At 59.9% G+C, this 111,784-nt stretch carries 126 protein-coding genes, 5 tRNA genes and 1 pseudogene (2 of these 132 only partly in view); 86 read left to right on the forward strand and 46 right to left on the reverse strand.

Going from position 1 to position 111,784, the window contains the following annotated elements; translation table 11 throughout:
* Positions 1–688, forward strand: the end of a protein-coding gene (locus tag Q8M73_00335; protein MDP2287002.1) for a hypothetical protein. 1,094 nt of this gene lie to the left of the window's left edge; the window shows 688 of its 1,782 coding nt (coding positions 1,095–1,782); its start codon lies off the left edge, out of view; the stop codon is at positions 686–688.
* 21 nt (positions 689–709) lie between these two features.
* Here the strand turns inward: Q8M73_00335 and Q8M73_00340 are convergent, their stop codons facing one another.
* Entirely contained in the window at positions 710–1,162 is a 453-nt protein-coding gene (locus Q8M73_00340) for an aromatic ring-opening dioxygenase LigA (GenBank protein MDP2287003.1), read from the reverse strand.
* Positions 1,163–1,281: 119 nt separating this feature from the next.
* On the reverse strand, positions 1,282–1,551 hold the full coding sequence (locus tag Q8M73_00345; GenBank protein MDP2287004.1) for a cyclase: 270 nt from the start codon (positions 1,549–1,551) through the stop codon (positions 1,282–1,284).
* A gap of 157 nt (positions 1,552–1,708) precedes the next feature.
* On the opposite strand from Q8M73_00345, the gene Q8M73_00350 reads away from it, so the two are divergent.
* A complete protein-coding gene (locus Q8M73_00350) occupies positions 1,709–2,866 on the forward strand; it encodes an AI-2E family transporter (GenBank protein MDP2287005.1) in 1,158 nt (385 codons plus the stop codon).
* On the opposite strand, the gene Q8M73_00355 is transcribed toward Q8M73_00350, so the two are convergent.
* Genes Q8M73_00355 through Q8M73_00365 form a run of 3 tightly spaced genes read right to left on the reverse strand, consistent with a single transcriptional unit; the run spans position 2,855 to position 5,666 of the window.
* Positions 2,855–3,823 carry a GGDEF domain-containing protein gene (locus Q8M73_00355; GenBank protein MDP2287006.1) on the reverse strand — a complete coding sequence of 323 codons (969 nt, stop codon included), beginning with the start codon at positions 3,821–3,823 and terminating at the stop codon, positions 2,855–2,857. The genes Q8M73_00350 and Q8M73_00355 overlap by 12 nt on opposite strands.
* Positions 3,824–3,858: 35 nt before the next feature.
* Entirely contained in the window at positions 3,859–4,521 is a 663-nt protein-coding gene (locus Q8M73_00360; GenBank protein ID MDP2287007.1) for a GAP family protein, read from the reverse strand.
* Entirely contained in the window at positions 4,518–5,666 is a 1,149-nt protein-coding gene (locus Q8M73_00365) for a hypothetical protein (protein ID MDP2287008.1), read from the reverse strand. The genes Q8M73_00360 and Q8M73_00365 overlap by 4 nt, the downstream gene beginning before the upstream one ends.
* A 95-nt stretch (positions 5,667–5,761) precedes the next feature.
* On the opposite strand from Q8M73_00365, the gene Q8M73_00370 reads away from it, so the two are divergent.
* Positions 5,762–6,025 (forward strand): hypothetical protein, encoded by a 264-nt coding sequence (locus Q8M73_00370; GenBank protein MDP2287009.1) that lies wholly within the window; start codon positions 5,762–5,764, stop codon positions 6,023–6,025.
* Positions 6,026–6,052: 27 nt separating this feature from the next.
* Here Q8M73_00370 and Q8M73_00375 read toward each other — a convergent pair whose 3' ends face one another.
* Together Q8M73_00375 and Q8M73_00380 are read right to left on the reverse strand one after the other, a co-directional pair.
* Positions 6,053–7,576, reverse strand: coding sequence for a hypothetical protein (locus Q8M73_00375; protein ID MDP2287010.1), 1,524 nt, complete (start codon positions 7,574–7,576; stop codon positions 6,053–6,055).
* Positions 7,560–8,780 carry an FAD-dependent oxidoreductase gene (locus Q8M73_00380; GenBank protein ID MDP2287011.1) on the reverse strand — a complete coding sequence of 407 codons (1,221 nt, stop codon included), beginning with the start codon at positions 8,778–8,780 and terminating at the stop codon, positions 7,560–7,562. Before Q8M73_00380 ends, Q8M73_00375 begins: the two co-directional genes overlap by 17 nt.
* 64 nt (positions 8,781–8,844) lie before the next feature.
* On the opposite strand from Q8M73_00380, the gene purU reads away from it, so the two are divergent.
* Entirely contained in the window at positions 8,845–9,696 is an 852-nt protein-coding gene (gene purU / locus Q8M73_00385) for a formyltetrahydrofolate deformylase (GenBank protein ID MDP2287012.1), read from the forward strand.
* A gap of 15 nt (positions 9,697–9,711) precedes the next feature.
* Here the strand turns inward: purU and glgA are convergent, their stop codons facing one another.
* A complete protein-coding gene (glgA, locus tag Q8M73_00390) occupies positions 9,712–10,875 on the reverse strand; it encodes a glycogen synthase (protein ID MDP2287013.1) in 1,164 nt (387 codons plus the stop codon).
* Between the two features lie 64 nt (positions 10,876–10,939).
* Between glgA and glgC the strand changes: the two genes are divergently transcribed.
* Positions 10,940–12,163 carry a glucose-1-phosphate adenylyltransferase gene (gene glgC / locus Q8M73_00395; protein ID MDP2287014.1) on the forward strand — a complete coding sequence of 408 codons (1,224 nt, stop codon included), beginning with the start codon at positions 10,940–10,942 and terminating at the stop codon, positions 12,161–12,163.
* Positions 12,160–13,464, forward strand: a complete 1,305-nt coding sequence (locus Q8M73_00400) for a trypsin-like serine protease (GenBank protein MDP2287015.1) — start codon at positions 12,160–12,162, stop codon at positions 13,462–13,464. The genes glgC and Q8M73_00400 overlap by 4 nt, the downstream gene beginning before the upstream one ends.
* Here the strand turns inward: Q8M73_00400 and Q8M73_00405 are convergent.
* The 5 genes from Q8M73_00405 to Q8M73_00425 are packed head-to-tail and all read right to left on the reverse strand — an operon-like array spanning position 13,454 to position 19,697.
* Entirely contained in the window at positions 13,454–14,374 is a 921-nt protein-coding gene (locus Q8M73_00405; GenBank protein MDP2287016.1) for an NUDIX domain-containing protein, read from the reverse strand. The two genes, Q8M73_00400 and Q8M73_00405, sit on opposite strands and share 11 nt — an antisense overlap.
* Positions 14,371–15,906, reverse strand: coding sequence for a CYTH and CHAD domain-containing protein (locus tag Q8M73_00410; GenBank protein ID MDP2287017.1), 1,536 nt, complete (start codon positions 15,904–15,906; stop codon positions 14,371–14,373). The genes Q8M73_00405 and Q8M73_00410 overlap by 4 nt, the downstream gene beginning before the upstream one ends.
* Positions 15,903–17,981, reverse strand: coding sequence for an RNA degradosome polyphosphate kinase (locus tag Q8M73_00415; GenBank protein MDP2287018.1), 2,079 nt, complete (start codon positions 17,979–17,981; stop codon positions 15,903–15,905). The genes Q8M73_00410 and Q8M73_00415 overlap by 4 nt, the downstream gene beginning before the upstream one ends.
* Positions 17,982–18,021: 40 nt before the next feature.
* Positions 18,022–18,960: a mycothiol synthase gene (gene mshD / locus Q8M73_00420; protein ID MDP2287019.1), complete on the reverse strand. Its 939-nt coding sequence runs from the start codon at positions 18,958–18,960 to the stop codon at positions 18,022–18,024.
* Positions 18,961–18,962: 2 nt separating this feature from the next.
* Complete coding sequence (locus tag Q8M73_00425) at positions 18,963–19,697, reverse strand: response regulator transcription factor (protein MDP2287020.1); 735 nt, start codon at positions 19,695–19,697, stop codon at positions 18,963–18,965.
* A gap of 52 nt (positions 19,698–19,749) precedes the next feature.
* Between Q8M73_00425 and Q8M73_00430 the strand changes: the two genes are divergently transcribed.
* The 3 genes from Q8M73_00430 (at position 19,750) to Q8M73_00440 (ending at position 21,582) form a co-directional block, all read left to right on the forward strand.
* A complete protein-coding gene (locus Q8M73_00430; GenBank protein MDP2287021.1) occupies positions 19,750–20,550 on the forward strand; it encodes an alpha/beta fold hydrolase in 801 nt (266 codons plus the stop codon).
* Positions 20,538–21,029: a thioredoxin family protein gene (locus Q8M73_00435; GenBank protein ID MDP2287022.1), complete on the forward strand. Its 492-nt coding sequence runs from the start codon at positions 20,538–20,540 to the stop codon at positions 21,027–21,029. The genes Q8M73_00430 and Q8M73_00435 overlap by 13 nt, the downstream gene beginning before the upstream one ends.
* Before the next feature lie 85 nt (positions 21,030–21,114).
* Positions 21,115–21,582, forward strand: a complete 468-nt coding sequence (locus Q8M73_00440) for a DUF4395 domain-containing protein (protein ID MDP2287023.1) — start codon at positions 21,115–21,117, stop codon at positions 21,580–21,582.
* Here the strand turns inward: Q8M73_00440 and Q8M73_00445 are convergent.
* The gene (locus Q8M73_00445; protein MDP2287024.1) at positions 21,576–21,950 is read right to left on the reverse strand and encodes a DsrE family protein; all 375 of its coding nucleotides are present in this window, start codon (positions 21,948–21,950) and stop codon (positions 21,576–21,578) included. The genes Q8M73_00440 and Q8M73_00445 overlap by 7 nt on opposite strands.
* 126 nt (positions 21,951–22,076) lie before the next feature.
* On the opposite strand from Q8M73_00445, the gene Q8M73_00450 reads away from it, so the two are divergent.
* Genes Q8M73_00450 through Q8M73_00460 form a run of 3 tightly spaced genes read left to right on the forward strand, consistent with a single transcriptional unit; the run spans position 22,077 to position 24,000 of the window.
* Positions 22,077–22,604 (forward strand): FABP family protein, encoded by a 528-nt coding sequence (locus tag Q8M73_00450; protein ID MDP2287025.1) that lies wholly within the window; start codon positions 22,077–22,079, stop codon positions 22,602–22,604.
* Complete coding sequence (locus tag Q8M73_00455; GenBank protein MDP2287026.1) at positions 22,601–23,044, forward strand: Fur family transcriptional regulator; 444 nt, start codon at positions 22,601–22,603, stop codon at positions 23,042–23,044. Before Q8M73_00450 ends, Q8M73_00455 begins: the two co-directional genes overlap by 4 nt.
* The gene (locus Q8M73_00460; GenBank protein MDP2287027.1) at positions 23,044–24,000 is read left to right on the forward strand and encodes a folate-binding protein; all 957 of its coding nucleotides are present in this window, start codon (positions 23,044–23,046) and stop codon (positions 23,998–24,000) included. Before Q8M73_00455 ends, Q8M73_00460 begins: the two co-directional genes overlap by 1 nt.
* Here the strand turns inward: Q8M73_00460 and dtd are convergent.
* Positions 23,960–24,418 (reverse strand): D-aminoacyl-tRNA deacylase, encoded by a 459-nt coding sequence (dtd, locus tag Q8M73_00465; protein MDP2287028.1) that lies wholly within the window; start codon positions 24,416–24,418, stop codon positions 23,960–23,962. The genes Q8M73_00460 and dtd overlap by 41 nt on opposite strands.
* Before the next feature lie 68 nt (positions 24,419–24,486).
* On the opposite strand from dtd, the gene Q8M73_00470 reads away from it, so the two are divergent.
* Positions 24,487–24,774: a DUF2516 family protein gene (locus Q8M73_00470; protein ID MDP2287029.1), complete on the forward strand. Its 288-nt coding sequence runs from the start codon at positions 24,487–24,489 to the stop codon at positions 24,772–24,774.
* On the opposite strand, the gene Q8M73_00475 is transcribed toward Q8M73_00470, so the two are convergent.
* The 4 genes from Q8M73_00475 to phoU all read right to left on the reverse strand — a co-directional run bounded on the left by Q8M73_00475 (position 24,775) and on the right by phoU (position 28,157).
* A complete protein-coding gene (locus Q8M73_00475; protein ID MDP2287030.1) occupies positions 24,775–25,542 on the reverse strand; it encodes a phosphoglyceromutase in 768 nt (255 codons plus the stop codon).
* 63 nt (positions 25,543–25,605) lie between these two features.
* Positions 25,606–26,121, reverse strand: coding sequence for a YbjN domain-containing protein (locus tag Q8M73_00480; protein ID MDP2287031.1), 516 nt, complete (start codon positions 26,119–26,121; stop codon positions 25,606–25,608).
* Positions 26,118–27,416, reverse strand: a complete 1,299-nt coding sequence (gene mshA, locus Q8M73_00485) for a D-inositol-3-phosphate glycosyltransferase (GenBank protein ID MDP2287032.1) — start codon at positions 27,414–27,416, stop codon at positions 26,118–26,120. Before mshA ends, Q8M73_00480 begins: the two co-directional genes overlap by 4 nt.
* 84 nt (positions 27,417–27,500) lie before the next feature.
* The gene (gene phoU / locus Q8M73_00490) at positions 27,501–28,157 is read right to left on the reverse strand and encodes a phosphate signaling complex protein PhoU (GenBank protein ID MDP2287033.1); all 657 of its coding nucleotides are present in this window, start codon (positions 28,155–28,157) and stop codon (positions 27,501–27,503) included.
* Positions 28,158–28,351: 194 nt separating this feature from the next.
* Here phoU and Q8M73_00495 point away from each other — a divergent pair, with 194 nt between their 5' ends.
* Both Q8M73_00495 and Q8M73_00500 read left to right on the forward strand, forming a co-directional pair.
* Positions 28,352–29,479, forward strand: coding sequence for an ATP-binding protein (locus tag Q8M73_00495; protein MDP2287034.1), 1,128 nt, complete (start codon positions 28,352–28,354; stop codon positions 29,477–29,479).
* Positions 29,476–30,156, forward strand: a complete 681-nt coding sequence (locus Q8M73_00500; GenBank protein ID MDP2287035.1) for a response regulator transcription factor — start codon at positions 29,476–29,478, stop codon at positions 30,154–30,156. The genes Q8M73_00495 and Q8M73_00500 overlap by 4 nt, the downstream gene beginning before the upstream one ends.
* On the opposite strand, the gene Q8M73_00505 is transcribed toward Q8M73_00500, so the two are convergent.
* Complete coding sequence (locus Q8M73_00505) at positions 30,153–30,722, reverse strand: hypothetical protein (protein MDP2287036.1); 570 nt, start codon at positions 30,720–30,722, stop codon at positions 30,153–30,155. The two genes, Q8M73_00500 and Q8M73_00505, sit on opposite strands and share 4 nt — an antisense overlap.
* Before the next feature lie 76 nt (positions 30,723–30,798).
* On the opposite strand from Q8M73_00505, the gene Q8M73_00510 reads away from it, so the two are divergent.
* From Q8M73_00510 to Q8M73_00535, 6 genes are all read left to right on the forward strand, one after another.
* Positions 30,799–31,281, forward strand: a complete 483-nt coding sequence (locus Q8M73_00510) for a CarD family transcriptional regulator (protein ID MDP2287037.1) — start codon at positions 30,799–30,801, stop codon at positions 31,279–31,281.
* A 2-nt stretch (positions 31,282–31,283) separates the two neighbouring features.
* Positions 31,284–31,997: a 2-C-methyl-D-erythritol 4-phosphate cytidylyltransferase gene (gene ispD / locus Q8M73_00515; GenBank protein ID MDP2287038.1), complete on the forward strand. Its 714-nt coding sequence runs from the start codon at positions 31,284–31,286 to the stop codon at positions 31,995–31,997.
* A gap of 28 nt (positions 31,998–32,025) precedes the next feature.
* A complete protein-coding gene (gene ispF, locus Q8M73_00520) occupies positions 32,026–32,496 on the forward strand; it encodes a 2-C-methyl-D-erythritol 2,4-cyclodiphosphate synthase (GenBank protein MDP2287039.1) in 471 nt (156 codons plus the stop codon).
* Between the two features lie 9 nt (positions 32,497–32,505).
* Positions 32,506–33,897, forward strand: a complete 1,392-nt coding sequence (gene cysS / locus Q8M73_00525; protein MDP2287040.1) for a cysteine--tRNA ligase — start codon at positions 32,506–32,508, stop codon at positions 33,895–33,897.
* A 56-nt stretch (positions 33,898–33,953) separates the two neighbouring features.
* Positions 33,954–34,898 (forward strand): 23S rRNA (guanosine(2251)-2'-O)-methyltransferase RlmB, encoded by a 945-nt coding sequence (gene rlmB / locus Q8M73_00530; GenBank protein ID MDP2287041.1) that lies wholly within the window; start codon positions 33,954–33,956, stop codon positions 34,896–34,898.
* A gap of 80 nt (positions 34,899–34,978) precedes the next feature.
* Positions 34,979–35,416 (forward strand): hypothetical protein, encoded by a 438-nt coding sequence (locus tag Q8M73_00535; protein MDP2287042.1) that lies wholly within the window; start codon positions 34,979–34,981, stop codon positions 35,414–35,416.
* A gap of 18 nt (positions 35,417–35,434) precedes the next feature.
* On the opposite strand, the gene Q8M73_00540 is transcribed toward Q8M73_00535, so the two are convergent.
* Positions 35,435–35,509: transfer RNA gene (locus Q8M73_00540), tRNA-Thr, on the reverse strand.
* A 272-nt stretch (positions 35,510–35,781) separates the two neighbouring features.
* Here Q8M73_00540 and Q8M73_00545 point away from each other — a divergent pair.
* From Q8M73_00545 to Q8M73_00580, 8 genes are all read left to right on the forward strand, one after another.
* Positions 35,782–36,234 (forward strand): hypothetical protein, encoded by a 453-nt coding sequence (locus tag Q8M73_00545; GenBank protein MDP2287043.1) that lies wholly within the window; start codon positions 35,782–35,784, stop codon positions 36,232–36,234.
* Positions 36,235–36,464: 230 nt separating this feature from the next.
* Entirely contained in the window at positions 36,465–38,162 is a 1,698-nt protein-coding gene (locus Q8M73_00550) for a DEAD/DEAH box helicase (protein MDP2287044.1), read from the forward strand.
* A gap of 43 nt (positions 38,163–38,205) precedes the next feature.
* A complete protein-coding gene (locus tag Q8M73_00555) occupies positions 38,206–38,973 on the forward strand; it encodes a CPBP family intramembrane metalloprotease (protein ID MDP2287045.1) in 768 nt (255 codons plus the stop codon).
* Between the two features lie 130 nt (positions 38,974–39,103).
* Entirely contained in the window at positions 39,104–39,403 is a 300-nt protein-coding gene (locus Q8M73_00560; protein MDP2287046.1) for a DUF3263 domain-containing protein, read from the forward strand.
* 14 nt (positions 39,404–39,417) lie between these two features.
* Complete coding sequence (locus Q8M73_00565) at positions 39,418–40,653, forward strand: extracellular solute-binding protein (protein MDP2287047.1); 1,236 nt, start codon at positions 39,418–39,420, stop codon at positions 40,651–40,653.
* A gap of 130 nt (positions 40,654–40,783) precedes the next feature.
* Positions 40,784–42,421, forward strand: coding sequence for a chaperonin GroEL (groL, locus tag Q8M73_00570; GenBank protein ID MDP2287048.1), 1,638 nt, complete (start codon positions 40,784–40,786; stop codon positions 42,419–42,421).
* 76 nt (positions 42,422–42,497) lie between these two features.
* Positions 42,498–42,983: a hypothetical protein gene (locus Q8M73_00575; GenBank protein MDP2287049.1), complete on the forward strand. Its 486-nt coding sequence runs from the start codon at positions 42,498–42,500 to the stop codon at positions 42,981–42,983.
* 46 nt (positions 42,984–43,029) lie between these two features.
* Positions 43,030–43,413: a cold-shock protein gene (locus Q8M73_00580; GenBank protein ID MDP2287050.1), complete on the forward strand. Its 384-nt coding sequence runs from the start codon at positions 43,030–43,032 to the stop codon at positions 43,411–43,413.
* Here Q8M73_00580 and Q8M73_00585 read toward each other — a convergent pair.
* Positions 43,410–44,054, reverse strand: coding sequence for a TMEM165/GDT1 family protein (locus tag Q8M73_00585; GenBank protein ID MDP2287051.1), 645 nt, complete (start codon positions 44,052–44,054; stop codon positions 43,410–43,412). The genes Q8M73_00580 and Q8M73_00585 overlap by 4 nt on opposite strands.
* Positions 44,055–44,117: 63 nt before the next feature.
* Between Q8M73_00585 and Q8M73_00590 the strand changes: the two genes are divergently transcribed.
* A complete protein-coding gene (locus tag Q8M73_00590; protein MDP2287052.1) occupies positions 44,118–44,891 on the forward strand; it encodes a DUF3027 domain-containing protein in 774 nt (257 codons plus the stop codon).
* A gap of 2 nt (positions 44,892–44,893) precedes the next feature.
* Here Q8M73_00590 and Q8M73_00595 read toward each other — a convergent pair whose 3' ends face one another.
* Positions 44,894–45,118, reverse strand: coding sequence for a hypothetical protein (locus tag Q8M73_00595; protein ID MDP2287053.1), 225 nt, complete (start codon positions 45,116–45,118; stop codon positions 44,894–44,896).
* A gap of 299 nt (positions 45,119–45,417) precedes the next feature.
* On the opposite strand from Q8M73_00595, the gene Q8M73_00600 reads away from it, so the two are divergent.
* Positions 45,418–46,110 carry a hypothetical protein gene (locus Q8M73_00600; protein MDP2287054.1) on the forward strand — a complete coding sequence of 231 codons (693 nt, stop codon included), beginning with the start codon at positions 45,418–45,420 and terminating at the stop codon, positions 46,108–46,110.
* Here Q8M73_00600 and Q8M73_00605 read toward each other — a convergent pair.
* The 5 genes from Q8M73_00605 to Q8M73_00625 form a co-directional block, all read right to left on the reverse strand.
* Complete coding sequence (locus Q8M73_00605) at positions 46,098–47,285, reverse strand: MFS transporter (protein ID MDP2287055.1); 1,188 nt, start codon at positions 47,283–47,285, stop codon at positions 46,098–46,100. The two genes, Q8M73_00600 and Q8M73_00605, sit on opposite strands and share 13 nt — an antisense overlap.
* Positions 47,282–48,418, reverse strand: coding sequence for a phosphoserine transaminase (gene serC / locus Q8M73_00610; GenBank protein MDP2287056.1), 1,137 nt, complete (start codon positions 48,416–48,418; stop codon positions 47,282–47,284). The genes Q8M73_00605 and serC overlap by 4 nt, the downstream gene beginning before the upstream one ends.
* Positions 48,419–48,527: 109 nt before the next feature.
* A complete protein-coding gene (locus Q8M73_00615) occupies positions 48,528–48,815 on the reverse strand; it encodes a hypothetical protein (protein ID MDP2287057.1) in 288 nt (95 codons plus the stop codon).
* Positions 48,812–49,594 (reverse strand): ParA family protein, encoded by a 783-nt coding sequence (locus tag Q8M73_00620; GenBank protein MDP2287058.1) that lies wholly within the window; start codon positions 49,592–49,594, stop codon positions 48,812–48,814. The genes Q8M73_00615 and Q8M73_00620 overlap by 4 nt, the downstream gene beginning before the upstream one ends.
* An 18-nt stretch (positions 49,595–49,612) precedes the next feature.
* Positions 49,613–50,965, reverse strand: coding sequence for a deoxyribodipyrimidine photo-lyase (locus Q8M73_00625; protein MDP2287059.1), 1,353 nt, complete (start codon positions 50,963–50,965; stop codon positions 49,613–49,615).
* Between the two features lie 101 nt (positions 50,966–51,066).
* Between Q8M73_00625 and Q8M73_00630 the strand changes: the two genes are divergently transcribed.
* Positions 51,067–51,759, forward strand: coding sequence for a metal-dependent transcriptional regulator (locus tag Q8M73_00630; GenBank protein MDP2287060.1), 693 nt, complete (start codon positions 51,067–51,069; stop codon positions 51,757–51,759).
* Here the strand turns inward: Q8M73_00630 and Q8M73_00635 are convergent, their stop codons facing one another.
* Both Q8M73_00635 and Q8M73_00640 read right to left on the reverse strand, forming a co-directional pair.
* Complete coding sequence (locus tag Q8M73_00635) at positions 51,760–53,001, reverse strand: class I SAM-dependent methyltransferase (GenBank protein MDP2287061.1); 1,242 nt, start codon at positions 52,999–53,001, stop codon at positions 51,760–51,762. It abuts the gene before it with no gap.
* Positions 52,998–54,395, reverse strand: coding sequence for an FAD-binding oxidoreductase (locus Q8M73_00640; protein MDP2287062.1), 1,398 nt, complete (start codon positions 54,393–54,395; stop codon positions 52,998–53,000). Before Q8M73_00640 ends, Q8M73_00635 begins: the two co-directional genes overlap by 4 nt.
* Before the next feature lie 45 nt (positions 54,396–54,440).
* Between Q8M73_00640 and Q8M73_00645 the strand changes: the two genes are divergently transcribed.
* Both Q8M73_00645 and Q8M73_00650 read left to right on the forward strand, forming a co-directional pair.
* Positions 54,441–55,070, forward strand: coding sequence for a hypothetical protein (locus Q8M73_00645; protein MDP2287063.1), 630 nt, complete (start codon positions 54,441–54,443; stop codon positions 55,068–55,070).
* A gap of 31 nt (positions 55,071–55,101) precedes the next feature.
* The gene (locus Q8M73_00650) at positions 55,102–56,679 is read left to right on the forward strand and encodes a cation:proton antiporter (GenBank protein MDP2287064.1); all 1,578 of its coding nucleotides are present in this window, start codon (positions 55,102–55,104) and stop codon (positions 56,677–56,679) included.
* Here Q8M73_00650 and Q8M73_00655 read toward each other — a convergent pair whose 3' ends face one another.
* Positions 56,680–58,002: a trypsin-like serine protease gene (locus Q8M73_00655; protein MDP2287065.1), complete on the reverse strand. Its 1,323-nt coding sequence runs from the start codon at positions 58,000–58,002 to the stop codon at positions 56,680–56,682.
* Between the two features lie 65 nt (positions 58,003–58,067).
* Here Q8M73_00655 and Q8M73_00660 point away from each other — a divergent pair, with 65 nt between their 5' ends.
* The 8 genes from Q8M73_00660 to Q8M73_00695 all read left to right on the forward strand — a co-directional run bounded on the left by Q8M73_00660 (position 58,068) and on the right by Q8M73_00695 (position 66,040).
* Positions 58,068–59,096, forward strand: coding sequence for a GGDEF domain-containing protein (locus Q8M73_00660; protein MDP2287066.1), 1,029 nt, complete (start codon positions 58,068–58,070; stop codon positions 59,094–59,096).
* Between the two features lie 124 nt (positions 59,097–59,220).
* Positions 59,221–59,679, forward strand: coding sequence for a hypothetical protein (locus tag Q8M73_00665; protein MDP2287067.1), 459 nt, complete (start codon positions 59,221–59,223; stop codon positions 59,677–59,679).
* A 136-nt stretch (positions 59,680–59,815) separates the two neighbouring features.
* Entirely contained in the window at positions 59,816–60,916 is a 1,101-nt protein-coding gene (locus Q8M73_00670) for an acyl-CoA dehydrogenase (protein MDP2287068.1), read from the forward strand.
* A 9-nt stretch (positions 60,917–60,925) separates the two neighbouring features.
* Positions 60,926–62,089, forward strand: coding sequence for an acyl-CoA dehydrogenase family protein (locus tag Q8M73_00675; protein ID MDP2287069.1), 1,164 nt, complete (start codon positions 60,926–60,928; stop codon positions 62,087–62,089).
* A 91-nt stretch (positions 62,090–62,180) separates the two neighbouring features.
* Positions 62,181–63,026, forward strand: coding sequence for a patatin-like phospholipase family protein (locus Q8M73_00680; protein ID MDP2287070.1), 846 nt, complete (start codon positions 62,181–62,183; stop codon positions 63,024–63,026).
* Positions 63,027–63,097: 71 nt separating this feature from the next.
* On the forward strand, positions 63,098–63,763 hold the full coding sequence (locus Q8M73_00685; protein ID MDP2287071.1) for a hypothetical protein: 666 nt from the start codon (positions 63,098–63,100) through the stop codon (positions 63,761–63,763).
* Positions 63,764–63,994: 231 nt separating this feature from the next.
* Positions 63,995–64,291 carry a DUF4193 domain-containing protein gene (locus tag Q8M73_00690; protein ID MDP2287072.1) on the forward strand — a complete coding sequence of 99 codons (297 nt, stop codon included), beginning with the start codon at positions 63,995–63,997 and terminating at the stop codon, positions 64,289–64,291.
* Between the two features lie 519 nt (positions 64,292–64,810).
* Positions 64,811–66,040 carry a CoA transferase gene (locus tag Q8M73_00695; protein MDP2287073.1) on the forward strand — a complete coding sequence of 410 codons (1,230 nt, stop codon included), beginning with the start codon at positions 64,811–64,813 and terminating at the stop codon, positions 66,038–66,040.
* Positions 66,041–66,073: 33 nt separating this feature from the next.
* On the opposite strand, the gene Q8M73_00700 is transcribed toward Q8M73_00695, so the two are convergent.
* Positions 66,074–66,146 (reverse strand) — tRNA-Arg (locus tag Q8M73_00700).
* Positions 66,147–66,203: 57 nt separating this feature from the next.
* Here Q8M73_00700 and Q8M73_00705 point away from each other — a divergent pair.
* Complete coding sequence (locus Q8M73_00705; GenBank protein MDP2287074.1) at positions 66,204–66,812, forward strand: methyltransferase domain-containing protein; 609 nt, start codon at positions 66,204–66,206, stop codon at positions 66,810–66,812.
* Here the strand turns inward: Q8M73_00705 and Q8M73_00710 are convergent.
* Complete coding sequence (locus tag Q8M73_00710; protein MDP2287075.1) at positions 66,796–67,710, reverse strand: 3-methyladenine DNA glycosylase; 915 nt, start codon at positions 67,708–67,710, stop codon at positions 66,796–66,798. The two genes, Q8M73_00705 and Q8M73_00710, sit on opposite strands and share 17 nt — an antisense overlap.
* Before the next feature lie 30 nt (positions 67,711–67,740).
* Between Q8M73_00710 and Q8M73_00715 the strand changes: the two genes are divergently transcribed.
* Positions 67,741–67,890 (forward strand): hypothetical protein, encoded by a 150-nt coding sequence (locus tag Q8M73_00715; protein MDP2287076.1) that lies wholly within the window; start codon positions 67,741–67,743, stop codon positions 67,888–67,890.
* A gap of 7 nt (positions 67,891–67,897) precedes the next feature.
* Here the strand turns inward: Q8M73_00715 and Q8M73_00720 are convergent, their stop codons facing one another.
* Together Q8M73_00720 and Q8M73_00725 are read right to left on the reverse strand one after the other, a co-directional pair.
* Positions 67,898–68,356, reverse strand: coding sequence for a hypothetical protein (locus tag Q8M73_00720; GenBank protein ID MDP2287077.1), 459 nt, complete (start codon positions 68,354–68,356; stop codon positions 67,898–67,900).
* 51 nt (positions 68,357–68,407) lie between these two features.
* Entirely contained in the window at positions 68,408–68,731 is a 324-nt protein-coding gene (locus tag Q8M73_00725) for a zinc ribbon domain-containing protein (GenBank protein ID MDP2287078.1), read from the reverse strand.
* Positions 68,732–68,833: 102 nt separating this feature from the next.
* On the opposite strand from Q8M73_00725, the gene Q8M73_00730 reads away from it, so the two are divergent.
* The gene (locus Q8M73_00730; protein MDP2287079.1) at positions 68,834–69,226 is read left to right on the forward strand and encodes a CrcB family protein; all 393 of its coding nucleotides are present in this window, start codon (positions 68,834–68,836) and stop codon (positions 69,224–69,226) included.
* A complete protein-coding gene (locus Q8M73_00735; GenBank protein ID MDP2287080.1) occupies positions 69,223–69,588 on the forward strand; it encodes a CrcB family protein in 366 nt (121 codons plus the stop codon). The genes Q8M73_00730 and Q8M73_00735 overlap by 4 nt, the downstream gene beginning before the upstream one ends.
* Here the strand turns inward: Q8M73_00735 and Q8M73_00740 are convergent.
* The gene (locus tag Q8M73_00740) at positions 69,557–70,165 is read right to left on the reverse strand and encodes a 5-formyltetrahydrofolate cyclo-ligase (protein ID MDP2287081.1); all 609 of its coding nucleotides are present in this window, start codon (positions 70,163–70,165) and stop codon (positions 69,557–69,559) included. The two genes, Q8M73_00735 and Q8M73_00740, sit on opposite strands and share 32 nt — an antisense overlap.
* A 41-nt stretch (positions 70,166–70,206) precedes the next feature.
* Between Q8M73_00740 and Q8M73_00745 the strand changes: the two genes are divergently transcribed.
* The 4 genes from Q8M73_00745 (at position 70,207) to Q8M73_00760 (ending at position 72,627) form a co-directional block, all read left to right on the forward strand.
* Entirely contained in the window at positions 70,207–71,103 is an 897-nt protein-coding gene (locus tag Q8M73_00745; protein ID MDP2287082.1) for a UTP--glucose-1-phosphate uridylyltransferase, read from the forward strand.
* The gene (locus Q8M73_00750) at positions 71,094–71,702 is read left to right on the forward strand and encodes a GNAT family protein (protein ID MDP2287083.1); all 609 of its coding nucleotides are present in this window, start codon (positions 71,094–71,096) and stop codon (positions 71,700–71,702) included. Before Q8M73_00745 ends, Q8M73_00750 begins: the two co-directional genes overlap by 10 nt.
* Before the next feature lie 84 nt (positions 71,703–71,786).
* A complete protein-coding gene (locus tag Q8M73_00755) occupies positions 71,787–72,521 on the forward strand; it encodes a hypothetical protein (protein ID MDP2287084.1) in 735 nt (244 codons plus the stop codon).
* 30 nt (positions 72,522–72,551) lie between these two features.
* Positions 72,552–72,627, forward strand: a tRNA-Ala gene (locus Q8M73_00760).
* 41 nt (positions 72,628–72,668) lie between these two features.
* On the opposite strand, the gene Q8M73_00765 is transcribed toward Q8M73_00760, so the two are convergent.
* Together Q8M73_00765 and Q8M73_00770 are read right to left on the reverse strand one after the other, a co-directional pair.
* Positions 72,669–73,064, reverse strand: coding sequence for a PPOX class F420-dependent oxidoreductase (locus Q8M73_00765; protein MDP2287085.1), 396 nt, complete (start codon positions 73,062–73,064; stop codon positions 72,669–72,671).
* A 44-nt stretch (positions 73,065–73,108) separates the two neighbouring features.
* The gene (locus tag Q8M73_00770; GenBank protein ID MDP2287086.1) at positions 73,109–74,653 is read right to left on the reverse strand and encodes a phospholipid carrier-dependent glycosyltransferase; all 1,545 of its coding nucleotides are present in this window, start codon (positions 74,651–74,653) and stop codon (positions 73,109–73,111) included.
* Between the two features lie 33 nt (positions 74,654–74,686).
* On the opposite strand from Q8M73_00770, the gene rsmI reads away from it, so the two are divergent.
* Genes rsmI through Q8M73_00795 form a run of 5 tightly spaced genes read left to right on the forward strand, consistent with a single transcriptional unit; the run spans position 74,687 to position 79,837 of the window.
* Entirely contained in the window at positions 74,687–75,589 is a 903-nt protein-coding gene (gene rsmI, locus Q8M73_00775; protein ID MDP2287087.1) for a 16S rRNA (cytidine(1402)-2'-O)-methyltransferase, read from the forward strand.
* Positions 75,590–75,598: 9 nt separating this feature from the next.
* The gene (gene metG / locus Q8M73_00780; GenBank protein ID MDP2287088.1) at positions 75,599–77,206 is read left to right on the forward strand and encodes a methionine--tRNA ligase; all 1,608 of its coding nucleotides are present in this window, start codon (positions 75,599–75,601) and stop codon (positions 77,204–77,206) included.
* Positions 77,203–78,045, forward strand: a complete 843-nt coding sequence (locus Q8M73_00785; GenBank protein MDP2287089.1) for a TatD family hydrolase — start codon at positions 77,203–77,205, stop codon at positions 78,043–78,045. Before metG ends, Q8M73_00785 begins: the two co-directional genes overlap by 4 nt.
* A 44-nt stretch (positions 78,046–78,089) precedes the next feature.
* The gene (gene rsmA / locus Q8M73_00790) at positions 78,090–78,887 is read left to right on the forward strand and encodes a 16S rRNA (adenine(1518)-N(6)/adenine(1519)-N(6))-dimethyltransferase RsmA (protein ID MDP2287090.1); all 798 of its coding nucleotides are present in this window, start codon (positions 78,090–78,092) and stop codon (positions 78,885–78,887) included.
* 38 nt (positions 78,888–78,925) lie between these two features.
* Positions 78,926–79,837: a 4-(cytidine 5'-diphospho)-2-C-methyl-D-erythritol kinase gene (locus tag Q8M73_00795; GenBank protein MDP2287091.1), complete on the forward strand. Its 912-nt coding sequence runs from the start codon at positions 78,926–78,928 to the stop codon at positions 79,835–79,837.
* On the opposite strand, the gene Q8M73_00800 is transcribed toward Q8M73_00795, so the two are convergent.
* Complete coding sequence (locus Q8M73_00800) at positions 79,834–80,478, reverse strand: TetR/AcrR family transcriptional regulator (protein MDP2287092.1); 645 nt, start codon at positions 80,476–80,478, stop codon at positions 79,834–79,836. The genes Q8M73_00795 and Q8M73_00800 overlap by 4 nt on opposite strands.
* An 83-nt stretch (positions 80,479–80,561) precedes the next feature.
* Entirely contained in the window at positions 80,562–81,554 is a 993-nt protein-coding gene (locus Q8M73_00805) for an acyl-CoA desaturase (GenBank protein ID MDP2287093.1), read from the reverse strand.
* Between the two features lie 125 nt (positions 81,555–81,679).
* Here Q8M73_00805 and Q8M73_00810 point away from each other — a divergent pair.
* From Q8M73_00810 to Q8M73_00910, 21 genes and pseudogenes are all read left to right on the forward strand, one after another.
* Positions 81,680–81,750 (forward strand) — tRNA-Gln (locus Q8M73_00810).
* Between the two features lie 193 nt (positions 81,751–81,943).
* Positions 81,944–83,014 (forward strand): DUF2332 domain-containing protein, encoded by a 1,071-nt coding sequence (locus Q8M73_00815; GenBank protein ID MDP2287094.1) that lies wholly within the window; start codon positions 81,944–81,946, stop codon positions 83,012–83,014.
* A complete protein-coding gene (locus tag Q8M73_00820; protein ID MDP2287095.1) occupies positions 83,011–83,655 on the forward strand; it encodes an isochorismatase family cysteine hydrolase in 645 nt (214 codons plus the stop codon). The genes Q8M73_00815 and Q8M73_00820 overlap by 4 nt, the downstream gene beginning before the upstream one ends.
* A 186-nt stretch (positions 83,656–83,841) precedes the next feature.
* The gene (locus Q8M73_00825) at positions 83,842–84,663 is read left to right on the forward strand and encodes an alpha/beta hydrolase (protein MDP2287096.1); all 822 of its coding nucleotides are present in this window, start codon (positions 83,842–83,844) and stop codon (positions 84,661–84,663) included.
* 101 nt (positions 84,664–84,764) lie between these two features.
* Positions 84,765–86,162, forward strand: a complete 1,398-nt coding sequence (gene glmU, locus Q8M73_00830) for a bifunctional UDP-N-acetylglucosamine diphosphorylase/glucosamine-1-phosphate N-acetyltransferase GlmU (protein MDP2287097.1) — start codon at positions 84,765–84,767, stop codon at positions 86,160–86,162.
* Between the two features lie 29 nt (positions 86,163–86,191).
* Entirely contained in the window at positions 86,192–87,160 is a 969-nt protein-coding gene (locus Q8M73_00835; GenBank protein ID MDP2287098.1) for a ribose-phosphate diphosphokinase, read from the forward strand.
* Positions 87,161–87,272: 112 nt separating this feature from the next.
* Positions 87,273–87,704: a 50S ribosomal protein L25 gene (locus tag Q8M73_00840; GenBank protein MDP2287099.1), complete on the forward strand. Its 432-nt coding sequence runs from the start codon at positions 87,273–87,275 to the stop codon at positions 87,702–87,704.
* 3 nt (positions 87,705–87,707) lie between these two features.
* A complete protein-coding gene (gene pth / locus Q8M73_00845; GenBank protein ID MDP2287100.1) occupies positions 87,708–88,307 on the forward strand; it encodes an aminoacyl-tRNA hydrolase in 600 nt (199 codons plus the stop codon).
* Positions 88,291–89,109 (forward strand): inositol monophosphatase family protein, encoded by an 819-nt coding sequence (locus Q8M73_00850; GenBank protein ID MDP2287101.1) that lies wholly within the window; start codon positions 88,291–88,293, stop codon positions 89,107–89,109. The genes pth and Q8M73_00850 overlap by 17 nt, the downstream gene beginning before the upstream one ends.
* Positions 89,106–92,660 carry a transcription-repair coupling factor gene (gene mfd, locus Q8M73_00855; GenBank protein ID MDP2287102.1) on the forward strand — a complete coding sequence of 1,185 codons (3,555 nt, stop codon included), beginning with the start codon at positions 89,106–89,108 and terminating at the stop codon, positions 92,658–92,660. Before Q8M73_00850 ends, mfd begins: the two co-directional genes overlap by 4 nt.
* A 25-nt stretch (positions 92,661–92,685) precedes the next feature.
* Complete coding sequence (locus tag Q8M73_00860) at positions 92,686–93,318, forward strand: SurA N-terminal domain-containing protein (GenBank protein MDP2287103.1); 633 nt, start codon at positions 92,686–92,688, stop codon at positions 93,316–93,318.
* A 30-nt stretch (positions 93,319–93,348) separates the two neighbouring features.
* Positions 93,349–94,011: a MazG family protein gene (locus tag Q8M73_00865; GenBank protein ID MDP2287104.1), complete on the forward strand. Its 663-nt coding sequence runs from the start codon at positions 93,349–93,351 to the stop codon at positions 94,009–94,011.
* The gene (locus Q8M73_00870) at positions 94,008–95,636 is read left to right on the forward strand and encodes a DUF885 domain-containing protein (protein MDP2287105.1); all 1,629 of its coding nucleotides are present in this window, start codon (positions 94,008–94,010) and stop codon (positions 95,634–95,636) included. The genes Q8M73_00865 and Q8M73_00870 overlap by 4 nt, the downstream gene beginning before the upstream one ends.
* 57 nt (positions 95,637–95,693) lie before the next feature.
* Positions 95,694–96,971 carry a phosphopyruvate hydratase gene (gene eno, locus Q8M73_00875; protein MDP2287106.1) on the forward strand — a complete coding sequence of 426 codons (1,278 nt, stop codon included), beginning with the start codon at positions 95,694–95,696 and terminating at the stop codon, positions 96,969–96,971.
* A gap of 31 nt (positions 96,972–97,002) precedes the next feature.
* Positions 97,003–97,449 (forward strand): septum formation initiator family protein, encoded by a 447-nt coding sequence (locus Q8M73_00880; protein MDP2287107.1) that lies wholly within the window; start codon positions 97,003–97,005, stop codon positions 97,447–97,449.
* Positions 97,439–97,861: pseudogene (locus tag Q8M73_00885) on the forward strand (DUF501 domain-containing protein). Before Q8M73_00880 ends, Q8M73_00885 begins: the two are co-directional and overlap by 11 nt.
* Before the next feature lie 6 nt (positions 97,862–97,867).
* Entirely contained in the window at positions 97,868–98,851 is a 984-nt protein-coding gene (locus tag Q8M73_00890) for a Ppx/GppA phosphatase family protein (GenBank protein ID MDP2287108.1), read from the forward strand.
* A gap of 53 nt (positions 98,852–98,904) precedes the next feature.
* Positions 98,905–99,924 (forward strand): LacI family DNA-binding transcriptional regulator, encoded by a 1,020-nt coding sequence (locus Q8M73_00895; GenBank protein ID MDP2287109.1) that lies wholly within the window; start codon positions 98,905–98,907, stop codon positions 99,922–99,924.
* A gap of 40 nt (positions 99,925–99,964) precedes the next feature.
* Positions 99,965–100,038 (forward strand) — tRNA-Leu (locus tag Q8M73_00900).
* A gap of 69 nt (positions 100,039–100,107) precedes the next feature.
* Positions 100,108–101,448 (forward strand): DUF2130 domain-containing protein, encoded by a 1,341-nt coding sequence (locus Q8M73_00905; GenBank protein ID MDP2287110.1) that lies wholly within the window; start codon positions 100,108–100,110, stop codon positions 101,446–101,448.
* A gap of 89 nt (positions 101,449–101,537) precedes the next feature.
* Positions 101,538–102,389: a Bax inhibitor-1/YccA family protein gene (locus Q8M73_00910; GenBank protein ID MDP2287111.1), complete on the forward strand. Its 852-nt coding sequence runs from the start codon at positions 101,538–101,540 to the stop codon at positions 102,387–102,389.
* Here Q8M73_00910 and Q8M73_00915 read toward each other — a convergent pair.
* Genes Q8M73_00915 through Q8M73_00925 form a run of 3 tightly spaced genes read right to left on the reverse strand, consistent with a single transcriptional unit; the run spans position 102,386 to position 104,538 of the window.
* Positions 102,386–102,694 (reverse strand): hypothetical protein, encoded by a 309-nt coding sequence (locus Q8M73_00915; protein MDP2287112.1) that lies wholly within the window; start codon positions 102,692–102,694, stop codon positions 102,386–102,388. The genes Q8M73_00910 and Q8M73_00915 overlap by 4 nt on opposite strands.
* A gap of 1 nt (position 102,695) precedes the next feature.
* Positions 102,696–103,259 (reverse strand): peptide-methionine (S)-S-oxide reductase MsrA, encoded by a 564-nt coding sequence (msrA, locus tag Q8M73_00920; GenBank protein ID MDP2287113.1) that lies wholly within the window; start codon positions 103,257–103,259, stop codon positions 102,696–102,698.
* Positions 103,252–104,538, reverse strand: a complete 1,287-nt coding sequence (locus Q8M73_00925; GenBank protein MDP2287114.1) for an MFS transporter — start codon at positions 104,536–104,538, stop codon at positions 103,252–103,254. Before Q8M73_00925 ends, msrA begins: the two co-directional genes overlap by 8 nt.
* 24 nt (positions 104,539–104,562) lie before the next feature.
* On the opposite strand from Q8M73_00925, the gene Q8M73_00930 reads away from it, so the two are divergent.
* A complete protein-coding gene (locus tag Q8M73_00930) occupies positions 104,563–105,069 on the forward strand; it encodes a TIGR04338 family metallohydrolase (GenBank protein ID MDP2287115.1) in 507 nt (168 codons plus the stop codon).
* A complete protein-coding gene (locus Q8M73_00935) occupies positions 105,059–105,844 on the forward strand; it encodes a DUF2786 domain-containing protein (protein MDP2287116.1) in 786 nt (261 codons plus the stop codon). The genes Q8M73_00930 and Q8M73_00935 overlap by 11 nt, the downstream gene beginning before the upstream one ends.
* Here Q8M73_00935 and greA read toward each other — a convergent pair.
* Together greA and Q8M73_00945 are read right to left on the reverse strand one after the other, a co-directional pair.
* Complete coding sequence (greA, locus tag Q8M73_00940) at positions 105,841–106,332, reverse strand: transcription elongation factor GreA (GenBank protein ID MDP2287117.1); 492 nt, start codon at positions 106,330–106,332, stop codon at positions 105,841–105,843. The two genes, Q8M73_00935 and greA, sit on opposite strands and share 4 nt — an antisense overlap.
* 41 nt (positions 106,333–106,373) lie before the next feature.
* Positions 106,374–106,838 carry a DUF4307 domain-containing protein gene (locus Q8M73_00945; GenBank protein ID MDP2287118.1) on the reverse strand — a complete coding sequence of 155 codons (465 nt, stop codon included), beginning with the start codon at positions 106,836–106,838 and terminating at the stop codon, positions 106,374–106,376.
* A gap of 68 nt (positions 106,839–106,906) precedes the next feature.
* On the opposite strand from Q8M73_00945, the gene mca reads away from it, so the two are divergent.
* From mca to Q8M73_00965, 4 genes are read left to right on the forward strand one after another with little or no spacing between them, the layout of a single operon-like run.
* Positions 106,907–107,791 (forward strand): mycothiol conjugate amidase Mca, encoded by an 885-nt coding sequence (gene mca / locus Q8M73_00950; GenBank protein MDP2287119.1) that lies wholly within the window; start codon positions 106,907–106,909, stop codon positions 107,789–107,791.
* Positions 107,792–107,810: 19 nt separating this feature from the next.
* Positions 107,811–107,978, forward strand: coding sequence for a hypothetical protein (locus tag Q8M73_00955; protein MDP2287120.1), 168 nt, complete (start codon positions 107,811–107,813; stop codon positions 107,976–107,978).
* Positions 107,956–108,735: an SURF1 family protein gene (locus Q8M73_00960; GenBank protein ID MDP2287121.1), complete on the forward strand. Its 780-nt coding sequence runs from the start codon at positions 107,956–107,958 to the stop codon at positions 108,733–108,735. The genes Q8M73_00955 and Q8M73_00960 overlap by 23 nt, the downstream gene beginning before the upstream one ends.
* A gap of 11 nt (positions 108,736–108,746) precedes the next feature.
* The gene (locus Q8M73_00965) at positions 108,747–109,118 is read left to right on the forward strand and encodes a DUF3817 domain-containing protein (protein ID MDP2287122.1); all 372 of its coding nucleotides are present in this window, start codon (positions 108,747–108,749) and stop codon (positions 109,116–109,118) included.
* Here Q8M73_00965 and Q8M73_00970 read toward each other — a convergent pair.
* Entirely contained in the window at positions 109,111–109,788 is a 678-nt protein-coding gene (locus Q8M73_00970) for a uracil-DNA glycosylase (GenBank protein MDP2287123.1), read from the reverse strand. The two genes, Q8M73_00965 and Q8M73_00970, sit on opposite strands and share 8 nt — an antisense overlap.
* A 72-nt stretch (positions 109,789–109,860) precedes the next feature.
* Here Q8M73_00970 and Q8M73_00975 point away from each other — a divergent pair, with 72 nt between their 5' ends.
* The 4 genes from Q8M73_00975 to Q8M73_00990 all read left to right on the forward strand — a co-directional run.
* The gene (locus Q8M73_00975) at positions 109,861–110,706 is read left to right on the forward strand and encodes a MaoC/PaaZ C-terminal domain-containing protein (protein ID MDP2287124.1); all 846 of its coding nucleotides are present in this window, start codon (positions 109,861–109,863) and stop codon (positions 110,704–110,706) included.
* 30 nt (positions 110,707–110,736) lie between these two features.
* Positions 110,737–111,084, forward strand: coding sequence for a hypothetical protein (locus Q8M73_00980; protein MDP2287125.1), 348 nt, complete (start codon positions 110,737–110,739; stop codon positions 111,082–111,084).
* Between the two features lie 66 nt (positions 111,085–111,150).
* Entirely contained in the window at positions 111,151–111,213 is a 63-nt protein-coding gene (locus tag Q8M73_00985) for a hypothetical protein (GenBank protein ID MDP2287126.1), read from the forward strand.
* Positions 111,197–111,784 carry the 5' portion of a sulfotransferase gene (locus Q8M73_00990; GenBank protein MDP2287127.1) on the forward strand. It continues 579 nt past the right edge of the window, so 588 of the gene's 1,167 nt are visible here — the first part of the coding sequence; its start codon is at positions 111,197–111,199; the stop codon falls past the right edge of the window. The genes Q8M73_00985 and Q8M73_00990 overlap by 17 nt, the downstream gene beginning before the upstream one ends.

Below are 111,784 nucleotides of genomic sequence, written 5' to 3' on the forward strand. Positions count from 1 at the left end.
CACCGTGCGCACGTCATGGGCTGACCCTGTTGGCTGGGCGGGGCTGGCCAAAGTTGCACCGAATGCAGATGCCGAGCGTGCGTTGATCGTGAGGAGGTTGGAGACAATCACGATTGAACTGGACGTGCTTGCCGAGGATTCGCGACTGCAACGTGAGTCAATCGCCGAGCAGGCGGCGGGGCTGGCCCCTGCGGCGCCGGAGGTCCGGGCGCTACTGCCCGATGAACTCAAGCTGAGTCAGGCGCGAATGAAGAAGACGGCGCTGCTCGATGAGCATCAGCGGCTGACCCTTCGGCTCGACCGGGGTGTTGAGGTGGCTGATCCGCATGCGCACCTCAGGCACCGCCGAACGCCGATCTCAGCGGCCGAACGCGAGCGTGGGCGACTGCTCAGTGTGTGGGCAATCGTCAGCACGCCGTTGATCCTGATCATCCTTGCCTCGCTCGTATGGCCTGGTGAGTACGCGCGGCCGTCGCTGGCTGTCGGCTTCTTGATCATCGTGCTCTCGGTCGAGGCCTTTGCCAGGGGCTACTTTTTGGCCTTCTTCGCGCGGCTGCTACTGCTACTACTGGTGATCAACTTCATTGAAGTCTTCTTCATCAATTGGCAGTACCTCACTGGAGCAGTGCTTGCGCTACTGGCACTTGTCGTCCTCGTCGTCAATATGCGCGATGCGCTACGACATTGACGAACGGCCAGTGCGCAAGGCCTAAGCCAAGCTAGGAGTCTCTACAGGGTCGGCTTTTGGACTGGACGACAGCCGCAGCACGGCAATGCCAAGCAGGATGAAGACCAAGCCGATGCCCATTGCCATCAGTGCCACACCGAAGGCCACGACTGAGGTGTACAGCGACGCCTGCAAGAACGAGGAAGTCATGGCTGTTGCGCGAAGCGGATCTTCTCTGTCCAGCTCGGCATAGGTCTTGCCGCCTGTGGCCTCAAGTGCGTGCTTATTGATGATCTCAGCTTGGCAATAGGCGGTTATTGGTCCTGTCACGACGCTGTCTGCCATGCAACTGGCGTCGGAGGCAACGGTGATCCGTTGATCTTCAAGAGTCTTGCTGACATTCACCCACGTGGCGATGCCCGCGATGATCATGATCGCGCCGATTGCTATTGCTGCGATGCTTAGCCAACGATTCAAAGTATTCCGACCTGACATGGGATCCCCCTCAATGGAGCCAACTTGAGCGTCGACGGTATGCAGTGTCCTCTCGCTCCAGTGGGAGGAACACCAATTCAAGGTGACCGTGAGGCAAAAAAGTGTCTTTAGGACGTAAGTCAGATGCTTTCGACAAACCAGACGTCGGGTGGACCCACAATGCCCGACTTCTCCATTGCCGTGCGCAGCTCACTTGAGTGAGCAAAATCCTTGGCCGCACGCACGGTATTGAGCTCATGTGCGACGGTGATTTCGTTGGGGTTGTCCACAGAGCGGAACACCGTTGCGGATGTAATGCCGGCAGCATCTCGAATCGATTGCCCCGAATCGTAGACGGCCTTCCAAGCTTCGAAGTTTTCAACCCTTGCCCGAACAAACACAGTGGTCATGGCGGTCTAGCTGATAGTCGCCGGCGTGTTGTTCGCTTCACACTATTGCGCTTCTCCTTGTTTTGCACCGTGTCGACGTGATTTGAAGGCGCACCTCTCATAGGGTGAAAACACGCGAAAAGCGGATGAAAGCATCTGCGGATTCTGGAGGGTTGCTGTGGCTAGCGACGAAATTTCCAAAGCCGAGCAAGATGCTGCCATCGCCGAGGCTGCCCAGGAAGCTGACGTCGTCACTCGGGTCGTCTTCTCGCCCTCGAATGTCTGGCGCATCGGCTTTGTGATCATGGGCGTGCTCGCCCTTGGACTGCTGTTTGCATTCATTCTCGAGGACGGCGGCAACGTCATCTTCACCGTTCTGATGTCCTGGTTTGCGGCCATCGCGATGGCTCCACTTGTCGATCGCCTCTCGAAGCGAATGCGAAGAGGTGTTGCGACCATCATCGTGATGCTAGGTGTGCTGGCCGCCATCGTGCTGTTCCTCGTCACCTTTGGCGCACTGCTGGTGGATCAGCTGAGTCAGTTTGTTGATCGGATCCCCGATCTCATCGATGGCGTTCTGTCCTGGATCAACGAAACGTTCAGCCAATCGATTTCACAGCAGGACATTCTCGATTCCTTCAACATCGACTCGAGCGATATCACAAGCATCGCAACAAAGCTCGGCGTCAATGTGCTGGGGTTCTTGAGCTCTGTTGTGGGAAGCGTGTTTGGCGTGTTCACATTTGCGCTGTTCACCTTCTATCTGTCAGCAGACATGCCGCGACTCAAGCGCTGGGTGTGCCAACTCTTCCCGACGCGCCATCAGGGCATTGTGGAGAATGTCTGGAGCATTACTGCGGAGAAGACAGGCGGGTACCTCGGTGCGCGGGTAGTGCTCGCGACCATCAACAGCGTTACGTCAGGCATCGTGTTTGCTGTGATCGGATTGCCGTACTGGCTTCCTTTGGCACTGTGGACCGGCATCGTTGCGCAGTTCGTACCCACCATCGGTACCTACATCGCAATCGTGCTACCAGTGATCGTGGGCTTGGCAAGTGATAATCCTTGGGACGGAGTGCTGGTCTTCGTGTGGGCTCTGATCTACCAGCAAGTGGAGAACCTCACTTTCGAGCCGAAGATCAGTGCGCGAGCAGTCGATGTGAATCCCGCGGTGGCGTTCGGCTCCGTCCTACTGGGTGCGGCGCTGTTCGGAGTCGCTGGTGCGTTCCTCGCAGTGCCCGTCACCGCGATGATGCTGGCCTTGCTCGACATTTACGGGAACAGATATGAGCTTTCCAAGGAAGTTACGACGATCGCGGCGAAGTCAGAGACCTGATTGCCGATGTCGCTTCGCTGACTTTGCTGCGTACATTGCGACATCGGCTTGCGCAATAGCTTCTGGGAAGCCGTGCACCACAGTGATCGGGGCCCAACCCAATGAGCCAGCGACCTTCGACAGTTCGAAGTTCGCGTAGATGCGCTCGACTATTGCCTCGGCCTGTTCCTCCGTGCAGTTCCTCAACAGGATTGCGAACTCGTCGCCGCCAAGCCGTGCAACAAAATCACCGGCCTTGACCGAGTTGGAAAGCTGCTTGGCAGCGGTCTGGATATAGAGGTCTCCAGCTGCGTGGCCCTGGGTGTCATTGACAGACTTCAGATGATCGAGATCCATCATCATCGCGACCGTGGGATCTGCATATCGCTCGTAGCGCTCGGCTTCTTCCGTCACAATTCGCTCCCAGGCGCGCCGGTTGTACAGACCCGTGAGCAAGTCAGTCTCAGCGGCCAGCTGAGCTTCCAGGAGTTCTTGCGCATGTCTATCGCGAGCACGATCAGACGCGAGCACCATGGAGAGCAACTGCCCGAGCAGGCCGATGGTGGGTTCAGCATCGCGAAGACGAGGGTCATCGATCTTCCGCTGAGGATCCAGACCACAAATAGCGCCGAAGAGCCCGCCGTCCTGATCGCGAATCGGTGAGCCGGCGTATGCGCCAATGTCGGTCGTTGCATTGACGCCAGCTGCTGCGTACTCGGGTACTGCTTGAGCATCGGGCGCCACGGCAGGCGTAGTCCCCTCAACCATGTGGATGCAGTAACTGTCCTCCCAGGGATGACCTGCGCCCTTGGTTATGTCATAGCTGTTGCCTTCGTTCATGTACATGAAGGTCTGGCGATCGTTCTCCACACGCGTGACGGACCACAGAGCCAGCGGCACGTGCTCAGACAGGTACTCGACTACCAGATTTGCCGCGTCATCGAAGTCCATGTCCGGCGGCAACAGAGGCAGATCCATCAGACCTCCCTGTCACGTTGGCGATACTGCCGTGGCTACGTGAGTGATCTTATGAGCAGAATCGCGCCGATGATGCCGAGTACTACAGCCATCAGAACACCGCTGTATTGCGAAAGCCAGTTGCGCCAATGTTCGAGCATGGGCTGCGAACTTGCTCCTCTGCTCAACACCAGAAGTGGAGGTACGGCTACGCCAATGCTGGCTACGAGAACGAATCCCAGCAGCACGATGATCTCGTCGCTCGTGGACAGACCGACTTCGACTAGCAATGCCATGGCGCTCAAGGTCAGCAGGATGTTCTTGGGATTGCCGGCTGACAGCAGGGCACCAAATCCAAAGGAGCGAAAGACTGAGATGTCAGCAAGAGAGGTCATCCAGCCAGGCTCGGCCTTGCTTTTGCGACCTCGCCACTGCCGCGCCGCTAGGACGAGCAGCCCGATCCCGAGGATGCCCTGAAGCCACCGCGCTAAGGGCGTGTCGCCTTCACTGCCGTACAGAGTCGTGTGGTTGCCCAGGGCAATCGCGATGCCGGCCAAGACGAGTAGTCCCAAGAACCAGCCCAGCAGCATGGAAGCACCGTTGGCGCGGCCGCGTGGGGTGAGCAGCACGAGCACAACCGCGATGATGGGCAGCGGATTGATACACACCGCGAGCGCAAGTGGAAGCAGTTGCACCCACGTTGAGAGCGCTGAACTCAAGAGCGTCCCTTGCTGCGTAGGGCTACTTGCAGCTTCTTCACTCGCTTCTTCAGGCGTTTCGGCCGTGATTGATCCTCTGAGGAGCGAAATCCATCCATTGCGCCGAGTATTGCGCTGATAGCTGCGCTGATGGGCATCGACGTGGGCTCTGCGTCGCTAATTGTTGGAGGCGCTTGGTAGCGCTGTGACAGCACGTCGAGATTACCGACGACGTGTACCCCGCTGTCGCGGATTGCCTCGACGTAAGTGGAAGCCAGATCGGCGGCGCGATCCAGTGCCCACTGGGGAGTGAGCATGCGGGATTCGAGTTGAGCGGGCCTGCGCCTCTCGATCATCCCCTTGATCAGTGAGTCATGGGCGGCATTGCCGTAGACCTTCCATCCCGGGCCGCCGCCAACTGACAAGTTGAGGTGGCGAAGGAACTCTGCTTCCTCCAGGGTCATGGACCGGTTCGCAGATTCCACTCGACGATTGAAAAGGGTGTCGGATGGGATCCCAAGGAGGGTTTCGAAGTTCCGGTAGATGTCATCTGGATCTGTGTCATCGACCACGATCACCGTCATGTTCTCTGGTCCTACCAATCCCGCCCAGCGCTGAACAACCTGATCGTGTCGATGGCGATTCCAGAAGGTTTGGGGCTTGGGCTCGGTGACTTCAGCGGCAAACACCTGTTCCAGCCAAAGTTCGTATCCCGTGGCATAGCCGGATTTCAGGATCTGCTGCCAGGCTGAGGGAAGGATGCGAGCTAGATTCCTCAGCGTTAGGACAACATGAACGCGTCCCAAGCCGATTCGCTGGATTATGCCCTCGGCGATCTCGTCACTTGATTCGGCGAAGAACTCACTTGAGCACACGGTGATACCGGAGTAGTTGTGCGCATCATCGACAAAATGGTTCCACATGTCAGGGTCTGGTGGCGGTGCGCCTCCTACTCGCCAGCCTAGGCGACGGTTCATCGCTGACGACGCCACGAGCCGATGAGCCTGGAGGGATCCGGGGTAGGCGATACCGAGTGCTGCCAGTTCAGCTCGGGAATTTGCAAGCGCGGACTGAATTGCGGTCGTCCCCGTCTTGTGTACTCCGATGTGCAGGACAATCGACCCTGGAGTGAGCGCAAGTGGCCCGACTTCGGCTGGCTTTGGCACGTTCTGACTCTATCGCTGGGGGTGATGATCTGCAGACGCCTGCCCACTGCGAACATATGCGCACATTCCGCCACTTTCGAGCGAAGGGCACCACAATGTCAGCTCCAGATGCAACTGATGGTATTGAAATCGGCGAGGACATCGACGTAGCAGTCGTGCTCGACGAAAATGACGAAGTGCTCGGTGCAGTTGTTGACGATCTGCTGGTGGCGACCAGTGTCGATGGAACGATTGTTGATGAAACCATTGACATCCTGGACGCCGACGGCAACATTGTGCTTGAGGACGAGATTGTTGACGTGTACGACGCAGATGGTCAATTGGTGGCTGAGACCGAGGTCATCACCGCGATCGAGTAGTGCTCGACCGGGGCCCGTTGGGCCTTGCTACTGGCGCGACTCGAAAAGACCGAGCATCGCAGCGAAAGTCAGGACCGAGCGCGGGGCATAGGCAGTGCGCCACAGTCCGCTGTGAATGGCATTGCTGGAGATCAGTTCGAGCGGATTCTGCAGTGGGGTTGTCGGCTGTGCTTTGCTCAGTGGATTGCGCAGATCATGCACGAGCAGTCCGGCCATCAATGCTGTCGAGGTGGCGGGCTCAAAGACCTCAATGCCGAATCGTGCGGCACCGCTGTAGCCAGCCTTCAGTGCTCGGCTCTTGATGACTGACTGGGTGCGTGTCATCGGAGCGATGTTCATGGATACAGCAGAGCCCTCGCTGTGAGCCACCAGCGCCCGCCAGCGCTGCAGATGTTTGGCAAGGATGTAGTTGGGCCCTTGCTGTTCAATGATCGAATCATTGAGACCGTGCAATGCGTCGACTTGAGCAGTTGTTGCCGAGTAGTTCGGCTCAAATTTGCGAGCCATGCGCATCGGCAGTTGCAGGACTGTGGTGACACCACGAGCGCGCCATCGTCGTTGTGATTCCTCAACTGCGGCGATCGGCACGAGGTTCACGTCAGTAGGAGAAGCAAGGTAGGCGAGTTGGAGTGGACGTCCGGACCTTCGCAGCGACTCCACGATGACATCGACCGCGACACTCAGGCGCACATGCTTTGCCCCGTCTGCATAGGCGTAGGACCCCACGGTGAGACGACCATCACCTCGCGCCAGCCACCGAGCGATCTCCGGAGTGTCGACAAGAAGGTCGATCCCGGCAATCCCTGCGATGACGTGATCTTCGTCAGGATGCACAACTGAGTGGTCGTCTTCAGGCGGAGCCATGGGAATGTGCAGAGTTCCAGAGGTTGCTCGAGCGATGGCAATCAGGCGAGTCCACGTGGCAGCCTGCGGCAGGTCGATCGCGTGCACGGTTGCGCCCCACCGCAGCAGTGATCTGGTTGGCGCCATCTCGGCACCAGCACCCAGGACGGCTATCTCAAGGTCAGACAGATCAAGCCAGTCTGGATTGTCCAGTAGCAAGTTGAGCGACGCTGCGAACTCCGGCTCGGCGATACCGGCCTGCACCCACTGATCCAACTGCTTGCGCAGATCCCCATCGAAGAGTCGCTGCCCTCGATAGGGAACTGAGAATCCAGTTTCACCAGCGGACCTCCCGCGAATGGTCGCTGTGCCAAGCCGACCCTGCGTTGCAAGAGCGGAGTCCAGGGTGCCCAGTTCGCCGGCACGTGAGAACTGGAATCTGCGATACGCGGATGCCAAGCCGTCAGCAGCCATCTGCGCTGCAGCCAGCGGGTGCTGAGCAGCTGCAAGCACCGAGTCCCTGACTGGGGTCAGGTAGCCGTGACGCCAATCATCGGTGTGCTCGATACGGGCGGCCAGCAGAGGGTCGATGCCTCGAACGCTGTCGGCCAGGATTGCTCGGCCAGTTGCCAGCGAACTGACCCGTCCATCACCACCCACAGGGAAGGCGATGCCCTCACTGGGTGCCGGTTCAGTGAGGTTCCGCATTTTCTGACAATAGCCCCGTGCTGAGAATCCTTGAGTTGAAGGTTTTGCGGTATCGAGCCAGCTCAGCTGTGCGATTGATGCCAATCACGGCCACCAGCCCGATGGAATCTCGACACTCGATGATGCATGCGCCTTCGTCGGTCATCTCCAAGACGGTGTGTTCAATTGCCAGCTCTGGAATTCCGAAGGACTGAATTTGCAGGTCGTACTGGTCTGACCAGAAGCTAGGAACCGCGGCAAAGGCGGGCAGCTCCAGGTAACCGGTTGAAAGCAGCGCCTGCATTGCCCTTCCTGCATAGGTGCCCATGTCAGCGGCGACAGTCCAATGCTCAACGCGACGAGCATCGCTGCCGAACAATGCGTTGGGGTGTTGTGCAATGTCTCCGCAGGCAAAGACGGCCCCATGTGCATCGCTCACGCGCAGGTGGTGATCAACCAGAAGTCCATTGCTTGTCTGAAGTCCTTGACCATTCAGGCAGTCGATGTTTGGAATTGAGCCGACTGCCTCGAGCACGAGATCGGTGTGGAGTGCTGTGCCATCGCTGAGCAGGACCTCGCGTATCTGGGTATCTCCACGGTATTCGAGCACTGATTGCTCGTATATGAACCGCACACCGTGTTCTCGATGGCGCTGGTTGACGATCGTGGCGATCGTTTCTCCCAGCGCTGACGCCAGTGGCAGTGGCTCGGGGGAGATCACAGTGACCTGACATCCGCGTACGGCGGCGGCGGCGGCGACTTCGCATCCGATGAATCCAGAACCGATGATGCTGACGCGCGCACCTGGCCGCAATTGATCGGCGAGAGCCGCCGCCTGAGCCAGGCTTCGCAACAGGTATCTGCCACGAGTCGGTCCGGCTATTGGAAGAGTTCTCGGGCGGAGTCCGGGCGCGAGGATCAATCCCTCATAGAGCAACTCACCTGTGGCGCCATCAGCATCAATGAATTGCAGTGACTGCTGCGCGAGATTGACCTGTCGGACAGTCGAGCCAAGTTTCCACGTGAAGTGCGAGTCACTTTGCTTCAACGGCATCGGAAAGCTGCCTGTGCTGGACACGGCGAGTGCCTCTTTGGAGACCGAGGGGCGGTAGATCGGTGATTCATCGCCGAGGATGGTGATCTGACCAAGGTAGCCAGCGGCGCTGAGCGACTCAGCAGCTCGCACTCCCGCGATACCGGCGCCGATGACGGCTACTCCGCTCATCTCATAACGCCCATCATCTGGGGCACGCTACCTGTGAGCGTCTGCATCTCGTAGATTGCATGGCGTGACCGATAACAAGCACTACATCCTCACCTTCAGGTGTGTTGATGGTCCTGGAATCGTGTACGCGATCACCGGCGCCCTGCTCGATGTGCAGGGCAACATTCTTGAGCAGGCCCAATTCACTGATGAGGATTCGGGCATTTTCAGCATGCGCACCAAATTTGAATCGCCGCTGGAGCTCGAAGCGGTTCAATCTGCGCTTCAGGCTCGCGTGGCCGGTTTTGAGCCGGAACTATCGCTGAGGCATGAGACTGATCGCCGTCGGGCGCTCATCATGGTCTCAAAGCACGATCACTGCCTGGTCGACCTGCTGTATCGCCACGAGATCGGTGAGCTGCCTATCGACATCCCGCTCATCGTGTCCAATCACCCTGACTGCGAGCACATCGCCAAGCGTCATGGCATTGAATTTGTATACCTGCCGGTGACGCCGGAGACACGCGCGAGCCAGGAGTCAGAGCTTCTGAGTCTTGCCAAGGCGCACGATGTGGACGTCGTGGTACTCGCCCGATACATGCAGGTGCTCAGCGAACACCTGTGTGCCGAGCTGGCCGGGCGAATCATCAATATTCATCATTCGTTCCTGCCCGGATTCAGAGGAGCTCGTCCCTACCAGCAGGCACACGATCGCGGCGTGAAGCTCATCGGAGCCACCGCACATTTCGTGACTGCCCAGCTTGATGAAGGTCCGATCATCGAGCAGGCGGTTGAGCGAGTGACGCACGCGCAGACAGCTGCTGACCTTGCCGAGATTGGGCGAGATGTTGAGCGCGTTGTGCTGGCGCGGGCCGTGCGTCTGTTCGCTGAAGATCGAATCATGCTGACCGGTACCAGAACAGTCGTCTTTCAGTAGAACTGCGAAGGAACTTCAGCTCTCGATTGCGGCTCGGTACACATCAACTGTCTGCTCGGCAATGGCATCCCAGCCAAAGTGTGCAACTGCACGTTCACGCCCGGCTTGGCCCATGAGGACGGCTCGAGCGGGATCCTCGATGAGGGCATTCACAGCGTTGGCGAACGCCCGTTCAAAGCCTGCTGGATCATCGACGTCGTAATGCACAAGCAAGCCGGTCTGGCCATCGGCGACGACTTCTGGAATCCCGCCAACATCGCTGGCGATCACGGCCGTCTCACAGGCCATTGCCTCCAGATTCACGATGCCAAGCGGTTCGTAGATAGACGGGCACAAAAAGGCGAGGGCATTTGAGAACAACTCGATCAGGGTGTCTCGATCGACCTGCTTCTCGATCCAAATGACACTGTCGGTGCCGCGCGCGGCGCGCAGTTCACGAACGGCTTCTGCGGTCTCGACCTCAATCTCGGCTGTGTCCGCAGCTGAAGCGCACATCACCAGCGGAATATCGCCGGCAAACTGCTGCGCTGCACGGAGTAGATGGACTAGACCCTTTTGCCGTGTGATGCGGCCGACGAAGAGGAGGTAGGGCTTGTCCGGATTGACCCCCAGCCGCTCGAAGCTTCCGATGCTGCTCTGTGGCTGGTAGATCGAGGTGTCAATGCCGTTGTGCACGACGTGTACGCGGGCCGGGTCGACGAAGGGGTAGGAGGCAAGGACGTCGTTGCGCATGCCATTGCTGACAGCAATGACCGCCTTGGCCTCGGCATAGGACGAACGCTCGACCCAGGACGAGACGTGGTACCCACCACCGAGCTGTTCCTCCTTCCAGGGTCGCATCGGCTCCAGGGAGTGAGCAGTGATGACGTGCGGGATTCCGTAGAGAAGTGAGGCCACGTGCCCGGCGAGGTTGGTGTACCAGGTGTGGGAGTGCACTAGATCCACGTTGGCCACCGCCATTGCCATCTCAAGATCCACCCCAAGGGTCTGGATTGCCTGGTTGGCTCCGTGCAGTGAGGTTGGCACGGGGTGGGCCGTCGCGTCAGCGCGATGCCCGCCGAAGCAGTGCACGTAGACAGGGGTCAATCTGCGCAACTCGTGAACGAGTTGATCGACGTGCACACCAGCCCCGCCGTAGATCTCCGGCGGCCATTCGCGAGTGAGGATTCCAATGCGCACATGATGAGCATAGGCATTTGATGTGAAGCGGGTCGCGTGGGCATTTCGGCACTAAGGTTTAAGGGTGAGCGCGGATCCACATGTGCTAGCTATGGTCCTCGCCGGAGGCGAGGGCAAGCGACTCATGCCCTTGACCGGAGACCGCGCCAAGCCTGCAGTTCCCTTCGGTGGCTCCTACCGCCTCATCGATTTTGTTCTGTCCAATCTCATCAACGCAGGTCTGCGACGCGTGTGCGTTCTCACGCAGTACAAATCACACTCCCTTGACCGCCACGTGACTCAGACCTGGCGCATGCCCACGCTTTTGGGTGACTACGTCACGCCTGTGCCGGCTCAACAGCGCTTGGGTCCGCGTTGGTACACCGGCAGCGCTGATGCCATCTTCCAAAGCCTCAATTTGGTGCACGACGAAGCTCCCGAATATGTCGTCGTTTTCGGTGCCGATCACGTGTATCGCATGGATCCCATGCAGATGATCGCGGCGCACATTGATTCGGGCGCGGCTGTGACTGTTGCGGGTATCCGGATGGCGCAGTCTGAAGCTCATGACTTCGGAGTGATCCAGACGGCAGCTGATGGGCACACGATCACTGAGTTCCTTGAGAAGCCAGCGAATCCGCCGACAATCCCAGGCGACGATCTGTCCAGCTACGTCTCCATGGGCAACTACGTATTCTCAACTGAAGCGTTGATTGACGTGCTGCGTGAAGATGCGGCGGACCCTTCCTCCTTGCACGATATGGGCGGCAACATCATTCCGATGCTTACCGCTCGCGGCGAGGCTCGCGTGTACGACTTTGCCACCAACGTGGTCCCTGGTGCCACTGAACGCGACGGTGGGTATTGGCGCGATGTCGGAACCCTCGACAGTTACCACGATGCGCACATGGATCTTGTCTCTGTGCACCCGATCTTCAATCTGTACAACCGCCGCTGGCCGATCCTGTCGCACTTGCCCTCGCTGCCTCCAGCAAAGTTCGTTGAGGGCGGCAACGCGCATGAGTCGATGGTCGGCGCCGGCACGATCATCTCCGGGGCGCACGTGCGTACGTCCGTTATCGCCTCAAATGTGTCTGTCGAATCTGGTGCTTATGTAGAGGGCAGCGTCTTGATGCCTGGTGTGCGTATCGGACGCAATGCAGTGGTGCGCAGGGCGATTCTTGACAAGAACGTCGTCATTCCAGACGGTGCCCAGATTGGCGTTGACACAGAGCGAGATCGAAGCGTCTACACCGTGAGCGATGCAGGTATCGTCGTTCTGGGTAAGGGCACTCAGGCCGCTCGATGAAAACTCGGCTCGTTGCCATCCTGGCGGCGATTGTCACGTGCGTCACGCCGGCGGTGGCGAATGCGGCTCCCCAGAGTATTCCGCGCATCATCGGCGGCAGCCCCAGCGCAATCGATCAGTCGCCCTGGCAGGTGTTGATCATCATGCGCAATTCATTGCAGTGCTCTGGCACCCTGGTGAGCACGACGACCATCATCACCGCGGCGCACTGTCTGAACGGGTACACCGCTGCCGATGTTCGAGTGTGGGGCGGGATCTCCAAGACGAGTGACCGCTCGCAGTTGAAGGAACTGCCTGTGGCATCGATTACTCCTCATCCAGATTTTCGTCTCGACACCTTTGACAATGACATCGGCTTGATCACCCTCAGTCGCCCGATCGATCTCACCGGAAATCTGCAAGCACTTGCTCTGCCTTTCGGTCAGGATGCGGGTACCTGGCCGGCCAGCGGAGCAAGCGCTGTGGTGGCGGGCTGGGGTGTCACCAACCCCACAGGCACGAATACGACCGATCAATTGATGCGAGCTGACGTCCTGATCCTTGCTGGTCCGAATGATCCGTGCGGGCAGTACGGGCCGGACGTGGATCCGATGCAGGATGTGTGTGCTGGTTCGCCAACAGGCGCCGTCGACACCTGCCAGGGCGACAGCGGTGGACCACTTGTGGTGTCCGCACCAGTCCCGACCCTTGCTGGCGTAGTGAGCTTTGGCACTGAGTGTGCCAAAGCAGGGTATCCGGGCCTGTACACCCGACTGACGACCTTTCTTCCGTGGCTGCAGTCCAGGATCGATCTGCCGGTAGCCGTGCCAGCTACCCCAACAGGACTGGTCGTGCGGGCATCGCAAGGACGCGTGGATGTGTCGTGGAACCCGATCTCCGGTGCAGGAGCTGGCTCCACCAAATGGCAGGTCACCGCGATGCCCGGTGGCCAGACGTGCTCGACCATGTCAACTGCGTGCGTCTTCACTCAACTCACCCCAGGCACCGAAGTCACATTCACCGTGCAGGGAAGCAATGGCTTTGGACCCGGATTGGCGAGCGCACCGACCCTGCCGGTCAGGGTGACTGGCGGTGAGAGCGTGGTCGGCGCCCGGCTCGCAGTGAACTCACTGGCATTCTGGCTTGGCTTGGATCCGGCTTCGATATCACGGGTGGTGGTGCGGACGCCGCGCGTGTGCCTGGTGGCCGGTGCCAGAGTTCGCATGAAGAGCACAGGTATCTGCGTTGTGCAGCTGAATCAAGGGCGCAAGGTTCAGACTGTGACCGTGCGGGTATTGCCTGTGGGCGGCCCTACTCGTTGAGGTCGTGCCTCTCGATGCTGACAAGGCGGGGGGTTCCATCAGGCGCGAAGGCCCGGTGCAGCACGATGAAGGCCCCCGGCTGCATTCGCGGATCCCATGCCGGTCGAGTGCAGTCCTCGCCCATGGCCTCGGCAAGTGTTTCCAGGATTGTGGGCAGCACTGGTCGATGCGAGCAGATCACCATTGCATGATGCTGACTGACCAGATCGCGAATGCGCGCCGCCGTCTTCTTTGGATTTGAGTCGTAGTTCTCCTCGCTCAGAGCCGACTCAGAAATGACGGGCACTTGGGCGTATTTGGCGAATTTCTTCACGGTCTGCATGCAGCGCTCGGCATCTGATGAATGCACGGCCAAAATACCGTAGGCATCAAGCAGCGGAACGAGGGCTTTTGCTTGACTTCGACCCTTGCCGCTGACTGGCCGCTGATGATCGTGCTTGCCCTTGAAATCAGAGCGCTTTGCTGCTTGCGCATGGCGCAAGATGATCAGCGGAACAGTCGGTGGCAGAGTCGCAGCTTGTTCGACCAAGTCGGCATCGCGTTCGTAGGTCAGTAGTTGCCTCGCCTGTGCGACAGGCATCCAGCGAATCTCATCGACCTCGTCGTCTGGGAGAAATTCCTCTTCGCTGGCAACGCGTGCCGCCCAATAGTCCACAGTCTTTGGCAGCCCTAACGCTTCGTACTCCAATGTGGGCAGGCGCGGACCGAGCACGGCTTGGACGCCGGTTTCCTCATCGCATTCGCGGACAGCAGCCGCGATGACATGTTCGCCCATGTCGATCTTGCCCTTGGGCAGTGACCAGTCACTTCGATGAGGGCGATGGACGATCAAGGTTTCGTATCGCCCTTGCGCACCCCGCATGAGCACAACGCCAGCTGCACGAATCGGAAGCATGCCGCTGTCGCTCATAGCAAACCCGAATGTCGCGCAGCTTTTCTCGTCGTGCTCCAGGCGTCTGCGAAATTCAGGCGGCCCTCGTATTCGGACTCGACCTCGATCGCGTGCAGCAGGCCAAGAGCGAAGCCGGTCTGCCCGTTGGTATCGGGGTGCTGTGCCAACTCCTGCACGAACATCTGAGCCACATATGCATCTTGATGGTCCCCCAGAAGCTCGGTGATCTCGGCAAGTGACTTGGCAAAGCGGCGCACAGCGCCAGATGGAAATACCGGCAGCACTGCATCAACGGCGTAACGGGCGCGCTTGGCCTTGATTCGGGCGCGGTGCCACTCATCAGGGGGCCCTTCCAGCTCCAACTTGCGACAGGACTTCGCAAGGGCATTCCAGGCATGCGCGACCAAGGGGGGCAGTACGTCCTCGCAGGCCTGGTAGGCATCGTCCAGAAGCCGTGGCTCACGCGCTGCACTGATGAGATCTTCGATCAGGTAGGTGTGCCGGTCGCTGCGCAGAGCGGCCATCGCCCCTGAACGCGCGCCTTCCACGCGCCGATCCAAGGCCGTTCGGGTCGCATCCTGCGCCATCTGAGACTGCGGTTCTGGCAAGAGAGCGCTGTGCGCGATGAGCCGCTCTTCGAGAACCTCGCTGTCGCGAATGATGCCCATCTCTGTGGCCAGCCAAGCAAGTTCCTCTTCGAGCTGCTCTGCCCATTCATGCTCGAGCAGCGGATCAAAGGTGCGCAGAATGCTGCGCAGTCGTCGGCCTGCAACGCGGACCTGATGGACGGCGTCAGGCAGATCGCGACGTACTGCTACGTCGGCAAAGATCAGAGCGCGCACGTGACCGGCAATTGTCGAACGGACCGCGTCCGCTGCAATGCCAGTACGGGGGGGCATCGGGAGTTCAGGGACATCGGCCGGCGCGGACGCACGTGGCCCCAGGGCTGCGGCTGCCTTGCTCATGGTTCCGGGAACGGCACCGGCGTTGAGCAATGCGCCGCTCAAGCGATCCATGGCGTCCAGCGCGTCTGGATTCTCATTGTCGAGCAATTCGATTTCGAGTTCACGGAAGATCGCCAGAGCAGTGCCGCTCCGATCGACAACCGTGACAGTGTCATCGACGATCTCAACAAGCGGAACCCCGTTGCTATTGCTGACAATGCGCGGCGTGCGTTGCGTGCGCAATTCAACAACCGGCGTCAATGCCTGCGCGCGTACGAGGGGACCGATGATGTCTGCCAACTCGGCAGGAATCTGTCCGATCGCGCCCGACTCAAGTGGAGTCTGCAGTTCATCGCGAACCCAGTCACCCGCACCGAACACTGGAAGCTTGAGGTGCCAGCCCTGATCGGCTCCGCCCTCGCGTCGACGCAGGGTTACCTTCCAGCGGAACAAGGTGAGGTCTGCGGTGTCGTGATACACCGCAGTCATAGCAACGGTTGGCTGCTCTTCAAGCTGTTCGACCACGGTGGAGAGATCTGGCCATGTGAACATCGCATGGACCCGGAATTTGCGCTCGATCTCCCGATGGCTTGTCGGTGCGCTCACGAGACACCCGAATGACGTGCGCGCGCCATCAAAGTCTCCTGATAATCGGGGAGCAGGGTGCCGTCATCGGCGTACACCCTGCGCGTCCAGACCCCTTCCTCCGAAAGATTCCAGACGCAGAAGTCACCACCCATGGCCATGTCGAATAGCTCATTGACCCACGCGATCTGCGTGCCTTCGACCAAGCGCACGAGAGTCTCGACTCGTCTGTCAAGATTTCGATGCATCATGTCGGCTGAGCCGATCCACACTTGCCGATCCCCGCCATTTTCGAAGCAGTAGGCACGTGAGTGCTCCAGGAAGCGACCCAGGATGCTCACCACTCGGATGGTCTCGCTCAAGCCTGGAACTCCGGGGCGCAGGGCGCAGATGCCTCGTACCCAGACGTCGACCGGCACTCCAGCCTGTGAAGCGCGGTAGAGCGCATCAATGACGGGCTCGTCGACAAGGGCGTTGCACTTGAAGCGGATTCCAGAGGTCACTCCGGCCTCGTGGTTTTCGATCTCTCGCTCAATGCGCTCGACTAGGCCTGTGCGAACTGAATGTGGAGCCACCAGCAGTCGTGCGTACTCAGTGTTCATCGAATAGCCCGAGAGCACGTTGAACAGATTCGAGACATCCTCGCCAACCTCGGCCGAGCAGGTCAGCAGGCCCATGTCCTCGTAGAGCCGTGCGGTCTTGGGGTGGTAGTTGCCGGTGCCCAGATGGCAGTAGCGACGCAGTTGGTCGCCGTCGTTGCGCACCACCATCGATGCCTTGCTGTGCGTCTTGAGTCCGACCAGTCCGTACACCACGTGGACGCCGGCTTCTTCAAGCTTGCGACTCCAGTCGATGTTGTTCTGCTCATCGAAGCGAGCCTTGATCTCAACGATCGCAAGCACTTGCTTGCCGTTCTGCGCTGCATTGATCAGTGCATCGACGATGGGCGAATCGCCAGAGGTCCGATAGAGGGTCTGCTTGATGGCAAGCACATGCGGATCGATTGCTGCCTGTTCCAGGAACAGTTGCACGCTGGTACTGAATGAGTCGTAGGGATGGTGCAGCAGGACATCTCGCTCTCGAACCACTGCGAAGATGTCAGGCGCGTGTGAAGTCTCGACTTCAGACAGGGTCCGTGAGGTGTGCGAGACGTAGACCGCCTGCTTCAGGTCAGGACGATCGAGCTCGACGAAGCCCCAAAGTCCCGTCAGATCAAGGGGTCCTGGGATTCGGAAGACCTCACTTTCAGTGATGTCCAATTCGCTGGTCAGCAGCTCGAGCACATAGGGGTCGATCGAGGCCTCGACCTCAAGGCGCACCGGGGGCCCGAATCGGCGGCGCATGAGTTCGCGTTCAAGGGCGAGCAGCAGGTTTTCAGCATCGTCTTCTTCAACTTCAACATCTTCGTTGCGAGTCACGCGAAAACTGTGATGCTGCAAGATCTGCATACCCGGAAAGAGTTCGCTGAGCCGGGAAGCGATGACATCTTCTAAAGGCACAAAACGTTGCGATCCCAGCGGCACAAATCGAGGCAGGGACGGCGGAACCTTGACGCGTGCGAAGAGTTCGTTTCCAGTAATTGGATTGCGCACCACTACAGCAAGGTTGAGTGAGAGCCCGCTGATGTAGGGAAATGGGTGCGATGGGTCAACGGCCAAAGGGGTGAGGACCGGAAAGACCTGCGCATGGAAGAACTTGTCGAGCGAAGAGCGCTCGTCTTGAGTCAGTTGCTCATAGCGGAGGAGCTCGATTCCCTTTTCGGCCAGACCGGGCAGCACCTCGGCCTGAAAGACCTGGGCATGCTCGCGCTGAAGAGAGTGGGCGCGGTCCCAGATGGACTCCAGCACCTCTTTGGGGTTGTTGCCGCTTGCTGAGCGGACGGCAATGCCGGTGGCGATGCGTCGCTTCAAACCGGCAACGCGCACCATGAAGAACTCGTCGAGGTTGCTGGCAAAGATAGCGAGAAACTTCGCCCGCTCCAGAATCGGCAGGTTCTTGTCTTCTGCGAGTTCAAGGACCCGCTGATTGAAGGACAGCCATGACAGCTCCCGATCGAGAAATCGCTCGGCGGGGACGGTCTCTGATGAACTTGTCACGCTGGCATCGTTCCACAGGAAGGTGAACAGGCAGTAGGCATCAGATGGCCGATTGGTAGCGGTACATGACGTCGACATCCCACCGTGCGAACCCCATGTCCTCGTAGAGGGTGATGGCTGCCTCATTTGTGGCGTCGACATAGAGCATGCTCTGGACGAGTCCGCGAGAGCGCATGTGATGAAGACCGGCGAGAGTCAGAGCTCGGCCAAGGCCCTTGCCTTGCAGGGTCGGATCCACCCCCACGACGTACACCTCGCCGATGGCCTCGTGCACATGACCGTGATGATGGTCAGAGTCAATTGAGCCGTGAACCTTGGTCCAGTGGAAGCCCAGCATGCGTCCAGATGCTTTGTCGGCCGCAATCAGGAAGCCCGGCACGGAGAACCATGGCTCCTGCATCCGACGATGCAGGTCATTGATGGTCCAGTCGCCCTGCTCCATGTGTCCAGCGAAGGCCAATGCGTTCACCTTCACCCACTCCTCGTCATCCACGCCGGGAATGAAGGTGCGCAAAACGACATCTTCGGGGAACACCGCCGGCGGCAGGGGCGCCAGCAGCGATCGACGCATCTGCCACAGGGTGCGCAGGTGTCGGAAGCCAAGACTGAGCGCCCACTTGCCGGCATCAGCCTGCTCGCCATGCGCCCACAGGCGCAGGCGGCCTGAAGGAGTGGCCGCGAGCACTTCGGAGATAAGTGCGCGACCCAGTTCTTCGGTGCGGACCTTTGGCGCCACTGCGATCTCCGCGCTCGGGCCTTCGACTTCATCTGTGACATCCAGATGGGCGTAGCCAACGAGCTCCTCGTCCTGCCACAGCAGGAAGTGCCGGCCGTGATCGTCTCCGCCATGACGCAGGTGCAAAAGCACGTGCTCAGAAACCGGGGAGAGTCCATCGAATTCGGTCACCTGCTCGATGAGCGCAACGGCGAGATCAATCTGCGGCTGGTCCAGCCGAGTCGTGATTTCCAGACCCTTCACGCCTACTGCAGCCCTACTTCAAGAATCTCGTCTTCAAGCACTGCCATCGAAGCCTCGTCAAGATGCTGCGGTACGAAGCGGTAGCCGACGTTGCGCACTGTGCCGATCAGTGCCTCGTGCTCCAGGCCCAACTTGGCGCGTAAGCGCCGGACATGGACATCAACAGTGCGCGTGCCACCGAAGTAGTCATAGCCCCAGACTTCCTGCAGGAGAAGCGCGCGAGTGAAGACTCGTCCTGGATGCTGAGCCAAAAACTTCAGCAGCTCGAATTCCTTGAAGGTCAGGTCAAGCGCGCGGCCGCGCAGCTTGGCGGTGTACGTGCCTTCATCGATCATCAACTCGCCGCTGCGAATCTCTTCAGAATTTGCTGAATTCGGATCGATTTCAGGGGTCAGTCGAGAGGCGGCTAGGCGCAGCCGGGCTTCGACCTCAGCAGGAGAGGCAGTGTCGAGCAGTACCTCGTCCATGCCCCAGTCCCATTGGACAGCAGCCAGCCCGCCCTCAGTTGTGACCAGCACCAGTGGTGCTTGCACGCCGGTCTGCTGCAGGAGTCGGGTCAGCCCGCGGACAGCTGGCAGATCACGGCGGCCGTCAACTAGGAGCACGTCGCACTCAGGTGCGTTCAGCAGGGCAGTTGGCTCAGCCGGCAAAGTGCGAACCTGATGAGTCAGGAGCATGAGCGCTGGGAGGACTTCGGCGGAGGACTCAAGGGCACGGGTGAGCAGCACGATTCGCATCTGCTGCACCTCCTGGGGCGTTGCGGCCTCTGACTAGAGCGACAATGGTCCCATGAGGCCCGTCCGTCAAACCACGCTGGTCGCTTCAGACGGGGTTGAGCTCGCTGCCCGACACCTGGACGGGGTCGGCGGGGCGGTCTTTGTGGTCGTCCATGGATTCAACGGCAATGGCCTGGAAGGCCAGGTTCAGGCGATTGTCGAGCGCCTGGCGGGCTTTGGAGACGTCATCACCGTGGATTTGCGAGGCCATGGCGCCTCGGCCGGCCAATCGACCGTGGGGCGACTTGAAGTGCTTGATGTCGACGCTGCCATCCGGTGGGCCCGCGATCTGGGCTACGGGAGGGTGATCACCGTCGGTTTCTCACTTGGAGCCGCTGTGGCGATCCGGCAGGCCGGATTGTCGATCTACCCAGACCAGGCGTCCACGGGGGACCCGTTCGTTTCGAATCCCCCTGATGTCGTCGTCGCAGTGAGTGGACCAGCGTTCTGGTACTACCGCGGGACCCGCGTCATGCGTCTGGTGCATTGGCTCATCGAGACGCCCACAGGGCGCCGAGTGCTGCATGCCCAAGGCACGAGGGTGGCACCAGAGAAGTGGCCAGAGACTCCACCGGTCGAGCCCGTGGCTGCTGCGGGAATGCTGAGGGGCACTCCACTGTTGGTGATCCATGGAACAGCAGATCGGTATTTTCCGCTGGAGCATCCCAGGGCTCTGCATCGAGCAGCCCTTGAGGGTGGCAATATCGATACCGAACTTTGGGTTTTGGACGGCATTGGGCATGCTGAGGGTGCAGTGCAACTCAGCACGATTGACGATTTGGCGAAATGGGGGTTGGCGCGATGCGCGGACTGAGCCTGATTGTTGTCGTTCTGCTTGCGGCGACAGCCTTTGGACTCTGGCGTCGCCAGACCGACGGTCGCATGAAGTCCGTGAGCAGTGCAGTGCCGGTGCCGGTGCCGGTGGGTGACGATGACCCCGAGGTTGATGTCACCAATGCCTCCATCGCCGAACATGGCGGAGAGCAGTTGACTGCCGCGCAATTGGGCGCCGATCTGGGTACTGAAGCCACCCTCGTGCAGTTCTCCACAGCGTTCTGCCAGCCGTGCCGGGCCACCCGCCGCATTCTTGACGAGGTGGCGACCATGGTTGAGGGAACCGTGCATATCGAAATCGATGCCGAGGCCCATCTGGAGCTCGTGCGACTGCTCGATGTGCGCAGAACCCCCACTGTTTTGGTCTTGGACTCGCGAGGTCTGATCACCAAGCGAGCTGTAGGACTGCCGCGAAAGGCCGACGTGATTGCTGCCCTCGGGCAGGTCATCCAGTCCTGAGTTGCAGATGGCTTGCATGCGCCTGAGAATTGCAATGACTGATTGCAACCTTGTTTCTCGACAATGACGGGATTAGCCTCACACCATGTCTCAGCCTGTTGATTGCGATCCGCGCGTTGAAGTTGACGTGCGCGGACCCCGCTTTGCTGCCGCCGTCACCACTGTTGTGCTGGCGCTCATCCTGCTGACCTTGGACTCGGCTGTCGGTGTAAGCCTGCTGGTGCTGCAGACCCTGGTCTTTGGCCTGGGAGCATTTCTTGGCCTTCGCTACCAGCCATACGGAATTGTCTTTCGCTCCCTCGTGCAACCTCGGTTGGCCCCGCCATCGGAGTTTGAAGACGCTGCACCCCCACGCTTTGCGGCCCTTGTCGGCTTCATCTTCACTGCGGTGGCGCTGATGGGAATCATCAGCGCAGTCACCGCCATTGCCTATGTCGCTGTCGCGATGGCGCTGGCCGCGGCATTCCTGAATGCGGCCTTCGGCTTCTGTCTGGGATGTGAGATGTACCTGATCGGGCGCCGCATTTTCGCTCGTCCAGTTGCAATTCAGTAGACCAGCGCTTGCGCGTCGGTCGTCAGGATCTCTTCGACAAAGCTGGCAGCTCCCGCGATGCGAATGCCAGCGAGCACCTGCTCTGAACTGATGCCTCGGCGTTGTGCACACTGAGAGCAGAGCGTGACTGAGCCGGTCTCGATTATGGCGGCAAGGAGATCCTCCAGTGCAGCCGCATGATCAAGGCTGAACTCCGCAGCTCTTCCGGGCAGAGCAAGCCATGCTGCTTCACCTGCCAGCCAAAGGCTCACCTTCGACCCGGATGCGGCCGCAATGGCCGCGACATTGAATGCCTGAGCGCAACGCTCGGGTTCGTCAATGCCCGCTACAACTTTGACCACTAAAGGTCTCAAGGAATTCGCAGTCATGGAAGGTAGGCTTCCGCACATGCTTGAAATCGTCTACACGGGTGTGGTCGTCGGCGCGCTCGCGCTTCTGGGTCTTGCGCTCTGGCGTGGCGCATTTGGCTTGTTCATGAGTCAGGACTGAGCTTCATGGCGGTTCCCGCGCTCCCAACGGAGTTGGCCTCACTGTCGTGGATGATCGGTCTTTGGGTCGGCGTTGGTACCGGTCAGTACCCCACAATCGAGGACTTTCGCTTCGGTCAGGAAGTGTCGTTCAGCACCGACGGACGACCGTTTCTTTCATATGTGTCGCGCAGTTGGCTGCTTGATGAACAGGGCAATCGCGTGAAGCCACTGGCCGCAGAATCGGGGTTCCTTCGCCCGGGGCCAGCCAATACCGTGGAGATGCAGCTCTCGCACTCCACCGGTTACGCAGAGATCTGGTACGGAAAGGTCGAGGTCACCGGTATTGAACAGGCCAAGATCACCGGAGCCCGAGTTGAGCTGCGCACCGATCTGGTCGCGCGCACTGAGAGCGCCAAGGACTACTCCGAGGGACATCGCCTCTACGGATTGGTCGATGGACGCTTACTGTGGACCTTTGACATGTCGGCCATGGGTCAACCGCTGAGCAATCACCTGGCGGCCACCTTGCATCCGATTGAGGAGAGTCTGTGAACAGCGACTGGGATCAACGCCTGCGCGAACATGGATTCCGCATCACGCCCCAGCGCCAACTTGTGCTTGAGGCAGTAGAGCGACTGCGTCATGGCACCCCGGAGGAGATCCTCGTCGAGGTGCAAAGGACTGCGTCGGGCGTCAATCTTTCCACGGTCTATCGCACCCTCGAAGTGCTGGAAGACGTCGGGCTTGTCACGCATGCGCACATCGGGCATGGCGCTCCCACGTATCACGCAGTCGACGAAGAACTGCATATCCACCTCGTGTGCGATACCTGCGGACGGGTATCCAGTGCGCCCGGCGACATCGCCAAGACCTTCGTAGAGCAATTGCGATCCGATCACGCCTTTGTCACGGATATTTCACACATGGCCATACACGGTGAATGCGAATCGTGCTTTGGAGTCCTTGGCGAAGACCTGGTCCGGAGCCGCTGATGTCGATCATGCCTCCCGGGGGCATCCTTGATCAGGGAGTTGCCTGGCACTACGGCGATCCCTTCGGGGAGCAGCGTCTGTTGCAGACTGGCGCCGGGGTCGTGGACCTCAGCAATCGCGGGGTACTGACGGTCACGGGTGTCGATCGGCTGTCCTGGCTCAATGACCTGACCACGCAGTTGGTCAATGTGCTGTCAGCCGGAGAAAGCGCACTTGCGCTCATCTTGAGCCCCAACGGCCATGTCGAATACGAGTTGCATCTGGTCGATGACGGACAGACCACCTGGATCATCACTCAACCGGGTCAAGCCGAAGGTCTCTTGAAGTACCTCGATTCGATGCGCTTCATGCTCCGCGTTGAAGTGGCCGATGTCAGCCAGAGCTATGCCGTGGTCTACGAGCCAATTCAGGACATCGATCCGCAGCTTCCCACCTGGCTGGTTCCCGAGCATTTCGCTCAGCGAGGACTCGCGGGTCGCGAACTTGTCTTGCCGCGCTCCACCCTGGCTGATCGACTCTCGGCAAGCCCACAGGTTGGCACTTGGGCCTTTGAGGCCAGTCGCGTTGCTGCTGGCATGCCGCGCATGAATTGCGAGACTGACCACCGCACGATTCCCAATGAGGTCGACTGGCTGGGTTCAGCAGTGCATCTGAACAAGGGTTGCTACCGCGGACAGGAGACCGTTGCCAAGGTCCACAATCTGGGTCAGCCGCCGCGCCGTCTGGCGCTCATCCATCTGGATGGTTCAACCGAAGAACTGCCTGCGCACGGCGATGTCGTCATCGTGGCCGGAAAGACAGTCGGATGGATCGGCACAGCGGCGCGTCACTTCGAAGAGGGCAACATCGCGTTGGCGGTGCTCAAGCGCAATGTTGCTTTCGATGCGCCTCTGGTGGTCGACCACAACGGTGAACTCATCTCGGCAGTTGAGGATCCAGCTCCAGCAGGATGGTGACGGGTCCGTCATTGGTCAGTTGCACCTGCATTTCTGCCCCGAACCGGCCGGTACCCACCACGGCACCCAGAGACCTCAATTCCTGCAAGCAGATATCGAATATCGGCTCGGCAATCTCGCCGGGCGCAGCAGCATTCCAACTCGGTCGGCGGCCCTTTGACGTGTCGGCATACAGGGTGAACTGACTGATCACCAGCAGTGGAAGCTGGAGTTCTTCTGCGGAGAATTCGCCTGAATTCTCGTCCGTCGTGAAGATGCGAAGCTGGAAGAGCTTGGCAGCCAATCTGCGTGCCGTCGCCGCATCATCGTCATGCGTGATGCCAATGAGTGCCACCAGACCACGACCATTGAAGGAGCTGATCACTTCGCCATCGATCAGAACCGCGGCGTTGAGGGCTCGTTGCACTAACGCTCGCATGAAGAACAGCCTGCCATTTCGGGAGTCCAGTCGCAGCCGTCGGATGACTCATCAGTTACCTTGAGGCGATGTTCTATCAGGTGCAGAATCTCGTCCTTTTGGTGCTGTGGGTGCTGTTCCTTGTGATCAAGGTCTACGCCTTCATCGACTGCATTCGGCGACCGGCCCCGGCATTTGCGGCCGTGAGCCGACAGAACAAAGTGCTGTGGCTGCTCCTCACCGGGATCTCAGCACTGGCAGCCCTGGTATTCCAGGACCCGCTGTCAATCTTCGGCATCGCTGGCCTGGTGGCCTCACTCGTCTACCTCTTTGACGTGCGTCCGCGCATCATCGAGCTGCTCGCCAACCGCTGGTAGCTACTTCTTGCCCTGAGCGGCGACTGCTGCTGCTGCGGTAGCCGCTGCTTGGGGATCCAGGTATTCGCCTCCGCGCTTTATGGGCTTGAGGTCCTCATCCAGTCGGTAGACCAAGGGAATCCCGGTCGGAATATTCAGGCTGGCTATGTCCTCATTGGAGATGCCGTCAAGATGCTTGACCAGGGCGCGCAGTGAATTTCCATGGGCAGCAACGAGCACGGTCTTGCCGCTGCGAAGCCCCTCTTGCACGATGACATCCTGCCAATACGGCAGGAGTCGAGTCACGACATCGGCGAGGCATTCAGTCGTCGGCCGGGCTTCAGGAGGAAGTGTTGAGTAGCGCGTGTCGTAGGTCTGCGCGAACTCATTCTCGGGATCGATTGGTGGCGGCGGGGTGTCGTATGAACGGCGCCACAGCATGAACTGCTCTTCGCCGTACTGCTCCAGAGTCTGGGCCTTGTCCTTGCCTTGTAGCGCCCCGTAGTGGCGCTCATTGAGTCGCCAATTGCGAAACACCGGAATCCAATGGCGGTCGCATACATCCAGGGCAATCTGTGAGGTCTTGATCGCTCTCTTCAGCAATGAGGTGTAGACCAGATCTGGCAGCAGGCCGGCGTCGCGGAGCATTTCGCCTCCGCGCACGGCTTCGGCCAGGCCCTTCTCATTGAGGTCGACATCGACCCATCCGGTGAACAGGTTCTTGGCATTCCACTCGCTTTCGCCGTGGCGAAGCAAAATGAGAGTGTAAGGATCTTGGCTCTGGGTCATATCGGCATCTCAATCATTGTGCATCTCAATCATGACGGCATTTTGCCGTGGCTCTCGCGGGGATCAAGCATCGGGATGACCTCCACCCGAATGTTCCAGGAGGTGCCGGAACGCTTCGAGGTTCATCGTTGACTCACCTCGCGAGATGCGCCAGTCCCATTCGCGCTGCATGGCTCCAAGGAATCCCATTTCAAGAATTGGATTGAAGGATTCGTCGGCGTACTGCAGAACTGCGCCGAGCAGTCGATCAAGTTCGTCGTCGTCAATAGAGCCAAGAGAGACGCGCCCGGTCAGATAGATGTCGCCCAGATGATCGATGGAGAATGCCACGCCATACATACGCCGGTTTCGCTCGAGCAGCCACTCGTGCACGCCTTGGTGATTCTCTTCAGGGCGCCGGGCGACAAAGGCGCTGACGGTTACAGAGTGCTGACCAACAGTCAGCGCAACGTTGGTCTTGAGTTTCTTGTCGCCTGGCAGGGTGATGACAAATGTTGGCCCAGCGATCTCTTCGTACTCAATCTCGTTCTCGCCGAGGTATGCGCGAATGGTCTCCGCTACTTGCTGCGCAGTGCTCACTGGGCGACGCGCGTTACCTGTAGCTCGAACTCCCGCATCGCGCGTGTGTACGACGTGATGAGCCCACTCGCGGTGGATGCCCAGCCAAATCGTGCAGCGTGTATTCGACTGCCCGTTCGCAGTTGCCGCAGATGGGCAGGATTGTCGAGCAGGTCGGCCAGAACTCGCGCGTACTCGTCTGCGTTGTGACCAGTGATGAGCACTCCGCTGGATCCATCAGAGACCGAGGTGCGAAGACCACCGACTGCCGCCGCAACGACTGGTGTGCCGCACGCTTGAGATTCGATAGCCACAAGACCAAAGGATTCCGAGTAGGACGGTACGACCGTGAGATCCGCAGCGCGATACCAATGAGCAAGCGTGGCCCGGTCAGTTGGTGGCTCAAAACGCACAAGATCCACGATGTCGAGTTCTTCGGCGAGATCGGCAAGACCAGTCGGATGGTCCAGGCCTGTGCCTGAAGGGCCTCCGGCAATGACGATGACAAGGCGAGCACGCAGTGAAGGTTCGCGCTCAAGCATCGCGGCTGCGGCTCGCAGCAGGACATCAGGCGCCTTGAGCGGCTGAATGCGCCCGACAAAGAGCAGCACTTTGGCATCGGGTTGGAGGCCAAGCAATGCGCGGGACTGTGCTTGATCACCTGGCTTGAACAGTTCGAGATCTACCCCGGGGTGCACAACATCCACCCTTGCAGGATCGGCGCCGTACAAGTCGATCAGTTGACGCGCCTCGTCATTGGTATTGGCAATCAGGCGCGTCGCGGCGCTGACAACCTGCTCCTCACCGATGAGACGGCCCGCCGGTTCGGGCAGGTCTCCGTCCGCGAGGTCAGCATTCTTGACCTTGGCCATGGTGTGCATCGAGTGCACGAGTGGCACATTCCACCGTTCCGATGCCAGCCAGCCAACCTGGCCCGAGAGCCAGTAATGCGAGTGAATGAGGTCAAACCAGCCCTCGGGCCGGGCCGCTTCGGCCCGCAGCACGCCAGAAGTCACGGCACAGAGCTGGCCGGGCAGATCTTCCTTGCGCAGACCCTCAAAGGGACCTGCGGTGACGTTGCGCACCAGAATTCCTGGCGCAAATTCGACAACCGGATCCAGATCGGAAGCTGTCGCGCGGGTGAAGATCTCCACGGCGACTCCGGCGGTGGCCAGTTGCTTGGCAGTCTCCATGACGTACACATTCATGCCGCCTGCATCGCCAGTACCTGGTTGATCAAGGGGAGAGGTGTGAATCGAAAGGAGCGCCACTCTCTTTGGCAAGCGGGTGGAAGCCCGCAACTGCCGCACTGTCATTCGTCGCTCCCTGCGTAAGTTCGAAGGGCAGCCTGACACAAACGCTTACACCTGACAAACGGTATGGCGAGACCTGATGGTGGGCTATTGCGTGAGGGAGACGCCGACATATGGCTCACCGGTGACGATCGTGATCAGGCGGCGAGTGACCGAAACCGCGTGGTCTGCATAGCGCTCGTAGTAGCGAGACAGCAGTGTGATGTCGATCGCCGCCTCAATGCCACTTGACCAAGAAGGAGAGAGCACAACGCGGAACAATTCACGATGCAGTCGGTCGACTTCCTCGTCATGAGCGGCAATATCAGCAGCCAGTGAAAGATCCTTGGTGGCTATGACCTGACCGGTCTTGGTCACGATCGCCTGCGCTAGAGCTCCCATTTCCTCGAAAGTGCCGCGCAGATCCTCGGGAACGACGGGGTTGGGAAAGCGCATACGCGCCTGTTTGGCCACGTGCGAGGCCAAATCGCCCATCCGCTCCAGTGAGGCAGCGATGCGCAGGGAGCCGATAAGGATGCGCAGGTCACGGGCAGTCGGCTGCTGAGCTGAGATCAGATCCACGCAGCGTTCTTCGATATCTGCGGTGAGAATGTCGATTCGCTCGTCCTGGGCAATCACTGATTGGGCCAGATCGTTGTCGGAATTCAGGAGGGCTCGGGTAGCGCTGAACATCGCCAGACCCACGAGCGTGGCAACCTCTACGAGCTCCGCGTTGACGGCCTCGATGTCACTTGCATATGCCATGGGCTGGTGTGCCCCCCTTCGCGTTGGAGCATACGCACCCATAGGTGGAGTTTGCCCGGCTTCTATGACCAAAGGGTGAACGGGAATTGACTGGCGAATGAACGCCTCGCCGGCAGAGTGAACCCTGGGCAAATGCTTCACCATTCTCGTGTTGGAGATTTCTCCCTAGCGGAGCCCGTCCCTATCCTTCGAATGTGGCTCGCCGTCTTGTCCGTCCCGTGGATGCAAATGGGATGCCTCTTGATACTCGCGAGATCCCCGACGAGGTAGCCCGAATCCTGGCGGTGTTGCCCTCGGCTTCGATTGTGGTGGACGCGCAGGGCGACATCCTGCGAGCCAGCGCGCGAAGCGTTGCCCTGGGCCTGGTCAATCGCAATGCCATCACGATCAGCGATATCGCGCGGCTTGTCGCCAAGGTGGCTGCAGACGGTGAACCGCGGGAGCAGGAGATGCGCGTTCGTCGCCCCCCCTTGGGCCGCGAACTGCTCGAACTGCGCGTACGTGTTGCTGATCTTGGTACTGGCGGCATCCTGGTTCTTATTGACGACCTTGCTGAGGAGCGTCGCGTTGACGCGGTTCGCCGCGATTTCGTCGCCAACATCAGCCACGAATTGAAGACCCCGGTTGGGGCATTGGCCATCCTCGCCGAGGCTGTTCAATCGGCAAGCGAAGATCCCGTCCAGGTGCGCCATTTCGCTGAGCGGATGCAATTGGAAGCAACTCGGCTTGGACATCTCGTGCAGGACGTCATCGACCTTTCTCGTCTGCAGGGCGATGACCCGCTCCTGCATTCTGAAGTCGTCGATGTAGATGAGCTGGTCAAGCGCGCCATCGAAGACGTCCGCACCCTTGCGTCCGATCGCGAGATCGACCTGGTGATTGGTCCGGATTCAGATGCCTTGGTCTACGCCGACATTGGCCAACTGCAGACAGCAGTGCGCAACCTGCTCGTCAATGCGATTGCTTATTCCTCCGATGGCACCAGCGTGGCGATCAATGCGCGTCAGGTCGATTCGATTGTCGAAGTCATGATCAAGGATCAAGGCATTGGGATACCAGCCAATGATCTTGACCGGATCTTTGAGCGCTTCTATCGCGTGGATCCAGCACGTTCTCGAGTCACTGGTGGAACAGGCCTGGGCTTGGCGATCGTCAAGCATGTATGTCAGAACCATGGTGGCGAATGCACTGTCTGGTCTGAAGTCGGCGTCGGTTCGACCTTCACCCTCCGCCTTCCGATGTACCGCCTTGAAACTGAAGCGGAGTTCTATGGACTCAATATTGTTGAATTGCCGACGGCGGATGGAGCCACGGACTCATGACCAAAGTCCTGATAGTCGAGGACGAAGAGTCCTTCTCCGAAGCGTTGTCCTTCATGCTCAAACGTGAGGGATACGAGGTCGAAGTTGCCGGCGACGGCCACAAGGCACTCGAGCTCTTCGATCGTAATGGTGCGGACTTGCTCCTGCTGGACCTCATGCTCCCTGGTATTTCGGGAACTGAGGTGTGCAAGCACATTCGACAAAAATCTGCGGTCCCCATCATCATGCTGACGGCCAAGGATGGTGAGGTCGACAAGGTCGTTGGCCTTGAGTTGGGTGCAGACGACTACATCACCAAGCCTTTCTCATCACGGGAGTTGCTGGCCAGAGTCCGTGCTGTGCTGCGTCGCCATGGTGACGTTGATGACCTGTTGCCTTCTGTCATTGAGGAGGGCCCGATTCGCATCGATGTGGATCGCCACATCGTCACGGTGCGCGGAACCACGGTCGCAATGCCGCTCAAGGAGTTCGACCTGTTGGAATTCCTAGTGCGCAACGCCGGTCGCGTGCTCACGCGAACACAGTTGATCGATCGCATCTGGGGTGCCGACTACGTCGGCGATACCAAGACTTTGGACGTGCACGTGAAGCGGCTGCGATCAAAGATTGAGGTTGATCCAGCCCACCCGATGCACTTGCTGACTGTGCGAGGACTTGGCTACAAGTTCGAGGGCTAGTGCAACTCTTCGGTCAGTGAAGCATCTGGAGCGGCCTCGGGAGGCGCGGCAAGTGGAACGATCCCGGCGTACTGGCCAACTGCGGGCACGGTGAGCACCTGGATCGTGGTGTTGCCAGCATTTTGAAACTTGAAACTCACAGGCACATACGTGCTGACCCCAGCAGTCAGGCCAGCCACCGGCACCTTGATCGGGGCATCGACATAGCCGAAGCTCACGCTGGAACCCGCAGTGAGTTCGTCGAAAGCCGGCACTGGCGTCACTGGCTTGCCGGCAACCTCGATGCTGTTGATCGCATCGGGCGTGAGACCAACATTGACGAAGGTGCCGATGAGCATGGCCTCAGCACCGGGCTCACCCGTCACGACAGTGGCATTCACGATTTTGATGTCGCCAATTTGAGTCTGGGTGCCGTTGCCCGTATTCATGGTGGCCTGCATCGTCGTGGTGGCGTCCATGCCATTGAAGCAGCCGCTGAGGGCTGGCACAGCGGCTATCGCCAGGATGCTGAGGGCGATGGTGCTGCGGCGGACAAGGGGGCGGTGGCGCATGGCGGTGTTCGTCACAGGATGCAGGGTAGCGACCATAATTCCGGCTGTCTTCGCGTGGTAGTCTTAGCGGTCTCGAAAGGGGTTTAACTCAATGGCTTTCAATGTCGGCGACACTGTCGTCTACCCACATCATGGGGCTGCAGTAATCGAAGCCATGGAGATTCGAACCGTCAAAGGTGAGAATCGGGAATATCTCGTTCTGCGTGTGGCACAGGGTGACCTCACGGTCCGCGTGCCCTCCGACAACGTTGATCTCGTAGGCGTTCGTGACGTAGTCAATCAAGAGGGTCTGGATCGCGTTTTCAACGTCCTGCGCCAGCCCTACACCGAGGAGCCCACCAACTGGTCGCGCCGGTACAAGGCAAATCTGGAGAAGCTTGCTTCTGGCGACGTCATCAAGGTGGCCGAAGTCGTGCGCGATCTTTGGCGGCGTGAGCGTGAGCGTGGGCTCTCAGCCGGTGAGAAGCGCATGCTTGCCAAGGCACGCCAGATTCTGGTCAGTGAGTTGGCCCTAGCGGAGAAGACCAACGAGGTGAAGGCTGAGGCCATCCTCGATGGGGTCCTCGCCTCCTAGACGTGGCTGTTCTGGGGCGCACTGCCGCCCTGGTGCCTGCTGCCGGCCGCGGTGAGCGTCTGGGCGCCGGGGTTCCCAAGGCCTTGCGTCTCATTGGTGGCACGCCGATGCTGGTTCATGCTGTCCATGCCCTAGCGGCCTCGCGCGCTGTGGACCTTGTCGTGGTAGCTGCTCCAGAATCTGAAGTCGATGAAGTGCGCTCGTTGCTTGCCGGTCAGCCGGGCACCGCTGAGGTGATCGTGGTCACTGGCGGAGCCACCCGACAGGACTCTGTTGCCCGAGCCCTGCTCTCTTTGCCTGCAGATATAGATGTCGTCCTCGTGCATGACGCAGCCCGCCCTCTTGTGCCAAGTGAGATGGTGAGTGCGGTTGTGGCTGAAGTGCGTCGCGGGCGCGACGCAGTTATTCCGGCCCTGCCGGTGACCGACACCATCAAGACGGTCAATGCCCAGCAGGATGTCGTGGGCACCCCTGACCGCAGTTCACTTCGTGCGGTTCAAACTCCGCAAGGATTCGTTCGTTCGGTCCTGCAATCGGCCCATGCAAACGCCGATGACGATGCGGCAACTGACGATGCGTCCTTGGTTGAGCGACAGGGCGTCACTGTGCATGTCATCCCAGGACACGAAGAGGCATTCAAGGTCACTCGGCCAATTGATCTGGTGCTGGCTGAAGCCGTGCTCGCCAAACGAAGGGCGGCACGTGCCATCGGATAGCGCCGCGCCGCTACTGCCGCGTGTTGGCATGGGAGTCGACGTCCATGCTTTTGAAGAAGGTCGACCCATGTGGATTGCGGGACTGCTGTGGCCCGACGACATCGGTCTTGCAGGGCATTCCGACGCCGATGTCGCTGCCCACGCATTGTGCGATGCCCTGCTGTCAGCTGGCGGACTTGGCGATCTTGGTTCTGTCTTTGGCACGGACGATCCGAAATGGAGCGGAGCAACAGGGGCGGCAATGCTTGAGCACGTTGCGGTGCTTGTACGGGCAAGCGGCAGCGTGATCGCCAACGCCTCGGTTCAGGTCATCGGAAACCGGCCGCGCTTGAGTTCACGACGCCAAGAGGCAGAGGCGGTCCTGTCGGCCGCAGTCGGTGCGCCGATCAGCGTGTCTGGCACCACCACGGATGGGCTTGGGCTGACAGGTCGCGGCGAGGGCGTTGCCGCAATTGCCGTTGCCCTTGTGTTGCAAGTACCAGTCGCGCTCGATAGGTAATCTGCGCTCGTGGCTATCCAATTTCATGACACAGCTACGCGCTCAATGCGCGAATTTGTGCCCCTCGAGCCCAACAAGGCTGGCATCTACCTCTGTGGTGCCACAGTGCAGGCACCGCCACATGTGGGCCACATCCGCAGCGGTGTTGCTTTCGACGTCCTTCGACGTTGGTTGATGGCTCGCGGATTCGACGTCACTTTCGTGCGCAATGTCACCGACATCGATGACAAGATCATCAACAACGGCAAGTCCGCCGGCGTTCCGTATTGGTCGATCGCGATGGTCAACGAGCGCGCTTTCGCCGACGCCTATGCCGTCCTTGGCTGCCTGCCCCCGTCCTACGAACCACGTGCCACTGGCCACATCACTGAAATGGTGAGCCTGATGCAGCGACTCATTGAGTCCGGGCACGCCTACGAGCTCAACGGCGATGTCTACTTCGACATTCAGTCCTTTCCCTCATACGGCCAGCTGAGCGGACAGCGGCCCGACGAGATGGTTGCATCGACAGATTCCCAAGCCATGGGCAAACGCGATGCCCGTGACTTCGCGATGTGGAAAGCCGCCAAGCAGGGGGAACCGGCCTGGCCAACACCCTGGGGTGAAGGCCGACCGGGCTGGCACATCGAGTGTTCAGCGATGGCGGGCAAATATCTTGGCCCGCACTTTGATATTCATGCCGGTGGACTGGATCTGATCTTCCCGCATCACGAGAATGAGATTGCTCAGTCGCAGGCTGCGGGCGATGCATTTGCCAACTACTGGTTGCACAACGCCTGGGTTACCACTGCCGGCGAGAAGATGAGCAAGTCATTGGGCAACTCCTTGTTGGTCTCTGAAGTCGTCAAGCGAGTGCGACCCATTGAATTGCGCTATTACCTTGCCTCGGTCCACTACCGCTCGATGCTGGAGTACTCGGATGCCTCGGTGCAGGAAGCCGGTCAAGCCTTCAAGAGAATCGAAGGCTTCCTTGCCCGTTCGACCGAACTCCTAGGCGAGGAAGGCCGTGCTCTTGAACCGACGCGTCCAATTGAGTTCGACAACGCAATGGATGACGATCTTTCCGTGGCTCAAGGCTGCGCGGTGCTGCATGACACGGTCCGTGTCGGCAATGCGGCTATTGCGGCGGGGGACCGAGCAGGCGTTGCGCAGTCGCAGGCGCATGTCCTTGGAATGCTTGACGTTCTTGGTCTGAATCCGAACACCTGGCCTGGACAGTCCGGTGCGACGGAGTTGACCAGTGTCATCGACGGGTTGATTGCGGCCCTGCTTAAGCAGCGGCAGGAGGCTCGAGCGCGCAAGGATTTTGCGGCGGCCGACGCGATTCGCGATGGCCTGGATTCCCTGGGCGTTCATATAGAGGACACTGCTCAAGGTGCTCGCTGGAGCCTTGAGCACTAGTACACCCTGTACATACAAGACTTTTTGCACACATCTATAGCAAGGGGCAACACATCATGGCTGGCAACTCACAGCGTCGCGGGGCAATGCGCACCCCTGGAAGCAAGAAGGGTGCGAGCGTCGGCTCTGGCGGCCAGCGTCGCAAGCAGTTGAAGGGCAAGGGACCAACACCCAAGGCCATCGAGCGTCCGTACCACGCGGCCGCCAAGCGTCAACGTGCTGCGGAGCGCACAGATGAACGCGCCCCACGCACAAGTTCACGACGCCCCGCTAAGCGCGAAGACGCAAGCATGCTGATGGGACGCAACTCCGTTGTCGAAGGCCTGCGAGCCTCAGTTCCGGGCAAGTGCCTGTACATGCAGACACGAGTTGAGGCCGATGACCGCTGGCGTGAGTCGCTTCGTCGCGCGCTTGCAGCCAACATCCCCATTCTGGAGGTCACCAAGCTCGAACTGGATCGCATGACTGATGGCGGCGTGCACCAGGGAATGGTGCTGACCGTTCCGGCGTATGAATACGCCAACCTCGAAGAACTCATTGACAGCTCGCTGCTTGTTGCCTTGGACGGCGTGACGGATACCCGCAACCTTGGGGCCATCGCGCGTTCTGCGGCGGCGTTCGGTTCAGGTGGCATCGTGGTGCCAGCGCGTCGCTCAGCCGGGGTGAATGCGGGAGCCTGGAAGTCTTCGGCTGGTGCACTCTCTCGAGTGCCAGTGGCGCAGGTCACCAACCTGACGCGTGCCTTGAAGTCCTTGCAGGAGGGCGGATTCACGGTCGTGGGCCTGGCAGCTGATGCCGAGCACACCCTGGCAGAATTGCCCGTGCGCGTGCTGTCCGAGCCCGTTGTCATTGTCATCGGATCCGAGGGCAAAGGCCTGTCGCGCCTTGTCGCCGAGACCTGCGACTGGAAGGTTCGCATCGAGATGACCACCGGCAATGAATCGTTGAATGCCTCGGTTGCCGCGGGCATCGCCTTGCATGCGGTGAGCAGCGCGCGATAGGTCATGTTGCTGCTTGAGAGCGACATCTCTGGCTACAGTCACCACTGGCCGTGTCCTCGGCAATCGAGCGAAGGAATCCGATGCATCTGAAGTTCGCAGCACTCGTCTCAGGCACCGGTCTGATCCTCGGCCTTGGTCTGGCGGGTTGTTCCAGTAGCCAGACAAGCGCCGACGCCACGACCAGTCCCTCGCCCTCAAGCTCAGTTATTGGCGGAATGACCGAATGCACTCAGGCAGCAATCGAGCCCACCCTGCGAGCCGAACTCAATAGCGACACCCAATTGATGGACTTCAGTGACTTGATGTGTGCCGATGGCTGGGCGACAGTCAACGCACTGATCGGCGATGGCCAGCAGGGTGCTCCGACCTCGTACATTTTCGAGCAGGAGGGCCAGTTCTGGATCCCGAAACAGGCTGCTGATGTCTGCGGGACGATCAACTTCAACACAGAGCCAGTCGCATATCCAAGTGATGCTCAGGTGCCGGAGGTCTTGTTCACAGCTGCGTGCCTGACCTGAGCAGCAGGAACAGTGCAATGGGGCCCCCGGTCAGGATTGAACTGACGACCTACCGCTTACAAGGCGGTTGCTCTACCACTGAGCTACAGGGGCGCGACTCCTGCGGTACAGAGGCGCGGCGTCAAGTGTAGGAGGCGCATTCGCGGCCGATATTGCCCCCACTCCGCCCCTAGCCGCAGAGGGCAAGGATGGGCGGCTTCACACAGGATTTCGCGGTCTGGCTGAGAAGATCACGATTTGGCATATTCCGGGAATTTGTCTATGAACACTTCCCACCTGATCGGTATCGTGTATATATTCGCGCGACAAGGCGTAAGTACAACGGCTAGCGGCTCCCTCGTCGCATGCCAACAACCGGAGGAATCATGAAGAAGAGTGTTCTCGGCATCACCGCAGCCGGACTGATCGCAGGCACGGCCCTTATTGCCGCACCTGCTCAGGCTGCAACATCGAACGTCACCGTCCAGGTGAAGCTCGTCGACTCCTCACTGCTCGCCAGTGACGGAATTCCTGCATCAAAGACCGCTTGCGTCACCGAAGATGGCCCCGCAGCAGGCGCCACCCTCAAGACCCCGATCGTGCTCAAGGACAAGGCCGGCAAGCCTGTCGGTGTTGGCAAGATCACCAAGGTCAGCCTCAGCTACGTTGGCGGCGACTTTGCCGGCTTCTTCACCTGCACCCTGAGTGGCGTCGTGAAGGTTGACGCATCGAAGGTTGCCAGTGTCACCGTTGGCAAGACTGCACCTCAGAAGGTCACCGTTGGCAAGGGCACCGGCAATGGCTTCGTCAAGATCGAGCTCATGGCAGCCGAGCAGTAAACAGCTTCAACGAATCCCCCACCGGCTGCAGCGGCTGGTGGGGGATTCACCTTTTTGTGAGGCGATTTCGCGAAATGCACGAAGTCCCGTACCGTAACGGGGTCATCAGCCGATGACTGGGAGCTCTTTAGCTCACGTGCGAGTCTTGATACCTACGCGACCAGCTGTCGCCATTCGAGACACGCGAATTCGTCTCGAATGAGAGTTGTGTTGCTGTGCCGTCTTCATCCTTGTCCGAAAGCCCCTCGTTCACCGATCTTGGTGTAGCCCCGCAGTTTGCGGAGGCCCTTGGTCGTCAGGGGATTCTTGAGCCCTTCGCAATCCAGATCGCCACGATCCCTGACGCCATCGCCCGTCGCGACGTACTTGCTCGCGCCCAGACCGGCTCAGGCAAGACCTTGGCCTTTGGTCTTGCCGCGCTCACCCGCCTGATCGGCACCACCGCCAAGCCGCGTCAGCCACTGAGCTTGATCCTGGTGCCCACTCGTGAGCTCGCGATGCAGGTCAGCGACACCCTGCGCCCAATCGCTGAAGCAGGCGGATTGCGTCAGCGCCTCATTGCTGGCGGTATGCCGTACAACAAGCAGCTCGAAGCCCTTGATCGCGGCGTGCACATGCTGATCGCAACGCCAGGTCGCTTGATGGATCTTGCCGAGCGCGGATCCGTTGATCTCAGCTGCGTTGAAATCACCGTGCTCGATGAGGCCGACCAGATGTCGGACATGGGCTTCATGCCGATCGTCCGCGAGATCCTTGACCTCACCAAGCCAGGAAGTCAGCGCCTGCTGTTCAGCGCAACCCTTGATGGCGACGTTGATGTCATTCGCAAGGCCTACATGAACAATCCGGTGACACATTCACTGGCTCCAGCGTCAGCATCTGTTGAGACCATGGATCACCACGTCATGCTCGTCCACCCGATGGACAAGGAACTGATCGCTGCCCAGATCGGTGCCCGCGAAGGACGCACGATCTTCTTCGTGCGCACTCAGGCTGGTGTCGATCGACTCGCTGCACATATGACATCTCAGGGCATCGCAACTGGCGCATTGCACGGTGGCAAGACTCAAGCCGTTCGTACGCGCACCCTGGAAGCCTTCCGCAATGGTGTAACTCCCGCACTTGTAGCAACCGACGTTGCTGCGCGAGGCATTCACGTTGATGGCATCTCATTGGTTGTCCACGTGGACGCACCCCGCGACCCAAAGGACTACCTGCACCGCGCTGGCCGCACGGCTCGCGCAGGGGAGTCGGGCACAGTTGTGACCTTGGCCGCACCAAAGCAGCAGCGCACCATCTCCTCGCTGACCAGCCGCGCAGGTGTGGATCCGGTCGTGAAGCGTGTCCGTCCGCTCGATGCACATTTGGTTGAGATCACCGGAGCCCGCGAGCCATCAGGCACTCCTTGGTTCCCACCACGCGAAGCACCTGCTCGCTCAAAGTCGGGATCACGCTGGGGTTCTCAGGGTGGTCGCTCCGACAAGCCACGTTACGGTGACAAGCCACGTCGCTTCGATGATCGTCCGGCTCGTGATGATCGTGCGCCTCGTACCGATCGTTACCGTGATGATCGTCCGGCTCGTGATGATCGTGCGCCTCGTACCGATCGTTACCGTGATGATCGTCCGGCTCGTGATGATCGTGCGCCTCGTACCGATCGTTACCGTGACGATCGTCCCAAGCAGGCGGCTGCGCCTCGCACGGATCGTTACCGTGACGATCGTCCCAAGCAGGCGGCTGCGCCTCGCACGGATCGTTACCGTGATGATCGACCCAAGCAGGCGGCTGCGCCTCGCACGGATCGCCGCGCTGATAAGCCTCGTCACTCTTCGCGCCCAGTTGCAAGCACAGGACGCCCGCACAAGTCAGGTACCTCGAGCAAGCGCAGCGCTGCTCCTACGGCGCAGCGCAAGACTCGCGGAATCTAGACTCCGGTGAGCGGGAGAACCGCGTGCATCAACTGGAGCGTTCATGATCAATTGGGTCGTGCCTGAACAAGTTCCAGGCTTGGCTGTTTGGCCTTTGATTGTCGTACTGGCCTTGCTGGTGGTGCTCAACATCATCAACAACCGGGTTGCCCCGCAAACGCACTATCTGCTTTGGGCATTCGGCTGTTCGGTGGTGCTGATTGCGATCGGGCTGCTTGACGGTTGTTCGTGGACTGACATGGGGCTTGGCCGCAACTATCTCTTGAGTGGCTTCTTCTGGGGTGGCCTGTGCATTCTGGTGATTGCCTTGATTTACTTCATTGGTTCCTTGATCCGACGCACACGCACTGCATTTCACGACGAACGCATGTCGGATCTCAGTGCAACAGGCGTGCTGTTTCAGGCCCTTGTTCAAGTACCTCTTGGCACGGTTCTGCTGGAAGAAATTGCGTTCCGCTCGGTTCTCTTTGCAATGCTGGCACGAAGGTTTGGTCTGATTTGGGCAGTCGTACTGTCGTGCATCGCCTTTGGCCTGTGGCACATTCTGCCTTCGATAGGAACGCACGAACAGAACCCAGCACTTGGCTCCGTCGTTGGCGAAGGGCGTCGCGGCAATGTGCTTGCAGTCGTGTTCAGCGTGCTGAGCACAGGGGTCTCTGCAGTGATCTTCATCGCCTTGAGACTCGTGTCAGGCAGTGTGCTTGCACCAATGGGTCTGCATTGGGGAACAAACGGGCTGGGCTATGCCTTCAGCTGGGTGCTGATCCGGATCCGAGATCGTGGCACACCCACCACAGCGCCTCCCGCCTAGGTGGATGACTGCCATCAGACCTCAATTTGTACGCAACAACCCCCTTTGATGGAGCTTGCGTGCCCTAAATGACATCCATGGGATTTACCATCTACGATGGTGGCACTGCTCGTAATCGAAGGGACTCGGCATGGATACAGCTCGTCAGGCTTATGGTCAGCCTGTGGTCCACGAGCTGACTGATCGTGACCGCGCCATCCTTGAATTTGAGCGCCAATGGTGGAAGTTCGCCGGCGCAAAGGAGCAGGCAATCCGAGAACTCTTCGATATGAGCGCCACGCGCTATTACCAACTGCTCAATGGTCTGATCGACCTGCCAGCCGCTCTTGAGCTTGATCCCATGCTCGTGAAGAGGCTGCGACGCATGCGCTCATCTCGCCAGAAGGCCCGCTCTGCGCGCCGGCTTGGCATGGAGCTTGAATCTCGCTGACCGCGAGTACAGCCATGCGCCGTCTGACCACTGCTGCACTGGCAGGCACCTTCGTGTTCGGGTTGCTCGTCGCATTGCCGATGGCGCCCTCGAGCGCTGCTGACGGTCAGCTGGTGATCTGGGCTGATCAACTTCGCGCAGACGTGATCAAGGCTCAATTCCCTGACGGTTTCAAAGGCACCAAGCTCAACGTGGTTGTCAAGGAAAGCCTGGCCGCGATCGAGGAGCAGCTGAAGTCGGTCAAGCCTGAAGATGGCCCGGACGTCATCGCTGCGGAGCACACCTCAACGGGCGCTCTCGTGCAGGCAAAACTGGTGCGGCGATTGACTCCTGGCAAGGCCGTGGCGAGCCTGTTTCCGGCCAATGTTCTCAACGGTTTCCGCTACAACTCGCGCACCTATGGCATCCCAATTCAATTCGAGAATCTGGCGATGGTGACCAATACTGCGCTGGTACCCAAGCAGCCAAAGACCTTTGCCAAGCTCACCGCAGTTGCCAAGCGCTTGCTTGCCACTGGCAAGGCAACCGCGGGTGTGGCTGTGGGGCAAGGTGATGCCGGCAATGCCTACAACATGTACCCCTTCTTCAGCGGGCTCGGTGGATACGCACTTGGTGTTGATGCAAAAGGCAACGTGAATCCAAGCGACGTCGGCGTCGCCAATCCGACATTCTTGGGGAACTCTGGCCAGATCAAGCAGTGGAATGCCGATCGCGTGATCGACTCGTCGATGACCACCGCGGCGGCCAAGGATGTCTTCGCCGCGGGCAAGGCGCCGTTTTGGATCACTGGTCCATGGGATCTGAACTCAGTGGTCGCGCTTCCCTTTGGCTACCGCATCACCGCAGTTCCGAGCATGGTGCAGACCAAGGCCACGTCGCCACTGCTGGGCATGAAGGGCTTCATGGTCACCGTCTTCGCTCAAGGCCACCAGATGCGCAAGGAGGCCGACCGATTCCTGACCGAGGGCATTGCCCGGGCCGGCGTGCAGGCGGCATTTGCCACCGCAGCCCGACGGATGCCTGCCAACCGCAAGGCCGCCTCGGGTATCACTGATCTGCGATTGCGAGCCTTCGGCTCGGCTGGCACCTCGGGGGTAGCTATTCCAAATGTGCCGCAGATGCAGGATGTGTGGGGGCCACTGGGCACGGCGTGGCAGGTGACGACGAAGGGCGGCGCTGCCACAGCACCTGTTCCTGCCTTCACGGACGCTCAGGCGAAGGTGGTTGCGGCCATCGCCGCACGCTCCTAGAGCCCGGTCGGCGGGGGGCTTGGGCCACAGATTCCATTTGCACTCTCCTAGGCAGAGTGCTAAAAATGACTTAGCACTCGACACCTGAGAGTGACAACTTCCGCACGGACGTTCCTGGAGGAACAGGTCAATGGCAAAGATCATCGCATTTGATGAAGAGGCGCGTCGCTCGCTTGAGCGCGGCATGAACGTGCTCGCAGACGCAGTCAAGGTCACGCTCGGCCCTAAGGGTCGCAACGTAGTTTTGGAGAAGAAGTGGGGAGCCCCCACGATCACGAACGACGGTGTATCCATCGCCAAGGAGATCGATCTCGAGGATCCCTACGAGAAGATCGGCGCCGAGCTCGTCAAGGAGGTCGCCAAGAAGACTGACGACGTCGCTGGCGACGGCACCACCACCGCAACTGTGCTTGCACAGGCACTTGTTCGTGAAGGCCTGCGCAACGTCGCAGCCGGATCCAACCCCATGGGCCTCAAGCGTGGCATCGACAAGACCGTCGCAGTGATCTGCGACGAGTTGCTGCTGATGGCCAAGGATGTTGAGACCAAGGAGCAGATCGCTTCCACCGCAGCAATCTCCGCCGGTGGCGATGCTGAGGTTGGCAATCTCATTGCTGAGGCCATGGACAAGGTCGGCAAGGAAGGCGTCATCACTGTTGAAGAGAGCAATACCTTCGGACTTGAGCTCGAGCTCACCGAGGGCATGCGCTTCGACAAGGGTTACATCTCCGCGTACTTCATGACGGATCCAGAGCGCATGGAAGCCGAGCTCGAAGATCCCTACATCCTCATCATGAACTCCAAGATCTCTTCTGTGAAGGATCTGCTGCCACTGCTTGAGAAGGTCATGCAGTCGGGCAAGGCGCTGGTCATCATCGCTGAAGATGTTGATGGCGAGGCGCTGTCGACCCTGGTGGTGAACAAGATCCGTGGCACCTTCCGCTCGGTTGCCATCAAGGCCCCAGGCTTTGGCGATCGTCGCAAGGCCATGCTGCAGGACATTGCGATTCTCACCGGCGGTCAGGTCATCTCAGAAGAGGTTGGCCTGAAGCTTGAGAACGCCACACTTGATCTGCTGGGCCGCGCTCGCAAGGTGCAGGTCAGCAAGGATGAGACCACAATCGTTGAAGGTGCCGGCGACGTGGACCAGATCAATGGTCGCGTCAACCAGATTCGCACCGAGATCGAAGGCTCAGATTCAGACTACGACCGTGAGAAGCTGCAGGAGCGTCTGGCCAAGCTGGCCGGCGGCGTTGCAGTCATCAAGGTTGGCGCCGCGACTGAAGTTGAGCTCAAGGAGCGCAAGCACCGCATCGAAGATGCAGTGCGCAACGCCAAGGCCGCAGTTGAAGAGGGCATCGTCCCCGGCGGCGGCGTCGCGCTCATCCAGGCACTTGCCTCAGCAGCCAGCAAGATCGAAGCACTCGGCCTCACCGGCGAGCAGCTGGTCGGCTCGAACATCGTTCGCGTGGCCATCAGCGCACCGCTGAAGCAGATCGCTGAGAACGCTGGCCTTGAAGGTGGAGTCGTGGCCGAGAAGGTTCGCGAACTCACTCCGGGCCACGGTCTGGACGCCTCAACTGGTGAGTACGTCGACATGATCGCCATGGGCATCATCGACCCAGCCAAGGTGACTCGTTCGGCCCTGCAGAATGCAGCGTCGATCGCCGGTCTGTTCCTGACCACGGAGGTCGTCGTGGCCGACAAGCCCGAGAAGTCAGCACCGGCAATGCCAGGTGGCGGCGACATGGGTGGCATGGACTTCTAGTCCAACTCGCACTTGGACGGCATCCCTTCGGGGGTGCCGTCCTTTGCTTTGCCCTGGCGCTGCATAGGGTCACCACATGGCACTCCCCGCGGGATCTTGGATCCTTGGTCAGATCCATCCGGTCCTGACTCTGCAGGCCGAGGTCAAGGGCCGGCCATTCACCCTGAAGGCGCCGATCGACTCCGCAGACGTGGTGATCGCCGAGGATCTGACACTCTCCTTGGGCGTGCGCATCGATCAGGTGAGTGCTGGCAACTTCCTGTTGGATGCGGCGCTTCGGGGATTTCTCGTCAGCTATGGAGCGCACCAGCTCTTCTTCGCCGGCACGGGTGAACTTGCCGCTGACCCTGTGGAACTGACGGGGGTGGCCAGGGCGGGCCAGGTGGCGGTGGATCTCGTCCTTGATTTGCGTGAACTCGCCAGCACCGAGCAGTCGCTGGTGCTCGGGGTCACCGGTACGGCGGTCTTCAAGGATGTCGACGTGCCAATTCCGGGCGTCGGCAGTCTGGATCAGCTCGAACTCGCCGTGTTGACGCAACTCGACCTCGTCGTGGGTCAGTAATTCACCCGTAAGCGCTGCTGGGCCGCGTGCTGAGTAGGCTTTGCGGATGCCTACGGGAACCGTGAAGTGGTACGACACTGAGAAGGGCTTCGGCTTCATCGCATCCGATGACGGCGAGGATGTCTTCGTGCACGTGTCGACTCTGCCCGAAGGCGTGACGGCCCTGAAGCAGGGCACCAAGGTTGAGTTCGGCATCGTCGATGGCCGCCGCGGCAAGCAGGCGCTGTCAGTGACCTTGATTGGTCCGGTGCCGTCAGTCGTCAAAGGCAGTCGCAAGCCAGCCGGAGACCTCGCGGGCATCGTCGAAGATGTCATCAAGATGCTCGATGGTGTTGCCACGCAGCTTCAGCGCGGAAAGTACCCTGCTGATGCTGTTGCTCAGAAGACGGCTGCAGTGCTTCGTGCTGTCGCGAACGACCTGGACATCTAGCCGACCCTGAGTTCTTGCACGAGCTCGTAGGCCGTCCACAGGGCCAGCCCGAGCAGAACACAACCTGATGCGATGCGCACTTTCGACAGTGGTACGCGCTGCTGAAGCCATCGGCCTAGCACCACCGCCAGACCGCCGACCGTGATCAGCGCCAACCATGAGCCGATGAACACTGCAAGAGGCTGTCCTGTCTTGGCTGCCTGCGCTGCAGTGAAGATCTGAGTGAGGTCACCCCACTCGGCTGCAAACAGCACAAGGAAGCTCGTGATGAATGCGCGGCGCGCTGAGTCGCTTGGGGTGTTTCCAACCTTGGCGAGCACCTCGGACTCCTCCGCCGATTCGACCGCGGCTTCGGCTGCGCGGGATTTCAAACCACCGCGGATAAGAATGACTGAGCCGATAGCGAAGAGCAGGGAGGTTGCACCCAGTACTGGTTCGATCGGCAACAACGCGATGAACCCGCCGGCAACAACTGCGATGAGACATTGAATGAAGAATGCCGCGCTGACACCAAGCCAGACCCACAGATGGCGGAATCGGGTGGCGAGCACCAGAGCAGCGACAAAGGTCTTGTCTGGCAATTCGGCCAGGAAGATCACCGGGAATGTCGTCAGGATGACCCCGAGGTCGACATTCCACATCAGAGAGCAGCCTAAGTGCCCCCGGCCCTGCAGTGTCCGGCACTGGTACGCGAGAATCCCATCGTGACCCCTACCAACACGTCTACTGCGATCAAGGCTGATCCAGTGCTGATCGGCGCTAATGAGATGGCGCGTGACGCTGTGGTCGCCGAGGTTGGCGAAGCCTTTGTAGGCGAGTACATCGGATCCAAGATGGATGCAGAGCGCATCGCCACGCACTTGTTTGTCTGCACAAACCCGGCATATCTCGGATGGAACTGGGCCGTCGTGCTGGTGCGCGCGGCTCGAGCAAAGGTTGCCACGGTCAATGACGTGGTGCTCATGCCTGGCGAGCAAGCGCTCGTCGCGCCTGCGTGGGTGCCTTGGAGCGAGCGGGTCCAAGCCGGAGACCTCGGTGTCGGCGACATCCTGCCAACACCTGCAGATGATCCACGACTGGTTGCTGCGCTCACAGGTGAAGACGAGCTTGAAGGTGTGGCATCGCTGGCCCCACTGACCCCCGGTCAATGGGAACTGGGACTAGGTCGCGCGCGCGTCCTTTCGCCAGTTGGCCGAGACGAAGCTGCCCTGCGCTGGATTGAAGGCGACACCGGCCCTCAAGCTGCGATGGCTCGCAACGCTGCATTGGAATGCGGGACATGCGGCTACCTGCTGGTGATGGGTGGAATTGTCGGTCAGGCTTTTGGAATCTGCGCCAATGAGCTTGGCGCTGCTGACGGCAAGGTCGTCAGTTTGAATTTCGGCTGTGGGGCACATTCAGAGGTACTCGTCGAGGCACCTGTCGAGCATGTCGACTTGGCGCCAGCAGATGAGTCAGGCGACCTCGGACACTCGTAGCATCAGGCGGTTTGGAGTTTGCCTCGAAGGTAGACCAGCCCGCCCAGCCCGCTGATGATGCCAATTGCGCACGTCATCAACCACCAGCCCAAGCCTGAGTCACGGGCAAGCAGGATCGGGACGCCAATGACTGCTGCCAGCACCCATGCAATGGTTCCCAGGCGAATCGCAGTGCGCGCGGAAATCACTGAATCATGTTCTGGACGGTACGCACTTGAGCGACTCATGCATCTACTCCGGGTCCTAGTGGCTGGTCTGGTGGACACGCTACTGGCTGGCAATCGGAAAGGACTTAAGGTCTTCTCATGAGTCCTCGTGCCCGGCGCATCATCACGCTGGTTGTGCTTGCCTCATTGATCGGATCTGTGGTGCTGGCTGCACTTTTGAGTGTATGAGGCGATTACTCTCCGGCGTCGTTTTACTGGCGCTGGGAATTGCTGGATTGACTCATGCCACAAGTCAGGCCGCTCCCACTTGGAAAGTGCAGTGCAACTTTTCGGATGATCGTTTCACCGAAATCAGCGGGATGACGCGTTCACAGAGCTTTCCCGGTGTGCTCTACGTACACAACGACTCTTCTGGTGGGCCCTACATCTACGCCGTCGATGAACGCACGTGCAAGACCCTGGCGACACTGAAGATTGCCGGCAGCCGGGCCCGAGACTATGAAGCGATAGCTACAGGCACGGATGCAAAGGGGAGAGCTGTCATCTGGCTTGGAGACCTGGGTGACAATCTCGACTCGTGGCCGTACGTAGAGCTCCTCAGGATTCCAGAACCCCGCGCGTTGAAGTCCCAGACACTCAATTCACGCACCGTGCGAGTGACGTATCCTGACCGGCCGCACAATGCTGAAGCTCTGCTTGCCGATCCGAAAAGTCTGCAGGTCTGGATCGTCACGAAACAACTCGCCCATGGAAGCCTGTACTCACTGCCCAACCCTCCCGGCAAGCTGAGCAAGGCCACCGCAGTGAGCGTTGAGGACGGTCTCATCACCGATGGTGCAGTGTCGCCCCAAGGTGATCGCTACGTCTTGCGCACCTACTTTGACGCAACCGTGTATGCGGGATTGCCACCTGGACGCAAGCCAGTGACCTTTGACCTGCCCGGACAGTTCCAAGGCGAGGCCATCACCTGGACGGCCGACGGCAAGGCGCTGCTGATCGCAAGCGAGCGAGATGCGCGTTTGCTGCGAGTTGAGATCCCTCAGACAGGTTGATGCACGCTGGCTTGGGGAGCAGTGACCGGGCGCACAAGCAAGATCGTCAATGCAATGCCCAGGAATACCGGCACCATCAGGAATGCAAGATGCACGCCGACGTGGTCCGCGATCACGCCAAGGGCGATGGGCGCGGTTGCCACCGCAATGCTTGCAAAGACCAGAGCAAGCGCAGAGGCGCGGTCGGTCAATCCATTGGAGACCTGGATGGCCCTTGCGATGCCCAAAGGCGTCTGCACGCTGATGCCGATGCCCCCGATGACAAGGCCGAGCAGCACTGCGGGCCACCAAGTGAAACTCCATGCAAGGACGAATGCCAGGAGTGAAAGTACAACCGAACCACGTAGTAGGAAATCGGCTGCATGTCGCTCTGCCAGGCGAGCACCGATCAATCGGCCCACCAGCATCCCGCCTGTGATTGCGCTGATGGAGGCCGCAGCGGCTCCCGCCTCGAAGCCGCATCGCTCGCGAAGCAGATCTGCGCTCCAGAAGGTCATAGTGAATTCGGTGGCCACGAAGGTCATGAACAGCACCAGGCTCCAGTAGATCTCACGCGGCATCTTGTCTCGTTGCTCGTGCGCCAACTCACGGGCAGCTGTTCGATATGGCGCAAGGTTCCTGCCGCGAGCGAACTCGACGATGACGAGCGCTACAACCGTGACCCAAATGCCGGCGCGCCAGCCAAGCACAGTGGCAGTGGCGATACCGATCGCAAGTGGGGCCAGCAATCCCAGGAATGCGGCGGCCGCATTCATTTCAAGGAGTGCGCTGGGGCCGGCATCTCCCTGATGGTCCATGACGAAGGCGTTCAGAGCCGAAACGAAGAAGGATCCACACAAAGCGGCAAGGAAGGCACCGCCAAGGGTGACCGGGAAACTGGCACTGGGAGAGGTGTACACCACGATGCCGGCAATGGCACCGATGCCACCAACGCGCATGACCGTGCCACGGCCCCAATGCATGAGTGCCTTGCCCGCGAGCAGTGAGCCGATCAGGCTGCCGGTTGCAAGGAAAGTGCCGTGAAGCGCCGCGATTGAGCGAGTCGTGCCCTGCTCATCGCGCAGCAGAGCCTGAGTTGCGCCAAAGGCATAGATGAACCAAGCAAAGAAGCCGTTCTGCAGGTAGCAGATCCACGTTGGCTTATCGCGACGGGGACGTGCAGGGACTGTTGTCATGAAAGCTCTGAGATCACAAAGTCAATGCAGCTGATGAGTGCTCGCACGTCATCGGGTTCAACTGATGGGAACACGCCAATGCGGAGCTGATTGCGACCAAGTTTGCGGTAGGGCTCTGTGTCGACAATGCCATTGGCGCGCAAGGCCTTGGTGATCAGAGTTGCATCAACCGAATCGTCGATGTCGATCGTTGCGACGACGCCCGAACGCTTTGCAGGGTCCTTCACGAAAGGCGTGGCCAGGGGATTGGCCTGCGCCCAGTCGTACAGCAGGCCAGTGGACTCTGAGGTGCGCGCCGCGCACCAACTCAATCCACCATTGCCATTGAACCAGTCGACCTGCTCGGCCATCATCAGGATTGTTGCGAGCGCGGGTGTGTTGTATGTCTGATCCTGAACCGAATTGTCGATTGCGGTCTGCAGGTCAAGGAACGGCGCGATCCAGCGATCAGTGGCCTTGATCTCAGCAACGCGAGCCAGCGCTGCCGGTGACATCAGGGCGAACCACAAGCCGCCATCTGAGCCAAAGCTCTTCTGTGGAGCGAAGTAGTAGGTATCGAACTGCAGTGGGTCAACCATCAGACCGCCGGCAGCTGAAGTGGCATCGATGATGACCAGTGCATCGGCATCTGCGCCGTTGACGCGCACGGGTGTTACGGCCACACCAGTTGAGGTCTCATTGTGAGGTGAGCAGTACGCATCGACGCCAGCCTCGGCGATAAAGCTTGGAGCATCTCCGGGCTCGGATGTGCGGATAGTGGGCTCGCCCAGGAATGGAGCGTCCTTGACGCCGCTGGCGAACTTGGCACCAAACTCACCGAAGGACAGGAACTGTGCTCGATCGCGGATGAGTCCGAACGCTGCCGCATCCCAGAAAGCAGTGGACCCACCGTTGCCGAGGATCACTTCGTAGCCATCGGGCAGGTTGAACAGATCTGAAAGCCCGGTGCGCAGTCGCCCGACCTGTGATTTCACTGTCTTCTGGCGGTGGCTGGTGCCCAGATAGGTCTTCCACACATCGGAGAGAGCATCAATCTGCTCCTTTCGCACCTTTGATGGTCCCGCTCCAAAGCGGCCATCAGCAGGCAGAAGGTCAGCAGGAATCTTGATGTTGTCGGGCACAGATCGCTCCATTGATGTAGTACCGGGGACCCACACTCGTCGACCTCGCACTGGTGGCCGCGGATGAGGCGCCCGTGGTGGGCGCAGGGCTGAGTCTAGGGACTGCAGAGGTGCGCTGGGTTCAGCGCTTCAGATAGGTGCGCGCCAGCATGGCGACAAGGGCATCCACGCTCATTCCACGGTCCAAAGCCTCTGCGCGAAGGGCTTTGCGGATGGATTTAGGGATCTCGATGCTCAGTTCGACCAGCTTGTCCTCCTTGGGGCCAAGCAGGGCATCAGAAGTGTTTCCAGAGTTCAGGGGGGCTCGCTCGCCGACATCGCGCGGCAAGGTGGGGTGCCACACGGCATCGCTTGCACGAGACAGGGCTACGCGTGGGGTCGAGTCGAACTCCGGCTTGGCATCGCTCATCTTTGGATCTCCGTTACGCGAAGGGCGGGCATGAGTTCGTCGTAGAGACAATCGAAGATGCGGGCCAGTTCAGTGCCGGCAGGTGAATCCCAGGCATGGATGGGCATACCGGCCGCCTCGGCTTGCTGAATCGCATTGCGCTCAGGGATGACGTGATCACTGACCAGATCGCCATATGAGACACGTAGCTCTTCAATGCGCATGCGCTGTTCGGCAACTGAGGGCCGCGCTTTGTTCACGACGATGGAAGCGGGCCGCATCAATGGGTTCGTTGAGCTGCGGATGACTTCAGCAGCCTCGATTGCCTGCTCTGCTCCCCGCAAGGCAAAGAAGCCGGGTTCGGTGACAATTACCGCGCAATCACTTGCACTCAAGGCATTGCGAGTGAGTTCGCCAAGTGAGGGCGGGCAATCGATCAGTACCAGGTCATATGAGCGAGGAAGGCTTGCCAGACTCGCTCGAAGTCTCAGAGAGGAGTGGCGCCCTTCAACTGTGTTGCGGTGTTCAAGGGCCCGTTCGGCCGCAAGCACATGCACCTTCTTGCCCCACGGTGAGTGCGTGACCGCATCCACCGCGATGCCAGGTCGAGCGTCAGCGAGCACGTCATTGATGGTGAACAGTGGATTCTCGACATGCAATCCCATTGTGGCGTTGGCTTGCGGGTCCAGATCGACAACGAGCACCCGATGACCACGAGCCCAGGCAGCGCTCGCCAGTCCGAGTGTGACGGAGGTCTTGCCCACTCCACCCTTCATCGAGACGACGGAAAAGGTGGGCATGGGGCCACATCGTACGTGTCAGTGACTGGTCGGCTGCCGAATAGTTGCGTAGTCCTCCAATGCCACCAGCCGCTCCGCTGCATGGTCAACGCATCGGGCCGGATAGCCAGCCGCGTACCCGTCGTTGAACTTCCAGGGCTCGTGGGCCGCAGGACCAGAGAGGTGGGCAAGCTCTGGCACATACCGACGGACATAATCCCCGTCAGGATCGAACTTGAGCCCCTGCAGTACCGGGTTGAACACTCGGTAGAACGGGGCGGCGTCGGTACCGCAGCCGGCCACCCACTGCCAACCGTGCGCATTGCTTGCCAGATCGGCGTCGCGCAGTTCCTTCATGAACCATCCAGCACCCAACTGCCAGGGCAAGTGCAGGTCCTTGACCAGGAAACTCGCGGCCACCATGCGCACTCGGTTGTGCATCCAGGCTTCGGCACGCAGTTGGCGCATGCCTGCATCGACAAATGGATAGCCAGTCATTCCAAGGCTCCATCGTTCGAACGCCAGATCAGCGTCGGGGCCGTGTGCCCAAGGCATGGCATCGAAGCGTGAATCAAGAGACTCGTGCGCTGAAGCGGGGGAGTGAAGGAGCACATCTGCGTAGAACTCCCGCCAGCACAATTCCTTGCGGAACGTTGCATCGCCATCCCCGAGTTGGCTGAGCATGGAGCGCGGGTGGATTTCTCCCCAACGAAGGTACTGACTCATCGCGCTGCTTGCTGACAGATCGGCGCGATCGCGCTGGCTGGCATAGCCGCTCAAGTGGTGCTCCCGAAAGCGGTGCCACTGATCCCAAGCCGCAGGCTCTCCTGCGGGCGGGAGCGTGAGACCCTCGCGCAAAATGGGCCTTGCTGGCAATGGATCCCCATCGCCAGCGGAGATGAAGTGCGAGCCGTTCGCATGGGCTGGCCCGCGCCAACCGTGCTCGAGCCATGCGCGGTGGAAGGGAGTAAAGACGCGGTATGGCGAGCCATCTGCTTTCGTCACTCGCCCAGGAGAAACGGCGTATGAAGATCCAGTGCGGACCAAGGCCGTCGCGCCGAGCCGAGCCTCAACATTCACGTCGCGGACACGTCCGTACGGTCCGAAGTCCTCAGCGATGTGCACGCTGGGTGCGCCCAGGGACTTGGCGAGTTCTGGAATCACTGCCTGCGGATCGCCTCTTCGCACATGCAGGAGGCCACCCAGGCTCGTGTTGAGAGATTCAAGCGAAGCCAGAAGATAGGCCTGACGCGCGGTCCCCGATGCTTCCCACAGCTTGGGGTCAAGGACGAAAAGAGGGATCACGCCTTCTGAACTTGCATCCAGTGCCGCATTCAATGCCGGATTGTCGCGAAGACGTAGATCACGGCGAAACCACATGATCGCGGGCATCTGTGCAGCGTAGAACGCACGTGGGTGTCCGGAGACCTTGCCCTGCTGACATAGGCTTAGGTTTGCCTTACAACACATGCCGGCGAGCAGGAAGGGGCAATGTGACTGCCCTGATTGACACGACCGAAATGTATCTCCGCACAATCTTTGAGCTTGAAGAAGAAGGCATCGCCCCAATGCGAGCCCGCATCACCGAGCGTCTGCATCAAAGTGGACCGACCGTTTCACAGACGGTAGCGCGCATGGAACGTGACGGACTGGTCGTGGTCACTGCGGATCGCCAACTGCAATTCACCGATGAGGGCCGCGATGCTGCTGTGCGCGTGATGCGCAAGCACCGGCTTGCCGAATGCCTGCTCGTGTCAGTGCTCGGGCTCCCCTGGGAGGACGTCCACATCGAGGCCTGCCGCTGGGAGCATGTGATGAGTGAGACGGTTGAGTTGCGTCTCCTTGAAATCCTGGGCCACCCCACTGAGTCGCCCTACGGAAACCCCATCCCTGGGCTTGACTTTCTGACGCCGGATTCTGCAACTGCGGTTGAAGACCCCATCGGACTGCTCTCGCTCAGCGAGGTGGTCACGCCTGAGGTGCAACGCGTAAAAGTGCGCCGGCTAGCCGAGCCGGTCCAAGAAGATGCCTTTGCTATGGCGCAACTGCGCCGCGTTGGGGCAACCCCGGGCGCAACTGTTGTCGCGAACCGGACCGTTGGTGGCATCCACATCGGGATCAGTGGCGAGTACGCGGAGATCAACGATGATGTGGCGCAGCACGTCTTGGTTCAGCTGCAAGCCTGATCAAGCGACATCGAGCTGCATGCGCAGCGGCACTCCTGATCGGTACCCCTGTGAGAGTTTCACACCAAGAGTCTGATGCAACTGGATCGTGTTCAGATCGAATCCCAGGCGTGAGGCTGCCATATACAGGCGCCACACGCGTGCGGTACCGAGCCCAGCTTCGGCTACCGCCTCATCCCAGTGTGCTTCAAGGTTGTCACACCAGTGCTTGAGAGTGAGCGAGTAGTGCTCGCGCAAGTTTTCTTCGTGGCGGATCTCGAAGCCGGCGTTGTTCATCGTGCTGATGATGTGTCCGGGACCTGACAACTCTCCATCAGGAAAGACGTAGCGATTGATGAAGGACGTGCGGTGGTGCGAGGGCGCTTGGTCATTTGGGCGAGTGATGGTGTGATTCAGCATGCGGCCGCCCTCACGCAGTTTGCTGAACATGAAGGCGAAGTACGACGGGTAGTTCGCTCGACCGATGTGCTCGGTGAGTCCAATTGATGAGATCGCATCGAATTGCGTTTCGGCTACGTCGCGGTAGTCGCTGAATCGAATCTCGGCCGATTGGCCGAGCCCGGCATCGATGATGGCCCGCTGCCCCCAATCAGCCTGCTGCTTTGACAGGGTTACGCCGATGGCCTTCACGCCGTAGTGCTTCACGGCGTGAAGGAGCATTCCACCCCACCCGCAACCCACGTCGAGCAGACGCATGCCCGGCTGTAGCCCGAGCTTGCGGCAGACCAGGTCGAATTTGGTCTCCTGCGCGTGCTCAAGGCTTGTCTGTTCATTCGGGAAGACCGCGCACGTGTAGGCCATGGATGGACCCAGTACCCAGCTGTAGAACGTGTTCGAGACGTCATAGTGGTGATGGATGGCGTCCGCATCACGGTGCTTTGAGTGACGTCTGCCTGAAAGTTTGCGCTCCTGCGGCGGAGGTGACGGCCGAGAGAGCACGTAGGGCAGGAGTTCCTTGGCCAGGCGCGCCTTCTCCTTCACTCCAAGATGCGAAGTGTCGAGGGGGTACAGCCTTGACAGGGCTTTGTAGGTATCACCGATGATCTCCAGATCGCCGCTGACATAAGCGCGTGCCAGGCCTAGTTGGGACCTTTCCGTGGCGATGTATTGCGCGCCGCGAGGACTTCGCAGTTCGAGGGTGACCTCTGCGTCGGGTGGTCCCGCAGTTGATCCATCAAAGGCCCGGAACGCAACCCCGCGTTCCTCCGGCACGATCGTGGCAAAGACTTGAGAGAGTGTCATCGCTGTTCCACCACCTTTTCGTACAGTCCGAGCAGTCGTCCTGCAGGGTCGTACCGTGCCTTAAGCGCTGGGTACTGTGTCCCCCCGTAGATCGTCCAAAACGTGGACCGATCGTAGAACGCGGTCGAATAAAGAGACTTCCGGCCTCCCAGTTCAGTCACCTTGGCTTCGATTTGGCGATTGCGCAATCCCGATTTTGGATCAACACCTGGCTCAACAGGCACGCTGGACCAGAAGCCGACGTTCACGTACGTGGTGTCCGCCTCGAATTCGTACAGCGGCCAAACGGCTTTTGGGTCGCGTTGCTTCAGCGGGCAGATCCAGATGGGGCTGATGCCGACTACTTCATGGAAGAACTCTAGAAATTCCTGAAGTCGATTGATCGGCACCTCAATGTCTTGCACGACTGCCTCGCGCTGCGCCTTACCCCGCAGGCGATTGAGTGTGCCGGCTATGTCGTAGCGATGATCGAGAGCAATGAATTTCCAGTAGACATCGCTGCGCAATTTTGATTTCGGCCAGAGTCTGCGGATCAGCGGCTGTTGCGCCCCGAAGGCGCGCGAACACCAGAACCAATCTGTATCCCACCGCCACAAGTAGTCGTGAATGGTGAGGTAGTCCTGCTCGCGAGACTGAATGGACCGGTAGTAGATGTGCTGCCCGGAGTAGTCGCTGACACGAGCGCCGGCCGGCAGTTCGCTGCACATGGTTCCCAGAGTCAGGTAGTGCTCGCGCTCGCTGAACACCGTGCCATCCAGAAAATCAACCCGGCACCCTTGGAACATGTGCGACTCAGTGATCTCGACTATTGCGTCAGTCAACTGCTCGGCCGAGGCAAAAGGCAGATGGCGAAGGTGAACATATGCAAGCGCGGGTTCGAGCTCGATCCGCAGGCGTAGCGCGTAGCCAAGGGAGCCGTAGGAATTGGGAAAGCCGAAGAACAGATCGCGGTGAGGATCATCAGCTGATCCGCTGACGGTGAGCACCTCACCGGTGCCGGTGAGAATGTCCATCTCAATCACGGACTCGTGCGGGCTGCCGTGCCGGAAACTTGCAGCTTCGATGCCCAGCCCCGTGACTGCGCCGCCGAGGGTGATCGTGCGGAGCTGTGGAACACACATCGGCATCAGCCCCAAGGGCAGGGTCGCGGCGACCAAGTGCTCATAGGTCGTCATGCCCAGCACATCAGCAGTTCGGGCGTCAGGGTCGATCTGCAGCACGCCGTCAAAGGAGGTGACGTCCAGGCCCGGGCTGCGCATCGCGACCCGTGGACGAAACAGGTTCGAGGTCCGCTTTGCCAATCTGACTGTGGTTCCCTCAGGGATGCTTGCGTACTGCTCTGCTATCCGGGCAACCAGAAGTTCATATGGCTGATCAGCTGCGGATGTCAGCATGAAACGCACGTTAGTCGGTATGTGAGTACTCGTCCAAGGCCAGCCATGAGGGATGATGAGGCGGTGAAGCTCTCCCGCTGGCTGCCTCCCCTGCTCGGATTCGCAGTCTTTCTGACGACCTTGCTCGGATTTGGCTTGATCGTTGGGGATTGGACCTCGCGCAATCTTGAGATGAAGGCTCTCGTAGGCGCAGTCGAGGACTCTGAATCAGCTATGGAGTGGACCGACGAGCAGATCCAGGCGATCATCAAGCAGTACGGGGCCAATGGAAAGCTGGCACCAGCTGAGGAGGAGAAAGCCTCTGATGCGCTTTCAGAGGCTGCCTATGCCGGCACCTTCGCCATCGGCGCCGCTGGTGAAGAGGTAGCGGCGGTGACCGTTCTGCCTTGGCATGGCGATATCAAGAAGGCCCAGCGCGCCTATCTCGCGCATAATCGTGCGTGGCTGGAATACATGGAGAAAGCCACAGATGATCCGACCCTGCTGTTCAAGACCCAGCCCCTGATCAACAGCACCTTCGAAGCAGCCGAGCCTTTGATGAAAGCCGCGGTCCCGGTGCCTGCACTGTTTGACTTGAAGCAGCGCGTCGAGACAATCTTCGCCCCTCAACCGTCGAGTGGTCCAACTCAAGAGGTGGCTCTGCAAGCCGCGAGTTCTCCCATCCTGATCGGCTAGATGGTTCGCTCGCCGATATGTAGGGGGCAGGGTGCAAAGTGACCTGACCTGGTTCGCCAGTGCTGCTGTCGTTGCCCTCATCGTCGCTGCGCTTGTGCGGCAACGTGGTTACAGCATGGCCCTGCCTGTCATGGGTGTCGGCGTTCTCGTCAGCCTCTTGCCCGTGGGGCCTGATGCTCCACCAGATCCCGGACTCGTGCTGATAGTGATACTGGCGCCGTTGGTCTTTGGCGAGGCTCTTGGTTCCTCCTATCTGGACATCCGGCGCGTTCGTAAACAAGTGATGTACCTGGCCGTCGGTCTGGTCGTGATTACCACGCTTCTTGTTGCGTTCATCGCGCATGCCATGGTGGGAATGCCGATCGCCCTGGCCTGCGCCCTTGGTGCGGTGCTCGCGCCAACCGATGCCGTTGCCGTGAGCTCGATCGCGCGCAAGGTCCGACTTCCGCGATGGGCCATCTCAATTCTTGAAGGCGAAAGCCTGGTCAACGATGGCACCGGACTCACGGCCTTGCGTGTCGCCGTCGTGGCTGCCACAGCCGGAACGATCACCATCGCCGAGGTTGGCTGGGTCTTCTTGTTGGCAGTCAGCGTGGGTGTCGGCATTGGCTTGGTAGGTGGGTGGATTCTTTCGTGGGTCATTGCGCACAGCAACGATGCAATTGCCGCGAACAGCCTCACGTTGATCGCGCCCTTCTTTCTCTATTACGGCGCCGAGCATTTCGAGGGTTCTGGAATCCTCGCTGTGGTCGTCGCAGCGCTGTTTGTCGCACACAGCCAGACTTCCGACTCCCGGCAGGAGAGCCGGCTCGATGGTGCGGCGCTTTGGCGCCATGTCACGTTCATCCTCAAGGCATTGGCCTTCTTTCTCGTCGGTATTGAGCTGCCGGACACCTTCCATGCGCTGTCTGTCCAGGAGCGTGAGCAGGTTGGCCTGCTGATCGTTGTCATCGTGCTGGCCTTGATCCTGAGTCGAGTCGTTTTTGTGATGACGATGCTCGGCGCGAGCAAGGATCGTCAGGAAGGCGATTGGCGCGTGGTTCTGGTCGCGGCCTGGTCAGGCGCACGTGGCCCGGTTTCAGGCATGGCGGCCTTCTCCATTCCGCTCACCTTGGACTCAGGCGCACCATTGCCATTTCGCAATCTGATCCTGGCGACGACATTCGGTGTCGTCGTGGTCACCTTGCTGCTGTCTTCAACCATGGGCCCACTGGCGCGTCTACTGAAGGTGCAGCCGGCCGACGACTCGGTTCTGATTCGACGAGTTGACATCGCCCTCGCCCACGCCGCAGCCGCGCAATTGGAAGAAGCCGTGGAGCAATCAGCCCTGCAGGGCGATCCACTTCCCCGTAACGTGATTGAGCCCTTGAAGCGCGACATCAATATGCGCATGGAAGCTCTTGAGGAATCGGATGTCGATGTGGCAGATGAGCGCACCAATCTGGGCAGACATCTGGCGCGACTGATGCTGCGTGCAGAGCAGGAGGAACTCCTGCGCATCCGTACGCAGGAAGGATTGCCTGACGGAATTGTTCGGCCAATGCTGGAACAGCTCGAAATTCGGCGATTGGCCCTTGAGTCGCATAGCGACGGATCCGGCCATTCGTAGTCAGCGATTGATGCGGATCACTCGGGTAGGAGCTGATTCGGGAGTGCGACCCTGCGGAGTTGTCGCACTGACAGTGAAGCGGTAGTTGCCCTTGAGTGGCTTGGTCGAACACGAGAGCGTCACGGTCGGATCAACAATGCGGCAGGCAACGCGTCCCAGCTGATCAATGATTCGATAGCCCGTGACCACTGGGTAGTCCAGCGGCTGCACAGTGAATCGAATGCGAGATCCTGACTGCACCATTCTCGGGGTCGCTGGCACGACCGCGGCTGCAGCAGGTACGGCAGTTGCGTCGCCTTCGCCCTGCGAATTTACGCTGCGCAAGGTGGGAGCATCAGTATGAGGAAAGCTGCAGTATGGCTGTGTTGACGTGCAGACGATTGTGCCTGCGGCATCGCGCACTTCGTAACCGGTGACGGACTCCGGCGCGATGACCGGAGCTGACCACCAGAGGGTGTCGATGCCATCCAACGACGTGCTGGTCACAGATGTCGGGGCACTTGGGATCGTGGGGTATCCCGCTGAGGCGAGGGCAGAGTTGAGCAGGCCGAGATAGGAGATCGCCACGAAGCCTTGGGCCGTGCGGGACTGCCCCGTGCAGTTGCCTCCCGCCACTTCGCCGATCAGAAGTGTGCGCTCGGCGGTGGTGATGAATTGTGGGGCTCCGCTGTCGCCGGGGCAGGTGTCGGAGGCATCTACAGGTGTTGACCAGATGACCAAGCCATCGGTGCCCCTCCGGTTCGCTTCGACTTCACTCAGCGTGAACAAGCCCGACCGAGGAAATGGTCGACCCAGATCTGTAGTGCTCGTCTTGCCGTAGCCGACGATGCTGGTCTGCGCCTTGCTATCAACCAGCTTCTGGATCTCGGTGCGGTCCGCAAGACGAGTGAACGGGGATGCGGCGATGTCGGAGTCAAGCACGAGCACGGCAATGTCATTGCCTGCGACAAATTGAGATGTATGGACGAACGCCGCGCCAAGGGCGATGTTCACCACGCGCACCCTTGAGCCGCCATCTGGGCCGTTGCTCGTCACTGATGGTCCCGCGGCCCCCGGATTCAAGACGAAGACCCGATTGGCGGCGACGGCTTGATTGGAGCCCTGATCTGTGACGCAGTGCGCCGCTGTGATCAAGACCCGAGGTTTCCAGACTGCAGCGCTGCAGGAGTCGTAGGTGCGCGAGTCAGCACCCATCACAATGATCTGCGCAGTGTGGCTGTCTCCCAAAGCCGGGGTCCCGCGCATGATCGTGGGCACAGCCTGTGCGGACGTGGACATCAGCGTGAATCCAAGAGTGAGGGCCAGTAGCCGGCTGATGCGCACTTGAAGAGGATATGTCGGCGGGCAGCCATTGGAACACGCGCAACTGGGATCACAGGCGTGCACTCGTGAAAACAATTCAGAAGTACTGTGCTCGTATGGCCAAAGGCGGATCCTTCCTCGCTGACTTTGATGACCGCGGAAACGCGCGCAGCAGCCTGCCTCTTGGCCGATTCCCAGGACGCGTCTGGATGATCATGCTGTGGCTGGCCTTCAGCACAGTGAAGATCTTGTCCCCGCTGGCCACCGGAATCGTCGATACCCAAGCCGAGTACAGCCGCTGGGTGATCGTCGTGTTCAGCGTGGCCTCCTTCATTGCTCTGTGGGTCATGGCTGCGCGGACTCCTCAGTGGTTTCTCAAAATCCAAGTCGTAGTCGGGATCCTGGGCCTGTGCGTCATGTCGTACACCGCTCCCTCTGTTCTGGTGGCAGCCACACTGGCCTGGGGATTCATGGCTTTGGCCTGCTACACCGCCTGCTGGTTTTCTTGGCGCTTCACCATTGCCGAGGTTGCATTCACGTCTATCAGCTATCTGGTGACCTTGATCCTGATGGAACAACTCGGCGAGCTGCTACCGCTGTGGATCGTCGTCTCGCTGTCCACTTTGGCTTTCGGCGTTGTGCTGAGTCTGATCATGCGCCGGATGCAGATGTTGATCATGGTTGATCCGCTCACCGGACTGATCAACCGAAAGGGGCTTGAAGTCGTGCTTGAAGCTCAGGCTTCGGCGGGCCAGGTTACTACCCCGCGCAGTCTGGTGGTGATTGATCTTGATGCCTTCAAAACCATCAACGATCAACGAGGGCATCAAGCAGGTGATGCCATCTTGCGCGATTTCAGTGATGGATTACGCAACATGATGCGTCCAGATGACATTGCTGTGCGCAGCGGCGGCGATGAGTTCCTGCTCATCTTGCCGCGCACAGATATTGCCGGGGCGGAAGGACTCATGCGCCGCTTGAAATTTCGCATTCCGATTGCCCACTCCTTTGGCGTTGCAGAATGGAACATTGGTTCCGCTTTTGACTCGGCCGTGGCTGAAGCAGATCGATTGATGTACACGCAGAAATCGCGGCGTCGCGAACAACTGATGTAGCTGCACCACCCCACGTTTCCTGAGTATCTGCCCCGGTCCCATTTGTGTCGCAGATGCTCGTCGAAAGGCGACTTCCTGCAGGAGTGCGGCGATAGTGGAAGCCGGACAGCTTGGGAGGTGCCCGATGACAAGTGAACGGCAACCAACGCCAATTCACCGACTCGCAGTGGCTTACCAAATGCTGCTCTTTGTTGACAGCGATGCATGCGCCAGTGACTCCCTTGAGATAGCTGCCCTTGGCTTGCTCCATGATGAGGGACTCATCCGCCTGATGGTGTCGAGTGAACAGACCTCGCTGCCGAATTGCACAATTGCTGACGAGTACGAGGTCGATGTCGATCTGTACTCATTCGTATACGGACTGCTGCATCCTGAGCTTGATGGCCATATTGCAACGTTCCCCGCCACTGACAAAGCAATGCAGGTCGCCAAGGCTGTGCGCCATGGCGCCGACATATTCGTCACCAACGATTCGCAGATATCTCATCGCGATCGCCCTTTCGAACGCCTGACAGACATGCACCTGCTCGAGCCAGCGCAAGCAGTTGAGTTAGTGATGCAGGAGATCCACAACGCTGATTGAGCCTTCGTTGGACACCCCCGCTGCAGGTGTCTGATCGTCCATCTCTGGTTCGTTCACGAAAGCAGTCGGTTGAGTGGTTGAATGCTCTCGTTCGCCAGGCGCCCACCATCACGTCTGAGCACCTTCTGGAGGAACCGTGACCACCACATTGCGTCGCAATGACTACACACTGAGCGACGAGCAGGATCAGCTCGTGGCAATGCTGCGCAGCCTGTTCAGCGAGCAGTCGCCAATTTCCGTCGTTCGAAATGCTGAGCCCCTCGGGTTCGACGAGGATCTGTGGAAGACGGTCCGTGATAACGGTCTGCTCAGCATCTCGCTGCCCACTGCAGTCGGGGGCGATGGAGGCGGTCTCATTGAACTTGTGCTGACTGGCATTGAGATTGGCCGGACGGCTGCGCCTGTGCCGATGCTTGATCACGTGGTTGCGATGCGCGCCTTGGGACGGCTGATCGAAGACGGTGTTGAGTTGGGCGGACTTGACTGGGAGTCGTGTCTGGCGGGTGAGACCATCCTCAGCATCGCACCGATCTCCACATGGGAGCTGGGTGCTGAGCTGGTTCCCAGCGGCGCGCTTGCTACGGCAGTGCTTGCCCTCAAAGACGGTGCACTCGTGCTCATGACGCGCGATGCGCGCGCTTCACAGGCACCCAACGAAGGCTGCTCGCCCGTTGCCTGGTGGGATCCCAGCGACGCGGCAGTGCGCGTGGAAACTCTGCTTGAAGGTGAATCAGCGGCAAGCCACTGGGACCTGGCCCACCGCGAGTGGCGAATCGCTACCGCGGCTTCGCTTGTAGGCATTCTGGCGGTGTCCGGTGAGATTGCTCGCGCCTATTCGGTCGAGCGTCAGGCCTTTGGTGTGCGCATCGCTTCCTTCCAGGCGATCTCGCACGATCTCGTCGATATGCACATGGACGAACTGACCTCGCGCAACATGACATTGAAGGCCGCCTGGCTTACCGAGAATGAGCCGGAGTTTCGCCCTGAACTCGCTGCAATGGCAATGGCCCAGGCAACTCGCGCAGTTCTGCGGAGCACGGCAACAGCAGTGCATGTGCACGGAGGGATGGGCATCACTCTTGAAGCTGACGTCAGCCTGTTCTATCGCAAGGCTTCGTCATGGTCACTTGTCGGTGGCGGCGTACGTCGTGAGTTGCAGGACATTGGCAGGGCAATTGATCGGCGCGCAGGTGAACGGGCACGCTGGCACGAGAACAATGCAGCAGTGAAGGGATAGGTCAAAGAAATGGACTTCAGTCAGGTAGAGCTCACCGCAGAGCAGCAGGCCTTTGAGAAGGAGATTCGCGACCTTCTCGCCACGAGTTGGACGCCCAACTACGCCCACATTGCTCTCGACCACGATCGTTCACCAGAACATGTGCGCATGGCGATGGCCAAGCGTGGATGGGTGCATCCTGAGTTGCCGGAGGGTCTGGGCGGCGCGGGCTTGGGTGAGATCGAGCAGGAGATCATCACCGCACTCTTCGAGGAGTTCTACATCGCCAACAACGCCAGTAACTCCTTGCTGATACCAACTCTTGAACAGCATGGATCGGCGTGGTTGAAGGAGAACATCCTTCCGGGTATCCGCAGTGGCGAATTGACGACATGTCTGGGCTATTCAGAGCCGGACAACGGCTCTGACATCGCAGCTGCGAAGACTCGAGCTGTCCAAGACGGTGACGTGTGGGTCATCAACGGTCAGAAGATGTGGACCACGTGGGGCAATGAGTCCGACTACGTATTCCTGCTTGCCCGCACTGGCTCGATTGAGGAGAAGCACCGCACGCTGACCATGTTCCTGGTGCCGATGGATGCACCTGGTGTCGAAGCCACCCCCGTGTGGATTCTGGGCGGTGGCCGCACCAACGTCACCTTCTACTCAGACGTCACAATCTCCGACAACTACCGCATTGGCCCAGTCAATGAGGGCTGGAGCGTGATGTCGACTCCACTGGCAACCGAGCACGGTGCCGGAGTGGAGACCGAGGGTGTGGTGCCGATCAACGGCTCCATGGGTGCCGGCTTCTCTCGCACTTTCGAGAAGCTGATTGACGGTGCGATCGACTGGGCCGCATCTCGTAAGAGTGCAGATGGTCGCTCGCGTCTGGATGATCCGCTGGTTCGCATGGCACTGGCTGAAGCGATGCTTGACCTCGAGGTGTGCTGGAACGCTGCGGGTGAACTTGGCAAGCCGATGGCGGCTGAAGCCTTGGCCGTCAATGCTGACCGGCTTGCAGACATGGCCGCCCCGGAGGGCATCCTTGATTTTGGAGTCGATGGCAGCATCGCTGCGGGGATCATCGCCAGCGAGCGACAGCACGCACCCGGCTCGGCCATCTACGGCGGCACGACCGAGATCTATCGCAATAACCTGGCTCGGCGCCTTGGTCTTCCTCGCCCCTACTAGGGCCAGATCCCGGCCGAGTCTGTGGGAAACGGCCACGAGTACTGGCGCCTGCGGATAGCGTGCGATCAGACCTATCCAAGGAGTGTGCGGCATGAGTCGAGCGTTGATTTGCGGTGGCGGAGGATCAGTTGGCACTGCCTGGGAGTCGGGCTGGTTCGCCGGACTCCAGCAGCAAGGTGTCTGGCTGAACGACGCGGACTTCATCCTTGGCACCTCGGCTGGCGCTGGCGTGGGAGTCCAGGTTGCCTGCGGCCACGACATGATGGCGCAGGTTGAGCGCTACCGCGCCGCCGGCAAACGTGCCGCTGCGGGCGGCGCCACAGCAGTGCTCAACATCGACTCTGATGATCAATCCTCCTTCCGCGGCCTGTTCGAGCGTGGTCAGGCATCAGGGCGTAATGGGGATGTCGCGGTGCGCAAGGAGATCGCAGAGGCTGCCCGCGCAGCAGTACCGATGATTGAACTCGAAGCCTTCCTTCGGACCTTCAAGTACCTCGCCAATGAAGAGTGGCCCGCGTCGTACCACGCTGCGTGCTTGAACATTGATACCTACGAGTTCGAAGCCATCGGAGCCGACTTGGGTGGCTCCTTACAAAACGGTGTGGCCGCAGGTTGCGCGGTTCCAGGTGTCTATCCGCCAATTCAAGTGGGCAAGAACTTCTACGTTGACGGTGGATGTCTCTCGCCCACAAGCGTCGATCTTGGCATCGGATACGACAAGACCCTGGTCCTGCTTGTCGTCGATGGCCCTGAGCAGGAGGTCATTGATCTGGCGGCTAGCGGCACACCGCACCTCATCGTCAAGCTCGACCCGGATGTGTTTGCAAAGCTGGGTCCGAACTTCATGGATGCCTCGATGGCCTTCCAGGCGGCCGAATACGGACTCGAGCAGGGTCTGCGCGATGCGGCGATGGTCAAGGAATTCTGGAACAACTAGGCACAATTCTGACTCTTGACGCACGCTGCTCAGACCGGCATCCTGAAAACTCACGGCGAGATTGAGGGGCGATGACAGTCACGATCTGCGCATTGCTCTGGAGCAATCCCGGTTCCGACGAACAATTGCACTCCAAACTTGCCGAGTCGCTGAGCACAGTCGTGGCCAGTTATGGCGGAACCCCGGTGTCGCTTTATCGGCGCAAAGAAGGTTCGATCGGTCCGCTTGAGGTACTCACCATGCGCTGGCCTTCACACGAAGTCTTGGACGACTACCGAGCGAGCACAGATGCCCTGCACGCGGCTTCGTCTGGTACAGATGAGATCTCAAACATGGTGATTTGCTATGAGGAGCCGGTTAGAAGTTCAGTTGTCACCAACGCAAATTTCCACGCGGCTAGAAGGCCTGGAACCAAACCGGTCACTATCTGTGTGCTGGTATGGAGTCACTCTGGACAGGACCTGCTCTTGTCGGCGTATGCCGATCGCGCGCTGGCCAACGCGGAGTCCTATGGCGCCAGGATCCTTCAGCGCTTGCGCCGCCAGCGCGGATCAGCAGGACCTTTGGAGACGCAGATCATTGAATTCCCAAGTGAGCAATTGTGCGAGGAGTATCGCCAGGCGCAGCGCGGGGATGAGTACGAGCACATTCGCAACACCGCGATTGCGAACTGGCTGGTGTTTCCAGTTGAGTCAGTCCTGGAACTTGCAACGCCTTCGCTGCAGCCCTCGCTCTGATCACGCTTCGGGCTATTGCGTCCACATTTGCGACCTACCAGCGTGCGCGACGGCCCGCCATGTGAACGCAGGCAGCATGACCCTGCCTGAACCTGGAGGCTTGTTGCCACTATGGTGAGCCGCCTATCGCTGATCAGGCTGAGTTCTCCTCCCGGACCCTGAGGAATATTGAGCTGGCCTCCAGCGTTTGCATGACCACGATTCACCGAAATTTGGGAGCACATTCGCCGCATGGCTACTGACTACGACGCACCGCGTAAGAACGACACAGATGAAGAGGAAAGCCTCGAGGGCCTGAAGGAAATCGCGGCCAAGGAGAATCAGACACCTATTGAGGTGGATGAGAATGACCTGGGCGCTGAGTCCATTGAACTGCCGGGAGCTGACCTCTCAAACGAGACTCTGGAAATTCGTGTTGTCCCGATCCAGAAAGACGAATTCACCTGTTCGCGCTGCTTCATCGTGCACCACAAGAGCCAGCGCGCTCGCGGAACGGACGAAGCACCGATCTGCTCTGACTGCGACTAGAAGCACAAGTGGGCGCTGAGGCAGTCATCGACTGTCTCAGCGCCCACTGCGCTGTCGGCTAACCCCTGAGTTGCCCCTGCCTGGGATCCGCCAGGGCTAGCCATCGACGGTGAGCAGTAGCGCACCGGCTGGGTCAGGCCACCACGGCAGACCACAGCCGTCTCCGTGTGCACTACCTGTCTTGAGCCACCGTCGCCACGCAATTGCACGATTGCTACGACATCGGGCTCCCTGAGGTGGCAGGGGAAGCGGTGTGCGCTGGCCCAAGCGGCCCCGACATTTCGGATTGGGCCAGCGCACCTCGGACACTAATCACGGGGCAATGTCCGGTCTATAGTGTGATGCAGATCACATTTAACCCAAGGCGGTCATTGTTCTTTGCTGTGATGGGAATCACACACTCTTGGATTCCACGAAGGAAATCCGAGAATTGCGCGTGCGCTGAAAGGGCTTGTGCAGATAATCGCCGGCAGTTAGCGTGCCAATTGGCCCCGTCCTTTGTCATGACTAGGAGCAGGTATGCAAGGTCCAATGGCGGGCGTCCGTGTTGTCGAGGTGGCTCAGTTCACCTTTGTCCCGTCCTCAGGGGCAGTACTGGCTGACTGGGGAGCAGATGTCATCAAGATCGAGCATGCCGAAACCGGCGATGCCCAGCGCGGACTTGTGCGCATCCTTGGCCTGGACGCCTCGACTCCAGGGGTAAACTTCTTCCCGATCATGGAGGGCCCCAATCGGGGCAAGCGCAGCCTGGGGCTGACTCTGGGCTCCCCAGAGGCCAATGAGATCTTGGCCGAACTGGTGCGCAGAGCCGATGTGTTCGTCACCAACTTCCTGCCATCGGCTCGGCGTAAGGCAGGCATCGACGTGGATCAGATTCGCGCCATCAACCCCGATATCATCTACGTACGGGGGACCGGATTTGGCAACAAGGGACCCGAGCGTGACGCCGGTGGCTACGACGCCACTGGGTTCTGGGCGCGCGGAGGCAGTGGTGATCTGCAGACCGCTCCCGAGGCTGAGCAATTCATGGGGATGCCCACAGGTGCCTACGGAGACAACATCGGTGGCATGACGATTGCCGGTGGAATCGCTGCAGCGCTGTACAAACGTTCTGCGACCGGAGTGACGTCGATCGTTGACGTTTCTTTGCTGAGCGTGGGGGCGTGGGCAACACAGTATTCGTCAAACGTGGCAATGATTCTGGGCGGACCTGCACCACGTCTGGCCCCAAATTCCACTGGTCCTCGCAACCCGATCACCGGTACCTATCGCACGCGTGATGGTCGTTGGATCACGCTGAACATGTTGCAACCAGGCAAGTATTGGGCCGAGTTCTGCCGTGTTGTGGGGCGGCAAGAGCTTGTGACGGACCCCAGATTCACGGATGGCAACCTGCTTCTGCAGAACGGACAAGAGGGAGCGGCGATCGTCGCTGAGATCCTGGCGTCAAGGACTTTCGAAGAGTGGCTGCCGATCTTCACCGCGATGGACGGTCAGTGGAGTCCTGTGCAGAACACCTGGGAGTTGAGTCAGGATGCATCGTTGCGGGCCAATGGCCTGGTGGCCCAGGTGACCGATGCCGACGGCGTTGCGCGGGAGCTCATCCAAAGTCCGGTGCTCTTTGATGAGTTACCGCCGGTGATCGATCGTGCCCCTCAGTTCGCTGAGCACACCGATGAGATTCTGGCTGAGATTGGCATTTCCGACGAACGCCTTATCGAGCTGAAGATCGCCGGCATCGTCACCTGACCTGGGCGGCCCGGCGAATCTCAACACGTGAAGTGGCCCCGGGCAGAATCGAACTGCCGACAAATGGTTTAGGAAACCACTGCTCTATCCCCTGAGCTACGGAGCCGTGCGTGTGCTGTTGCTGTCGTTACGCTGTTTGAGCACTCAAGGATAGGGAGTCCAGGTGTCTGCCGCAGTTTGGGACCAGTGGAATGAGCAGCGCAATCCGCGGTACCCCCATCCGAACGTCGTCCAGTTTGTGCAGGACAATTTCACAATCCCGGTTGCTCCAGGGACATGGGCGCTGGACCTTGGGTGCGGCAACGGTGCGGACGTCCGCTTCCTCATGGAGTGTGGCTTCAATGTCACTGCCGTGGACTGTTCATCGATCGGCCTTGCCAAGGCCCAATTACTGGTGGCCGATATGCCGGCCACCTTGGAGGTTCAGCAGGCGTGTCTGTCCGAGTTTGAAGTGCGCGCCAAAACGTACGCGTGCGTGATCTCAGTCGGAGCGTTGGACGCAGCCGGACTCGAGCAATCTCGCATTGCCGTACCCCGGTTGGTGGATTCCATGAAGCCGGGCGGCAAGGCTCTTCTCGTGTTTGCCGGCGAAGGGGACTCCCGTATTGCTGGTGCTCCGGAGCTGAACCTCCACGGCTACAGCCGCCGGGAGGTGGAGAGCATGATTGTCCTTGAATACGGGGTGAGCGCGTGGGTTGACACCTGTGTCACCACCCGTCAGAGCAACGTAAGGCGGCAGATCGACTGGCTCGTGACTATTGCCAAGAGATAGGTGCCACAGAGTTGCGTGCCTGCTGAATTCGGGCTGCCGTCTGATTAGCAGCATTGAGAAGCTCGTCAATTGCGATCAGCAGAGTCTTTCGCAGAAGTTGGGCTTCAGTACTCAATTCCCGCTGCCGCAGGACGTAATGACTGCGGCCTTCTCGGGTCTCCATCGGTATTGCTTCGAATCCGAGTTCGCGCAGGTCATAAGGCGAAGCTTGCATATCGAGAGTGCGGGCAGTGCGTGCCAAGCCGAAGCAATCCGCAGCGAGTTCGCTCGGCAGATACGGGCCTGCCCACATCGCGTACTTGTAGAGGTCCATCGCGGCATGCACGCATCCAGGCTGTTCGAAATCCGGCTGACTGGCACGCGTGAGCTGGTGTTCGTTGAGCGGCACGGCCTCTGCAGTGAAGAAGCGAAATGCGTCGAGGTGCGTGCAGCGCAAGCCAACTTCGTTGACTGCCCTCTCAATTTCGCTCGGCTCAAGGCGCAAAGGAAATTCTGGGTGTCGAACGTCTGATGACTGGCCGCGGAACACCATGGCCCACTCGTGCATCCCGAAGCAATTGAATAGTGGCGCGCGGTCATGGGTGTTGCGGAGCAAGGTCGATGCTAGTTGCAGACGCTCTGCTCGTTTCATGAGTCCGGCCGTGCCGAGAGTGACTCCTGACTCGACTCGAACGTAGTCCTTGTGGCGGCTCAGAAAGGCATCGTCGCGCTCGATCACTGCCCCCCAACCCGGATGCCAGGTCGTGAGTTTTGCGATGGAGTAGGGGTAGTAGTCGAACAGGAAGTCGTCGACTGGGTGTTTTTGGCCCACGAATCGCCGCGCCAACCGATCCCGCACCCACGGCAAGGTGCGCACCGCATGCGAATGCTCGCGATCGCGCATCTGCTCAAGCTCCACCGCGCAGACGCTACGCCGTACCCTTGGGGGGTGAGCGCTGACCCGAAGCAGACGAAGGCCAAGAAGGCCAAGACTCTTGAGGTCGATCTGCTGCCGGACGTGACTTCCGACGAAGCACGGGAGCCTGAATCACGCGACGACTGGCTTCGTGCCGAGGTTCCGCCGCATCACGGCGACTAGTTGCCTCTCACGTGATGTTGGACTGCATCACCAGCGTGAGGGACGCCGCCGCCCCCGCAGCTGCAACGACAAGCGCATCGGCCTTTGCTACCGCAACGACAAGCATCTGCGCCTCGCTCACGCTGAAGGTTCCGCCGCTTGAACCCTTTGACAGCACCCGCGCATGTTCGGCGATCACCACTGCTGGCGCCAGGTCTGAGAGCTCAATGAGATCGACTCGGTCACCCGGATCCACACCTGCAGCGAGTTTGGCGTCAGCCAGGAGAATGGGTACGGCCACTTCGCCTGGGGTGAGCTGCTGCACCGGTCTGGCGTTGACTGCCGCAACTCCAGACGGCTCAGCAGCGTCCACCACAACGCTGAGGATCAATAGTGTGGCCAGGCCAGCGCAGAGCGCAGCCAGAACTCGGCGGTGGCGCGCGATGAACACTCGGATGTGCCCGCGCAGTTCAGGCGGAACAAGCATTCCTTGAGATTAGGGAGAAGCGGCGCCTCAGTGGAAACAGTCGTCCACAGGTCAGTCAGATGAAGAGGAGGAACTTGAGCTCGAGCTGCTCGAGCTGCTTGATGCCGCGGGCGCACTTGCAGCCGGCGCGGGGCTAGGCGAGGACGAACTGGAGTCGGAACTCGTGGACTTCGTTGACGAGCCGCTGTCAGATGAACTGCGCGAATCGTTTCGGTAGAAGCCAGAGCCCTTGAACATCACACCGACGTTGTTGAACAACTTGCGCAAGGTGTTTTCGCCGCAATCTGGGCACACAGTGAGGGTGGCATCAGACATCTTCTGCACGATCTCGTGCGACGTCCCGCAATTGCTGCACGAATATTCGTACGTTGGCACTGGTCCTCCGGCACTGCTGGCACTCGCTGAATTTGAGTGCTAATTGTGCCTCCCGTGCTTTGCGGCAGCAACTTCAGGTGCGAAAGCCTCTATGGTCGCGGTGTGTTCGAAGGACTCCAAGCGCGCGTGCTGCTGGTGATCTCCGTCGGGGGAGTCATGGGGTCCCTTGCCAGGTACAGCATTGCCGAGCTCATGAGCCACAGCCAATGGACTGACCTGGTCGCGACTTTGATGGTCAATGTGCTGGGTGCCTTCGCAATCGGAATGGCGTATCCGTGGATCCGAAGCCGAAGTGGTTCCCCCTTGTGGCAGCCCTTCATCATCACCGGGCTGCTCGGCGGGTTCACCACCTTCTCAACTCTCGCGGCCGATGTCGTGATCTATGACGATCAGCCCTTCCTTGCTGTGGGCTACCTCGCCTGCACTCTGCTTATCGGTCTGCTCGCTGTTCCCTTGGGCAGTCGTGCTTTTGCACTGCTGAGGCGACCCGCATGAGTCTTGCGATGCTCGGCTGGGTTGCCTTGGGGGCCGCGTTCGGCGCACCTGCTCGATTTCTGACGGATCGAGCAGTGACTCGAGCCTCTGTGGAGAGCCCGATTCCGATCGGGCTCCTCGTGGTCAATGTCGTCGGCTCCGCACTGCTGGGGGTGGTGGTGGGACTAGGCAACTCGACTCTGCTGGTCCTGCTCGGCAGCGGATTCTGCGGCGCCTTCACCACCTTCTCGGGCTTCGCTTGGGAGAGCACGGACCTGTGGTCTGAGCGGCGCGGTCGCTTCTGGGTCTTCGTTGGTTTGATGGTGGCGTTGTGTATCGGTGCCTTCTGGACTACTTGGACCGTGACTTCGTACCTGTCGTAGTCCAGCGCACTCCCTGCTCAGTTGCTACTGCGTCAACTGCAACATCATGTGCTTCTGATGGAACGTCGATGCCGTCTTCATCTGCGTACAGGACTGCAATGAGCAGGGGCCTGTCTTCCAGGCGTGCCAGGGCCCGGTCGTAGAAGCCGCCCCCTTGGCCAAGGCGGGCCCCGGCGGCAGAAACGGCAAGGGCAGGCAGGAAGACCAAATTGACCTTGGACAGTGGCAGCACCTCGCCTCCCACAACTTCACGAATCCCGAATGAGCCTGAGGTGTAGTCGCTCGTGGGAGTGCTCTGCACCCACTCGAGTTCGGTAGCTCGCACACGCGGTGTCAGCACCTCGATGTCTGCTGCCCACAACTGATCCATGAGCGCAGAAGTGGTGGGCTCATGCGCGGTCGAGAAATAGCAGGCAACGCTCGAAGATCGGTGTTCAGCGACAATGCTCATCACGTGCGCCGCAATCGAGTCACCGGACTCCTGACGCTCGACAGCTGATCGCTCGGCTCGACGAGCGCGAATGCGCCCGCGCAATTCTGATTTCGAGTACGACTCTGAAGGCTCGTTGGCTGCCACGGAACCATCGTGCCGTATGAAGTGCGGCTAGGGTCGTGGACATGAATCATGTGGTGCGCAAGGCGGTCGTGCCCGCTGCAGGATTGGGTACCCGATTCCTGCCCGCGACGAAGGCAACGCCCAAGGAGATGCTGCCCATCGTCGACAAGCCGGCGATCCAGTACGTGGTGGAAGAAGCAGTCGCCGCAGGCCTCACCGACCTGTTGTTCATCACTGGGCGCAGCAAGCGCCCCCTTGAGGATCATTTCGACCGCAACTTCGAACTTGAAGCCTCCCTGGGCCGTAAGCACGATGAAGAGAAACTGGCCATGGTTACCGGGCCCACAGATCTGGCACGCATCCACTATGTGCGACAGGGAGATCCCCTTGGCCTTGGCCACGCGGTGCTGATGGCTGAGGATCACATTGGGGATGAACCTTTCGCAGTCATGCTGGGTGATGATCTGATTGATCCCCGCGATCCGATCCTGCCTCGCATGATGCAGGCTCGCGCCCGATTCGGCGGTTCGATCGTCTGCCTCATGGAAGTGCCTGCACAGGCGATCTCCCTGTACGGCTGTGTGGCCGTCGATGGAGATCCCATCGATGGGCTGGTGCGGGTGACTGATCTCGTTGAGAAGCCTGACCCAGCATCCGCGCCGAGCAATTACGCGGTGATTGGTCGCTACTTGCTGGACCCCTCGGTCTTCAAGGTTCTCCAGCGCACTGAGCCCGGTCGCGGCGGGGAGATTCAGCTGACTGATGCCCTTCGTGAGCTTGCCACTATTCCGGCTGATCAAGGTGGCGGCGTGCACGGGGTGGTCTTCAGCGGTCGCCGTTACGACACCGGCGATCGGCTCTCCTACCTCCAGGCCAATGTCGTGCTGGCTTCTGAGCGCGAAGATCTTGGCCCGGATTTTCGCGACTGGCTGCGCGACTTCGTCGCTTCCTGGCCGTGAACTGGGAAGCCACCCTTGTCGAGGGTCGAGTAGGGCTTCGCCCGATTGGTCGACGCGATGGTCGGATGTGGCGTGAAGTGCGCCGACGCAATGTTGACTGGTTGGAGGAGTGGGAAGCCACTGTTCCCATCGAGGGCCTTGAGTCAGGAGAGATCCCAGCCAGCTTCGGCATGATGGTGCGCTCGATGCATCGCAGCGCTCGAGCGGGGCGAGTCATCCCCTGGGTGGTCACTTATGACGGCGTATTCGTGGGGCAATTGACTGTGGGCGGCATTGCCTACGGCTCCCTGCGATCGGCCTACATCGGCTATTGGATCGACAAAGATGTTGCGGGGAAAGGCATCATGCCCACCGCGGTTGCCATGGCGCTGGACTATTGCATCGAGCAGTTGCGGCTTCATCGGGTGGAGATTCACATCCGTCCAGAGAATGCGGCTTCACGGCGGGTAGTGGAAAAACTCGGCATTCCAGAAGAAGGACTGCGCCGTTCCTACCTGCATATCGCCGGCGACTGGCGCGATCACATCTGTTACGCCTTGGTGGAAGGCGATCGTCCCGAAAGTGTCCTCGCCGGCTGGCGCGCGATACAGCCGAATTGACGTATACACCTAATTTCGCGACACGCAAAATTGATGCATCCCGCCTGCGCGGTGTGAGCGACTTCGGGGTTTAGCGTTCGCAAGGTGACGGGCTTGATCTACTTGGTGATCATCGCCTTGTGGGCTGCGGTACTCATCCCAATGTGGCTCAAGCGCCACGATCAGGTCAGCGAAGTTCGCTCGACTACTCGCTTCAGCACAGCGATGAGCTCGCTAGCAAATCAGCGTTCGGGAGAGAACATGTCCAAGCCACAGCAATCCCGCCAGCACTACGGCAATTCCGCCCATGAGCGCGCAACTCAGCGTCGCACCATGATTCTCGGTGCTCTCACCGCAGTCCTAGCGGTGACCTTGTTGCTTGCATTTGCGTCCATTGCGCCCAAGTGGGTGCCGATGATTTCTGCAGTCCTGGTCACCTCATTTCTTGTGGCAACAGTTATGACCGCTCCTGCGCGCAAGCAAACTCAGCGCATGCAGCCAGCCCCGATCCGCGATCAGCAGCCCCGCCGGGCACCGGCTCCAATGGCAGCTCCCGCCCTGGCAGTTGAAGATGACTGGGAAAACTGGAATGCCTGGGATGACGAGAATTCTTGGGAGGCAGTCCCCTCAACCCTGCCGACATATGTGAATTCACCTCGCGCCTCGGTGATCCCTCGTCCAATCGACAGGGCGCACCCAGGTGAGTGGACTGGTACCGCGATGGTCAACGCTGCCAACACCATGCGTCGTCATCAGGATGCGGCGGCTGCCGAACCTGCGCAGGTTGATCACCGCACCGAGACGGCAGAGATGCCCGCAGTTCGCACCGCCAACGCCTGAATCCACCCCTGATACTGTTCACCCGCTTCAGGGGCTGTGGCGCAGTTGGTAGCGCGTCTCGTTCGCAATGAGAAGGCCAGGGGTTCGAATCCCCTCAGCTCCACCAAATCATGAATCAATGCATTCTTAGCGCAGGCTAGGGCTTGATCAGCCTTGCGTGACCACTCGCGTGGGCTGCAATCGGACAGTGACGCGGTCCTGGGTCGGCCCGGCGAACTTGTCCAGAGTGCCGCCGTAGGCGGCGAGCACCTCGGTGAGGGTGGCCAGCGTCGGATCAGGGTTGATGGTCACATCACCGCGAATTTCCAGAGTGCGGAAGGGATTGTTCGGGTCGGCGGCGAAGATGGTTGCCTTGGGTCGCGCTCGTAGGTTCTTCGTCTTCTGGCGTGCCTCGGGCAGCGAGATCACAAGAGTATTTCCCTCGCGGATCACCCAGACATAGGTGACCTGGGGGTAGCCCGTGGGGCCGACGGTGGCCAATGCCACCGAGATCGGAGTATCAAGCAGGTCGTGGTGGGTCTCTGGAATCGCGCGATCGGTCATTGCTTCCCCTTTCGGCGGGAGGTCGATAGTGACAGGTCGGGTCGCTATACCCAGCTGGGCATCCACATTCGCTGTTGCCATTCGTTGTACGGCAGCAGCTCACCGGTCCACACCGGATAGAGCCACCAGGCCACCACAATCACTGCGCCAACGAGCACACCGATCGCGATCATGCCGCGTCGTTTGCGCAGAGCTGATGCTGTTTCAGATCCCAGCAGTGCGGCTGCCGACATCGCCAGGGCGATCGCGATGAAGGGCATGAAGACCACGGTGTAGAAGGTGAAGATTGTGCGATTCAGGTACAGCATCCACGGCAGCCAGCCGGCTGCAATGGCCACGAGCACGGCCGCTGATCGCCAGTCGCGCTTGCCGAGCCAGCGCCAGACCTGATAGACGATTGCCAGAATCCCCGCCCACCAGATCACCGGATTGCCAAGCGCCAGTACCTCGGCGGCGCAGTTGTCCGTCGGACAGCCCTGACTTCGATCCGTGACGTTGTTCCAGTAGAAGGAGGTCGGACGTGCCTGCAACAGCCACCCCCATGGATTGCTGGCGTATGCGTGCTCGGTCGTCAAGCCGACATGGAAGTTCCACATCTCCGCGTGGTAGTGCCACAGCGAACTCAGTGATGCAGCAATGCCTGAGCCCTCGGCCCAATTGCGATCCCAGCCGCTGTCACTGATGAACCAGCCGGTCCACGACGCGAGATAGGTCGCGATGATGATTGCTCCGCTGACGAGCACGGTTACTGGAAGGCCGCGAAGAATCGTTGCACGCCAAGGCCGTTCGACACCAACGGCCCGCCGCGCGGAGACATCCCAGACAAGGGTCATCGCGATGAAGGCAAAGGCAAACCAAATACCAGACCACTTCACACTGCAGCCAAGTCCAAGCGCCAGTGCACCAGCCCATCGCCAGGGTCGCAAGCCGAGCTTGGGTCCCCATGTGGTGGCAGTGGCTTGCAGGCCTTCAGCCCGAATCAGTGCCGCGAGGCGCCCGCGCACTTGATCACGGTCCATCAAGAAGCAACCGAAGGCAATCAGCACGAAGAAGCCGAGCATGATGTCGAGCAGTCCTGTGCGGCTCATCACGATGTGCATGCCATCGAGGGCAACGAAGAGTCCGGCAAGCAAGCCAACGAGATTGGATCGCGTCAATCTCCGCGCTATGCGCGCGGTGAGCAACACCGAGATGATGCCGACGATTGCAACGGCGATTCGCCAGCCGGTGGGCGTGACTCCCAGGGCCAACTCGCCAAGGCCGATGATCCACTTGCCTAAAGGTGGGTGGACGATGAACGCGGCTGCGCCTGTGAAGATGTCGACGTTCTGCCAATTGCCGTCTGAAGCCAGCAGGATCTTGTCTGCGTCCGCGACCGTTGCCTGCTCCACCCCGAAGCGGAGCAGCGCTAGGGCGTCCTTGGGGTAGTAGGTCTCATCAAAATTGACTGCGTGCGGTTGACCAAGATTCCAGAGCCGGAGCACTGCGCCGATGGCTGTCACCAACAGCGCGCTGAACCATCCTGAGGACTGCGGCATGGATGGCACAAGACGCTTCCCTAGGGAGGCGGTGTCTCGAGCCAGCAGCACTGAGTCATCGTAGGCGGGTGGGAGGATGCAATCGTGGCGGTCGCATCGGAGATTCCAGAGATTGAGAACGAGAGTCCGATCGGTCGCATCGTTCTTGCCGCCACTCCGCTAGGCAATGTGGGTGATGCCTCTGCCCGGCTGATCGGTCTGCTCGAAACGGCCGACGTGATCGCCGCCGAAGACACCCGCCGCCTTCGCCGCCTTGCTGATGGGCTGGGCGTCATCTTGGGTGGTCGGGTGGTGTCGTACTACGACGCCAACGAGAAGCAGCGAGCAGTCGAATTGGTTGATGCGGCACTTGCCGGCGCCATCGTGCTCGTCGTCACGGACGCCGGTATGCCCTCAGTCAGTGATCCGGGCTATCGAGTGGTCGCTGAAGCAGTACAGCGTGGGGTGCCGGTCACTGCTGCGCCGGGGCCTTCGGCAGTACTCATGGCTCTTGCTGTCTCGGGACTTCCCGTTGATCGCTTCTGCTTTGAAGGCTTTCTGCCACGCAAAGGTGGCGAGCGTCAGGCTCGTATTGATGAGCTCAAGTCCGAAGTGCGCACGATGGTCTTCTTCGAGGCACCGCATCGCCTTGCAGCGATGCTCACGGCTCTGTCCGCTGGGCTAGGCCCTGACCGCTTGGCAGCAGTCTGCCGTGAGCTGACCAAGACCTATGAAGAAGTGATCCGAGGGACTCTGGAGTCATTGGTGACCTGGGCGGCCGACGGTGTTCGAGGAGAGTGCACCGTTGTCGTGTCGGGAGCATCTGTTGACGAGTTGCGCGCAGCGCGTGGCTTGGTTACCCCGCAGGAGTGGGTTGCCGAGGTGCGTCGTCGCGAGGAAGGCGGAATTGAGCGGAAGTCGGCAATTGCCGAAGTGGCTCGCGAAGTCGGTGTTGCGCGGCGAGAGGTCTACGACGCTGTCATCCAGTCGAAGGCAGCCCAACCGTAGGATCGCGCCATGGCTTCGATTGACCCTTCGGCTCGTTTCTATGTGACAACACCGATCTATTACGTCAACGATGCCCCACACATCGGCCACGCATATACGACAACAGCGGGAGATTTCCTGACTCGCTGGCATCGTCAGCGAGGCGAGGATGTCTGGTACCTCACCGGCGTCGATGAGCACGGCACCAAGGTGCAAAGAGCCGCTGATGCCGGCGGCGTGACTCCCCAGCAGTGGGTTGATCGTCTCGTTGAATCCGAATGGCTTCCGGTTCTGAAGACCGTTGATGCCGCAAACGATGACTTCATCCGCACCACCGAACCGCGCCACCTTGCTTCCGTACAGAAGTTCTGGGAGGCCGTGCGCGAAAACGGATTCGTGTACGCAGCTCCCTATGAAGGTCCGTACTGCGTGGGCTGCGAGGAGTTCAAATTCGCTGCAGACTTGATTCCTGGCACCGGCGAATACGCGGGTGAGCAGGTCTGTCCGATCCACGGTCGCCCAGTTGAGCACGTGCTCGAGGACAACTGGTTCTTTCAGTTATCTGCCTTCGGCGAGCGCTTGATCGCTCATTACGAGGCCCACCCTGAAGCTGTGCAGCCGCAGAGCGCCTACAACGAAGTGATGAGTTTTCTTCGTGGTGGACTCGTGGACATCTCGATGTCGCGGTCAAGTGTGAATTGGGGAGTTCCACTGCCATGGGATTCCAAGCAAGTGGTCTATGTGTGGTTTGACGCGCTGCTGAACTACCTGACTGCGGTTGGCTACGGCGAGGATCCCGAATCTGAAGCCGGCCAGCAGTTTGCTGCGACCTGGCCCGCTGATGTGCATCTTGTGGGCAAGGACATCCTGCGATTCCACGCCATCTATTGGCCCGCAATGCTGATGGCCGCTGACCTGCCCCTGCCCAAGCAGGTCTTTGCGCATGGCTGGCTGCTCGTGGGTGGCGAAAAGATGTCCAAGAGCAAACTCACCGGTATCGCCCCCTCGCAGATCATCGATCACTTTGGCTCCGACGCCTTCCGCTACTACTTCCTGCGCTCGATCCAGTTTGGTCAGGACGGCTCCTTCTCATGGGAGGAGATGAGCGCTCGCTACACGGCAGAGCTGGCCAATGGTCTTGGCAATCTGGCCTCTCGTGGCACGGCCATGGTCAATCGCTATTGCGAAGGCCTGCTGCCTGCTGCAGGTGTCCAAGGCGCAGCAGAGAAGGCATTGAGTGATCACCTCGCGCGCGTGGTGGTTGAGGCTGAAGCCGCCATGGATCTTCTCGACTTCTCGGCGGCCATCGTCGCGATCAAGGGCTTTGTCGATGCGGTGAACATGTATGTCACCGAGCAGGAGCCTTGGGTGCTGGCCAAGGACGAAACGCAGATTGCTCGTTTGCACGCTGTGCTGTATGCAATCTGTGAGTCCCTGCGAGCGATGGCAGTGCTCTACTTCCCTTTGATGCCCAAGGCGATGGCTGATCTTTGGTCGCAGCTGGGGGCCGAAGCCGCTCTTGGTCCCATCGATGAACAGCGTGTCGGCGATGTTGCACGATGGGGTCAATTGCCCCAAGGGACGCTGATCACCAAGGGCAACGGCCTGTTCCCCCGACTGGAGGAGGTTGGGGAATGACGCTTGCGCCTCCAGAGCAACTGGCAGTGCCCGTCATCGATACGCATTGTCATCTCGACATTCATGATCAGCATCTGCATGGGGGAGCGCTGCCAGACCCAGACACCTTGATCGAATTGGCCGCGTCTGTTGGCGTTACCCGGATCGTGCAGATCGGTTGCGACCTTGAATCTGCTCGGCTGTCCATCGCCCTCGCGCGCTCCCGACCTTCGCTGGCAGTCGGTGTGGGGCTGCATCCAAATGAGGCTCCGCGCATCTACGTCGACGAGGGGCGCGCTGCATTGGATGCCGCATACCTTGCCATCGAAGTCATGGCCGGCGATGACGTTGTTCGTGCGGTTGGTGAAACTGGCCTTGACTACTTTCGCGCTGAAGAAGAGCTGCGGCCGATTCAGCAGGAGTCCTTCCGACGCCACATTGCAATCGCCAAAAAGCTCAACAAGACTCTCGTGATTCATGATCGTGAATCACATCAGGATGTGATGGACATACTGATGGGTGAAGGCGCTCCCGAGCGAGTGGTGTTCCACTGCTTCAGCGGTGATGCAGCCATGGCGCGCTTCTGCTCAGAGCAGGGGTGGTTCATCTCATTTGCAGGTGTCGTCACTTTCAAGCCCGCCCAGGAATTGCGCGATGCAGCCGCGGTTGTTCCCGATGATCTGATTCTGGTGGAAACCGATGCTCCATATCTGACGCCCGTGCCGCATCGAGGCAAGCCCAATGCCTCGTATCTGATGCCGCACACTGTGCGCACTTTGGCGCAGGTGCGTGGCACGGATGAGTCCGCACTTGGTGCATTGCTCTGGGCCAATGCACAACGAGCCTTCGGCGCCTGGTGACTGAACTCCTGGGAGCTCGCGAGATTCGTGAGCTCGCTGCCAGCATGGAGCTTCGACCAACAAAAAGGCGAGGGCAGAACTTCGTCATCGACCCCAACACCGTGCAACGCATTGTTCGGCTTGCTGACCTGCCCGCTGGGTGCGCAGTCCTTGAGATCGGCCCTGGCCTTGGCAGCCTGACTCTTGCCCTACTCCAAGCGGATCATCCGGTTGTTGCAGTTGAGATTGAAAAGGCACTGGCGAATCAACTGCCGCTGACTGTGGGTGCGCACCTGCCTGAACGTTCTGCGGATCTCACGGTCATTGAGGCCGATGCACTGCACGTCACCGAACTGCCGAGGCCGGTTGCGGCGCTCGTGGCGAATCTGCCGTACAACATTTCAGTGCCAGTGCTCCTGTACTACCTGCAGCACTTTCCTGACATTGAGCGAATGCTGGTGATGGTGCAGAAGGAAGTTGCTGATCGACTGGCTGCAGGCCCTGGCTCTCGTGTCTACGGAGCACCGAGTGTCAAGGCGCGATGGTTCGGCACTCTTGAACTTGTCGGGACAGTTGGCCGGACGGTGTTCTGGCCTGAGCCGAATATCGACTCTGGTCTTGTCCGCTTGGTGCGCACAGCACCACCCCCCTGTGCTGTATCTCGCAAGGAAGTCTTCGCTGTAGTGGATGCCGCCTTCGGACAGCGGCGGAAATCTCTGCGGGGGGCATTGGCGCAATTTGCTGGTTCTGCTGATCGTGCCGAAGTCGCCTTGCGCACGGCAGGCATCGATCCTGCCGCCCGTGGCGAGACTCTCGATGTCGTGCAATTCGCGCGCCTTGCCGAATGTCTCCAGCACGGGTGACTGCGCATTGAGATTGCGCAGGTCTTAGCCTTCAAGACATGGCCAGCGACGAGGTGAGCGTCCGCGTTCCCGCAAAGGTCAATCTGCAACTCTCAGTTGGTCCCGCCCGAGCTGATGGCTTCCATGACCTCGCGACGGTCTTTCATGCGGTGGGACTGCATGATGAAGTGAAAGTTCGGCAGCGCACTGCTGGCAGCGGTATTGCCATCAGTTGCACAGGCGAGGGCCAGGCCCATGTTCCATTGGACTCCAGCAATCTGGCCTGGCAGGCAGCTGCACTCCTGGCGCAGACCGCTCGGCTGGAGCCAGACATCGAAATCTGGATCAACAAGAGCATCCCAGTGGCCGGCGGTATGGCCGGCGGAAGCGCGGATGCAGCAGCCACCCTGCTTGCCTGCGACGCCCTATGGAAACTGGATTCGCCCAGATCAGTGCTTGATCGGCTCTGCGCGGAACTCGGTTCGGACGTGACCTTTGCGCTGCACGGCGGAACGGCAATTGGTACCGGCCGTGGTGAGCAACTCACCGGCGTGCTTGCACAAGGAACCTTCAACTGGGTCTTTGCCCTCGCCGGAGAGGGACTTTCAACTGCAGCGGTCTATGCCGAATGTGATCGTCTTCGGGCTGGCCAGGAAGTCCCCCCGCCCACCGTTTCGGAATCCTTGATGCAGGCACTGCGCGCAGGTGATCCCGTGCTGTTGGGCAAGTCCTTGCACAACGATCTTCAGCCTGCGGCCTTCTCCTTGCGACCTTCGCTCAAGCGAGTGATTGAAGCCGGTGAAGAGGCGGGAGCGCTTGGCGGCATCGTTTCGGGCAGCGGTCCAAGCTGTGCATTTCTTGCCCGATCGGCTGAACATGCACTTGATATCGCCGTCAGTTTGACTTCGACAGGCATTGTTCGATCAGTGAAGCGCACCTTTGGACCGGTGCCAGGAGCACGGATCAGCTAGCGCGACTTGCTGATGAGCTTGGGCTTGGGATCCATATTGCCCAGCCCGTTCCAGGCCAGGTTGATGACATTGGCCACGACCTCGTCCTTCTTGGGCTTGCGCTCATCGAGCCACCACTGACCAGTGAGTGCCACCATGCCCACGAGCATTTGCGAGTACATCGGCGCGAGCTTGGTGTTGATCTTGTGCGCCTTGAACTGCGCTGCGAGGAGGTCTTGCACATGCGCGGCTATGTCGCTGATGACGCTGGCAAACGAAGGCGAGTGCTGCACGGCGATTGAGTGCTGATCGGATTCACGCATCGTGGGCGCATCGCGCACCAAAATGCGGAAGCCATCAGGATCGGCTTCGATGTAGTCGAACAGTGCCATCGCAGCGCGCTCAAGCAGGATGCGTGCATTCATAGGTGTGTCGACAGTTGGGTTCAGCGCTTCGCTGATGGTCAACAGCAAGTCGTTCATCTCACGATCGACAATGACGGCGTACAGCCCCTCTTTGCCGCCGAAGTGCTCGTAGACCACGGGCTTGGAGACATCTGCCTTCGCCGCTATCTCCTCGACGCTGACCGATTCGAAACCCTTGGCAGCAAAGAGCCGTCGAGCAATGGTGATCAGTTGCTCGCGGCGCTCATTGCCCGTCATCCGCACGCGCTCGCGGGGCGCAAGAGGGCGAGCTTGGTGAAGTTCGGAGACAGAGTTCAACAAGATGTCAGGAGTAGCCACGCTTAGGCCTGCTTTTGGTACCCGCGGATGCGCGGTGCCATCGTCGGATCAGTGAGCTTGCGTACCAGTCGCTCAGGCTTGGGCCATCTGACGTCGTTCACGAGTTTCATGCGCTCAAGCGCGCGAATGAAGACCGCAGCGATATCGACCTGTCCCTTGAGCACGCCGTGACGGGCGGAGGTGGGCTCGGCATGGTGCAGGCTGTGCCAGGACTCGCCGCAGGACGGAATCGCCAGCCACCACACGTTGGTCGAGCGGTCACGGGACTTGAAGTGATGCTTGCCCCAGATGTGGCAAGCCGAGTTGATTCCCCAAGTGACGTGATGGACGAAGGCGACGCGCACGAGCCCGGCCCAGAAGAAGGCAGTGATGGCTCCGGCCCATGACCACGTGATCAGACCGCCGAGGACAGCAGGCAGCAACAAGGATCCGACTACGAGTGCGGGATACCACTTGGTGAGCAGCTCAAGGTCGGGATCGTTCTGGATGTCGGGTGCATATTGCGCAACAGGAGTCTGCTCCTTGTCGAATAACCAGCCGACGTGCGCATGCCAGAAGCCCTTGAGCAGTGAGCCGCGGCCGTCGCCCTCGAGCCAAGGCGAGTGCGGGTCGCCCGGCATATCGGAGTACTTGTGATGCTTGCGGTGGTCGGCAACCCACTGCGAGATGGAACCCTCGAGGGCGTAGGAGCCCATGATCGCGAGCATGATCTTGATGCCGCGACCGGCCTTGAACGACCCGTGTGTGAAGAAGCGGTGGTAGCCGACTGTGATGCCCAAGCCGGTAATAGCCCAGAACACGATGAAGAGCGCGACGTCGACCCACGAGAGCCAGCCGCCCCAGGCAACAGGTATGACAGCAAGCACGGCCAGGAACGGAACGACGACAAAAATGCCGATAGTGATGCGCATCCAAAGAGCCTGCGGCTGCAGCAGCTCGTCGGGGCCCTCCGGGGGAGCGGAGTCAATGGGGTCTGCGGACGGTGAAACGGACATGTGCGAGCTCCCTAGCTCGAGGCGGGTCGCGGATCCGAAGACCTACGGTTGCGTAAGTTACGGTAGCGTAACCCAGTCGACGAAGCAAACAGACCAAAGCCCCTTATCGTTTGTCGCCAACTCAGTCCCGGGTCGTCTAGCGGCAGGACAGCGGACTTTGAATCCGTCAACGGAGGTTCGATCCCTCCCCCGGGAGCTTCTGTAGATATTGATTGGGGCCACTTCCACGAAGGAAGCCGTTCCATCCTGTTTCAGAGCATTTCAGGGCTGCTGAGTACGGGCTCAGGCAGTCAGTTCTTCGCTTCCAGCCCCACTCCTTTACAGCCCGTATCTGGCTTGTCAGACTCGGGCGAGTTGATTCCACTTGGCTAGGAGGCCTTCTGGTGGCTATGTCAGTTCAGCTCCGCTACGCCTGTGAACTCCAAGCTCGCCTTTGTCATGAGAATGGCTCCCCCACATGGGCTGCGATCGTCGAGGAAATCGCGAACCAACTGGATGATGAAGCAAACGATGTCGTTGATCTCCTCCGAAGCGACCTGCAGGATCCCGTCGAATCAGCGGTATTGCTTCGCTTGCTGGGCGCAGTCCACAGACTGCTCATCGCAGGGCAGTCCGACGAGCTGGCCCAATATTTGCCGAGTCTCGGCGGTGAGGTGGATGTCCTCCGCGTGGTGCCAGCATTCTTCGCTTTCGCGTCCGCCCACAAGGCAGCAATTCGGGAGGGAATGCAGGCGGGAGTCCAAACGAATGAAGTCGGACGGGCAGCGGTCCTTTCGGCGGGCTTGAGACACCTGACAAGGGAATTTGGACTGCCAATTCAGTTGCTCGAAGTGGGGTGCAGTGCGGGTCTCAATCTGCATCTTGACCGCTACCGCATCAATACGACAGCTGACTCCTGGGGACCGGCAGATTCGGCTGTGGTTCTTGAGCCGGATTTCGATGGTGCCCTGTTGGGTGCCGAGGTGACCATTCAGTCACGCATAGGTTGCGATCTGGCGCCATTGGACGCGAGGAGTACCGCTGACGGGGAAAAGCTGAGGTCGTTCATCTGGCCTGAAGACACGGCTCGATTGGCGCGGCTAGAAGCCGCACTGTCAATTTTCGAGTCTGTTCAGATTGATACGTGTCCTGCAACTCCTTGGTTGCGCCAGCGATTGGCAGCGCGTTGTCCGGGAGTTATTACGGTCGTCATGCACTCCATTGTGATGCCGTACCTGACTGACCACGAGCGTCAGCAATTTGAAGAGTGCATCGCAGACGCAGGTCGGAGAGCCACAAGCGATGCCCCTCTTGCGTGGCTGCGCATGGAGCCGTCGGATGAGTGGGGAAGCGTGATTTTGGAACTCTCTACGTGGCCCAAGGGGCTGCACGAAGTTCTCGCAACGTGCACACCTCATGGTGGGCAGATCGCGTGGCGTGATCTTCGGCCCAGCACATCTGTTGGAGATGGCAAGCCATGACCCGGGACTACCTGACACCGGACTTTGCCAGTTCGGTCTTGCTGACCATTGACATGCAGCGTGACTTCCTGGACGGCTCGCCATTCGAAATTCCGGGAACTATGGACGTGCTCCCAAACGTCGTTCATGCCGTCAGCGCATATCGCAAGGCGAGTCTGCCAATAGTTCATGTGGTGCGTCTCTACGAGCCGGGAAGTAGAGATGTTGATCCGCCCCGCCGAGCTGCCGTGGAAGATGGACTGCAAATGGTTGCGCCGGCCTCTCTCGGCAGCCAATTGGCCCCGGGTCTTCTGGAGACGCACGTCGAACTGGATTCGGGCGCGCTACTGGGTGGGCAGTTGCAAGCAGTTGGCCGAGCCGAATGGATCATGTACAAGCCTCGCTGGGGAGCCTTCTATCGGACTCAGCTGGGCGAATTCCTTGAAGCTCGCGGCATTTCCACAGTGGTGATCGCAGGATGCAATCTGCCGAATTGCCCTCGAGCAACGCTCGTTGAGGCAAGCGAGCGAGACTTCCGCACAGTGCTCCTGGAGGATGCCGTTTCGCAGAGTTCAGACGAGAGATTGTCGGATCTGGCTCAAATCGGTGTCTCGCTGACACAGGCCGCAGCTGTGGCCACCCGAGTGCTGATGTTGGCGTAGTTGGTGGTGCTGCGCGCTAGCCAGCCGCCTTCCCCAGCCCTGGCTCAGCTGCGATAGCTCACGTGCCGTTGATGCGCCCCTCGGGATAGCGGGGGGATACCTCGCGGATTCTTCATCGGGCCGCACATGAAGGGCTCTAAAGTTGGATCCTCCCAAGTAGCTCATTGGAAAACGGAAAGGTCCTCAGTGGATCAGCTAGACCAGGTCGTTGAAGTAGCCGGCGCCCCCATTCGCTATAGCGTCACTGGCGATGGCCCAATCACGATCGTCCTGACCCATGGCTTTCGCGCCCATCATCTGTGGTGGGCTGCGGTGCACCCCCTTCTGGCTCAGAAGTACCGCGTGGTGCAGTTGGACATCAGTGGCAGCGGCGACAGCGGCCACCGTGAGGTCTACAGCATCGAAACATGGGGCGAAGAGGTCAATGCCGTGCTCGATGATGCCGGGATCGAGCGTGCCTTGCTTGTGGGCCATAGCCTGGGCGGAACCTCAGTGGTCATGGCGGCCACCCAGCGTCCGGAGCGGGCAATTGGCGTCATTCTCATGGACACATTCATTGAGGGCGAAGGACGTTTTCGCCCCATTGCTGCTGCTGGCTCGGCCCCCAAGCGCATCTACTCCAGCCGTGAGGACGGGGAGGCTCGTTTCCGATTGATGCCCACTCAGGATGACGTCGACCCGGCGATCATCGCCCGGATCGCCACCTACGGGGTGACGGAGATCGACGAGGGCTGGACCTGGAAGTTCGACCAGGAGGTGGTTCCGGTGATTGATGAAGAGCTGTTCAATGCGAGCATCGCGGGCCTGAAGGTGCCTTTCCACTACGTCCATGCCGGGCAGAGCGCCGTGGTGAAGCCCGAGGTGGTGCCGTTCCTGCTCGGCTTTGCCCCTGAGGGATCCGAGTACACCTTGGTCCCGGACGCCCATCACCATGTGCCTCTCTCGCACCCCGAAATCTGCGCGCAGATCATTGATGAGTACGCGACATTGTGGACGGCCGGGGCCTGATTCGCAGGCATGCTGTGCGCCCATCAATCGAGCAGATACGCTCCTGAGTCGTGACACGTCCCGCAGCTGTGTTCATCCTCGCCGCAGGTGAAGGCAAGCGCATGCGCTCGGCCACTCCCAAGGTTCTTCATCAGGTCGCTGGCCGTTCACTGCTTGGCCATGTGCTTGAGGCCGCGGCCGCTCTCGACCCAGAACATGTCGTCGTCGTGGTCGGACACGGGCGCGACGAGGTCGTCGCACACGTAGAGGAAATCGCACCCTGGGCGCTGACCGTGGTGCAGGAGACGCAAGCAGGCACTGGTCACGCAGTGCGCATTGCGATGGCTGATCTTGAAGAGCGCGGCATCAATCTTGGTGATGCCCCTGTTGTCGTGCTGACAGGTGACACCCCGTTGCTGACCGGCACCACACTGCAAATGCTGATGCTCACACATCGCGAGACTGCAGCGCGGGCGACGGTGCTCACTGCGCGCCTCAGCGATCCCGCTGGGTATGGTCGCGTGATCCGCGATCATGAGCAGAGCGTGCAGCGCATTGTTGAACACAAGGACGCTTCAGACGCGGAACTGTTGGTCGACGAGGTCAATTCCGGCATGTACTGCTTCGCGCCCTCTGATCTGGCTCGACTTCTTTCCGATGTCACCACTGACAATTCGCAGGGCGAGGAGTATCTGACCGACGTCATTGGGATGCTTCGCTCCGAGAACGCCGTGGTCGCGGCCTGGCTTTGCCAGAGCCCTGATGAGATTCTCGGTGTCAACGATCGCTTCCAACTCGCGCAAGCTGCAGCAGTCATGCGCGACCGCATCAACGAGCAGTGGATGCGTGCGGGTGTGGCAATTCTGGATAGCGCAACGACGTGGCTCGACGTTGATGTGGAGTTGGAGCCGGACGTCACGCTCCTGCCAAACACCACCCTCACCGGCCCCACTTCAGTTGCTCGCGGAGCACGCATTGGACCGGGCACCACTCTTGCCTCGTGTGAAGTCGGCGAGAATTCCACCGTCATCCATACCTGGGCGCAACTCGCGGTCATCGGAGCTGACGCGGCAGTTGGCCCGTTCACCTATCTACGACCAGGCACTGTGATGGGCAACCACACCAAGGCCGGCGCATTTGTGGAAATCAAGAACTCCAATCTCGCCGACGACGCGAAAGTGCCGCATCTGAGCTACGTAGGCGATGGCGATATCGGCGAGGGCACCAACATCGGCGCTGCCACGGTCTTCTGCAACTTCGATGGGCTTGAAAAGCACCGCACTGTTGTCGGCAAACACGTGCGCATCGGCAGCGACACCATGTTGGTGGCGCCAGTCACCATCGGTGACGGCGCCTACACGGCCGCCGGCTCAGTCATCACCGAAGATGTGCCGCCGGGATCGATGGGGATCGCACGGGGTCAGCAACGCAATATTGTCGACTGGGTCCTTCGCCGACGCCCAGGCTCTCCCGCGGCCAAAGCAGCTGAGGCTGCGCAAAAGAATCAGGAGGAAGGGTGACCCTGCAAGTGGTTCCTAACCAAAAGCGCATGGTGCTACTCGCGGGACGTGCCCATCCAGAGTTGGCTGAAGAGGTTGCCAGGAACCTCGGAATTCCATTGGGACGAACAGTCGCCTACGACTTCGCCAATGGCGAGATCTTCGTTCGCTTCCAGGAGTCGGTCCGCGGGTGCGATGTATTCATCATGCAAAGCCACACTGAGCCGATCAACAAGTGGATCATGGAGCAACTGATCATGGTCGATGCGCTGAAGCGGGCTTCGGCAAAACGCATCACCGTGATCATGCCCTTCTATGGCTATGCTCGCCAGGACAAGAAGCACCGCGGACGCGAGCCCATCTCCGCCCGCTTGATTGCCGATCTGTTCAAGACTGCTGGCGCTGATCGTCTGATGACTGTTGATCTGCACACCTCGCAGATCCAGGGCTTCTTCGATGGCCCCGTCGACCACTTGTTCTCGCTGCCCTTGCTGGCTCGACATGTCGCCAGCAGGTTTGACCGGAGCCGTATCACTGTCGTTTCTCCTGATGCTGGCCGCGTGCGCGTTGCCGAGCGCTGGACCGACGTGCTCGGTGCTCCGCTTGCCATCATCCACAAGCGTCGCGATCCTGATGTGCCCAATCAGGTCAAGGTGCTCGAGGTCGTTGGCGATGTCCGCGACCGCCTTTGCGTGATTGTCGACGACATGATCGATACCGGTGGGACCATCGCCAAGGCAGCGGAAACGCTCTTTGATTACGGCGCGGCAGAGGTGATCGTGGCTGCAACACACGGAATCCTCAGCGATCCGGCCCGTGAGCGTCTGCAGAATTCGCGCATCACCGAGGTGGTGGTGACCAACACCTTGCCGATTCCTGAAGAGAAGATGTTTCCCAAGCTCAAGGTGCTCTCGATCGCGCCGATCCTTTCCCAGGCGATCACCGAGGTGTTCACCGATGGCTCAGTTACGAGCATGTTTGAGGACAACCCGGATTCGGAAACTGCCTCATCGCACTGATACGATTCTGCCTCTCCTCGGCGAGGGTGCCCAACCAGCACCGTGATCGACGAAGGTCAGCGCCCAATCGCGCTCAGCCGAGGCGCACTGACGACCGATCGAGGAGTTTCACGTGTTACAGGTAGACATCACCGCCCAGTCCCGTTCAGATTTCGGTAAGGGTGCTGCACGCCGCCTGCGTCGTGAAGGCTTGGTTCCCGCTGTGCTCTACGGCCAGGGCTCAGAGCTTGTGCACATCGCACTGCCCAACCACGATCTTGATCTTGCGCTGCGCAAGTCGCACGTGGTGTTCTCGGTGAGCTTTGAAGGCAAGACCATCATCGCCAAGCCGCGCGACATCCAGCGTGAGCCGGTCAAGCGCTACATCGAGCATGTCGATCTCATCATCATCACCGCAGCTGAGGCTCAGGCTCGTAACGACGAGGCCGCTGCCGACATCGTGGCCGCCGTTGCTGCAGCTGAAGCTGCTGAGGAGGCAATCAGCATTGCTGCTGCCGCTGGCGAGTTCGATGAGCCCGTTGCAGAGGCAACTCCAGCGGAGTAGTCGATGACCTGGATGATTGTCGGGCTCGGCAATCCTGGTCCGGAGTACGCCAACACCCGGCACAACGCTGGCTTCTTTGTCGTTGACGAACTCAGTTCCCGTATGCGCGGCACTCTTAGTCGCCATAAGAGGGCCATGGCCAGCGTCCTTGAGGGCCGTTTCGGCAGTCCTGGCTCTGATGAGCGGGTTGTGCTGGTGGAGCCTTGGTCATTTATGAATGCCTCCGGCGGTCCGGTCAAAGCATTGATGAGCTTCTACGACATTGACATTGAGCATCTCGTGGTCGTGCATGACGAGCTTGATATCCCGCTCGGCTCAGTGCGGCTGAAGCTCGGCGGGGGCGATGGCGGGCACAATGGACTCAAGAGCCTGCGCAGTTCACTTGGTTCTGGAGAGTTCGCGCGAGTTCGGTTTGGGATTGGTCGTCCTCCGGGTCGACAGGATCCGGCCGAGTTTGTACTGAAGCCTTTTGCCGGAACTGAACGCGACCAGATTCCTGAAATTGTGGACCGCTGCGCCGATGCGGTGGAGACACTCGTCTTGCGCGGAGTCGAGCAGGCGCAGAATCAATTCAATGGAGGACGAGATGACTCAGTTCAGTGACGCGGAACTCTCGACGCTCATTGCAAAGCGAGCAGGCAAAGTCCTTCTCGAACTTCGTGATTCCTTTGGCGCCCTTGATGCCGGTGACAAGGAGCAGGCCAATTCCCTGCGCAAGCAGGGCGACCGCGTCGCCCATGAGCTTCTCGCCGATGCCTTGGGCGAGCATCGTCCCGACGACGCCTTACTCAGTGAAGAAGGCGCCGACAATGCTGATCGGCTCGATGCCACTCGCCTGTGGATCGTGGACCCGCTGGATGGCACATGGGAGTACGGCCAGGGTCGACCTGATTTCGCAGTGCATGTGGCGTTGTGGGAGCCCGAACTGAAGAGACTCTCCGCCTGCACGGTTGACCTGCCTGCTCAGGGTCTGACCCGTTCAATGCTTGACGATGTTCCTGCCGAACCGGCCTTCCCCACTGATCGGCCAGTGCGTGTGGTTGCCTCGCGCACTCGTCCGCCCGCCAATCTCGGAGCATCTCTGGCAAGCCTGGGCGGCATTCTGGCGGATGCCGGTCTGAATCAACACGGTGTCGAGCTGCTTGATGTCGGTTCTGTTGGCGCGAAGGTCAATGAGCTCGTCTCGGGTCGCGCGGAGATCTATGTGCATGACACCGGCTTCTACGAGTGGGATGTCGCTGCCCCCTATGGCATTGCGCGGCACTACGGCTTTGTGCCGTCACACGTCAACGGGGATGAGATCGAGTTCAATCACATGCCGCCATGGGTGCCTGATCTGCTTGTGTGCCATCCGTTGATCGTTGACTACGTGCGCGATGTGCTCGCGGAGGCATCGCGAGGGTGAGTCTGAGCGGATTACTCCAGACAGTTGCGCGAGCAGACTCATTTCGCGCCGTCCGCGAACAAGCATTCGCAGGCGGGCGCATTGCGTCTCCGCGTGCCGTGCAGCCAATCCTGGCCGCCCTGCTTGCAGCGCCACAACCAATTGGTGCTCAACGCCGACTGCTGGTGATCACCGCGACTGGTCAGGAGGCTGAAGACCTCGCAGCAACCGTGCGCGGCCTGGCAACTGGTCTCGAGATCGCCGTGCTGCCATCTTGGGAAACTCTGCCGCATGAGCGGATGTCGCCCTCATCGGACACCATCGGCCGTCGCGTGGCGATTCTGCGACGCTTGGCGCATCCAGACGATTCTGATCCGCTCCTGAGCTCGATCGATGTGGTCGTTGCCTCCATTCGCGCTGTGGTGCAACCCATTGCCGGCGGGCTTGGTGATGTCGATCCAGTACGACTTCGGGTCGGCGACGAGTATGACCTGACAGCGCTTGTGCGGCGGCTGGTCGAACTCGGCTATGAACGCATGGATCTTGTCGAACGCCGTGGACAGATAGCTGTGCGCGGCGGAATCCTGGATGTCTTTCCCCCGAACGCCGAACACCCGTTGCGCGTTGAATTCTGGGGCGATGCAGTCGAGGAGATTCGCTCCTTCACCGTGACTGATCAGCGATCGCTGGACAATGCTCCTGATGGGCTGTTCGCGCCCCCTGTGCGCGAGCTGTTGCTCACCGAAGCCGTACGCGCACGTGCTGCCAAATTGGCGCAGGACAACCCATCTCTGCATGACATCTGCTCCCAGCTTGCCGAGGGGGTGCCAGTGGACGGCATGGAAGCCTTGATCCCGGTGCTCACAGATGCAGTGGAACCCTTAATCTCCTTCTTTCCACCTTCGACTTCAATTGTGCTGATTGATCCTGAACGTGTGCGCACACGCGCCCACGATCTGGTGCGCACTGCCGATGAGTTCCTAGCCGCCTCGTGGCACAACGCGACGGTGGGAAACAAGGCACCGATCGATCTCTCAGGCTCAAACTTCTTCTCACTGGACCAAGTGCGTGATCAAGCACTGCATCGTGAAATGCCGTGGTGCGAACTGACGCCCTTGTTCATGGATGAGTCATTGGATCTGGATGCGGGCATTTGCGTTGATGCCTCCGGCATTGAGATCTATCGCGGTGAAGTCGGCAGAGCCATCGAGGACATGCGCAAATGGACTACAGCCGGACAGGCTGTGGTCCTGGTCAGCGAGGGACACGGCTCTGCAGAGCGCCTCGCCGAATCCTTGGCAACCGAAGGGGTGGCCTGCGTCTTTCTTGACGAACTCACCACTACTCCGGCTCCGTCGATCGTGACGGTGACTGTTGGGTCCCTTGAGCACGGCTTCACAGCGCCCGAGAGTGCACTGACGGTGCTTACCGAACGTGATCTGGTTGGCCAACGAGCATCGACCAAGGACATGCGCAAACTGCCGTCGCGTCGACGCCGGGCCATCGACCCGCTCACCTTGGTCGCTGGTGACTTCGTCGTGCACGAGCAGCACGGAGTCGGCCGATATGTTGAAATGGTTCAGCGCGATGTCGGGGGAGCCACGCGCGAATACCTCGTACTCGAATATGCCGCAAGCAAGCGAGGTCAGCCGGCCGACAGGCTGTTTGTGCCCACTGATCAGCTCGATGGCGTCACGAAATATGTCGGCGGAGAAATGCCAAGCGTGCACCGACTTGGCGGAGCTGATTGGCAGAAGTCCAAGGGGCGGGCGCGTAAAGCCGTCAAGGAGATCGCTGGCGAGCTCATTCGCCTGTACGCCTCGCGCCAGGCGTCGCAGGGCTATGCCTATGGTCCGGACACTCCATGGCAGCGCGAACTCGAAGATGCCTTTGCCTATGTCGAGACTCCCGACCAGTTGATGTGCATTGACGAGGTCAAGGCTGACATGGAGCGAGCAGTGCCTATGGATCGCTTGATCTGTGGCGACGTCGGCTATGGCAAGACTGAAATCGCTGTGCGCGCAGCGTTCAAGGCGGTGCAGGACGGAAAGCAAGTTGCTGTGCTCGTACCCACGACCCTGCTTGTGCAGCAGCATGTCTCGACCTTCAGTGAGCGCTATGGCTCCTTCCCGATCAAGCTGGGGGCCCTTTCGCGCTTCAACACTGACAAGGAGGCAAAGGCCGTGCTTGCTGGCGTTGAGGACGGCACGGTTGACGTCGTCATCGGCACCCATCGCCTGCTGACTCCAGGTGTGCGGTTCAAGGATCTGGGCTTGGTCATTCTCGATGAAGAGCAGAGATTCGGCGTTGAGCACAAGGAGCATCTGAAGGCTCTGCGCGCGAATGTCGACGTGCTTGCCATGTCGGCAACCCCCATTCCTCGCACTCTTGAGATGGCTGTCACCGGTATTCGTGAGATGTCGGTGATTCAGACACCTCCCGAAGAACGCCATCCGGTGCTGACCTTCGTCGGTCCCTATGACGACAAGCAGATCTCCGCGGCGATTCGCCGAGAGTTGCTTCGCGATGGACAGGTCTTCTTCGTCCACAACAGAGTGGACTCCATCGAGCGCGTCGCCAGTCGACTGCGTGACCTGATCCCCGAAGCGCGCATCGCAATAGCGCATGGTCAGATGGGGGAGCAGGCTTTGGAGAGCGTCATTGTCGACTTCTGGGAACGCACGGTCGATGTGCTCGTCTGCACGACCATCGTGGAGTCCGGCATTGACATCGCCAATGCAAATACCCTGATCGTTGATCGCGCCGACATGTTCGGACTGTCTCAACTGCATCAACTGCGCGGGCGTGTGGGTCGCGGTCGCGAGCGCGCATATGCCTACTTCCTGTACAACCCTGAGAAGCCGATGACCGAGACCGCGCACGAGCGGCTGGCGACAATCGCCCAGCACACCGATCTTGGCTCAGGCATGCAGATCGCCTTGAAGGACCTTGAGATCCGTGGGGCCGGAAATCTGCTCGGCGGCGAGCAGAGCGGGCATATCGCTGACGTCGGCTTTGACCTCTACGTGCGTCTGGTGGGCGAGGCCCTGGCCGAGTACAAGGGGGAGGCGGCTGTCGAGCACGCCGAGATGCGGGTCGAGTTGCCGATCGAAGCGCACATCCCGCATGACTACATCGGGCATGAGCGCCTTCGTCTAGAGGCCTACAAGCGCTTGGCAGATGCCATGAGCAATGAGGCGGTCGACGAAGTCTTCGCTGAGCTCACCGATCGTTACGGACCAGTGCCTGCTCCGGTAGAGACGCTGCTGGCAGTGGCCAGGCTGCGGGTGTTGGCCAGAGGGGCCGGCCTGAACGAAATCGTGGCAGCAGGCAGCGGCATTCGCTTCCAGCCGGTGGAACTTCCAGAGTCAGCGCAGATGCGCCTGACCCGGCTGTACCCGAACACTTTGATCAAGGGGGCGGTCAATACGATCGTGGTACCCAGGCCGATGACTGCCCTCGTGGGTGGACAGCCGGTTCGGGGTACAGATCTGCTTGATTGGGTGGCAGAGTTCATTCACGCTACGTTGCCCATGAAGTTCCAAACGCCCGGTTCGTCTGATCAACAGTAACCCGAGAAACAACGGAGAGCCTCACATGACAATCTCACGTCGTCGCGCACTGATCCCCGCGGCTCTCTTGGCACTTGGGCTCATGGTTTCAGCTTGTTCGAGCGCATCGAGCGGCGCTGACGCAGCAGTGGTCGGCGACACGCACATCTCCAACGACCAGTTTGAATCGGCACTCAATGCGGTACTGCTTGCGCAAGGAAAGCCGACAAATACGGCAGATTCCGAACTGGTGAATCAGACCTTGAACTGGATGATCGTCCTGAACCTGCTTGAGCAGGTCGCAGCTGACAACGCTGTTGTCGTGACACAAGGCGATATCGATCGCGAGCGGGCCAGTGAGGTTCAGGCAGCTGGCAGTGAGGCCGCGCTGAAGGATGCGTACCTGAAACAGTTGGTGGCGCCAGAGCGAATCGACGATCGCATTCGCTTTGCCCTGCTTGCACAGGCGGTCGCTGCCAAGATTGCTCCCGGGCAGACTGCCGATGAAGCCACGACCGCTCTCATCACAACCGTCATAGCAAAGAGCAATGCGCTGGATCCGCAGGTCAATCCGCGTTATGGCACTTGGGATTCATCGACACTGCAAATTGGCAGTTCGACCTCAGGACTCTCTTCCCCATTGCCCACGGCAACGCCCAACAGCGCACCTGCCCAGTAGTTCAGTTATCACGCAGACGGGGGACGGCTCGTGACGACGCAAAGCCAACTGCTTGAACTCGTTGCGATCATGGATCGACTGCGCTCTCCTGGTGGTTGTCCTTGGGACGCCGAGCAAACCCATGAGTCGCTGCTCGAGTACCTCGTCGAAGAGACATACGAGACGGTCGAGGCAATCGAATTGCAGGATCGCGCAGGCTTGCGTGAAGAACTCGGTGATCTCCTGCTGCAGGTGGTGTTCCATTCGCGCATTGCGCAAGAGCATCCAAGCGATCCGTGGACGATTGAAGAGGTCGCTGGCGGCATTGTCGAGAAATTGATACGGCGGCATCCGCATGTGTTCCTCGAAGGCGACCAAGCCGATGCAAATTTGAACTGGCATGAGCGCAAGGCGGCCGAGAAAGGGCGCGAGTCGGTTACGGACGGCATTCCACAACAGCTGCCCGCGCTATTGCTTGCCGGCAAGGTCATCGCGCGCACTAAGGGCCTGGCATCGCAGATCGAGCCCACCGCGCAGCGCATCCGAGCCGAGGAACTTGCCCAGAGCCTGCACTCTGAAGAGCAACTCGGTGATCTGCTCCTTGAACTCACTGCATTGGCACGCATGCGCGGATGGGACGGCGAGTCTGGACTGCGTGGAGCTGTGCGACGCCGGGTGTCTGAAGTGCGTGCACTTGAAGGTCTCGCACCGTGAAAGAGGCCTTGGCCCGAGTAGCACGTGCGGCGATGTCGGACATGCTGCGCGCTGAGCCCATCAGGGCCACCGGCATGGGAGAGCACATCCATGACGGTCAATTGCCGGACTACTCATCGGCAGCCCGAGCTGCCTTGCACGACGCCTTGGTCGAACATCTTTCGGCGCTCGACGCCATAGATGATCTTGAGTTGGATCACTCGGACAATGTTGACCTTGACATCCTGCGTGCAGCGCTTCTTCGATCGATCTTTGAGGTTCGCGAGGTGAAGGCAACCACGTGGAATCCCATGGTGTGGAATCCGGGTTCTGGCCTGCACCTACTCCTGGCCAGAGAATTTGCCCCTCTTGCAGTGCGCTTAGCCTCGGCGCGCTCTCGACTTTCGCAGATTCCTCGCTTTCTCAACGACGCTCGCCTCGAGCTTGATGAGATGCCGAGAATTCACGTCGAAACTGCAATCGGTCAGTTCCAAGGCACTATGCATTTGGTGGAGAACGAACTCGCCGAACAACTCGGCCCTGACTCCGCTGAAGTACGAGACGCACTGGCTGCCCTGCAGAGCTTCATTGACTGGCTCACTTCGCAATTGCCGGTAGCGCAGCGGGATCCAAGGCTCGGCACCCATCTCTACGCAGCCCTGTTGTGGCACAGCCTGGACGACGCAACGCAGCCGACGGTTCTCCTTGAGCAAGCCAACTCGCATCTGGAGCTCGTGGAGTCACAACTCATCGCTGCTGCAGCTGAATACCAGGGCCAGCCGATCGACACTCCCGGCCTTGTAGCCAAGGCCCTGGCAGACATCGCTGAGCGGTACCCGGTCAGCAACGAGCAGGTACTAGCGCAGGTGTCGGCTGCGCTGGATCGCACGGTCGCATTTCTCGGCGTCGTGCCGCTCGTGGATATGCCTGAGACCGACGTGAAAGTCATTGAGATGCCGGAGATTCATCGCGGCGTTGCTGTGGCGTACTGCGATTCTCCGGGCCCCTTGGAGGCAACGCAGTTGCCGACTTTCGTTGCCGTGGCCCCCGCGCCCGCGGATTGGAGCAGCGAGCGCGTTGCCTCCTTCTATCGCGAGTACAACGGAGTGCAGCTGCACGACCTCACCGTGCATGAGGCCTTCCCAGGACATGTGTTGCAGCTGGCGCATTCGCGCATCGCGGAGCGCAACGCCCGGATTCGTGCCTTCGGACGAAGCAGCGTGTTCATTGAGGGCTGGGCCGTCTACTCAGAAGAGCTGATGGTTGAAATGGGATACAGCCCTCTGGATGACCCAAAATCAGCACAGGCTCTGCGCTTGCAGCAGCTCAAGATGCAGGCTCGCATGACGATCAACGCCATCCTGGATGTCCGGGTGCACACCCATGACATCGAAGAGGAGGAGGCACTTGCTCTCATGATGAAGCGAGGTTTCCAGGAGGAGGGTGAGGCGGTAGGCAAATGGCGTCGTGCCTTGCTGACGGCCGGTCAACTTCCGACCTATTTCGTTGGCTATTTCGCTGTCAAGGAGTTGGCCGCTGATCTGCGCGTCATGCATCCTGATTGGACAGACCAACAAGTGCACAATCTACTGCTGAGCTACGGCTCGCCTGCGCCACGGCACGTCCGGTCCTTGCTCGGGCTCTGAGTTGCGACTGCCGCACACCGGACGAGCAGGCTTTGCGACCTCCCGTAGGCTGCGCGCATGGCTTCCATCGAATCCGTAATTGCCCGCGAGATCCTCGATTCACGAGGCAATCCCACCATCGAAGTCGAGATGCTGCTCGACGATGACACCGTCTCCCGAGCGGCCGTGCCTTCAGGCGCGTCCACCGGAGCTTTTGAAGCGTCCGAGCGTCGCGATGGTGGCCCACGTTATGGCGGCAAGGGCGTGCTTGATGCCGTCGAAGCGGTCGAAGTCGAGATTGCGCCTGCCATCTTGGGTCTGGATGCCGCAGATCAGCGAATCATCGATCAGGTCATGCTCGATCTGGATGGCACGCCGAACAAGTCGCGTCTGGGGGCAAACTCGATCCTGGGGGTCTCCCTTGCCACAGCGAAGGCTGCCGCTCAATCTGCGGGCCTGCCACTGTTTCGTTACGTAGGCGGACCCAACGCCTACCTGCTGCCCGTGCCGATGATGAATATTCTCAATGGCGGTGCGCACGCTGACACTGGTGTGGACATTCAAGAGTTCATGATCGCCCCAATTGGAGCGGCCACCTTCAGCGAGGCATTACGCCAGGGCACTGAGGTCTACCACTCATTGAAGAGCGTGCTGAAGAAGGCAGGCTTCTCCACCGGGCTTGGTGACGAAGGCGGTTTTGCTCCGGACCTTCCAAATAACCGTGCCGCCCTTGAGCTCATTGCGCAGGCTGTTGATGCAACAGGACTCACACTTGGTGTCGATATCGGCTTGGCCCTGGACGTCGCCTCCACCGAGTTCTTTGAGAATGGCGCTTACCAATTTGAAGGTGCTTCACGCACAGCAGAGCAGATGACTGAGTACTACGCAGCTCTGCTTGATGATTTCCCACTGGTGTCCATTGAAGACCCTCTGGCTGAAGACGATTGGGCTGGTTATCGCCACATCACCGATGCGATCGGCTCACGCGTGCAACTCGTAGGTGACGATCTCTTCGTGACGAATCCGGAGCGTCTTGCGCGCGGTATCAAGGAGAACATCGCAAACAGCTTGCTCGTCAAAGTGAATCAGATCGGCACGCTCACTGAGACTCTTGATGCAGTCTCCCTTGCGCAGACAAATGGCTATCGCTGCATGATGTCTCACCGCTCCGGTGAGACTGAGGACACGACTATTGCTGACCTCGCAGTGGCAACCAACTGCGGTCAGATCAAGACTGGAGCACCAGCTCGGTCCGAGCGCGTGGCCAAGTACAACCAGCTGCTTCGCATCGAAGAAGAGCTCGACGATGCTGCGCGTTACGCAGGTGCGCTCGCCTTCCCGCGTTTCGCTCGCTAGTGCACCTGCCTGACCGTGCGACCATCATCACGTGAGTGCTCCCCTCCTCGCGCCCAAGCGGCGTGCCGCTGTCACAGGTCGCGCGGTAGTGCTCCTGCTGGTCTTTGGTGCCCTTGTGTTCACCCTCGCTGTGCCAGTTCGCACTTGGCTGGCTCAGCGCGCGGACATCACCTCGCTTCGAGCTCAGGTCGAGGCAGCGCAGCAGCGAGTGGCTGACCTCACGATTCAAGAACAGCGCTGGGCAGACCCCGCGTTCGTCGCGGCCGAGGCCCGGCGTCGCCTGCACTTCGTTCTGCCCGGTGAGATTGGCTACACAACCCTGGGGGCCGATGGTCGGCCGGCAGCTGAGTCCTTGGCTGAGGCCGCGGCGCATCGCACTTGGGTGGACAAGATGTGGGGCACCTTGCAGGAGGCTGACAACGGAGCTCCTGAAGCCGGATCCATCACTGTGACGCCAGGGGCCACGGGTGGTCTCTGACGATCTGCGCCTCATTGCTCAACAACTGGGACGCAGTGCACGCGGTTTTGCAGGTGTCGCCCATCGATGTGACTGCGGAGCGCCGGACGTCGTGCGCACCTCTCCTCGCCTGCCCGATGGCACGCCATTTCCCACGACCTACTACCTCACCTGTACCAGGCTGGCATCTGCGATTGGCACCCTGGAGAGTCAAGGCCGGATGCGCGAGATGGAAGCGCGGCTGCAGAACGATCCAGAACTCGCCGCGGCCTACCGAAATGCGCATGAGCACTACCTTGCAAGTCGGGCCGAACTCGGTGAAGTCGCCGAGATCGACGGCATCAGCGCTGGGGGCATGCCAGATCGCGTGAAGTGTCTGCATGTGCTGGCTGCCCACGCTCTTGCCGCCGGGCCAGGAATCAACCCGCTGGGCGACGAGGTGCTCGCCGAAGTCGGAAGTTGGTGGCGCACGAATCCATGTGCGACTTCAGCAGTCGCCGCCATCGACTGTGGGACGAATTCGATCCGCCTGCTCATCGCAGAAGTCCCAACTGAAGGCCCCCTGATCGAGATCGTGCGTGAGATGCGCATCGTTCGCCTGGGCGAGGGCGTGGATAGCACTGGCGAATTCGCACCCGATGCCTTGGCTCGCACCTTTGCCGCGTGCGATGAGTATCGCCAGCTCATCGAGCACCACGGTGCCCGAGCAGTTCGCTTCGTTGCTACTTCAGCAAGCCGTGATGTGAGCAACCGAGATGCGTTCATCGCCGGAGTCCGAGATCGATTGGGCATTGAGCCGGAAGTCATATCTGGGACCGAAGAGGCAGAGCTCTCCTTCCTGGGAGCTGTGCGGGGACTTCCCGACCTGGAGTCTCCAGTGTTGGTCGTGGATATCGGCGGTGGATCCACCGAGTTCGTGCTCGGCGAATACCACTCTGATGTTGAAATCCGGGCCGCCGTGAGTGTGGATATCGGGTGTGTGCGCATGTTCGAGCGGCATCTGCTCTCCGATCCAGCGACAGCGGATCAGATTGCAGCGGTTCAGGCCGATGTTGCTGCGGCCTTCAACGAAGCTGAGCAGACGGTTCCGCTGAACAAGGCCCGATCAGTGGTGGGTGTGGCCGGCACCGTCACCACTGTCTCGGCGATGGCTATGGGTCTGCGCGAATACGACCCAGCCGTGATTCACGGCTCAGTGCTGCAGCGCGAACAGATTGAGGCAGTGACCGAGCAGTTCCTCTCGATGCACAGCACTGATCGATCAGAGCTGCCCTTTATGCATCCCGGGCGAGTAGATGTCATCGGGGCCGGATCCCTGATCCTGCGTGAACTTGCCCGCCGAATCAGCCCGAGGCCAGTGATCGTCTCGGAATATGACATTCTCGATGGCATCGTTTACAGGTTGGCATCCGTGAGTTCTTGACCTCAACTCCGCCATCGCGTGTAATCGCTTTAGATGGCTTGAGAGGAGGTCCTATGGGCATCACCATTCGCGATGTCGCACAGGCCGCCGGAGTCTCAACTGCGACTGTCTCGCGCGCCCTGCGTGGCCTGGCCAATGTCGATGAGCAGACACGCGCTCGGGTAGAGCGCGCAGCTGCCGAACTCGACTACGTGATCTCACCAAGCGCCTCACGGCTGGCAAGTGGCCGCACTGGCAGCGTCGCCGTGGTCACCCCTCACATCGCTCGCTGGTTCTTCTCCACCGTGCTGTCAGGAGTGGAATCGACTCTGCAGGGCGCTGGTATCGATCTGCTGCTCATGACCGTCAGTGCGCCCGATTCTCAGCACCGGCTTGCTCCGGCCCCGCGATTGCGCCGACGAGTAGACGGTGTGCTGGTGATCGCGATGCCGCCTGAGGATCAGCAACTGCACGACGTCATCAAGCTCGATCTGCCGACCAGTCTCATCGGCGTCAGCGTTGACGATGTACCCAGCGTCACTATCGACGATGTCTATGCAGCCCGGATGGCCACGCAACATCTCATCAATCTTGGCCATAGGCGCATCGGTCTCATTGCCGGTTCCGCGAGCCGGGCGCGATTCACCGCGGAGTTTGACCGACACCTCGGATTCGTCTCAGCCATGACTGAAGCGCAACTGCCTATCGATCCGAGTCTTGAATCCCTCGGCTATTTCACTTCAACCGGCGGCGAGCAGGCCATGACCGCGATCCTCGCGCAGCGCGAACGACCAACGGCAGTGTTCTGCATGTCAGATGAGATGGCATTTGGGGCCATGCGCGCGCTCAGAAGTCATGGGCTGCAGCCCGGACGGGACATCTCGCTCATTGGTGTCGATGGGCACGACATGTCCGAGCTGCTCGAACTGACCACCGTTGAACAACCCGTCCACGACATGGGTCGCATCGCCGCCGAAGCGCTGCTGGTGCAGCTCAATTCTGAGTTGCCGACCCGCGCTGAATCCATCGTCTTACCCACGCGCCTGGTCGTGCGCACATCAACTGCGCAACTTGGCCCAGGCGCGAACCTCTGAGCGTGGTTGTGCCCTGAGCGCCCCATACGCTCATCCCCACGCCCCTGTAGTCCAACTGGCAGAGACACCCGGCTTAAACCCGGCACAGTATGGGTTCAAATCCCATCGGGGGCACTGTCGATAGCGAGGATGCAAGCTGGACCGTGGGTAGGCTTGGAGTCGTGAATTCGGGGGATGGCCATCATGCGTGAGATCAGATGCCCCCACTGCGGCAAGGCATTCACCCTCGATGAGGCTGGCTATGCCGACATCGTCAAGCAGGTCCGTGACAGCGAGTTCGAACTGCAGCTGCATGAGCGCCTCGAGTTGGCCGAGCAAGACAAAGTCAGGGCGCTCGAGCTCGCCGAGGTCAAGGCCTCCAGTGAGTTGTTGCAGGCCGCGGCAATGAAGGATGCCGAGATCAGGGAGCTTCAAGGCAAGCTCGACGCTGGAGATATCGCGCTCAAGCTTGCCGTCAATGAGGCCCTTGGCGCGGTCGCCAAGGAGCGCGACGTGCTGGCAAATGAACTCGAGCAGGCCAAGATTGAGCGGGAGACCGCTCTAGCACTGGCCGAGGCAAAACTCGTCGGTGTCCAGGCAGCTCAGTCATTGGCGATCACCGAAGCTGTCATTGCAGTGGAGAAGGAGCGCGACGAACTCAGGAGTGGCTTGGAGCGGGCCGAGCTCGAGAAGCAACTGGCCGAAAGCTCACTCAAGGACAAGTACGAGACCCAGCTCAAGGATCGCGAAGAGCAAATTGAGCGTCTCAAGGATCTGAAGGCGCGGCTCTCGACCAAGATGGTCGGCGAAACCCTCGAACAGCACTGTGAGACCGAGTTCAACCGCATTCGCGCTACCGCGTTTCCCAGTGCGTACTTTGAGAAGGACAACGACTCCAAGTCCGGCAGCAAGGGGGACTACATCTTCCGCGAGGCCGATGAATCGGGTACCGAGATTGTCTCGATCATGTTCGAGATGAAGAACGAGTCCGATGGCACGGCAACAAAGCAGAAGAACGAGGACTTCCTCAAAGAACTCGACAAGGATCGAACCCAGAAGGGCTGCGAGTACGCAGTACTGGTCTCAATGCTCGAGCCTGACAGTGAGCTGTACACGGGCATTGTTGATGTCTCGCACCGCTTTCCCAAGATGTACGTTGTCCGCCCGCAGTTCTTCATTCCGATCATCACGCTGCTTCGCAATGCTGCTCAGAACTCTGTCAAATACAAGAGTGAACTGGCGTTAGTGAAGGCGCAGAACATCGATATCACGAACTTCGAGAGCGAGTTGGAGACATTCAAGTCCGGCTTTGGCATGAACTTCGACCTCGCGTCCAGGCACTTCCAGACGGTGATCGATGAGATCGACAAGTCCATTGATCACCTGCAGAAGACCAAGGAGTCGCTCCTAGCCACCAGCCGGCAGCTTCGACTTGCCAATGACAAGGCACAGGATGTGACGATCAAGAAGCTGACCAAAGGCAATCCCACAATGGCGTCGAAGTTTGCCGATGCCAGGAACCTGGAAATCGAAGGCGGCAACTGAACGGGCTCTGATTTTCCGCGGCGAGCTTCCTAGCCAGGGATCGACGCCGGGTATTTGCAAACGGGAAACTGCCGACATACCGTCTACCCATGGCCACCAACAGCAGGTTCAACGAGTCGAACAACCCGGTCCTTTCGCGATACGAAAAGGCAGACCAGCCTGGCTTCGCGTACGACGAAGGTCGCTCCGCTTTGAAGCAGGCAACGGGCGCCGGTGGAGCAAGCACTGATCAGGCTTTTGACGTTCTCACGGCCGGGGGCGGCCTGCGGCTGACTCTCAATGACGTCATCATCAAGTCGACTGGCATTTTCGCTGTGACAGTTGTTATGGCAGTGGTCGGCTGGAATACCTTCGAGGCCGCTCCCTACCTGATGTGGATCGCTGCAATCGTGGGGCTTGGCCTCGGATTCGCGAATGCCCTCAAGCGTGAAGTGTCTCCGATTCTCGTGATTGTCTACGCGGCAGTTCAGGGCATCTTCCTTGGCGGCATCAGCACTTGGTACAACTCCTACGCCGAATCAGTGAACTATCAGGGCCTGGTCCAACAGGCAGTCCTGGGCACCATGACCGCTTTCGCAGTGATGCTGCTGCTGTACGGCACCGGCATCATCAAAGTCACCGGCAAATTCAAGCGGATGATGATGATTGCTCTGGTCAGCTATGCGTTCATCGCCTTGGCTTCGCTCATCAGCGCGCTCTTTGGCACCGGTGGCGGCTGGGGCTTCTACGGAGTTGGCGTCTGGGGCCTGCTGCTGTGCCTGATCGGCGTGGCTCTGGCGTCACTCACCTTGGTTCTGGACTTCGAGGCGATCAAGCAGGGCATAGCCCAGGGCGCACCGGAGCGTGAATCCTGGCGAATGGCCTTTGGCCTGCTCGTGACCTTGATCTGGCTCTACTTGGAGATCCTGCGCTTCCTGGCGATCTTCGCCGGTCGCGACTAAGGCAATTGCTGGCGGGCCAATGTCAGCGCATTGAGCCCGGAAACAAGTCCTTCTTCTGTAGGTGCGTCGTTTCGCAGGTCTGTGCCGAGCACCATAATCACGTCGCCGTATGCCCAGGTGTTGAGCGTCGGCACTGTGGCTGGCGCGGGGCTTCCGAGAGTTCGTGAACAGTCGAGCAGTTCTTTGGCGAGCATTTCTACGATGGACTGCGACGCCTCAAGCCGATTGATCGGCATTGAACGAAGTCGATCGACTACTCGGCGCAACTCAGTGTCGTAGGAGTCCGAGATCGAATGGCCTTGCACGCTAGGCGAGCTCTGGAAGCGCAACACCGGTCATCGAATGGCAGCGGTAGCCGTTGGGATTCACCTCGAGATAGCGCTGGTGGTACGGCTCTGCGACGTAGTAGGCAAAGTCGGCCGCTGGTGCGATCTCAGTGGTGATCTCGCCGTATCCGCGAGCGAGCAGTTCTGCGTTGTAGAGATCTCGGGTTCGCCTGGCCAGTTCGAACTGCTCATCAGTGGTCGTGAAGATTGCACTTCGGTACTGAGAGCCAACATCGTTGCCCTGACGCATGCCCTGCGTGGGGTCGTGCCGCTCCCAGAACTGCTGCAGAATTTCCAGGGTGCTGATCTTTGCAAGGTCGTAGGTCACACTGACGGTCTCGGTGTGGCCGGTGCGGCCGGTGCAGACCTCCTGGTAGCTGGGGCTGACGCGATCGCCGCCCATGTATCCGACGCTGGTGTCCACGACCCCGTCCTGCAGCCAGAAGATCTCTTCGGCCCCCCAAAAGCAGCCCATAGCCAGATAGATCGTTGCGTTGTCCACAACTGTATTCGACATGAAGGAAGGGTACGCCGAACTAGGCATTGACTTGGGCGGGAGTGCGCACCCGACCCAGGGTCTCTGGCATCACCCAGATGACGACGACCGCAACAAGGGAAAGCGCTGCGCCGACGCCAAAGGCCCAGTCGTAGTCCAGGCTGTCTACCAGGAAGCCGGCGGCCAGTGGCCCAAGAATCATCCCTAGGTCGGAGGTCATCTGGAAGGTAGCGACCACGATGCCGCCGCGACGTCCGCCGACGATGTCGCCGACTACCGCGGCAGGAGCCGAACCAAGGAATGCCGCACTGACCCCTTGGACAGCCATGGACAGGAAGAACAGCGCCGGGCCGATGAGGCTGGCGGTACCGAATCCATTTGCCAGGATGTCGGCCGCGGTGAGAATCACCATGCCGATGAACAGCGTGACCGTGCCGATACGCATGGCCTTGCGGCGGCCCACGGTGTCCGCCATCCGTCCGGCAGGCATCAGAAGAATTGCTTGCACAACTGCGGCCAGCAGGAAGCCGAAGCCGGCCATCGACGCACCGCGATCGAGTCCTTCGGTGATGAACAAGGGAACGATCGAGATGCGCAGTCCGAATGAGACGAAGCCTCCGACGAGGCTGACCATCAGTGCGGCGCGGTAGGCGCCATCCCTGAGGGCGTCGCGAAGCGACTCTTCAACTTCTGCTTCTCCACCCGAAACCTCTTCTTCAAGTTGTTGCAGCTTTGCTTTGGAGAGGAACACCATGCTGACGACTGAGGCCACGGCGAGGCTGCCGGCATAGATGAAGAAGGGTGCCCGGATCGAAATGGCAACGACGAGCCCGCCAAGTGCCGGGCCCGCAACACCCCCGAGCAGGAAACCGCCTTGGAAGGCGCTTGCCGCCCGACCTCGTTGGTCAGGCTTGGCTACGCGCAGCAAGAGGGACATTGCCGAGACAGTGAACATCGAGGAGCCGATGCCCGAGATGCCACGCCAGAGCAGTAACTGCCAGTAACTGGCGCTCATGCCGGCCATCAGGCTCGTCGCCGAGACCATGATCAAGCCACTCGAGAGGATGAGCCGCTCACCGAATTTATTGGCCAGGATGCCCGAGACCGGCGACATCATGAAGCGCGACAGAGCCATGACGGAAATGACGGCACTTGCTTCCAGAGCATTCACGCCGAAGGAACGAGCAAATACCGGGATGGCCGGAGCCAGGATTCCGAATCCGATCGCGACAAAGAAAGCAATGGCCGACAGGACCACCACTTCGCTCGGGAGATCGCGCAGCCACGGGGAGCGTTGCAGTACGTGGTGCGGGCGCCAAGAACTCATCGGCGTTGACTCTATCCTCGACCCGTGGCGTCCAGAGGGCTTTCGACGGGGATCGACAGCGATCGCCAGTTGGTCTATTCGGTTGAGGATGCATGGGCCAAGGCCCTTGATCGAGGAGGCCTAGTTGACTTCTTCGGCTCCAATTTCACCCTGCCAAGACAACGGGTCCTTGGGGATCTCAATGCTTTGCAGCGCACAGCTGATGCCTGGCTGTCCAGTGCCGCCTGTGCTGTCTGGTACCCGGCTCGTGAGGAGTTGCTGATCCGCGCGCGCAAGGGTCAGAGTCGGGCGCACTACGAGTCCACAGGGGTGATTGCCATCCCATTGCAATCGGCCTGGGCCTGCCGGGAGTCAGTGCTGGCGCATGAGGTCGCACACCATCTTTCGTGGAAGTCACAAGTGGCAGCGCATGATGCGAGTTTTCGACTGGCGATGACGCGGGTGGCCGACATTGCCTTTGGGCCGCAGGCCGCGTTGCTCCTGCGAGCTGGATATGACGGTGCAGGGTTGGCGGTCGCGCATGTCGATTGAGCGCATCAGTGCGCTGCTGGCCAAGGCCGAACGCACAGACAATGAGCATGAAGCCGAGGCCTATCTGATGAAAGCGCAAGCCCTTGCTACTGCAGCGAGCATCAGCCTCGCCGTTGCTCAGGCGCACAAGGAAAAACGCCAGGAGCGAACTCAGCCTCAGTCGCGCACGATCATCATCGGCGAGAAGGGCAAAAGAGCTAATCAGCATCTGATCTCGATGTTCATCGCTGTGGCGCAGGCAAATGATGTGAAAGTTGATATCGCCTCGAACTCGACCTTCGTCATTGCCTATGGAATGCCTTCAGACGTCGATGTCGTTGAAGCGTTGTTTACCTCGCTCGCGGTGCAGATGATCAACTCTGGTCACCGTTGGGTGGCACAGGACAGTTGGCGCGGTGACACCTACGTTGCTGTTACTCGAGTGCGTGGTCGCTCGGTGCGCAAGGTGCGTGCGCACACTGCGCACACCGTCCGTGTTGCCTTCTATCGCTCCTACATCGAGCGCATCGGCGAACGCCTGCAGCAGGTCCGCTCAGAGGTCTTCACTTCGGAGGGGGTCCAGTCGTCGGCTGCTGCGCTTGTGTTGCGTGACAAGGAGTCGGAGATCACGGCATTCCATCAGCAGACCAGCCAGGCGCGCGGCAGTTGGCAGGGCTACTCGGGGCAGATGCGCGGAGATCTTGGCACGGCGACGAAGGCAGGCCGCAGGGCTGCTGATGCCGCGCGCTTGTCTCAACAGGCAGAACTGGGCGAGCGGTCGATGCTCGCGCGCTAGTGGATGTACGCCTCGACCTTGCGAATCTCCACGGTGATCTCCTTGCCATTGGCAAGGGAGTACGACGCGGAGTCGCCTACCCGCTTGCCTACCAGAGATGCGCCCAGCGGCGACGTCGGTGAGTACACATCAATCGACGCGTGCGCGGACTCTTCACGTGATCCCAGCAGGAATATCTCCTCGTCGCCACCAGCGGTGAAGACAATCGTGACGACCTTGCCTGGCGCAACTTCGTCATCCTCAGACTCAGGGACGCCGATCCTGGCGTGCTCCAGCAGTTGCTTGAGCTGGCGGACGCGGGCTTCGTTCTTGCCCTGCTCTTCACGGGCAGCGTGGTAACCGCCATTCTCCTTGAGGTCACCTTCTTCGCGCGCAAGCTCAATCCGCTTGGTGATCTCAACGCGAGTCGGACCAGTGCGCTCGGCGAGCTCAGCCGCCAAGCGGTCATGAGCTTCCTGGGTAAGCCAAGTCACGGCATGGTCAGTCATAGCGGGCAAGGTTAGTGCTTTGTGCGGCAAGCCAATAGTGGTTAGGCGCGCCAAGGCTGACTTGGAGGGATCACGCCCTCAGGAAATTGCGGAGCCTGCACGGGCTTGTCTCCGCAGCCAAGCACTTCAACGGTGTAGGCAGCGATAGCTGTGCGCAGTGGGTAAGTGACAGTGGCCGAACCATCAATCGGTGTCACGTCAACCCTGGCGTAGCCCACATCTGCGCGGGATTGATCCTGGGCGCGAAGGGTGCAGGTGATCGGCGTGTCATCGACCGCATGCACCCGGAACGTCACGTCGACCCGGTCGGCCGCCAGGACCTTCCATGTCAGCAGACTGAAGTCGACCTGCGGCCGGGTGACCTGGATGGCGACGAAGACCAGAATCAGCGCGAAGGCAATAGCCAAGGCGTAGGTGGTGATTCGACCAGTGATCGACTTGTGATTGAGCCCGTAGCGCTCGACCATTGCTGGGGAGAGTTGCTCCTTGCGGAAAGGGCTGGTCATGGTGACCCCATTCTCGGGCTTGGGTAGCCGCGCGCAACGCCCGGTATGTCACTTGCGAGACTAGGCCGGTGAAACTCCCGCTTCGCCTCATGGCAATTCACGCTCATCCTGACGATGAAGCGAGCAAGGGCGCGGCCACGATGGCCAAATACGTGGCTGAGGGCATCGATGTCATGGTCGTGACCTGCACTGGTGGCGAACGCGGAGATCTGCTGCACAACGCTGCTGAGGAAGAGGTCAAGGAGCACGGCTTGGCAGAGGTCCGGCGCCGCGAGATGGCCAAGGCCGTAGAAATCCTGGGTGTTCGTCATGCCTGGCTGGGCTATGAGGACTCGGGATTCCCGGATCCTGAAGTTGACCCGCCGCTACCGCTTCCCGAGGGTTGTTTTGCCGACCTTCCGATCGAGGTCGAGCTGGTTCCGATGGTCCGTCTGCTGCGCGAGTTCCGACCTCAGGTGGTGACGACCTATGACGAGAATGGTGGCTATCCGCATCCGGATCACATCCGCGTGCACACCCTGACGATGGCCGCCGTGGATGCGGCAGCTGATCCCGGCTTTGACAGTGATCTTGAGCCTTGGACGGTTTCCAAGATCTACTACAACATGACGTTCACGCGAGGTCGCGTGTACGCGATGCACGAGGCGATGATTGAAGCCGGTGTCGAATCGCAGTACACCGATTGGATCAAGCGGATGGAATCGCGACCTGACGAGTCGCATCGCATCACGACGAGTGTGAACGTGGCTGATTTTTTTCCGCAGCGTGATGCTGCACTGCTTGCACACCGCACGCAGGTCGATCCGTCCAGCCAATGGTTTGCTGTGCCCACTGAGGTTCAGGCACGCATTTGGCCTACGGAGGAATTCCAGCTCGCAAAGTCTCTCGTACCAACGGATCTTCCCGAAACTGATCTCTTTGCCGGATTGAGGACTGATGTACCTGCTCACTGAAGCTGCTAACGACGAAGCCATGAGGTCCCTCATCGACAAAGCCGGTCCAATCGCGATGCTGTTCGTCGTGTTGATCGCCGTCGCTTTGTTTTTCTTGTTCAGGTCGATGAAGCGTCAACTCAAGCGAGTCGATGAGCATTTCCCCACTGATCCACCAAGTGTTGATGGCAACGCCCGCACCGAGTGACCTTTGGCACTTAGCGCTGACCCCGCGATTCTTGATTCGCGCAGGGTTAGCGCTGTTGTTGATCGGCGCCTTTGCCTATCTTGGTCATTGGCAGTGGGAGCGAACCCAAGATCTTCTGGACTCTGAGCGTGCCGCGTTGGCCGAAGTCGTCGCAGTCGACGGGCTCAACCCTCTAGGTCAAGATTTGACCAGCGAGACTGTCGGAAGAACTGTTACAGCAGTTGGCACCTACCAAGCAGAGCAGCAGCGGATCGTCGTCCACAGAGGCTTTAACGACAAGTCGGGCGTGTGGGTGGTCACGCCGCTTGTTCTGGATGACGGGAGTCTGATTGCTGTCATGCGCGGCTGGCTGCCCTCTGCACAGACATCGGAACTCCAGCCTCCGCCAGGCCAGGTGCGTATCACGGGAGTCCTGCAGGCAGATGAGTCCTTCTACAAGGGCGAGGCAACTTCCGTTGGGCAGATCGCGGCGATCTCCCAGCAGAGCCTGAATTGGGGTCCACAGGCTCGATCGGGCTTCATCGTTCTTGCCTCGCAGAGACCGCAATCCCAAGGCGCCCCAACGCCAGTGCCGATTGATCCTCAGTCGGCTGAGGTGGCATTTCCCTTTCAGAACTTCTTCTATGCATTCCAGTGGTGGGTCTTCGGGCTCTTCGTTCTCGCGGTCTACCTACGGTGGTTGTGGTTGGACGCACAATTGCTGAAGGAGGAGGAAGGTGCACCTCCGCCTGAACCTGCTGAACCGGTGCTTGACTAGCCTTGCGTCCCATGAAGGGAATCCCAGGCGCGGCACTTCGCTACAAGATCATGGCCTGGATTACTGGTGTGGTGCTGGCCAGCGCCTTCACGTGGATGCTCCTGCTCATCATCAAATGGATGGCTGACGGGTACGCGCTATCAGATTTCTTCAGCTCTAATGATCAAAAGCCCTCGCTGTACGGGGCTTTGTGGATTGTGCACGGATGGGCGTACTTCCTCTACCTGATTGTTGGCGTGGATCTGGCCTTCAGGCTGCGCTACAGCATTGGGCGAACTGTGCTGATCCTCTTGGCAGGCACGATTCCGTTCATGTCCTTCGTTGCCGAGCGCTATGTGCACAAAGATCTTCAGCGACGCGCGCAGCCAACTGCCGTCAGCTAGGCAGCTCCCAGTCAATCGCCTTGCCGCCTGCCCTTTCCAGCAGGCTGTTGGCCCGGCTGAATGGTCGTGAGCCGAAGAATCCTCGTTCGGCTGAGAGCGGGCTCGGGTGTGCACTGGCAATGATGGGGACATCTGGCATGAGTGACACAAGTGACTGTGCGTCCCGGCCCCACAAGATGGCAACCAAAGGCTTCTTGCGTGCGACCAAGCCGCGGATGGCAGCCTCAGTGATGCTCTCCCAGCCCTTGCCTCGGTGGCTGCCTGACTCACCTGCCTGAACGGTCAGCACCCGATTCAACAGGAGTACCCCCTGCTCACTCCAAGGGCTCAAGTCGCCATTGCGCGGCGCAGGCACGCCAAGATCTGTGACGAGCTCCTTGAAGATGTTGGTGAGGCTGCGTGGCAGGGGCTGAACTTGCGGTGCGACGCTGAATGAAAGACCGACCGGGTGACCCAGCGTCGGGTATGGATCTTGTCCCATGATCAAGACGCTGATCCGCGGCAGGGGTTGCCGAAATGCCCGCAGTATCTGTGAGCCGGCCGGCAGCCAGGGCCGCCCGGCGTTGGTCTCTTCCCGAAGAAACTCGCCAAGAGCAGTCAGATTCGCCTGCTCTTCTTTGAGCACTGGTACCCACGTGGGGTGCACCAGCTCCTCAAGTGGCAGCGCCATGGACCGACCCTATGTCGTGCCTTCTTTGCCAGAGGCGTCATGCGCGAGTGAGTCATTGACTAACGTGCGCCTGTGACTTCGCAGACTGAACCGACCGCTGAATATCAGGCCTACGTTGATGCCGATGCCGTACTTGCGTACGCCTTGGCAAGCAATGACCCGAACCCTCTTTGCAATACCGGCGAAGTGGTGTCGCCGCTGTTCACCGCGACCCTGGTGGTCAACGGATTTCGCTCGACGATGTCCCAAGCGGTGCCAAGCGGCGCGATCACTGGAACGCGTGCATCTGTGCATGGAATGCATGACGTCCACTACTTCGCTCCCGTGGTGCCGGGTTCGAAGGTGATTTGCACCGGCCGTCACTATGCAGTTCGGCAGACGGGTGCGGGCGTGGCGATCACTACTGAGCTTGATGTGCTTGATCTTGACCACCAGCTTCTGGTGCGTCACTACTGGACCGGCATGAATGTGGGAGCCACTGTGGATGGGGAGTTTGGCGAAGCGCCGCCGGAGCACCTCTTTCCAGATTCTGCTCGGTCCAAGCCCATTGACTCGTTGATCATGGAGATCACCGCTGATCAGGGCTTCAGGTATGGCGGAGCTTCCGGTGATCGAAATGACCATGCCATCAATGATGAAGCTGCGCGCGCAGAGGGGTTTCCCAGCAAGATCGTGCAGGGGCTGTGCACCTTTGCGATGTGCAGTGGAGCAGTGCTGAAGCTGGTGGGTGAAGGTGATCCCTCGCGTCTGACGCGACTGGCAGGTCGCTTCTCCTCGCCGGTTTTCCCTCGACAGCAACTTCAGGTGGATCTTTTCGATGCTGGAGTCTCTGCTGATGGCCGTCAGCTCGTGGCGTTCGAGGCGACTTCAAATGGCACGACTGTCGTGAAGCATGGTCGGGCAGAGCTCACCATCTAGCATCATCCCAACGTCTTGAAGGGGGACCACTTGCGCAATCCCAGAGTCTTGCTGCAGATTTCCATGCTCTCGATGGCCGCCGTGGTGCTCATCGGCCAGGTCATCCTGCCGTTCACCGACGCGGGTCGCATCGGCGGACTGTCTGCGGTGGTGATCGGCTCAGTATCGATCATCATGTTCGCCATTGCCTACGGCACACCGCCTCGATGGGAGTTCCTCGCACTGTCGGGCGCACTGTTCGCCTTGGCTTATGTGACAACCCAGGGGCCTGACCTCCAGGGCGGCGCCTACTTCATCATTCAGATCGTGCTGCCCCTCCTCGCCGGCCTCTGCGGCATCGCGGCCGCAGTCATCGGCTGGCGCAAGCCCAGGGCCTGAGCACTGCGAATGCGTCTGTGAGCCAGCCACACGCAACTCTTCTTCGAGCTGGTCTTCGTCTTCGCGCTGACCCAAGTCACATCCCTGCTCGCGCACGATCTTTCATGGCTTGGTGTCCTGCGCGACTAGGGCGTGTCTGGCGGTTGGCGGTGCCTGGGTGTTGGAGGCTGGCATCCATGACGACGAGCCCGCTGCTGCCCGCGACAGAGCCGTTGAGTGGTGCCGACTTGCGAGCTCCGCTGGACGAGCAGTGATCATGTCGGACCGCTCCAGTGAGCGTCCGACACCGGTGTTCACTGGGGGGACGGGAAAGAGCGGCACGACCGTGGTGGCGGCGCTCCTGGGACGCCACCCAGATGCCTACGCGAGCGTGCCGCGGGAGATCCGCCTCGTCACCGACCGGGCCGGGCTGCTGCAGTTGTGCTACGGACCGCCCCGCTCCACGAGCGTGGGCAGGCGCGTGACCTTCACCCTCCACCGGTGGGTGCTTCCGGCGAGGAACGAGCGAGCGCTCCTCAAGGAGTTCACCGCACAGATGAACGGTGCGTGGTGGAGTCGCGCCGGCCGCACGGCCGAGAGCGGCCTCGTGCGCAGCGTGGACCGCGCCGACCTCGACGTCCTCGTCGCCACCTTCCTGCGCGACTTCCACTCCGGCGCCGAGCAGGCGGCTCGCGAGCTCGTCTTCGGCATCATCGCGCAT

The organism is Actinomycetota bacterium (assembly GCA_030684515.1).
Taxonomy (GTDB): Bacteria; Actinomycetota; Actinomycetes; order S36-B12; family S36-B12; genus UBA11398.

Bases quoted from the DNA above. Each gene is read 5' to 3' on its own strand.
- Q8M73_00340 (MDP2287003.1), bottom strand. From the start codon at position 1,162: ATGTCAGGTCGGAATACTTTGAATCGTTGGCTAAGCATCGCAGCAATA.
- Q8M73_00345 (MDP2287004.1), bottom strand. From the start codon at position 1,551: ATGACCACTGTGTTTGTTCGGGCAAGGGTTGAAAACTTCGAAGCTTGG.
- Q8M73_00355 (MDP2287006.1), bottom strand. From the start codon at position 3,823: ATGGATCTGCCTCTGTTGCCGCCGGACATGGACTTCGATGACGCGGCA.
- Q8M73_00370 (MDP2287009.1), top strand. From the start codon at position 5,762: ATGTCAGCTCCAGATGCAACTGATGGTATTGAAATCGGCGAGGACATC.
- Q8M73_00375 (MDP2287010.1), bottom strand. From the start codon at position 7,576: ATGCGGAACCTCACTGAACCGGCACCCAGTGAGGGCATCGCCTTCCCT.
- Q8M73_00380 (MDP2287011.1), bottom strand. From the start codon at position 8,780: ATGAGCGGAGTAGCCGTCATCGGCGCCGGTATCGCGGGAGTGCGAGCT.
- Q8M73_00400 (MDP2287015.1), top strand. From the start codon at position 12,160: ATGAAAACTCGGCTCGTTGCCATCCTGGCGGCGATTGTCACGTGCGTC.
- Q8M73_00405 (MDP2287016.1), bottom strand. From the start codon at position 14,374: ATGAGCGACAGCGGCATGCTTCCGATTCGTGCAGCTGGCGTTGTGCTC.
- Q8M73_00425 (MDP2287020.1), bottom strand. From the start codon at position 19,697: ATGCGAATCGTGCTGCTCACCCGTGCCCTTGAGTCCTCCGCCGAAGTC.
- Q8M73_00430 (MDP2287021.1), top strand. From the start codon at position 19,750: ATGAGGCCCGTCCGTCAAACCACGCTGGTCGCTTCAGACGGGGTTGAG.
- Q8M73_00435 (MDP2287022.1), top strand. From the start codon at position 20,538: ATGCGCGGACTGAGCCTGATTGTTGTCGTTCTGCTTGCGGCGACAGCC.
- Q8M73_00440 (MDP2287023.1), top strand. From the start codon at position 21,115: ATGTCTCAGCCTGTTGATTGCGATCCGCGCGTTGAAGTTGACGTGCGC.
- Q8M73_00445 (MDP2287024.1), bottom strand. From the start codon at position 21,950: ATGACTGCGAATTCCTTGAGACCTTTAGTGGTCAAAGTTGTAGCGGGC.
- Q8M73_00450 (MDP2287025.1), top strand. From the start codon at position 22,077: ATGGCGGTTCCCGCGCTCCCAACGGAGTTGGCCTCACTGTCGTGGATG.
- Q8M73_00460 (MDP2287027.1), top strand. From the start codon at position 23,044: ATGTCGATCATGCCTCCCGGGGGCATCCTTGATCAGGGAGTTGCCTGG.
- dtd (MDP2287028.1), bottom strand. From the start codon at position 24,418: ATGCGAGCGTTAGTGCAACGAGCCCTCAACGCCGCGGTTCTGATCGAT.
- Q8M73_00470 (MDP2287029.1), top strand. From the start codon at position 24,487: ATGTTCTATCAGGTGCAGAATCTCGTCCTTTTGGTGCTGTGGGTGCTG.
- Q8M73_00475 (MDP2287030.1), bottom strand. From the start codon at position 25,542: ATGACCCAGAGCCAAGATCCTTACACTCTCATTTTGCTTCGCCACGGC.
- mshA (MDP2287032.1), bottom strand. From the start codon at position 27,416: ATGACAGTGCGGCAGTTGCGGGCTTCCACCCGCTTGCCAAAGAGAGTG.
- phoU (MDP2287033.1), bottom strand. From the start codon at position 28,157: ATGGCATATGCAAGTGACATCGAGGCCGTCAACGCGGAGCTCGTAGAG.
- Q8M73_00500 (MDP2287035.1), top strand. From the start codon at position 29,476: ATGACCAAAGTCCTGATAGTCGAGGACGAAGAGTCCTTCTCCGAAGCG.
- Q8M73_00510 (MDP2287037.1), top strand. From the start codon at position 30,799: ATGGCTTTCAATGTCGGCGACACTGTCGTCTACCCACATCATGGGGCT.
- ispF (MDP2287039.1), top strand. From the start codon at position 32,026: ATGGGAGTCGACGTCCATGCTTTTGAAGAAGGTCGACCCATGTGGATT.
- rlmB (MDP2287041.1), top strand. From the start codon at position 33,954: ATGGCTGGCAACTCACAGCGTCGCGGGGCAATGCGCACCCCTGGAAGC.
- Q8M73_00535 (MDP2287042.1), top strand. From the start codon at position 34,979: ATGCATCTGAAGTTCGCAGCACTCGTCTCAGGCACCGGTCTGATCCTC.
- Q8M73_00545 (MDP2287043.1), top strand. From the start codon at position 35,782: ATGAAGAAGAGTGTTCTCGGCATCACCGCAGCCGGACTGATCGCAGGC.
- Q8M73_00555 (MDP2287045.1), top strand. From the start codon at position 38,206: ATGATCAATTGGGTCGTGCCTGAACAAGTTCCAGGCTTGGCTGTTTGG.
- Q8M73_00560 (MDP2287046.1), top strand. From the start codon at position 39,104: ATGGATACAGCTCGTCAGGCTTATGGTCAGCCTGTGGTCCACGAGCTG.
- Q8M73_00565 (MDP2287047.1), top strand. From the start codon at position 39,418: ATGCGCCGTCTGACCACTGCTGCACTGGCAGGCACCTTCGTGTTCGGG.
- groL (MDP2287048.1), top strand. From the start codon at position 40,784: ATGGCAAAGATCATCGCATTTGATGAAGAGGCGCGTCGCTCGCTTGAG.
- Q8M73_00575 (MDP2287049.1), top strand. From the start codon at position 42,498: ATGGCACTCCCCGCGGGATCTTGGATCCTTGGTCAGATCCATCCGGTC.
- Q8M73_00580 (MDP2287050.1), top strand. From the start codon at position 43,030: ATGCCTACGGGAACCGTGAAGTGGTACGACACTGAGAAGGGCTTCGGC.
- Q8M73_00585 (MDP2287051.1), bottom strand. From the start codon at position 44,054: ATGTGGAATGTCGACCTCGGGGTCATCCTGACGACATTCCCGGTGATC.
- Q8M73_00595 (MDP2287053.1), bottom strand. From the start codon at position 45,118: ATGAGTCGCTCAAGTGCGTACCGTCCAGAACATGATTCAGTGATTTCC.
- Q8M73_00600 (MDP2287054.1), top strand. From the start codon at position 45,418: ATGACGCGTTCACAGAGCTTTCCCGGTGTGCTCTACGTACACAACGAC.
- Q8M73_00605 (MDP2287055.1), bottom strand. From the start codon at position 47,285: ATGACAACAGTCCCTGCACGTCCCCGTCGCGATAAGCCAACGTGGATC.
- serC (MDP2287056.1), bottom strand. From the start codon at position 48,418: ATGGAGCGATCTGTGCCCGACAACATCAAGATTCCTGCTGACCTTCTG.
- Q8M73_00615 (MDP2287057.1), bottom strand. From the start codon at position 48,815: ATGAGCGATGCCAAGCCGGAGTTCGACTCGACCCCACGCGTAGCCCTG.
- Q8M73_00620 (MDP2287058.1), bottom strand. From the start codon at position 49,594: ATGCCCACCTTTTCCGTCGTCTCGATGAAGGGTGGAGTGGGCAAGACC.
- Q8M73_00625 (MDP2287059.1), bottom strand. From the start codon at position 50,965: ATGCCCGCGATCATGTGGTTTCGCCGTGATCTACGTCTTCGCGACAAT.
- Q8M73_00635 (MDP2287061.1), bottom strand. From the start codon at position 53,001: ATGACACTCTCTCAAGTCTTTGCCACGATCGTGCCGGAGGAACGCGGG.
- Q8M73_00640 (MDP2287062.1), bottom strand. From the start codon at position 54,395: ATGCTGACATCCGCAGCTGATCAGCCATATGAACTTCTGGTTGCCCGG.
- Q8M73_00645 (MDP2287063.1), top strand. From the start codon at position 54,441: ATGAGGGATGATGAGGCGGTGAAGCTCTCCCGCTGGCTGCCTCCCCTG.
- Q8M73_00665 (MDP2287067.1), top strand. From the start codon at position 59,221: ATGACAAGTGAACGGCAACCAACGCCAATTCACCGACTCGCAGTGGCT.
- Q8M73_00675 (MDP2287069.1), top strand. From the start codon at position 60,926: ATGGACTTCAGTCAGGTAGAGCTCACCGCAGAGCAGCAGGCCTTTGAG.
- Q8M73_00680 (MDP2287070.1), top strand. From the start codon at position 62,181: ATGAGTCGAGCGTTGATTTGCGGTGGCGGAGGATCAGTTGGCACTGCC.
- Q8M73_00685 (MDP2287071.1), top strand. From the start codon at position 63,098: ATGACAGTCACGATCTGCGCATTGCTCTGGAGCAATCCCGGTTCCGAC.
- Q8M73_00690 (MDP2287072.1), top strand. From the start codon at position 63,995: ATGGCTACTGACTACGACGCACCGCGTAAGAACGACACAGATGAAGAG.
- Q8M73_00695 (MDP2287073.1), top strand. From the start codon at position 64,811: ATGCAAGGTCCAATGGCGGGCGTCCGTGTTGTCGAGGTGGCTCAGTTC.
- Q8M73_00720 (MDP2287077.1), bottom strand. From the start codon at position 68,356: ATGCTTGTTCCGCCTGAACTGCGCGGGCACATCCGAGTGTTCATCGCG.
- Q8M73_00735 (MDP2287080.1), top strand. From the start codon at position 69,223: ATGAGTCTTGCGATGCTCGGCTGGGTTGCCTTGGGGGCCGCGTTCGGC.
- Q8M73_00745 (MDP2287082.1), top strand. From the start codon at position 70,207: ATGAATCATGTGGTGCGCAAGGCGGTCGTGCCCGCTGCAGGATTGGGT.
- Q8M73_00765 (MDP2287085.1), bottom strand. From the start codon at position 73,064: ATGACCGATCGCGCGATTCCAGAGACCCACCACGACCTGCTTGATACT.
- metG (MDP2287088.1), top strand. From the start codon at position 75,599: ATGGCTTCGATTGACCCTTCGGCTCGTTTCTATGTGACAACACCGATC.
- Q8M73_00785 (MDP2287089.1), top strand. From the start codon at position 77,203: ATGACGCTTGCGCCTCCAGAGCAACTGGCAGTGCCCGTCATCGATACG.
- rsmA (MDP2287090.1), top strand. From the start codon at position 78,090: ATGGAGCTTCGACCAACAAAAAGGCGAGGGCAGAACTTCGTCATCGAC.
- Q8M73_00795 (MDP2287091.1), top strand. From the start codon at position 78,926: ATGGCCAGCGACGAGGTGAGCGTCCGCGTTCCCGCAAAGGTCAATCTG.
- Q8M73_00800 (MDP2287092.1), bottom strand. From the start codon at position 80,478: ATGACGGGCAATGAGCGCCGCGAGCAACTGATCACCATTGCTCGACGG.
- Q8M73_00805 (MDP2287093.1), bottom strand. From the start codon at position 81,554: ATGTCCGTTTCACCGTCCGCAGACCCCATTGACTCCGCTCCCCCGGAG.
- Q8M73_00815 (MDP2287094.1), top strand. From the start codon at position 81,944: ATGTCAGTTCAGCTCCGCTACGCCTGTGAACTCCAAGCTCGCCTTTGT.
- Q8M73_00820 (MDP2287095.1), top strand. From the start codon at position 83,011: ATGACCCGGGACTACCTGACACCGGACTTTGCCAGTTCGGTCTTGCTG.
- glmU (MDP2287097.1), top strand. From the start codon at position 84,765: ATGCGCTCGGCCACTCCCAAGGTTCTTCATCAGGTCGCTGGCCGTTCA.
- Q8M73_00835 (MDP2287098.1), top strand. From the start codon at position 86,192: ATGGTGCTACTCGCGGGACGTGCCCATCCAGAGTTGGCTGAAGAGGTT.
- pth (MDP2287100.1), top strand. From the start codon at position 87,708: ATGACCTGGATGATTGTCGGGCTCGGCAATCCTGGTCCGGAGTACGCC.
- Q8M73_00850 (MDP2287101.1), top strand. From the start codon at position 88,291: ATGACTCAGTTCAGTGACGCGGAACTCTCGACGCTCATTGCAAAGCGA.
- Q8M73_00860 (MDP2287103.1), top strand. From the start codon at position 92,686: ATGACAATCTCACGTCGTCGCGCACTGATCCCCGCGGCTCTCTTGGCA.
- eno (MDP2287106.1), top strand. From the start codon at position 95,694: ATGGCTTCCATCGAATCCGTAATTGCCCGCGAGATCCTCGATTCACGA.
- Q8M73_00895 (MDP2287109.1), top strand. From the start codon at position 98,905: ATGGGCATCACCATTCGCGATGTCGCACAGGCCGCCGGAGTCTCAACT.
- Q8M73_00905 (MDP2287110.1), top strand. From the start codon at position 100,108: ATGCGTGAGATCAGATGCCCCCACTGCGGCAAGGCATTCACCCTCGAT.
- Q8M73_00910 (MDP2287111.1), top strand. From the start codon at position 101,538: ATGGCCACCAACAGCAGGTTCAACGAGTCGAACAACCCGGTCCTTTCG.
- msrA (MDP2287113.1), bottom strand. From the start codon at position 103,259: ATGCCTAGTTCGGCGTACCCTTCCTTCATGTCGAATACAGTTGTGGAC.
- Q8M73_00925 (MDP2287114.1), bottom strand. From the start codon at position 104,538: ATGAGTTCTTGGCGCCCGCACCACGTACTGCAACGCTCCCCGTGGCTG.
- Q8M73_00935 (MDP2287116.1), top strand. From the start codon at position 105,059: ATGTCGATTGAGCGCATCAGTGCGCTGCTGGCCAAGGCCGAACGCACA.
- greA (MDP2287117.1), bottom strand. From the start codon at position 106,332: ATGACTGACCATGCCGTGACTTGGCTTACCCAGGAAGCTCATGACCGC.
- Q8M73_00945 (MDP2287118.1), bottom strand. From the start codon at position 106,838: ATGACCAGCCCTTTCCGCAAGGAGCAACTCTCCCCAGCAATGGTCGAG.
- Q8M73_00955 (MDP2287120.1), top strand. From the start codon at position 107,811: ATGAGGTCCCTCATCGACAAAGCCGGTCCAATCGCGATGCTGTTCGTC.
- Q8M73_00960 (MDP2287121.1), top strand. From the start codon at position 107,956: ATGGCAACGCCCGCACCGAGTGACCTTTGGCACTTAGCGCTGACCCCG.
- Q8M73_00965 (MDP2287122.1), top strand. From the start codon at position 108,747: ATGAAGGGAATCCCAGGCGCGGCACTTCGCTACAAGATCATGGCCTGG.
- Q8M73_00970 (MDP2287123.1), bottom strand. From the start codon at position 109,788: ATGGCGCTGCCACTTGAGGAGCTGGTGCACCCCACGTGGGTACCAGTG.